This is a genomic window from Sphingomonas sp. URJC2 (assembly GCF_059803575.1).
This window is the reverse complement of the sequence record NZ_JAPFGX010000007.1, coordinates 1-88,626: the sequence shown is the minus strand read 5'-3', so window position 1 is coordinate 88,626 and position 88,626 is coordinate 1. Positions and strand designations below refer to the sequence as shown.

Sequence of the window (88,626 nt, the reverse complement as noted above, 5' to 3'; positions counted from 1 at the left end):
TCCTGAAAGCCGCCGGTGCCGTCCGGCGCGGCGGCGACACCCCCGTTTGGGCGCGCGCGCCCCGGCGGCGCTGGGCGATTGGCGGCGCGGTGGCGGCGGCGCTCGCAGGCGTGCTTGCGGTCCAGAGCCTCAACAGCCCGGCCATGGACATGATCGAGACGCGGCCCGGCGAACGGCGCAGCGTGACGCTGGCCGATGGCAGCCGCGTCGATCTGAACGGCGGCACGCGGATCATGCTTGATCGCGGCAATGCCCGCTTTGCGCGGCTCGAACGCGGCGAAGCGCTGTTCACCATCGTCCATGACGCGCGCCGCCCGTTCGAGGTCCGGGCCGGGGATGCGGTGCTGCACGATCTGGGCACGGTGTTCGACGTGGTGCGCGAGCCAGACCGGCTGCGCGTGGCGGTGGCCGAGGGCGCGGTGCTCTACAACCCGGCCGGGGAGCGCGTGCGGCTCGACCCCGGCATGGGGCTGAACGAAACAGGCGACAGGGTGACGGTCACGGCACTCGACCCGGCAAGCGTCGGCGGCTGGCGGGCCGGGCGGCTCAGCTACAATGCCGCGCCGCTCGCCACCGTCGCGGCCGACCTTGGCCGCAGTATCGGCGTGCCGGTGCGCGCGGCCCCGGCGGTCGCGGCGCGGCCGTTCACGGGGGTGATCGTGCTTGACCCGGACCGCGATCTGCTGTTCCGGCGGGTTGCCGCGCTGCTTGGAGTGCGGGCCGTCCGCTCGGCTGAGGGCTGGACACTGGTCCAAGGTGAACCGCGCTAGCCCGATCCTTCTTGCCGCCCTGCTCATCCCGGTCGCGACCGCGTCGGCCGCCGAACGCAGGGCGCTGGCGATCCCCGCCGGCCCGCTCGGCCGGGCGGTGGTCATGCTCGGCCGCCAGGCCAATGTCAGCATAGGGCTGACCGACCCGGCGCTGGCGCGGCGCGAGGTCGCCGCCCTGTCGGGCCGCATGGCCGTGGACACCGCGCTCGCCCGCCTGCTGGCCGGCACCGGCGCCCGCCACATGGCGGTCGATGCGCGCACCTTCCGCATCTTCATCGACCCGCGGGCGGCGGCAATAGCCCGGCCGGGCCGACCCCGCCCCCCGGCGGTCATGCCGGACGATCCCGGCGACGTGCCGGACATCGTCGTCACCGCGCTCAAACGCCCGTTCCCGCTTGCCGCCTTTCCGGGTTCGGCGAGCGTGATCACCGGCGACGACCCGGCATTCGCCACCGGGCCGCGCGGCAGCGAGGTGCTGCTGGGGCGGCTGCACACGCTCACCTCCACCCATTTCGGGCCGGGGCGCAACAAGCTGTTCGTGCGCGGGATCGCCGATTCAAGCTTCAACGGCCCGACCCAGGCGACGGTCGGCCAGTATCTCGGCGAAACGCGGCTGAACTATAACGCGCCCGACCCCGATCTCAGGCTCTATGACATCGACCGGATCGAGGTGCTGCCGGGTCCGCAGGGCACGCTCTACGGCGCCGGGGCGCTGGGCGGGATTGTGCGGATGGTGCCCAACCGGCCCGACACCGGCACGGCCGAAGGCACGGCGATGATCGGCGCATCGACGACGCGCCATGGCGATCCCGGCATGGACATGGCGGCGATGCTCAACCTGCCGGTCGCCCGCGACCGGCTGGGGCTGCGGCTCGTCGGCTATGGGCTGGTGCAGGGCGGCTATATCGACAATCCGCTGACCGGCGCGCGCAACGTCAACACGGCGCGGGTGCAGGGCGGCCGCGCCGCGCTGGCCTGGGCGGTCGATGACCAATGGCGGGTGACGCTTGCCGCGACCGGCCAGCTGATCCGCGGCGACGATGCCCAGTCGGCCGACCGCAACGGGCCGCCGCTCAGCCGCGCCGGGGCGATCGACCAGCCCTTTGCCAATGACTATCTGCTGGTCGACGGCGTCGTGACCCGCGACTGGGACGAATATCGGCTGGTCGCGACGACCGGGCTGGTCCGCCAGCGCCTGGTCGAAGTTTATGATTCGACCAGCCCCGGCGGCCCGCCGCTGCGCTTCAGCCAGCGGACGCGGATCAACCTGCTGACTTCGGAAGTGCGGCTGTCGCGCCAGACGGCCGATGGCGGCCCCGGCTGGCTGATCGGCGCGAGCCTGGTCGACAACCGCTCCCGCCAGAACCGCCAGCTCGGCCCGCCCGGCGAACCGGCGGCGCTGCCGGGGGTGGGCAATGACGTGTTCGAGGCGACCTTGTTCGGCGAAGCGACGGTGCGCCCGCTCGACTGGCTGACGGTGACGGCCGGCGGCCGCGCCGTGACCGCGCAGCTGGGCGGCCGGGCGCTCGATCCGGTGCTGTTTCCGGGCATGGGCCTGCCCGGCATCGGGCTGCGGGCCGATGCCCGGCGCGGGCTGGCCGCCGTGCTACCCTCGGGCGCGATCGCCGCGCGGATCGGCCCCAACGCGCTTGGCTTTGTGCGCTATCAGGAAGGCTTCCGTCCCGGGGGACTGGTGGCCAATTCGGCCTTTGTCGCCCGGTTCAGCAGCGACCGGGTGCGCACGGTCGAGGCCGGGCTGCGCTATGGCCGCCCCGATCTGGGCGCGCTCGACATTCAGGCCTCGGCGGCGTTTACGCGCTGGACCGACATTCAGGCCGACACCATCGATCTGTCGGGCTTTCCGATCACCGCCAATATCGGCGACGGCCGGATCTGGACGGCAGACCTGCGCATCGGCTGGCGGCCGCTGCCCGGCCTTGCGCTTGAGGCGGCGGGGCTGTTCAACGACAGTCTGGTAAGCGACCCCTTGCCCTCGATCATCGCCACCCCGCGCGCACGCCTGCCCAATGTCGCGCGCTGGAACGGGCGCGCCTCGGCAGAATATCGCCATGATCTGGGCGCGGGGCGGACGCTGCGGCTGAACGCCGCGCTGCGCCATGTCGGCCGCTCGCAGCTGGGCATCGGCCCGATCCTGGGCGAGGCGCAGGGCGGATGGACCGATGTGTCGGCCACCGCCCGGATCGGCTTTGGCGCGCATGCGGTGACGCTGAGCGTCGCCAATCTGCTCGATGCGGCGGGCAACCGGTTCGCGCTCGGCTCACCCTTCACCATCGTCACCAATCCGCAGGTGACGCCGCTCGTGCCGCGCACCGTGCGGCTGGGCTGGGATCTGCGTTTCTGAACGCACTTGCCGCATCTGGCGGGTGCGGGTTCGCGCCGGCCGCGACGTCCTGACTTCCGAAGCCCCGCGCCGGTCCGCGCGGGGCTGCCATCCGGAAGAAGGACAATCCATGCGCCGCCTGCTCGCCTGCACCTGCCTGACCCCGCTGCCCCTGCTCGGCCTTGTGCCCGGCATGCCGACTGCCGCCGGGGCGCAGACCGTGATCTCGACGCGCCTGACCACGCCGGTTGCGACCGCGACCGCCGCCAATGGCCAGCCCGACAGCCTGCGCATCGCCAGCGGCGGGGCCGTGGCACCGGCAACCGGCACGGCGGTGACCGTCAACTCGAACCACAATGTCACCAACGAAGGCGCAATCGAGGTGCGCGGCGCAAACGGCGCGGTCGGCATCCTCGTCAATCCCGGCACGGCCACCAGCATCGTCAGCAGCGGCCAGATCACCATCGACGAAAATTACACGCCCGCCGACAGTGACAATGACGGCGATGCCGACGGCCCGTTCGCGCAAGGCAGCAACCGGTTCGCGATCCGGCTGGCGCCGGGTGGGCAGGTGACCGGCAATCTGACCGCCAGCGGCACGATGACGGTGGAGAGCAACAGCTCGGCCGGGATCGCCGCCGACAGCCGGCTGGTCGGCAATCTTGCCGCGACCGGCACGATCACCGTCACCGGCAATGACAGTTTCGGCATCCGCACGACTGACGTGACCGGCAATCTGCGCGTCGCCGGCACGGTCGATGTGCGCGGCGGCAATGCGGTCGGCGTGCTGATCGGCGGCAATGTCGGCGGCGCGGTCGCGGTGCAGGGGACGATCGCGGCCACCGGCTACCGGGCGACGACGCGGCCTGCCGACCCGTCCAGGCTTGACGCCGACGATCTGCTGCAGGGCGGCCCGGCGCTGCACATTGCCGGCAATGTCGCGGGCGGCCTGCTGTTCGACGTGCCGCCCGCCGACACCAATCCCAATGATGCCGACGAGGACAAGGACGGCATCCCCGATGCAAGCGAGGGCCGGGCCGCGATCACCGTTTATGGCGCATCGCCGGCGGTTCTGATCGGATCGGCCGACCGTGCCGTCACCCTGGGCGCGATCGCCGGCGAGGCGAACGGCCACGGTCTCGTCAACCGCGGCACGATCACAGCCGAGGGCGTCTATACCGGGGTGGCCGCCAATGCGGTGATGATCGGCGGCCAGGGGCGCGATGTGATCATTGCCGGCGGGCTGACCAATGCCGGCACGATCCGGGCCAGCAGCTTCAACGGATCGGCGACCGCACTGCGCATCGGCGAGCGCGCGACGGTGAACGAGATCCGCAACACCGGCGCCATCCAGGCCGACGGCGCAAGCACCGCCAACGGCCGCAGCCGCGCGGTCGTGATCGACCAGAATGCGGCGGTGACGGCGATCCGCAACAGCGGCACCATCGATGCGCGGGCGACCGGTGCAGGATCGGCAAGCGCGATCCTCGACCGCTCCGGCCGGCTCACGCTGATTGAAAACAGCAACACGATCAATGCCTCGGGCGGGGCGGCGGCGCAGAACATCGCCATCGACACCCAGACGAACCTGAGCGGCGTGACCGTGCGCCAGCAGGCCGCGACCACGACCAGTGCGCCAGCGCCGCGCATCCAGGGCGCGATCCTGTTCGGCAGCGGCGGCGATCTGCTCGACGTGACGGCGGGCAGCGTCACCGGCAATGTCGGCTTCGGCGCGGGCGACAACCGGCTGGTGCTGGGCGGCGCGGCGACGCTGACCGGCGACAGCGTCTTCGGCGGCGGGGCCGACCGGGTGACGCTTGGTGGCAGCGCGCAGCTGCTCGGCGCGCTCGATCTGGGCGGCGGGGCCGACCAGATCGCGGTCAGCGGCACGGCGCGCTTTCGCGGCGCGGTCAGCAATGCCGGCGGGGCGGCCATAACGCTGACCGGCGGCAGCTTTGAAATCGCCAATACCGGGCCGGTCGCGCTCGGCTCGCTCAGCGTCGGCCAGGGCGCGGTGCTCGGCGTGGCGATCGATGCAGCGACGGGTGCCAGCACGCGCGTCGATGTCGCTGGCACGGCCAGCTTTGCACAGGGGTCGCGGCTCCAGCTGCGTGTGACCGAGATCGGCCAGGTCGAAGGCCGCTTCACCGTGCTCCGCGCCGCCACGCTCGCAGGCACGCCCAGCCTGTCGGTCGACGCCAATCTGCTGCCCTATCTTTATCGCGGCCAGCTCGCCGCCGGCACCCCGGCGGGCGAGCTTGCCGTCGAGATCCGCCGCAAGACCGCGACCGAACTCGGCCTCAACCGCGCCCAGGCGGGTGCCTATGCCGCCGTCTATCAGGCGTTCCTTGCCGACCGCGATGTCGGCAACGTCTTTCTGGGCTATACCGGCAAAGACGGTTTTCTGGCCGCCTATGATGCGCTGCTTCCCGACCATGCGGGCGGGGTGTTCGAGGCCGCAACGCTCGGGTCGCGGACGACCGCACGCATCATCTCCGACCGTCATGCGCCGCTGGCCAGTCAAGGCCGCTGGGGCTTCTGGTTGCAGCAATCGGGCTGGGGCACCGACAAGAGCCGGGGCGAAAGCGCGGCCTATCAGGTGCGCGGCTGGGGCTTTTCCGGCGGTGCGGAGGCGATCACCCGCGCCGGCAATTTCGGCCTGTCGGCCAGCTATCTCGACAGCCGCAATCGCGGCCGCGACAGCGGCAACAGCGTCGGCATCGGCCAATATGAACTCGGGGCCTATTGGCGGCTGACCACCGGCGGCCTTCACGCCTGGGCGCGCGGGGCGGCCGGGTTTCTCGACATGGATGCCGACCGCGTCTTTTACGGCCGCACCGCCACCGGGCGGGCGGTCAGCCGCGCCGCCACTGCGAGCTGGGACGGCCGGCTTTATTCGGGCACGGCCGGCGCATCCTATCAGATCGCGCTCGGCCGGCTGGCGCTGCGCCCGCTGGTCAGCATCGATTATCACCGCCTGTCGGAAGCCGGCTATGTCGAAACCGGCACCGGCGCGGGCGGCCGGCTGACGGTCGCGCGGCGGCGGTCGGACGAACTGGCCGGCACGGCCAGCGCCACGCTCGGCTATCTGAGCGGACGCACCGACGACAATTGGCTGCGCATCGAACTGGAGGCGGGCCGCCGCCAGCTGCTGGGCGGGCAGCTTGGCGACACGGTGGCGCGGTTCGGCACCGGGCAGAACTTCACCCTGATCGCCGATCAGCGCACCGATGGCTGGCTTGGCCGGGTGCGCGTGCTCGGCGGCAGCCCGGGCTTCACGCTGGGCGGCGATGCCAGTGTCGAACAGCAGCAAGGCCGCGCCGCGCTGTCGTTCCGCGCATCGCTGCGCATCGGCCTGTAACGATGGGAACCGGGCGGCCCGGCAGGGGCCGCCCGGTAATCCGGTCAGAAGCGGGCAGACACCGCCACATAGGCCCGGCGCGGACGGCCGGGGTCAGCAGCAGCGCAGCCCGTGCCCCCCATTTCGGGGTGACGTCACCGGGCGCCTGCATTCCTTCCGGTCTTCTTCTGGAGCCTGATCAGAGCGCGGCGCTCATATCAATGGGTCCCAAACCTCGCGGCGGGGGCAGGGCCAGCTCAGTTGCGGATTCTATGCAAAGGCCCCCGCGTCAGCGCAGCGTCGCCACCACCTCCATGCGGGACAGGACGATATCCCCGGCGCGCACCAGCAGGCGCGCACGATAGCGCCCGGGCGGCCAGCCCCCTGCGGGCACGCGCCGCCCCAGATGCGCCGACCAGACGAGATAGGGCCGCTCCGCCCGGACAACGCGGCGCGTCAGCACCCGGTCATCGGGGCCGATCAGTTCGAGCACAATGTTCTGCCCGGGGTCGGGCGCGATCAGCTCGACCAGGCCGATCAGCGGCGCCGTGCGCGACGGCGGTGGCAGATCGGCGATCAGCGGCGGCCTTGCCGGCGCGGTGGTGATCACGAACCGGACCGGCTGGCCGCGCGCATAGGCAAAGGCGGCGAGCATCATGCCGCTCCAGAGCGGGCGGCCCGGCCCGGCACCGCATGCCGCAGGCAGGGTCGCGCCGGTAAAGGGATCGACCGGCCGGCCCTGATGGCGGATCGCGAAATGGAGATGCGGATATTCGGTCTCGCCCGACAGGCCGACCAGCCCGATCTTCGCCCCGGCCGCCACCTTGTCGCCGGGGCGGACGGTGACGCTGCCCTGCCGCAAATGGCTGTACTGGCTTTCCCAGCCATCGCCATGATCGATGACGACGGCATTGCCGGCCGGCGGATCGCCGCCGCCGGCCCGGACCGCGCGGTCAACGACATGATCGCGGATGCGCAGCACCGTGCCGGCGGCGGCGGCGGTCACCGGCACGCCGCGCGCCATCGCGGTCAGGCCGTTGATGCGGAAATCGACGCCGTCATGCCCGTCCGTCGTCACCGGGCCGCAGCGATAATCGGTGCGCGCCGGCCCCGGATCGACATCGACATATTTCTGGATCCAGCAGCTCCGCCCCGGCTGGCAGTCGAGCGGCAGGGCGAGCGCCGGCATCAGGGCGAGCAGGGCGGCGATCATCATGGCTGCGGCCTTTGGCGGGCGGGGCTGGAACGCATCAGAAAAATCCGATCACGTCATAATCGGCGAGCCCGCGCGACCATTGGTTGATGTCGTCGATGCCGATTGCCCCCAGATCGTCAAGCGCACCGAAGCTGAAATCGGGAAAGGCGATGCTGCCCAGCCCGGCCAAGTGCAGGATGATCAACATGGCGACGGGATCATAGCTGACCGTGATCAGCGCGCGGTCAAAGGTCCGGGGATCGTCGACATCGAACAGGATCGTGTCGCGGTTGGGCGGGCTGAGGCCGGTGATGACATCGTCGCCAAACGGCGTCCGCAGATCAAAGACGAACCGGTCCTTGCCGGTGCCGCCGGTCAGCACATCGTCGCCGGCCCCGCCATAAAGCCAGTCATTGCCGTCGCCGCCGTGAAGGACATCGTCCCCGTCGCCGCCCGAAAGCCAGTCATCGCCCGCGCCGCCGGCCAGCCGGTCATCCCCCTGCCCGCCGTCGAGCCGGTCCCGCCCGGTGCCGCCGTCGAGCATGTCGTCGCCCTCATCGCCGGCAATCATGTCATCGCCATCGCCGCCTGCGGCATGATCATGCCCGGTGCCGCCGCTGATCGCATCCTGCCCCGCGCCCCCGGTCAGCCGGTCGTCCCCGTCGCCGCCGGACAGGTCGTCATCGCCGTCCCCGCCGCTCAGCACATCGTCGCCGGCCCCGCCGTCCAGCTGATCGTCACCGTCCTGACCCGCGATCATGTCGGCACCGGTGCCGCCTGCGGCGCGATCATTCCCCGTCCCGCCGGCAAGGCTGTCATCGCCGCTGCCGCCGTCCAGCACATCGTCCCCCGCGCCACCGAACAGGCCGCCGGGCCACAGCATCGGCCAGGCCGCGAGATCGTCGTCGAGCCGTTCGATCTCCGCCAGGGTGAGCGATGCATGGTCATGCCCCGCACCGCCGGCGAGCAGATCATTCCCCGCGCCGCCAACCAGCAGGTCGCGGCCGCTGCCGCCATCGAGCCGGTCGTCATCATCCTCGCCGAACAGCAGGTCGGCACCGGCCCCGCCGACCAGCAGGTCCGCGCCGCTGCCGCCCCACAGCCAGTCGAGCCCCGCGCCGCCGTCCAGCGCATCATCGCCATCGTCGCCGGTCAGCACATCGTCGCCGGCCCCGCCGGACAGGTCATCGTCATCGGACTGGCCCCGGATGAAATCCGCCCCGTCGCCGCCGTCGATATGATCGGCCCCGTCATCGCCGAGCAGATAATCGGCACCGCCCAGACCAAGGATGCGGTCATCGCCGCCGCCGCCATCGATCCGGTCGTCAAACCCGGATCCGGTCAGCAGATCGTCCCCGCCCAGCCCGAACAGCAGGACGGGGACGACGAACCGGCCGGGATCATCGGCCCCGTCGCTGCCGACATGTTCAACCGGATCGGGCTGGTCGACGACCGGATCCTCGGTCGGCTGATCCTCGGGCAGGTCGGGATCGGGCGGCGGAGGGGGTGCAGGTGTTGGTGCCGGCGCTGGTGTCGGTTCTGGTGCCGGCGCTGGCGCTGGTGCCGGCGCGGGCGCGGGTGTCGGCAGCGGATCGGGGCCCAGCGTTGCGGGAGCGGGTGTCGGGCCGGGGCCAATGGGAGTCGGGACCGACGGGGGATCGGGCACGGGAACGGGGGCTGGCTGCGGTGAGGGCGCGGGCGTGGGCACGGGCACGGGCACGTCGCCCACGGGGACAGGCGGCGGGTCCGGCTGTGGCTGGCCAGCCAGCGGCGGGTCAGCAGGGGGCGGATCGGGCAGGGACGGATCGGGCGGGAGCGGGTCGGGCGGATCAGTGTCCCGGTCGCCCGCCGGCTGGGGCAAGCGCGCCGCCGGGTCGAGAACGGCCGGACGCAGGGCAGCACTCCACTGCCCCGTCCCTGCCCCGGCTGCCGCCGCGCCGCGCACCGGCTGCGCCCATCCGTCGCGGTCGGCAAATGACAGTGGCGGAGGTGCCGGGCGCGCGCCCGCAAGGCCGGCGGCGGGCGGCAGGGTATCGGCACTGGCGGTGCTGCCGGGCGGCCGCGCCATCGGCAGCTTCGGTTTGTCCGACAGCCCCACCAGTCTGACCAGGAGCACCGGACCAACCGACACGGGGTCGGTGACCATCGGATGGCCTTCTCTCTGCATCCGGCCCGTGCGGGCCGGCTGTTATCCGCGATCTCGTCGTCACGGTCGGCAGCAGAATGGCCGGGATCGCCGCGCGCCAACATCCCCAGCCGGGGACGCGCATGCCCAAAAAGCGCATGCAAAAAGGGGAAGTGACGGCGGCCCGTCACTTCCCCAGTGCAGAGGTCCACCCGGTCATCCTCATGCCCAAGGGGTCAGGGGCATTTGTGTGGCCGGATGAACGCGGAACAGCGCGAAACGGTCAGTCGAACACGATCATGTCGTATCCGGCATTGCCCTGGCTGTAGCTGTTGATGGCATCGACCGAATCGTAGAAGCCGGCTGCGGCCAGGCTCTGGTTGAAGGCATCCGCCTGCGCCCAGAAATCCTCGATGACGACGATGCCGTTCGGCCCGGCGATCAGCACGTCGAGCGCATCGCCCTCGCCGTCCCAGTCGTCGGTCAGGACGGTCAGATCCGAATCCGGGTCGAAACCGGAGTCGACCGCATAGACGATCTGGTCGCGGTTCGAGAGGCTGAAGTCCCGGTCCCCCGTCGGCGAAACGATCTGGTCGAAGCCATAGCCGCTGCTCGACCCCGTCTCGTCGAAGTTGAAACTGTCCTTGCCGGTGCCGCCGGAGAGGATGTCATCCCCCTCGCCGCCGGTCAGGCTGTCATTGCCATTCTCGCCTTCCAGATAATCGTCGCCTTCGCCGCCGCGCATGGTGTCGTTGCCATAGTCGCCATACATGGTGTCGTCGTCGGCGCCGCCATCCATGACGTCGGCACCGCCGCCGCCCCACATCAGGTCATCGCCGGCACCGCCGTCCAGAGTGTCGGGGTTGCCGACAATGCCGACCGTGTCGAACAGATTGTCACCATAAAGGGTGTCGTCGCCGGCCCCGCCGGTCATGGTGTCGCTGCCCAGTTCGCCGGCCAGCAGATCGTCATTGTTCCCGCCCGCAATGACGTCATTGCCGGTCCCGCCGAGGATCCTGTCCTCGCCGTCGCCGCCGCTCAGCACGTCATTGCCGGCGCCGCCATTGATATCGTCGTCGCCGGTCCAGCCATCGATGTCATCGGCCCCATTGCCGCCGAGCAGCGTGTCGTCGCCGGTGTCGCCGAAAATGTCATCATCGCCGTCGCCGCCTTCGACATAGTCGTCGCCGGCATCGCCATCGATCGTGTCGTCACCGGTCTCGCCATAAATGGTGTCGTTGCCGTTGCCGCCGTGGATCGTGTCATCGTCGCTGGTGCTGAGATCGGTCGGGTCGAAGAACGGATCGCCATTGCCGATGATGAGGTCGTCACCATCGCCGCCGCCGAGCACGTCATTGCCGACGCCGCCGGTGATCACATCATTGCCGGCCTCGCCCTGGACATTGTCCTCGCCATCGTCGCCGTTCAGCACATCGTCGCCGATGCCGCCAAAAACGGTGTCATTGTCGGCACCGCCCTGGACGAAGTCATTGCCGGCGCCGCCGCGGATCAGATCCTCGCCGGCATCGCCGTCAAGCTCGTCATTGCCGTCATCGCCGTCCAGCACGTCATTGCCTTCACCACCGTCGAGCTGGTCGTCCTCGGTGCCGCCCGACATCGTGTCGTCGCCATCGTCACCCCAGAGGAGATCATTGCCGGCACCGCCGCTGATCCGGTCATTGCCGCCCTGGCCGAAGACCTGATCATCGCCATTGCCGCCATTGATCACATCGGCATTGCCCTGCGACGGATCATATTCGCCATCGGCATTGTAGGCGAAGCCGTCGGGCTGGCGGCCGCCGACCGGATTGGTGCCGTTGCCCGCGCCCATATTGGCGGTGGTGGTGACCCCAAGGCTGTGGCCATTGTCGCCAAAGATGACGTCATTGCCGTCGCCGCCGTTGAGCGTGTCGACGCCGACAGAGTTGAGCCCGCCTTCGATATAGTCGTCGCCGGCATCGCCGTTCAGCGTGTCGGCCCCGGCCTGACCGAACAGATCGTCATTGCCGGTGCCGCCATTGCCGGTGTCGTCGCCATCGCCGCCGACGATCCGGTCGTCGCCCGACTGGCCGTTCAGCGTGTCATTGCCGGCCCCGCCATGGATGAAGTCATTGCCGCCGCCGCCCCAGGCGGTGTCGTTGCCCAGACCGCCGAGCAGCGTGTCATTGCCGTCGCCCGGCTGGTCGAGGCCCTGCCAGACGGCATTGCCCGGGCCGATGACGACGAACGAGGCATTGTCGCCGACCAGCGTGTCGTTGCCCGCCCCGCCTTCCACGCGGTCATTGCCCTGACGGCCGATCACGACGTCGTTGCCGCCATCGCCGTAAAGATCATTGTCCAGATTGTTGCCGAACACCCGGTCGTCGCCGCCACCGGCGCGGGCGTTGTAGGGCAAGGCCGCCGTGGTGTTGCTGGTCATCAGGTCGATGGTTTCGGCCAGGGCCGTCCCGATCACCTGGGCGCGTGCGGTTGCCGCCTTGGGCGCAGTTGGAGCTACCATGTCGATCCTCCGTCTTTGGGCCGGGGCCGCCCGTTCAGGACCATCGCCCCGGATGAGAGCGGAACGCCCTCACACCGCCGAACTAGGATCGAACCGGATCCCCCAACATTCCTCGATGGGGACAATCCGCAATAGTTTTCAGTTGCTTGCCTGTCCCCGAATGGGAGCAGCGGGGGCTGTGCCGAGGGCCCCGCGGTCGCCCGCGGGGCGGGTCAGCGCCAGCCGCCCCGTCGCCGCCAGCAGGGTTGCGCGCGCGACATATTCGTTGCGCACCGCCCGCTCGAGCGCGGCACGCGCCGCGAGCAGTTCATTGTCGGCATCAAGCACATCGATCAGCGTGCGCGATCCCCCGCCGACCGCTTCGCGCCGCACCCCCTGCGCGGCCTGCTCCTGCGCCAGCACGGCGCGGCGCGCGGCGGCGATGGTGCCGGTTGCCGCCATCCAGCGCGCCCAGGCGGTGTCGACGTCGCGCACCGTTTCGCGCAGCGACGCGGCGATCTGGTGCAGGCGCTGCGACCGCAGCGCGCGGGCACGCGCCAGCTCGGCATATTCGCGCCCCTGCTGGAACAGCGGCAGCCGCATCTCGACGCCGCCATAAACGGCGGACCGGTCATTGGGCAGCCGCCCGATGAACAGATTGGCGACCCCGCCGGTCAGAAACTCATAGCCGCCGACCAGATCGACCTGCGGCGCAAACGCCCCGCGCGCGACATCGACCGCCTTTTGCGCGGCAGCGGCATTGCCGCGCGCGGCGCGCACCACCGGGCTCGACTCGGCAAGCTGGCGCGATTCATCGAGATTGGGCGGGATCGGCGGCAGATCGGGCAGCGCCGGCACCTCGGTCACGGCGCGGCCCATCACCGCCGCAAACGCCGCCGCGCTAGCGGCCACCGCCTCCTCGACCGCCAGCACATTGGTCTCCGACACCGCGAGTCGCGCCTGCGCCTGGCTTTCATCGGTCATGGTCGCTTCGCGCAACTCAAGCAGCCGCGAGGTCGACCGCAGCCGTTCGGCGACCGCCCGCGCCTGATCTTCGGCAAAAGCGCGGATGCGGCGATCCCGGTGGGCGTCGGCGGCGGCGCTCAACAGGTCGAGCAGTGCCTGCTGGACCGTGGCTTCCAGCGCGGCGCGCCCCGATTCCAGCTCCGCCTGCGCCTGGCTGACGCTGTTGGGCGTCCGGAACCCGTCGAACAGCGGCAGCCGCGCCTCGACATCGACCTGGCCGATGGTGAAGTTCTGGTCGCCCGCCCCGCCATGAATGGTCAGCTGCCGCCGCTGCGACAGCGCATTGGCCTGCACCGACGGCAGATAGCCCGACTGCGCCGACCTGAGCCGGGCGGCCAGCCCGTCAACGGCCGCGCGCTGGGCAAGCACGGTCGGGTTGGTTGCCAGCATTTCGGCCGCGAGCGCCGCCATGTCGCCGCCTGCCCTTTCGACCTCATTCATGTCGACCTGCTGCGCCGTCGCGGCGCTGGCGGTCACGACCAGAGCGGCTCCCGCCGCAGCGAACAGGCGCAGGCCATCCAGCATGTGCAATACCCCTTTGATCGCGGACGAAATTGTCGTCGCTGAAGGGCCGCCGGGCCGGTTGTTCAGCCCGCGATCGACGCCGTGGTCCGCGCTCCGGCGGTTCGGCCATCATCGCGGCACAAGGCCCGGCATCCCTGAAAAGGGACATAAAATGCGCCGCCCTGCGCCTATATTCGTATATTCCACAATAGAGCGCGCAACGCGGCAAAACTAACAAATCTACAAGGCAGCGACACCCAGCGCCATTATTGGCGTTTGTCCAATACATACATGCAATCGGTCGCATAATAGTAACAATAATCGACACTGGAATGCGATTTTCCGAAACATCAAGGGGTTCATACGCAGTGGATACTGTCTGCAACCCGCCGTCTGCGGCCGCGTCATGTTCGGACGGGATCCATGCCGGATTTCAGCCGACGATGACCGCCCGGACGGGCTGGCGCGATTTTCTGGCCGGTCTGGGCATCAAGGCGGCGGTGCTGGCCTGCGAACCAGGCGGGACCTGTGCCGGCCGCTATCTCCACATCATCGGGCTGGACGAACTTCAGCAGGATGCGCGCCTCGCCGCCGGTCTGATCGGCTTTGCCGAACGGATCTGGCAGGAGTTTCCGGGCAGCCCGTTCACCAGCTTCACGCTGCCGCTGATGCAGATCGTCCGGCCCGAGGAGCGGCTGTGGCAGACATGCCCGGTCCAGCCCGGCAGTGCGGAGATGAGCCAGCTGCTTGCCCGCTTCGCCTATGGCGCGGTCATCCGCACGACAGGTTCGGGCGGCAGTTCCGGCGCGCCCGGCTGCGCGATTGCCGGCCTGCTGCTCCGCACGGCGCAGGCCGGCCCGTTCACCGCAGCGGTGGAGCGCCAGGTTCTGGATGCGATCCCGCTGTTTCAGGACGCCGCGCTGGCCAGCGCCGAAGCCAGCCATCGCGGCCGCCAGATCGCCCGGCTGACGGCGATGTTCGATCAGGTGTCGGTTGCCATGATCCTGTCCGATCAGGCCGGGGGCGTGCTGTTTGCAAACGAAAGCGCGCGGGAAATGCTCGCCGGGCGCGGCTTTGTCGTGCAGGCGGCGAACGGGCGGATCGGCTGCCCGCGCCCGGGGCAGACCAACGCGCTGCGCGAGGCGATCCGCCGCGCCTGTGCCAGCCCCGGCGGCGACGGCGCGCATAGCTGTTTCAGGATCGGCGATCCGGTGGATGACTGGCGGCTGGCGGTGGTGGTGCCCGGCAGCTCCGCGCTCGCGCCGGCGGCAGAGGGCTGCGCGATGCTGCTGATCCTCGATCCACACCGGCCCGACACGCCTTGCGAAATGCTGGGCGCGCTCGGCCTGTTGCCGTCCGAACAGCGGTTTCTTCAGGCGTTTCTCGCAACCGACAGCCTCGCGGATGCGGCGCGCCGCATCGGGCTGACCGAAGAAACGGCGCGAACCTATCTGAAACGCGTCCGCAACAAGCTTGGCGTTCACCGGCAACTCGAACTGGCCCGGCTGGTCTATGGCCTCGCCCCGCCGATCCGGTCCGCCGCCATCCTCGCAATGGAGCAGGGCCGATGATCTCGCCACGCCCCCGTCTGAACCCCGAACGGCCGCTGGCACCGCTGCTGCGGCCATGCCGTGCCGCGCTGCGCCGGGTGATCGTGTTTTCCGGCATCATCAACCTGCTGACGCTCAGCACATCGCTGTACATGATGCAGGTCTATGACCGGGTGCTGACCAGCCAGAGCCGCGACACGCTGATCTTCCTCACCCTCGCCGTGTCGCTGGCGATCCTGCTGAGCGCGGTTCTGGAAGGCGTGAGGCAGTCCGTCGCCAACAGCAGCGCCGGCTGGTTCGCCGGACATCTGGGCGGGCGGCTGCTGTCGCGCGCGCTCGAACAGCGGCTGGTCATCGCCGGCCGCCAGCTCGACGTGCTGCGAGAGCTGAACACGGTCAAGGGCTTTGCCGCCACGCCGACGGTGTTCCACCTGATCGACATGCTGTGGGTGCCGCTCTACCTCGCGGCGACCTTCCTGCTGCACATCTGGTTCGGGGTGATCGCGACGATCGGCGCGGTCGCGCTGTTCGCCCTCGCGCTCTACAATGAACGCGCGACGCGCAACCGGGTGCGCGAAAACGCCATGCTGGCGAGCGCGAACATGCAGTTCGCCGAAAGCCTGATGCGCAACAGCGAAGTGATCGACGCCATGGGCATGGCCGACCGGACGGTCGCGCACTGGACGACCGGCTATGCCGCCGAGATCGAGGCGGCCGAACAGACCAACCTGTTGTCGATCCGGGCCGTCGCCGCCGCCAAATTCGTCCGCCAGATGATCCAGATCCTGCTGCTGGGCGCGGGCGCGCTGCTCGTCATCGACATGCAGCTGACCGGCGGCGCGATGATTGCGGGCACGATCATCGTCGCACGGCTGCTCGCCCCCATCGATGCGTCGATGAGCTATTGGAAGCAATTCGTGCTGGCGCGGCAGGCGTTTCAGCGGCTGGACCGCTTCTGCACGCTGCCGGCCGTTCGCCGGTCGGACATGGTGCTGCCCAAGCCGAATGGCGATCTGGTGGTCGACCGCGTGACCTTCATGGCCCCGGGCATCGGCACCCCCATTCTGAAAGGCGTCGATTTCCGCCTGAGTGCGGGCGAGATGCTGGCCATTGTCGGGCCATCGGCATCGGGCAAGACGACGCTGTCGCGGCTGCTGGTCGGGGTGCTCAAGCCGGTGCAGGGGCATGTCCGGCTGGACGGCGCCGACACGTTCGACTGGGCGCGCACCGATTTCGGCCCGCGCATCGGCTATCTGCCGCAGGATGTGGAGCTGTTGCCAGGCTCGGTCCGGCTCAACATCGCGCGGTTCGACCCGCAGGCGCTGCCCGATGAAGTGATCCGGGCGGCAATCGCGGCCGACTGCCACCGGATGATCCTCGAGTTCGACGACGGCTATGACATGGTGCTGGGCGAAGGCGGCGGGCAATTGTCGGGCGGGCAGCGGCAGCGCGTCGGCCTGGCGCGCGCGCTGTTCCGCGACCCGCGGCTGGTCGTGCTCGACGAACCCAATGCCAGCCTCGACACCCAGGGGGATGCAGCGCTGGTGCGCGCGCTCACCGATCTGAAGCGCCGGCGCGTGACGACGGTCGTGGTGTCGCACCGGCCGAACCTGCTCCAGCTCGCCGACAAGATCCTGGTGCTGCAGGACGGGCGGGTGACGAAGTTCGGCCCGGCGGCGCAGGTCCTGCACGACATGGGTGCCCCGCGCGCGCCGGTTCGCGCGCCCGCCGCAATCGCCCCCGCGCCGTCCGCTGCCGTGCACGGCGCGGGCGAACCCGTCGTCACCAGCTGAGAGGCGACCATGAACGCACCCCCGATCTTCCGCAGCCCCGAACCGGCGATGCTGTTCCGCGCAACCGAGATCAGCGCCCTCGCCCCGCGCACCCGCCGCGCGATGCGCCTCGGCTATGCGGCGCTGGCCGTCTTCGTCGCCATCTTCGCGCTCTGGTCGGCGCTCGCCCCGCTTGACGGTGCCGCCGTCGCCACCGGCCTGTTGCGAGCCGATGGCGGCGGGCGGCGGACAGTGCAGCATCTGGAAGGCGGGATCGTGTCGCGCATTCTGGTCCGCGAAGGCGCACAGGTGCGCGCCGGACAGCCGCTGGTGCTGCTGGACGACACGCAATCGGGCGCACAGCTGAGCGCGCTTCAGGCCAGCTATGACAGCCTGTTGGCGCAGGATGCCCGGCTGAGCGCGGAGCAAGCGGGGGCGGCCGCGATCACCTATCCGGCCGAACTGACCGCACGGGCGGGCGACCCCGCCGTGCGCGCGATCATCGCCGCATCCGACGGCGCGTTCCGGGCGCGGCGCGCGGCGCTGGCCGGGCAGCTCGACATCATCCGCCAGCGGGTCGGCGGGGCGAGCGCGGAGCTGGGCAGCGCCACCGCCCAGATCGGCGCACTCGATGAGCAGAGCCGCCTGCTCGATGCGGAGATCGGCAAGGTCCGCACACTCGTCGGCGAGGGGCTGGAGCGCGAATCCCGGCTGATGGCGCTCCAGCGTCAGGCCACCGGCATTGCCGGCCAGCGCAGCCAGCTGATCGGCGCGGCCGGCCGCACCCACAAGGCGATTGCCGAAAACCAGGCGCAGATGACGTTCCTGCGCGGACAGATGACGGGCGACGCCGCGCTGGAGCAGCGCATGGTGCGCGCCCAGCTGGAGGAGGCGCGGCAGAAGCTAGTCGCCGGCCGCGACATCAGCAGGCGGCGACAGGTGATCGCGCCGGTCGATGGCAAGGTGGTCGGGCTGCGCATCGTCACGCCGGGCGGCGTCATCGGGGCCGGCCAGCCCATTCTCGACATCGTGCCGAGCAACGAACCGATCATCGTGCTGGCCCGGCTGAAGGCGTCCGACATCGATCTGGTCGCCGCCGGTCTCGACGCCGAAGTCAGGCTGACGCCGTTCAAGGCGCGGGTGATCCCGCTGCTGCGCGGGCAGGTGCGGCGCGTCGCCGCCGACGCGACCTGGGACGAACAGACCCGGACGCTCTATTACGAAACCGAAATCCTGCTCGATGCCGATCAGCTGCGGCGCGTGACCGGGCTGAAGCTGGTGTCGGGCATGCCCGCCGAGGTGTTCGTCAAGCTCGGCCGGCGGACGCTGTTCCAATATTTCCTGCAACCTGTCTCCGACAGCTTCCGGCGCGCGTTCCGGGACGAATGACATGCCGGCGCGGCTGGTGCTCACCATCCATTGCCCGGACCGGCCGGGGATCGTCGGCGCGGTCGGCGGGTTCCTGCACGGGCTTGACTGCAACATCGTCGAATCGGCGCAATTCGGGGATCAGGATTCGCGGCGCTTCTTCATGCGCATCGTGATCGAAAGCCCCGCGCTCGGCCGCGATGCGCTGCGCGATGCCCTGGCCCCGGTCGCGCGCCACTATGGCATGTGCGTCGCGGTCCGCGCCGCCCAGGACCGCCCGCGCACGCTGATCCTGGTGTCGCGCGCCGGCCATTGCCTGAACGACCTGCTTTACCGGCGCGACATTGGCGACCTGCCGGTGGAGATTGTCGGCGTGGTGTCGAACCACCCCGACTGGGCGGAGCTGGTGACGGCAAGGGGCCTGGGCTTTCATCATCTGCCGGTGACGCCGGGCGGGCGCGACACGGCCGAACGGCAGCTGCACGACCTTGCCGCCGCGACGGGTGCCGAACTGATCGTGCTCGCGCGCTACATGCAGATCCTGTCCCCGGCGCTGTGCGCGGCCTTTGCCGGGCGGCTGATCAACATCCATCACAGCTTCCTGCCCGGGTTCAAGGGCGCGCGCCCCTATCACCAGGCCTATGCGCATGGCGTGAAGCTGATCGGCGCGACCGCCCATTATGTCACCGCCGATCTCGATGAAGGCCCGATCATCGAACAGGAGGTGATCCGGGTTGACCATGCCATGTCCCCGGAGCGGCTGGCCGCATCCGGGCGCGACATCGAGACGATCGTCCTCGCCCGCGCCATCCGCTGGCATGCCGAAAGCCGCGTGCTGCTGAACGGCAACAAGACCGTCGTGTTCCCATGATCCGGCGCGATGTGGACATTCCCAATACCGGGTCGCCCGCCTTCGGCGGAAAATGCCTGCAAGGAGGTTCCGACCATGAAAGCGCGTGAGATCATGACCAGAAATCTGCTGACCGTCGGACCGGCGGTGAGCATTGCCGAGACCGCGCGCCTGATGGCGGTTGAGGATGTGGGCGCGATCCCGGTCGTAGATCGCGGCATGCTGGTCGGCGTCGTCACCGACCGCGATCTCGTCGTCCGCGCGCTGGCCAGCCGGCTGCCGGGCAGCACGCCGATTGGAGAGGTGATGACATCCAGCCCGGTCACATGCAACGACGATGACAGTCTGGACGATGTGCTGGAAACGATGTCGGACGAACAGATCCGTCGCGTTCCGGTGATCGCGGATGGGGGCGATCTGGTCGGTATCGTGTCGATCGCCGATATTGCAGCGGTCAAGGGCGAAGCCCGCGACGTGGGCGAAACGGTGGGCGAAATCTGCCGCGCCCGGGGCCTGCATTGCCAGACATCGACCCTCGATGCCGCGCATTAGAGCGGTTTCAGCCCGCTGACCGCGCCACGCGCCACGCGCCGACGCGGCGACATGGCAGGGCCGCAGGACGCACATGCACCGGCTCTGCACCGGAGCGGTCCGCATCGGGAGGCCGGTTCAATGGACGATGTGGCATTTTTCACGCGTCGCCTGGCGCAGCACCGCGCACTCGCGGCTGCAGCGCCCTCGCCTCATGTCCGGGCAATCCATCAAGAGTTTGCCGAGGCCTATGAGCTGCGCCTCATGCTTATGCCGCTCGCCCGGCCCGAAGCGGTGACGCAAGTGCGCGCCGAGCTGTGGCTGTAGCCATGGCCTTATCGGATGCGCGCAGGCCAGCCCATGGAACCGAGCAGCATATTGTGGAGTTTGCGGATAGCCGTGGCCGACGGCAGAGCTCATTCCGGCATCATGGCCACTGGACCGAAACGCCATCTGCCCGATGATGGCCCCGCCGCAGCCGGCGAGCGGGAGGCTGTGACGGCCGCCCCGCGCGCAATCGACCCCGCGCAAGGTCTTGTCATCGACCAACCCGACCAGACCATCGACCGCACGCCGACAGCACACGCGCATCACAACCGGTATCTGCAATCGATCATCCGCAACATGCCGGACGGGATGATCGTCGCCGACCGCCAGGGCGTCATCCTGTCGGTCAATCCGGCGGCCGAGCGGATGTTCGGCTGGCCCGCTGCAGAGCTTGAAGGCCGCAACGTCTCGGTGCTGATGCGTCGCAGGGACGCGAGCGACCATGCGGGCTATATCCGCCGCTATCTGCGGACCAAGCAACGCCGGCTGATCGGTTTCGGGCGGGCGATGATCGCAGAGCGCCGCGATGGCAGCCACTTCCCGATCGAAATCACCCTTGGCGAGGACTGGAGCGGCCAGCAAATCTTCACCGCCTTCATCCGCGATCTCGAGGAACAGGCGATCGCCGAAGGCCGGGTGGAGGAGCTGCGCGCCGAACTGGCCCAGGCCGCGCGCGTGAACGCGATGGTCGCGCTCGGGTCGACGCTCGCGCATGAAATCAACCAGCCGATCGCCAATGTCGCCAATTATGTCGAAAGCGTCCGCCATATGCTCGCCGACGCGTCAGACGCGGGCAGGGCCGAAGCGGACATGGCGGAAATCGACGAAGCGCTGCGCGAGGCAGCGGCCGAGGCGTTGCGAGCCGGCGACATCATCCGCCATCTGCGCGATCTGGCAGCGGGCGCCGAACTGGCCAAGACGATCGAGGATCTGAGCCTGATCGTCCGGGACGCGGCGGCGATCGGCCTGCCGGGCAGCCTGCCCGGCGGCCGGAACGGCGGCGATGACCTGCACATCAAGGTCGCCCAGGCCCTGGTGCTGGTCGATCGCATCCAGATCCAGCAGGTGCTGATTAACCTGATGAAAAATGCCTGCGAAGCCATGGCAGGCAAGGCGCAGCGCGAGGTGACGATCACCGGCGAGATCCTCGACCACGGGCTTGTGCGCGTGTCGGTTGCCGATCGCGGCGACGGGCTCGACCCCGAGATTGCCGACCGGCTGTTCGACGCCTTCATGTCAACCAAGCCCGACGGCATGGGGCTGGGCCTTGCGATCTGCCGGACCATCATCGAATCGCATGGCGGACGGATCTGGGCAGAGCCCCGGCCGGGCGGCGGCACGGTCTTCCACTTCACCATCGCGCGCGCCGGGGAGGCCAGCCATGGCTGAACAGTTCGTCCATCTGATCGACGACGAGGAATCCTTTCGCCGCTCCGCCTCCTTCCTGCTCCGCAAATCAGGCTTCGAGGTCAGGGTGTGGAGTTCGGGCGACGATTTCCTGAAGGACCTGCGCGCGCTCAGGCATGGATGCATTCTCCTCGACCTGAGCATGCCAGGAGCCGACGGCATGGAGGTGCTGGCAACGCTGATCGGGCGCGGCATCCAGCTTCCCGTTATCATGCTGAGCGGGCATGGCGACATTCCCATGGCCGTCCGCGCGATGAAGAATGGGGCGGTCGATTTTCTGCAAAAGCCGTTCGAACGCGGTGCCTTACTCGCCGCGCTGCATGCGGGGTTCGACCGGCTGGCCAATGCCTGTGCCGCCGATCTGCAACGCGCCGACGCGCAGCGGCTGCTCGCCGCTCTCACCGAACGCGAGCTTGAGATCCTGAGGCGGCTTGCGAACGGCGCGCCCAACAAGATGATCGCTTATGATCTGGGCATCTCGTCGCGCACCGTCGAGGTGCATCGCGCGCACGCCATGGCAAAGCTCAATGCCCGCAGTTTTCCCGATGCGCTGCGCGTCGCCTTCGCCGCCGGGCTGCACCGGGCACCCGAATAAAGCCGATTGCCGCGAAGGCGGCCCTGCAAAGTCCTAACCTGCATTTCTTTCATATAAGATGCATTTCGATTATTAATCGCGCGCGTCGCCGATCAAGGGACGAGGCTCGCGGAGGCGCCTCTTTATGTCGGGGGGCTGACGCATGCCGGAAATCTCGTTCGGGTCGCTGCTGTCGACATTCCGCGCCTCTCTTGATCTGGTGTCGCAGGAGCTGGATCTGAGGCTCGATGGCACGGATTTCTATGACTACATCCTGCTGCTCTCGATCCTCCAGGCCAATGCGTCGGGCGCGCGCGGCGAAATCAGAAAGCATTTCAGCATCAGATCGATCGCCGATGGCATCGGCCTGCCCAATGAAACCGCCCGCCGCCATGTCATGCGGCTGGCGGACAAGGGGCTGGTGCTGGTTGATGATTCCGGGTGCCATGTCGCGCGCACGTCGCCAATCTATTCGGAATATATCGACAATCTGGAAGCCGGCGCAAAGACCGCGCACCGGCTGGTGGCACGGCTCGAGCCGCTGGGGCTGGTGGGCGACACGGGCCAGCGCCTTGCCGGGTCCGACATCTGGATCACCCACCAGCGGAAGATCGGGCATCTCGCCTTTGAACATATGCTGCGGACCTTGACGTCGGTGCAGACGCTGTGCCGCCGCCTGCTGACGTCGATCCTGTTCGTCAAAGTCTTCACCATCAACACCAGCGACACCGATTATGATGCGCTGGTCGATGTGACGCCGGAGGCGTGCGCCGCGCTCGGAGACCGCGGGCTGCTGCGCCCGGCGCGGGTGAGCGAGCTGGCCGAGGCGATCAGAGTGGCGGGCACCACGATTGGACGCCATCTCCAGAAAGGCGTGACCGCCGGTCTTTACCGGCACACCCCAGACGGGCTGCTGGTCGATTGCACGATGCTGGCGTCCCGGCAGGGAATCGCGATGATGGGGCAGACGCGGACCAGCCTTGTCCGCCTGTTCAACGATCTAGGACAGCTCGCGCGAAGCGACGCTCTCGTGTCCTGAAGCGGGGCCGGCGCCGTCGAGGCCGGCGCTGCGTTCCTCCTCCCGCCACTGGAACAGCATCGCTTCAATCATCCGACGCCGGCCCGGGTCCGACTCGCTCCTGAGGATCGCCTCATACTGGGCGATGTTTCGCCTTCGCACGAAGCTCTCCATCACGGCTCCACCTCCCAGGTTGTGGATAACTGGCCGTGACGACCCCGGAAAGCAGGCCCGTGCCCCATTTTGTGCGAGCCCCCGATTGGGACGGCGCGGCCGGGCGCAATGTGGCGATTCCCAATTTTCCCCGGATCGCGACTCCGCCAGCCTGACCCCCGGGTGGCGGCGCGACTGCGCGCGCACCGACTCACATGGGAGAGGTCATCGTGAAGACGGATGCCGATATTCAGCGCGACGTTCAGGCCGAACTCGAATGGGAACCAAGCCTTGATGCAGCGGGCATCGGCGTGGCGGTGAGCCACGGCGTGGTGACGCTCACCGGCCAGGTCAAATCCTATGCGGAAAAGATGGTCGCAGAAAAGGCCGCCGGGCGGGTTGCCGGGGTGCGCGCCATCGCGGAGGAGATCAAGGTCAGCTACCCCTCCGATCCCAAGACGTCCGATCAGGAGATTGCCCGCCGCATCGCCGATCTGTTCGACTGGGACGTGATGATCCCCGGCAAGCATCTGCACGTCCGGGTCGAAAAAGGCTGGGTGACGCTGACCGGGACGGTGGACTGGGAATACCAGCGCCGTGCCGCGCGCGGCGCCGCCGGCAAGATCAATGGCGTTCTCGGGATCAGCAATCAGATCGAGGTGCGCCAGGCCCCGGTCGCCCGGGATGTGCGCGACCGGATCGTCGCCGCGATCCGGCGGCAGGCGGATGCCGATGGCGAGACCATCGAGGTCGAAACCAAGGGCAATCGCGTCATTCTGAGCGGCCGCGTCAAGGCGTGGCATGAGCGCCAGCTGGCCGAACGCGCCGCCTGGGCTACGCCAGGCGTCGGCGCGGTCGACGACCGGATCACGCTCGCCATGTGATCCAGCCCCCTATCCCCGCCCCTCCAGCCTGATGCGGTTCAGATGCAGACCATCCTTCCGGCCCCTCCCCCCACCCCCACCCCCTCGCCCATCGATCCCGCCCGGCCCGCCCCCGCCATGATGGCGGGGCCGCAGCCGGCGCTGATCTGCCTTGACGATCTGGCCGGGGGCGGCGCGCTGCTCGCGCATGGCCGCGCGGTCGCGGCCGGGCTGGGGGTGCCGGTCATGCTCGGCCATGTGCTCGACACCCGGCGAGATGATCTGGCCGCAGACCTCGGCCACGGCCCGCTGCGCCGGACGCGCGCGCAGGGCAAGCTGGCCGATCTTGGCGGCGAGGCGCAGCGGCCGCTGGTGCTGGAAGGACGCCCGTGCGAACAATTGCTGCGCTGGATCGCCAAGCACCGGCCGCCCCTGGTTGGGCTCTACACGCGCGCCGCCGCCCATCCCGAGGCGTCCCGCCGGCTCGGCCATGTCGCGTCAGCGGTGCTCGCGGACTGCGGGGCATCGGTATTGCTCGTGCCGCCGGACAGTCACGCCGTCGCGCGATACCGGCGGATCCTGCTGCCGCTCGACGGGTCGTTCGACAGCGAACGCGCCATCCCCATCGCCGCCAGCCTGGCGGCCGCCCATGATGCCGAACTGCTGCTCGTCCATGTCGTGCCGGTGCCGGAGCTGACGATCATCGGCCCGGTCGAACGCGACGCGATCGAGCTGCGCGAGCGCGTGCGCGCGCGCAACGAACATGTCGTGCTCGATTACCTCCAGTCGGTCCGGCACCGGCTGATGTGCGCACGCCAGCCGGCCTCGGTGCATGTCAGCCATGGCGACGCGCGCGACGGCCTGCCCGCCGCCTGCGCGAAATTGGCCGCCGACCTGATTGTCCTGTCGACGCTGGGCAATGGCGGGCATGGCCAGCAGGGGTGCGGGCATGTCGCCGCTCATCTGGCCGGCACCGCCCGGACGCCGGTTCTGCTGATCAAGGCACTGCCGGGCCCGGATGGGGCATCATGATGTACGCGGGCGACGAAAATCTAAGTACACCTCACAATTACACCCAATCTTTCGCCGTGCCACCCCTGTTCTTCCGAACGTCACGTAAAGACCGGATTTATAATCTGGTTTATTAAAAGAGGGGAATATCATGAAAGCCTGCAATATTGTCCTGACAGGACTTGCCGTCCTGTTCGCCAGCCCTGCACCGGCCGTCGTCTATATGGTCGGTACATTCAATGTCCCGCCGACCCAGGCGGTAAATCTTGTGCCGTCGGTCATCGCATCGCCCGGGGCATTCCAGGATGAATTCCGCTTCACCGTGTCCGCACCGCTGACGATCGCCGCCAGCGGCTTTCAGACCACGGCGCTGTTTGCCGGGTCCACCGAGCTCAGCAATCTGGACTTCGGACTGGTGCAGCTACGCAGCGGCTTCGGCAATGCCGGCGCGCTCGTTGCCACCTTTGCCAATGGCGGGGCGCTGAACAGTCTGGAAACGAGCGCGCTCGCGCCGATCCAGCTGGGGGCCGGGCAATATACGATCGTGGTCAACGGCATCGTCGGCACCGGCCCGGCAGATTATGACGGATCGATCGTGTTCGCCGCCGTGCCCGAACCCGGGGTCTGGGCGTCGCTGATCGCGGGCTTCGGACTGATCGGTTCGGCCGCACGGCACCAGCGCCGCCGCCGCGCAAAAGGCGAAACCGCGCTGCGCCTGGCCTAAGGCGTGTTCAGGCCGGGTTGACTCCCCCCGGCGGCGCGAACCGGGCTTTGCCATGACAAGACAGGCCGGTGGTGCCGGGCGCAGACGCTGCCCAGCACCACCGGCCTGTTGCCGACTCCGCCACCCGCGCCCGACGACCGGCGCCGGGCACCGACCGGCCCGGGCACGGCCGCCATCCGGCGACATGAGGAGATTCCACAATTGGCAGCCGGCAAGGACGGTGCGACAAGTGAGACGTGATCAGGAAGCCGAGCATTTTTATTGGCTTTGAGTGCAAACACAAAGCCTTGGTCCGGTGTTCGACGACGATCTGATCATAAAAGCCGGCGGCGTTCCCCAAGATATGTCCTAACAGACATCGGACCGGGGGGATGCCGCCGGTTCCCTTTGGAAGTGATGGCGACAGCCTGGGTCCGGTCCAGCAGGGCGTAACAATCCGCCCCCACGTACCCGACTCCGACGGACCACCGGCTCAGGCGCAGCGTGGCCTGGGCGTTGTGCGCATCGGCGCTCGACCAGCGCGCATATTGATCGCCGACATCGAAGCCCAGCGAGACCCCGTCGGTATCGGCACGCATCCGCGCGCCGCCATCGATCAGCGCGACCGTGCGGTCGATCGCATAATCATCGATGCCGATGCTCGCCGCCGGGTGAACACATAGCCCTCGCCCCACCGCTTCTTCGGTGCGCAGCCACCGCGGTCGCCAGGTTATCGCATTGGGCACACCCCCAAGCCCGATCGAACGTCCGGGGGCACCTCTGCCTCCCCTAAATGCCTCTAAATTGGACATAAACGTTCTTGTTCGTGCGCACGATAAGCGCATATCGACGCGCGCCTGATCGAATTGATCGGATCAAATAGAGGAACGATAATGAGAAAGATCCCACTCTTCGCCGCGATCGCAGCTGCCGCCGCTGCCCCGGCATCGGCACAGAATTTTGAAGGCCTCAGGGCAGAACTGCGTGGTGGTTTTGACCGGGTCGAACTGAGCGCCAGCGCCCTCGGTGATGACGTCAGCGGCGGGGAAAACGGCTTCGGCTATGGCGTGGAATTCGGCTTCGATAAGAAGGTGGGCTCGAACGTCATCCTCGGTGCTTATGTCGGCGGCGACCTATCCAGCGTGGGCAGCTGCAGCGAAGTCTTCGGGCTCGATGAAGCATGCTTGGAGGCAGGGCGTAATCTGCAGATTGGAGCGCGGGTTGGGGTGACCGCATCTGAGAAGATCATGGTCTATGGCAAGGCCGGGTATAGCAATGGCCGGATCGACTTCAGCTACAACGATTTCGAAAACATCCTCACCGACTTCGAAGACAACATCGACCGTGACGGCTTCCATGTCGGAGCCGGCGTCGAGGCAGCCCTGAGCAAGCGGTTTTTCCTCAAGGCCGAATATGTTTTCACAAGCTACAACGGCGCAGAGTTCGACCTGGGAGCGGATGAGTTCAGCATCGACGGCAACCGCCATCAGGCGCTGCTCGGGGTCGGCCTCAGGTTCTAACCTTTCGCGAGGCAACGATGCGGGTGATCATCCACCGCACTCATCGCGCCTTGTAAGATTATCTGGGTCGATTTGACCCCGCTAAGGACAGGATCGTCCGTTGCCACGCAAGGACGATCCTGTTCATTGGCTTGTAAAGGCTCCCGATGATCGCAAACGGTGTGTTCAGGCCACGATGGGCCAAGGCAACAGTTCGCGGACAGCATTAGCGGGATGACCTGCGGCTTGGGTCAGAACCCATTGATATGTGGTTCGCGATCTGATTCAGGTTCCGTGAGGAGATGCGGGTGTGCGACCCGACACGGCTGACTGACGAGCAGATGGAGCGCATGCACCTGTAGTTCCTCAAGAGCCACGGCAAGCCCCGGATTGATGACCGACGGGCGTTGAGCGTCATCTTCTTCGTCAACCGTGATGGCCTGTAATCGACCCGCGTCGATCTGCTCGCGGTGGCTTCCCTACCGATTTGCCCATGGCAGGACATCGGACGCGGCTTAGTCGAGAGCGACGGCGCGGCGGGTTGAACGGCGAGCCATCGCGCCGATGGCGCCGAAACCGCCGATCATCATGGCCCATGTTGCGGGTTCGGGGACGGTCGCAAACTGGTAGTTCGTCTGCCAGAAGCCGCCGGGGCTAGCGGCGGTCGAGACCCTCACCTGATTGGCGACAGGGGCGGCGGAAAACACGTTGTCGATCGTGGCGAACAGGTCGTTCTCGGTGTCGATCAGGTCTTCACCGCCGACCGTGCCGAAAATCGTCATGCGGTTGAGTGCGGCGCTGTATTCGACCGTGATGTCAGTCGGCAGCACGGCGCGCCGCCCAAGCGAGATCGGCGCGTTGACGATGGTGAAGTCGGAGGTCGTGTCAGTCACGCCCAGCCGCATCAGGCTGAAGGTGATGAGCCACGCCCGGAGAATGTCCGACCCTAGCTGGGCGGGTAGAATCTCTTCGCTGGTCGGCGCGCCTATCCGCGTCCAGCTATCCGAACTGATCCCGAAGCCTGAAAAGTCAGCCGCCTGCGCAGGCACCGCCGCGAGCGCGGCCGCTGCAAGCAAAATCCCCTTGAACATGTGAACACTCCCCTTTGGTGATGCCCTGTTTACAAAAACCGGCCGTTAAATGTCTTGCGTGAAAAGCGCCGGATCGGACGAAGCGGCTGGGCGTGTCGTTTCAGAACAACCCCAAACATTCCCAAATAATGCGCAGACTCCGCCCGCGTATCGTGCCCCCGTTCGACAACCGCCCAGCCGCGATGCGCGAGAACGAGAGGTCATATGGCAGACGATACCGCGGACGCGTCGCTTGAACTGACCGAGGACATGGAACTCGATCAGGCCGACGACGCAGGGGGAGGGGACGCTTCGCCAGCGTCGGGGGATGGCGAGAACTCGACCATTCTCGAGATGCGCGCCCGGATCAAAGAGCTGCAACGCACGTCGAGCAGCTCAATTACGGGGTCAAGCCGCAGACCGTCGAGCTGGGTCCGAAGCCCACGGTTGCCGGGTGCGACTACATTAAGAGGTGAGCTATCGCCGACATTCTCGCGTCCAACGCTGTTCATACCGACGCACCGCATGGCCTCCAGCGATCATCGCACAGGCAAGGTTTGTCCGACCGACATAAACCTTGGCAAGCGTTCTGCCATAGCGATCACGGCCAACCCGCTGGATCCTCAAATCTCGACCGGCAATCATCTGCTCGAGCGCGCGCTTGCTCGCCCGACCATCGCCCGGCGTGCAGATCCGGTTTCGCGGACACCGCCGCAGTTCAGGTGCGTCAATGCCGGCAACCCGGATACGCTCGGCGCCGCAGCGCAGACTGTCGCCATCGGTTGCAACGCAAAGAGCTAAAGCGAAGAGCGCAGCAAGCATCGATTAGCCCTGCCCAGCCAAAGCCGCGCGAACGGCATTCGTAATGAAGGCGTGGCGATCACCGCTCACCCGATCGATCGCTGCGATCAGCTCAGCCTCCAGGCTAAGTTCAAGGCACACATCGCGGCCGGGACAATCCGCCCGCACAAGGATTCGGCCAGCCTCTTCAAGATCCTCGTCCAACTCAACTTCATCCAGAGTCGACGGCACCGGGACAGGTTCGCCAAACCGCACCATCACCGCCAAATGACCAGACAGAGCTTCCTCGGCGTTCAGCGCCGCCTCCTGCAGCGTGTCACCGGCAGACACGCAGCCAGGAAGATCCGGAAAAATCACCCCATAGCCGTGATCCCCGCGCTCAATGAGCGCTGGGAAATACACAATCGCCATCTATCAGCCCCTATTGCCCTCGCCCCCTTAATCCAGACGCATCAGCTGCGACGGATAGGGGGCGGCAAGTGAAACGGCCTCGTCCATAGGCCCCCTAAGCCAGACATCGAAATCCCCATCATGGAGGATGACCGGCATTGCCTTTGGATGGACCGGGCGCACCAGCTCATTGGGCTCACACGTCAAAAAGGCATAGGCCCCACCCTCCTCGGTCGGGCGCCAGACACCCGCGAAGGCAAAGATCGGCCTGCTCGGAACAGAGAACCACCGCTTGATCTTGTGGCCCGCCGCCCCTTCCCATTCGCAAAACTCACTGGCGGGAACGAGACAACGCCTTTCAGCACGGCCAAGCGCACCCCGCCAGAATGGACTGGCAAGGTTGCGCACATTAGTCACCGGGGCGCGCCCGGCTGGCGGCGGAGGGAAACCCCAGCGCATAATCTCGACCTTCCGGACGCCCCCCTCCGCTCTCACCACCAGCGCTGGCGACTTGGGATACAGATCCTTGGCGGGGTCCAGAGAAAGCCCCTGCTCGACCGCATCAAAGATCCGCGCGACCTCAGCAGCAGGTTCGCGCAAGCGATAAAGGTTGCACATTCAAAACGCCTCACACTCGTTCGCCGAGACATAGCAGTCAGGGCACAGTCTGCGCTGCTAAGAACCGAGCGCCGCCTATCCGAAACGCGCGCCCGTCAGGTCAGACCTGGGCGTGTTCACAAGGATAGCCCGATCAACCAGCGCCTGGGCTGGCATGGCATGAAGATCTTCAGCATCCCCAAGCGACCAGCCGCTGCTCTGACCCAGATCCCGGAGAAACGGCCCGCGCAGCAGCGCCTCGGGTCGAGCCCCCCCGGAGGGACCGGCCGATGATGTACGGATGACCTGGTTTTCCTTCACAACACCTTTGGTACTGCCCTGCGAGAGCACCCTCCCCGCGATGTTGCCACGCACCATCACCGTCTCTCCCGTACCAAACATCATGATCGAGTTTGATCCGCCGTCCCCGCTGGTGACAGCTGCTGGTCGGACGGGCTGACACGAGGACGTGTTGCACTCGATGAAGTAGGAGGTGTTCGGCCCGCCGAGTTGCGCAAAGAAGCCATTTGCCGCGTGGAGGTTGTTGAAAACAACGCCGCGCATGGACGCCGCCTTTCCATCCGCGCCCGCATGCCCCATCGAAAATATCAGGAACATCGTCGTTGGGTAGACCGTCTGGCCCAAATCGTTCCGACCGACCTGCGTTTGACGACAGGTGAGTATGTTGTTCTCAATGACTGTCCGGCTCCCCCACCCCTCGCGGACCGCATCTGATCCTCCAAGAAACTGGATGAAGTCGAAATGAATGTCCTTTGCCTGATCGACGCCCCCGCGATGCAGGTTTTTGTGGATGTAAATGAAGAGGTCCGACGCTGTCGGATTTGCGAGCTGCGGTGACGAACGGTTGGTCCAACCGACGTTGATCTGAAAACCAAATTCGCCACTCTCACCGATGTCGTTCCCAGTGAACTCGAAATATCCGCGACCTCCAAAGTTGCAGACCCGCCGGATTTTCGAAAACGTACAATGGCGAACGATCAAGCTCTCACAAAAGTCGGCGTTGAGCGCTCGGATCCAGCGTTCTGATCCCACGGGTCTCGCTGCAAACTCCTGACCGAAGCGGCAGCCTTCCACAACCACCCGGCTTGCACTCGGCCCCCTCGCACCCTGGTTGAAGATACCCTCAAGGGCCAGATTGGCAGTAGCATTCTCGCCGGCAGCATTGTTCAGCGCGACAAAATCGAGCCCGCGGAAGACGAGCCCGCTCCCCTGCCCTCGCCAGATACCCGTCACCTTCACGATCGCCCCCGGTGCCGGCTCGATAACGCATCCGCCTCTCGGCCCCCATTGCCCACCAGACTGGGTATAGTCGGCACCGAGCTGCCACGCCCCGTAAGCACCTGACGCAAGCTGCAGGCGGCACCAATCATCTGGATAAGCAGCACTCAAGGCGCGGATACGCGCAGTCATCTCATCCACGGACGAGACAATCACGCTGCGACCAGGCCCAAACGTATCAGGGACGACCGGATCCCATTTGTTGGCGTTGATCGTAGCAACAATCACGTCCCGCTCGGCACGAGCGGCTGGCGACAAGCGGCCGAGATCTCCCGACGGGATCGAAAAGAGCGCCGCAGCCCGGCGCTGAACCGGTGCCGAGCCCGCATCGATCCCGCCAGAATCAGCAGCCCCACTCGCCTCTGCACGCCCCCGGAAAACGTCGCCCCGTCCGGTAAGGGCAATCGCAGCAGCCAGAGCGCCAGAGACGACCGCCCGCCTCGTGTGGATCATGACACGCAACCCTCCCCGCTTCCTGATCGTCAGTTGCAGGCCTGTTTCGCATTTCGGCCCGCCTTATGCCGCGACACAAGCCCCTCCCCTCAAAACCCAGCGCATAAACAGCGCTGGCGACTGACCCAGGACCAGACAGTGAACGGGTTGCCCCTTCGGCAGCAGTGACAATGCGATCATGTTCGCTCCCCTTCTACCGACACACCCTTACCACGTCTTCACAGCGTCGATCCCGGTAGTAAGTCACCATAGATCAGTCGTTTTCGTGTCAAAATGGATCACAGAAAACAGGTATATTGGCATTTCAATGAACACAATCTAGCAAACGCCAGTCTTGTCGGCTGCGTCTCGTTCTTCTGATTCGGCCAATACATGCGTAAGGCCGTTTATCACCCAGATGGGTGATAGAATCATATCGGCCAAGCGCCGACAGTCTGTCGTTATGTTGCAATCTTGATTTTGGTTTAAGGGGGTATGATGGTTTCGGGGTTCCATCTCTAGACGGGGCAGTCGACGGATCAGCCCGAAAGCTGGTTCGACTCGTCTTTCGTGCAGCTGAAAGCAACCCGTGATGCTGGACGCATTGGCATTCTCGATGCCGTGCAGGTCCATGTGTCACGCCGACATATCAGCTTGATGCGGCGCGGATGACTCGAACGGCTTCGCCGGCCGACTGCCCGCGTGGGCGATTTTGCCCCGATCGAACCAGGCAGTGACCGCGAGCTTAGCCGAAAACCCGAATTTTTCGCTGTTTAGCACCTGTTCCAGGTCGTGTTGCTTGGGGAATTCCATGAAGCAAGAGGCGATACATCCGCTCGAGAAACTGGCAGCAAAAGGCGTGCCGCAGGTCGCAGACGCTACCCTCGTCGCCACCGCATTTTGCTTTTTTGCCCTGCTTCTTCCGCTCACCGTAACGCCGGTGATCCCATTCATTGACCTCTATGACCACATAGTCAGATACTGGGTACTGTCCCACAGCACAGAGCTCGGCGAAATCTCAAAGAGTTACGCTGTGCAGTGGCGGCTAACTCCGAACCTGGGCATGGATGCCCTTGGCTGGATGCTGCTCCACTACGTTGAGCCGCTCCGTGCCGCGAAGATCATTGTTGCCGGTTTGGCCCTATTTCAAGTCCTGGCCGTGACGGCCTTGGCACGAGCCCTCGGCGCACGCAGTCTTATCATCCCGATCATTGCAGCTTCTTTTCTGGCATATAGCTATGTATTGAACTGGGGATTCATAAACTTTCTGCTGGCCATGTCGCTCTCCTTCTTTGGCATGGCTGCATGGATCTTATTGCGTAACCGATCCCTGACCGTTGCGGTGTCCGGTGCCGTCTTTGGGCTGCTGGTCTTCCTGTCTCATGGATTTGCCTTCTTTCTCTATGGCCTGACACTCGCCTCGCTCGAGCTCGGGCGCTGGTGGGCCGCGGGTGAACGGCTTCCGCGCCTCGTCCAAGGTCTGTTGCTCATTGGAACCCAGGCCATCATTCCGGTCGCGCTATTTCTGGCAGCGGGCACGTCAGATTCCGGGGATTCAACAGCGGCGCGGATCGCGGCCACGTTTCAATCTGACAAATGGGTCACCCGACTATGGGCCGAGCTTTGCTATCGCCTGAACACAATCGTCAGGGTGGCAGAAAGCCCAAGCGAGCAGTTTGATATTGTTGCAATCGCAACCCTTGCGACTGTGATTGGAGCAGGATTTCTCTCTGGCCATCTTCGGTTGGCCCGAGCTGCTATCCCAGCCATCGCGGCGTTAGCGTTGATGTGTGTCATCACACCGCCGGCGCTGTTCGGCGTGGGCTTTGTTGCAGATCGCGTGCCGCTCCTGCTCGCATTGATGTGCTGTGCCGCGCTCCAGCCCCCCCCTTCAACCAACGGCCTGATGCCCATATCGGCCGTGCTGGCGGCGCTCCTTGCGGTAAAATCCGCCATCACGGCCATCAGCTGGTCAGAATATCGCCAGGACTGGCTCACAGCCTCTGAAGTCCTCTCTAAGGTGCCCGAGGGCGCCATCATGCGGCCGGTCTATGCCATGACCAGCTACCGTGGCGGGGACGAAGGCAGGCGCTGCCAGATGTACGCTCCTCTCGCGCTCGCCTACCAAGGAGTGCACGCCCCGCTCTTTGCAGATCCGTTCAAGCAGCCGCTGTCTCTCCGGGGAGACCTAGCCAAAGTGGCAGTCGCTGAGATCCGAAACCCCCATTGGCTCGAGCGTCGTGGCGAAGCAGCGGTCGCGTCCGAAATTAGGCAAGTGCTCCGTATCCCAGCGGTCTCCCACGTCTTCGTTTGTGGGGAGCTCGCCCATGTCGCGACCTCGTATCGCAATAGGGTGGTCGCGCGGGCCGGCAACTTCGTCCTGCTGCGGGGCGGCACATAGCGCCTTGCGCTAGCCAGCCTTCAAAGCAGCCCTGCCCTCCGGAGCGAGAACGTTCCCCCGTTAGCGAATATCAAATGGTCGAACAGCGTCACGTCGAGCCGGTTACCGACGAACGCGAACGCCTGGCTTATCGACCGCGTCCCGCCCCTCGCTGTGAGGCCCTTTTGCCAGTCGGCGATCTAAGCCAAACACACGCGATGAGCTCTTTGTCATGCGCACGCACCAAATGCGATCCGCTGTTGCCGGACAGGAAGCCCTCTTCGACCATACGGAGCTTCTCGTCAGGGGACCGGCGCTCACCGCCCTGAACCCCTCCGAGAACCTCAGGACGCAAACAACTCCCAGGATTGTTGTCGGTCATATGCCTCATTCCCACACAGGTGTGAGGTCCTGTCGGGCCATCTTGGGGGCCGCTGAAAGCCGGGACGGTTCGATATGCAGCACGGTCAGCCTGCTGATGGACTCCAATCTCTTGAAAAAACACCACAGTGGTGTTATCTGGGATAATGACTCAAAAGCGAAAGCCGACCTATGACATAGAAGCGGTCAAAGCCGCTTTCTCTACAGTCGAGAAACTTAATGTCACAGGTTCCGCTCTGAGAGGAGCAGCATCGCTTGGTTTCAGCCGAAGCGAGATCGTTACAACTATACAGACAATCGAGCGACGTCATTTTTATAAGTCTATGACATCATTTTTTGATCATCGGGTCTGGCAGGACGTCTACCATGTTCCCTCTGACCAGGGGACTTTGTACATCAAACTGACAGCCGATGCCGTCACAGAGTTTTTGCTTCTGTCGTTCAAGGAGAAGGGCAATGACTAACCCCACCTGCCCGCACACGGGCCGGCCGATGTTCCGCGACGTTCGGCCGATCACGATCACCTACAAGGGGCACGAAACTACCTTCGACATGCCCGGCTGGTATTGTGATGCAAGCGACGAGAGCATTCACACCGGTGACGACATGAAGGTTTCGGATCGTGCCTTGAACCGGCTAAAGGCGCAAGTCGAAGGCCTGCTCGAGCCCGAAGCAGTGCGTCGGATCAGGAAGCGCTTGCATCTCACCCAGAAGGATGCGGGCCGCCTGATTGGCGGTGGGCCCAACGCCTTCCAGAAATACGAGAGCGGCGACGTGGTTGTCAGCCATGCGGTGATGAGTGCACTGTTGCTGCTCGACAGGGATCCATCCGGGCTTTCGGTTTTGAAGCAAAGGGCGCATCGGAAGGATGCCGCATAGGCTTATTGCAACTGCCTATCCGCGCGGCCGACCACAATCTTCGGCAGTCTCACTGCATGCCTAGATGACCTTCGATTATACGGGTCTTTTTCAGGCTCCCGCGCCACGCCATGAGTCGATCGTTGAGTGACTCCATCTCTTGAACCGAAAACGACGGCTCCAAAAGATTTTGCAGGAGAAATTAATCCATATTGGACCCGTCCCGGGCTAATGGTCTTGAATAGTTGGATCCCGTTTCGCTTCTTATCTCGAGGCAAGACCCCGTCTGAGGAATCGAAAAATGTGCTCTAATCGGACCATACCCGATATTGGATCCAAAACGAGTCCAACCAGGTCCAAACCCGTCCAAATCAGAGAGGAGCTGAGGGTCATCAGCGACATTCTCGACCTTCAGGGGCAGCGCCTCGCTGCCTGCTACGTTTCGATGGCAGCGGAACAGCTCGAGGGTGGCGAACTCTATACGCCAGGGCTTGATCAACAATGAGAATGAGAACAGCCTCGCCCTGATCGCGCTTTGGTGAGCGCCTGGCTGTACCGATGGAAAGCTCCCCCCTTGCCGCGGGCCGCCTCTCTAAGCGCTATCTCGATCTCGACCAATGGGGGGATCCCAAGGGTTTGCTTGATCCCCTCAAGCGCACGGCGTGCATAGCTTTGCCGATATGTCCGCCTGGCATTCTCATGACAAGCATGCCGAACCGGGTCCAGCACGGCACGCCAAAACTCGTCGAACGGCTCCCTCGGACCATCTCCGGCAGCCCAGGCGACAAGCAGAGCAAAGCGGAGTGCAGCCGTCGGTTCCAGGGGTCCCTCCCCGCACCGCTCAGCCGCATCAGTCAGCGCCACCAAGGCTCGGAAAACCAGCTCATCACGTCCGATTCGCATGAACGGTAATTAGAACATAATCGGAACATTGTCTTCGCCCCGGCAAACGGGGATTTAGCTCTATGGCAGGCGCTGACCCAAGAGCGTGTGGAAAGAGTTCGTCGATCCGCGATGCCGGGCGACCATCGGCGAAGCTTGTGAACGTTGCGGTCGGCCAGGTGCGCGAGTTGATGCCGATGAGCTTGCAGTTTTCAATGAGCGTGGCGATCACCGCCCAGCTGTCGCCGCCCTCGTCGGAGGCGGCGAACAAGACGTTCTTGCGATTGCATACCGCATCGGCAAGCCTCCTGCTGATATCCTTAAGTCAAGCGCGCTGTATGACTATCTACATAGTCAGGAGCATGCCATGGTCGCGATCAGCCTCGCAGACGCCAAAGCCCATCTGAGTGAGCTGGTCGACCGAGTTGAGGCCGGCGAGCCGATCGACATCACCCGTCGCGGCAATCCGGTCGCACGGCTCACCGCCGTGGTCAGGCCGCGCGAGCCGATCTATGTAGCGCTGCTCCAATCGCTAACGGCGACGATGCCACCCCAATCCCAGAGCGCGGCCGATCTCGTGCGGTTGATGCGGGATGGCGACCGCTACTGATGCTCTATCTCGACAAGTCGCTGATCCTCGCGGCGCTCTCCAGCGCGGCGATGACGCCGCGTGCCCAGGCCTGGCTGGCAGAGCAGGATCCGGCGCAGCCGGCGATTTCCGAGAGGCCGATTAGGCTTGGACGCTAGGAGGAATGCAAGCTTCGTGCTACATATTCTCGGCAAATGTAGCGCGAAAGTGACAATGCCTACCCCTCACACCCCTCCCGCAGCAGTTCGCCGAAGTTTGCGTAAGCTCGGGGCGGATATCCACGATGCCCGCCGACGCCGCAAACTGCCTATGGCAGTCGTGGCGGAACGCGCCTTCACCTCCCGCTCAACCCTGCAAAAGGTAGAAGCTGGCAACACCAATGTGAGCATCGGCATCTATGCAAGCGTCCTCCAGGCCCTCGGTTTGCTTGAGGGGCTCGCCCAAGTCGCCGACATCGGCAACGACCGGGTCGGCCAGGCGTTGGCCAGGGCCGACCTTCCCAAGCACGTTCATCTGAAGCGTCCGGCCGGATCCTCCCGCGATGGCTGACTTCAAGGTCCACATCGATCTCAACGGTCGCACGTGACCGATCGGATTAGCGAGGAGCAACCGTGTCCGTGGGACGGAGACGGTTCTCTTCGTGTGCGACCGTAAGTGGTTGGATAACCCGGATCGCTTTTCTCTGGAGCCCGCACTCGCATTGACTCGTGGCGCGTTCGCTCCTCCTGATGGCCTTGCGACCTTCGGCTGGATCGGCGACTCCGTACCAGATACCTGGGGCCGCCGATTGATGCAGCGCGCCGAGCGTCGCTTCGCCAACCGCAAAGGCCACGCAGTTCGTCTGCTCGCCGAAAGTGACCACCTGCTTGGGGTCATCGCCGAGAAGCAGTGAGGTGTTGTCGATGATCTTCATCGGCTTTTCCTCACGCCCAGAGACACGATAGTGGCGCAGCTGCCATGCGGTCTCCGAACGGCACGACGTCCGTGCTGTCGTAGAGGACAGTGCCAAACGCAAATCGGTCCCCACATGCCTCCGCCAATGCTCGTAGGCCCGAGAAGTCGCTGGCCTTGACCGTCGCACTTGCCTTCACCTCGATGGCGGCAATCATGCCGTCATCGCGCTCAAGCACGATATCGACCTCGCGCATGTCCCGATCGCGGAAATGATGTGGCGTCAGACGCAGGTCTGAGGCCGTCATCAGCTTCAGCACTTCGGAGAACACGAAGCTCTCGAGCAGCGCGCCAAACGCTCCCCGATCCGCTTTTATCCGATCAAAAGTCAGCCCGCGCGCGGCGGCGAGCAACCCGGAATCAAGGAAATGCAATTTGGGCGTCTTGACCAGGCGCTTGAGTGCATTGGTGAACCAGGGCTGCAGGGTCGCGATCAGGAATACCTGTTCGAGCAGACCGACATAGCGCTGACCGGTCCTGTGGTTCACATTAATGCCGCTCGCGAGCTGGGAATAGTTGACGAGCTGCCCGGAATGTTCAGCCAGAAGTCGTACGAATTTCGGGAGTTCGGTGAGCTTTTCCACCTCGGCGATATCGCGAAGATCACGGGTCAGGATCGAGGTGAGATACGACCGCGCCCAATCTTGTCGCCGCCGTTCGCTGTCACGGCTGATCGCTTCAGGAAAGCCGCCGCGCAGTGCCAGTTGTACCAGATCATCGCCGACGATCGCGTCGCTCTGGCTGCGCAAACTCCCCTCGAACAGACGTTCCAGAAAGGTCGGCGCTCGGTTCTCGATTTCCGCCCGAGCCAAAGGCAGCATCCGGATGGTTTCCATCCGGCCAGCGAGGCTGTCGGAGACGCGCGGCAAGGTCAGTACATTGGCCGATCCTGTGAGCAGGAAACGGCCAGGTCGGTAGTCTTCGTCGACCGTCTTCTTGATCGCCAGCAACAGATTCGGGGCACGCTGGATCTCGTCGATGATGGCGCGATCCAGACCTCGGATGAAGCCGGCTGGATCGGACTGGGCAGCTTCAAGGACGGTCTGGTCGTCGAGGGTGCTGTAGGTCCAGCCGGTTTCTCCCATCTTTCGCACCAGCGTCGTCTTGCCGGCACGGCGCGGTCCGACGATGAGGACGACCGGCGTGTCCGCAAGCGCCTCCTTCGCCCTCTGCTCAATAAATCGCTGGAACATGCCATCTCCGGTTACCGGCTGATTGATACTATCGGCTCCGGCAGATTTGTAGTCAACGGTTCGCTGATTGGCAGTGTGGGCATATCCATGAGGGGTTTGACGGTGGAAAGTCTTCCCTTGGGGCCGCGTCTTGTCTCTGCCGCATCCCCTCACTGGGCAGTCTCCGCAACGTCCCCAAGAGAGAAAGAGCAAGCCGGTTATGCCGTGGCCGGATGAAAGCTGCGATAGAAGCTTCCGGCACCCGCGCTCTGGTTCCTCGATGTTGAAGCTCTCTGCAATGCTCCCCGGCCATCTGGTGTCACCGGCGGGTCGCAGCTCTATTTGCGGAACATGGGGCGAAAACCGGCCATGGGGTTATCCGTCCCTGCTCCCGTCGCTGTGACGCTTCTTTACCCACATTCACAAAATCCGAGCCGTTAGACTCTTTAGTGGAAAATTAGATAGTTAGAGTTTGAAGCAGCCCTCGTAAGCCCCTGATCTATAACCATTTGGCCTCACTAGCGCGTTCCGGACATGTCGTTGAATCGTTCCTGATGTGTCGGGGAATGCGTTCCTGATGTGTCGTTATATAATTCCCGAAGTGTCGAGGGGCGTTCCGGATATGTCGATGGCTCCTTACGCAGGACGAAAACGCCGATCGGATTGAATCAGTTTTCACAAGCGTCCGTGGAATGTCGTTCAATCTGGATGCCGGGGTCGTGCCTTTGATGTGGTTGGGCTTCGCGATTGCATCCCGCCCAAGGCCGAACACGACACTTCGGGAACGGCATGGCTATCGCAGCGTGTGCTTGTTGGCTTCATGATAACGGCGCACCCAGCCAATGAACGCATTTTGATAGCTCGCGGGTGTGCGGGATGGGTCCTCGGCCAGCCACTGCCGGAACAACTGGTGCAGATTGTGGTAATCCCATCCCGGGCATTCGTGGCGGAGGTGCTCGAGCGTCTGAGGCGTCAAATCAACCGTCCGCGGTAACGGCTTTGGCTGGGGCGACGCAGGCCCCTCCCCTGCCCTGTTACGCTGCACCTGGACGCGTGCCTGGCCGGCTTCGCTCCGCCGCCTCATTCGTACCGAAGGTTCGCGCTTGCCCTCCGGCTGCTCGATCTCAAGCGTGTAGCCAGGAAGCTCGTCGCGATCGGCAATCTTCAGGATTTCGAATTTGAACCGGCGGTATTGGCCCTCTGCCCCCGATTTTTCGAACAGGGTCGGCATCGAGATGGCAAAGCCCCCCTCCCCTGCCCCGCCGGCGTGTTTACGGGCTACCTTGTACAGCCAGCGCTCGCGTCCGCCTGAGATGTCAAAATATGCGCGATCGATCGACAGGACGCCGCCTTGCATAAGGACGCCCTCATAAAACCAGTTGCTGAGCTCAAGCGTCATGCCGCGCGACCGCTCGGTTTTTTCGTCCACCAGCTGGGTCCATCCGTCCAGCCAGCTGAAGGTCGCTTCGCGACGGTTCTCTGCACGAATGTTTGTCTTGACCGTCGTTGCGACCAGCCGGTCGAGCGCCTGAGCCAAGAGCTCATAGGCCCGGCCTGTCGTTGGCCGACCAATTGCCCGGAGCAGGTCATATGGCATCAGGTGGAGCTTGCGCGGGATGTCATTCAGACCGCGACGTGACATGTCGGCAAGCGCTGAGGCGCAATAGATCAGGATGTCCGCATCCCAGATCGTTGCCATCCCATAGTCGGGGTTTGCCGACACATGGACCCATAGCTTGCCGTCCGGAGAGCGGTAGTCGATCGGCTTCACCCGCTTCGATTTTGCAAGGCTGAAGAAGGGCCTCTCCATCATCTCGCGCTGGTCACGAAGCGGAAGATCCGCAAGGTAGGGGAGGAACAGATCGAACTGTTCATTGCCCTTTTTGGGTTCGGTGCTGGTCATCGATGCCTCGGTGTTTCCCCGGGGAAACATGCATTCCATGTGTGGTTCTGTGGCGTTCCCCGGGGGAAACAACCGTCAGTGGGGGGACAGAGCGGGGGAGGGGTGTCCTCTCGGGAGACGCCCGCTCGGTGCATGCCAGCGGCTCGGCAATAGAGAGGTGGGATCGAGGAGGCTGGGTGTTTCCCTAGGGAACCACATCGCTCTTTATCCAGGAATGTTTCCCCGGGGAAACACGATTGATAGCGCCCACAGATCCTCGGATGTTTCCCTGGGGAAACATCTCGCCGGCGTACGCCAGCAAGTTGTCGACCCATCCGAGGAATGGCGGCAGGGGCGATTTTCTCGGGGGAGACGCGTCGCGTCGCGCCCAAGGATGTTTCCCCGGGGAAACATTGGCGATGGAGGCGTCGTCCTAGGGAATGTTTCCCCATGGACACATACACTCGGGGCATGGTGAAAGCCGGACGATGCCACAAGAGCGCAGCGAACGCCGCATGTTTCCCCGGGGAAACATGCGGCGCCAAACCCCGGAATGTTTCCCCGGGGAAACACCCTGTCCCGGGATCCCGCGGCTTGGGATCACTCTTCATCAGCCATCTGCAGCCTGCCGCGAGGACATCGAATGTTTCCCCGGGGAAACATCATTTCAGCCTCACAATCGCGTTGTCCTCCAGGTGCGTCAGCAGGGCGCGAACCGCATCCAGCAGCTCGTCGTTGCTCGCGCCTGAACCTGCATGAAGCCGCACTGTCACCCCCTGACGGTTTGTCGACTGGAGGCTAAGCATCGGTCGCCCAAAACTGCTCTGGACCGACCACGGACTGGCCTTCCCGCTCTCTGGGCCGGCTGGTGCCGACAGCAGCTGGCTAAGCACCTCCGCGAAGGGCAGGGGAGGGGTGCCTCGCTCCCGCCTCGCGGCTTGCTCTGCTGCAATCGTCTTCGCCTGCTTCCTGATCGCCTTAGCTGACACTGGATCTTCCAGCGCCTGCGACAGTTCATAAGCCGGCTTGAGCTGGACGTCGGCCGGGGACGCAAAGGCCGCAATAATATCGTCCGGGATTGAGGCCACCTTGAGCATTTTCGACAGCCAACCCTTCGACAGGCGAAGCCGCTCGGCCATGCGCGTCTGATGGCCGCCGTAATGGGCATGAAGGGCAGCCGCATAGTTTTTGGCGCGCTCCAGGTCGGACACGTCCTTCCTCGCCCGGTTCTCGATATCTGCCAGCCTGAATGCCGCCTCATCGTCGAGATCAGCAACCTGAGCCAGAAACATCATCTCAGGCCAGCTGTTGGCCCTCAGCCAGCTGATGGCGAAGTGGCGCCGCGTACCAGCGATCACCTCGAACTCATGGTCCGGATCCCCTGATATCCGCCGCACTACGGCAGGAACCTTCTGACCGCCTTCCGCAATGATCGAGTCGATCAGGTCGCGGACATTCTCTTCGGTCAAATGCGCATAGCTGCGCGCATTGCCTGTCCACACACGAACACGTTTGGGGTCGAGCAGATGCTGCGTCACCTGTCTGACTTCACCCGATGCAACGCGCGCAAGCGCCGCCTCGCGCCCAAGCAGGGTCATGCCGCGCGCACGAGCCGGGCGTTCGTCAACCACTGGGGGAGGGGAGGGGGCTTCCTCTTCCTCGCCCAGCAGGTCTGCAAGATATTTGGACTGCTTACCGGCCATGATCATTTCCAGCAGGGATAGGGGCGGGGTCAGAGGTCGAGGCCAAGCCGATGTCAGGCTGCGTCACGAACGATCGCCTCTTCGCTTACCGGGGTGACGCGTCCCCAACTCGCGCGCACCAGCTGTTCGACCTGGCCCAGTGCCTCATCGAGATTTGCCTTGCAGCGCTTGTGTGTCCGTGGCGTCCCGATCGGCTTTTCCAGCTCGTAGATCGTCATCATGCGCAACGCCGCGTGGCTGATTTCCGCAGAATCCAGGATCGGAACCGGGAGGAGGGCCGGCCCAAAGCTCTGCTCCATGATCGCCCGCACCATCGAATGGCTCGGGTCGTTGCCGTCATATTTGGAGCAGATCAGACGCACAAAGCTGTAGCTGACATCGATGCCGGCAGAGCCGAGCTGCTGGAGCACCTGGTCCATCATCGAAAGGAACTGCACGGTCGAGCAGAAATCAGGGGTGGTCGCTGCAAGCGGCACCAGCAGGGCATTGGCGGCCTGCATGACTGCCAGACTGATCGTGCCGAGGGCAGGGGGCGGATCGAGCAGAACAATGTCGTAATCGCGCGCGAGGTCCGTCAAGCCCTGCTTGAGCTTCCGGAACCGCGTCGCGAGCACTGCCTTCCCGTCCGCTCCCGCGGCTGCGAGTTCATACTCCACATCAAACAGCTCGAGGTTCGACGGGATGAGATCGACGTTCGGCCACGGGGTCTGCTTGACCGCATACAGCAGATCAGCCTGTGTCGGGTCGATCGAAAGATAGGGGTAGAGCGTCTCTTCGCGCGTGATCGCAAAATGCGGGTTGAAACCGAATAGCGTCGTCGTCGTCGCCTGGCTGTCGCAGTCCACGACCAGCACCCGGTAGCCCTGGATCGCGAAATAATGCGCCAGATGCGTCGTTACCGTCGACTTGCCTACACCGCCCTTGAAGTTCTGGATCGCAATGATCGCAGGGTTGTCGAGGGGCGCGCGGGCAGGGGAGGCGCCAAGCACCGTCCGCATGTTGAGGAGTTCTTCAACGGTGTACCCAAGCCGCCGGCCGCTGTCGGACGCAGGGGCGGGTGGCAGTCTGCCATCTTCCTCGGCCATCCGGATGCGATTGGTCGAGCAGTTGAGAAGAGCCGCAGCCTCCGCAATGCCGAACCTGACATTCAGGCCCTTGCGGCTGTCGGGCAGGAACGCTTTCCTGCGCAGCCGCTCGACCATGCGTTCGCCTGCATCAGCAAGTTCGCCAATTCTGAGCGCATCTGAGTGAAGCACGACGACATTCCCGGCTGTTGAACCTTTTTGACGATATACTCGTAAAAGTTGGTTCAAGCCAAGCGGTGATTGTCAGCCGATATGAGCAACTGCGACCAGCCACCGGCGGCAAGGCGCGTTTTCTGTCTTCACCGTCCTTGTCTGGTGCCCGCTTCTCTACCTTAACGGGCCTCGCATGGGACCGGCAGAGAGAATGCAAGCTCTGTTACCTGCAGCACTGCGACAGAAAGTGCCGCGTGTAATAGGTTGTAAAGCCATGGAGATTTGGAAAGAGAAGAAGAAACGAATGTTGGGGCTCTGGCCCCGTGAAAGGAAGAAAATTTCTCAACGGGCGCCTCACTCAAATGAGGACGTTCAATGCTCCAAACATTCAATTCCGAATTTACTGTTCATTTGCCGAGCCGTCGGTCGAACACGGCGCCTGCCGACCCGGTATGCCGACTGCTCTCACTTGCGGGCGTCAAAGCACGACCGACTGGCTATCTACCGGGATATGGCGAAATCTTCAGCCTGAAGGGATTGCCAATCCGTCTCGTTCTTTGGGATCCCGCACGCGCGATTTCACATCGACCTGGCGAGACGTACGAACTCGCTCGTCGGCTTGGGGCCACCGTCTTGGCTCTGCATCATGAGTCAAACTGCACGAGCGATTTGCCACTTACGGCTGATCTTGTTCTGCATGACCGTGACTGGGACATGCGCCTTGGCTTGGTGCCGGCGGTGCAAGGGTCTGATCTGTTGCTCGTTCCAAAGGCAGGTGACCGAGAAGTATTCCTCTTTAACGCGACGGGTCTGGTCCCGCTCTCAATCTGGCCATGGCAGACCCCCGAGGATTGCGAACTCGCCATCCTAGCCGCCGCGAGAGACCTTGATCCGGACGCGAGGTATTCATGATGCAGCCACGCCGATCCCATGCCCGCCGGCGCGCGCCCGGCTTCATGAACCCCTTGGGGCCGATGAAGAACCTCAGCTACATGCGTCTGCGCCGAAACTATAACGGGCAGGATAATGATCTCCGTAGCTATTTTCTGAGCAAGGCACTGCTTGATCGGCCACAAGCCAAGGTCGATGGTGCGTATCCGGCAACCGCTGTGGTGCTTCCACCGGGCTCGCCAGGCGAACTTATCGACCCGATGGTGCTGATCGAGCGGTTTTATGCCGCTCTTCCCGCACGCGAAATGTACCTCGCGGGCCAATTCACGATCTACTCCCCCGATGCTGTGAGCCTTTGGGACGAGTTTGATCGTGCCTATCAGTTCGCGAGAACCGAGATCGCCGATCGGTTCAATGTGCCCTGCATTCTCATCCAGCACGCGCCATTCCGCGCAGGCGTTCCAACACCGCCGCACGTCCATATCCTCGCGCTCATGCTCAAGCTCGGGCCCCTGGGCTATACCGCTCCCCAACGCATGTTGTCGGTCAACTGCGCCCAGGCCGTTCTGAAGCGCCACTGGGAGAGGTTTGGGCAATCCCTTTAGACGGAGGCAGGTCGCGCCGGGAGCTCACCCCGGTTCCAACGGGCCCCAGCTGGAAGGGCACGCGCAACCTGTCCATCGACGGGTCCGGGGTGATGCGCCCCGGACCCATAGAGGAGTTGGAATCGAGAAAGTCGCCAGTGCCGGGAGAAGCCTCCGATCGGTTCTGTGTCTAAGCCTACATCTCCTCAAAAAGGGTGCGCTATCCAAATGATAGCGGCACCCTATACCCCGAATGGGGTATGTGGCCGATTGTCATTGCTGCTACTGACCGCGCCCGGTTCGCGCCCGTATGTCGGGTTGATCTTGTTTACATCCCGGTTAATAGCGTGCGCCGGTCATTTTGCTGAGTCCTGTTGTTGGGGTTCGCGGAAAGCTTCTTCATTTGCCTATATGGATCGTCATCCAAGCCGTTCGCATCAAAGCCGCAGTGTGAAACCGGGGTCTGCGCATGTCGATCTGGCTCTTGACTTCCTTGGGCGTCAGATCCGCTCGGCGCGTTTGCAGCAGAGTATGTCGGTCCATGATGTGGCCACACAGGCAAATGTCCTGCCAGCGATTGTTGGCCGATTGGAAAAGGGCGATCCCTCAGTTCCCATAGGAGCGCTTGCTCGCGTCCTATCGGTCTTGGGGCTCAAAGGCGCCCTTGCCCAGCCAGGCGAGCGGGCGCCGCTGTACCTGTCAGAGTAGGGCGCCAGAGACCGCTGTATGGCCGTACAGGGCCCTCGTCATTTCTTGTCCATGACGCCGCGTCCGGTCGCGCGGCTCTGAGCGTCCGGCAAAGACGTATCCGAAATGGATCCAATCGGGCTCTGTTCCACTTTTGAACATGTGTCTGCGCCAGCTTGTAAGTGAGGCTTTGTTGGTCAGTCCGCCGACCTCATCGCAAACCCAGAGTAAATCGTCGTTATATCAATAGGATAGAGGTCGTCGGTATGGCCGCAGAGCGTCGGGGGCAATGCGCTGGGGTTTGGTAGTGCAACCAAGTATATCAAGCTTTCTATTACTTGTGGAAATATACCCCTTTGGGCGTTTGATCGTTTTCCGTAGCGTCAACATCTCGATTTCCAAGCTGCCGTTCTTTGCCTCTACCCAATATGGGGTATTGAGACAGTGCGCCTGGGCCCTAAATCGCCCAGTCTCTCTCGGCTGGAAAAGAACAATGAACAGGTTGTCGCACAAGCTGAACCGAATTCTCATGCGTCTTCAGGCGAGCAGTCTCGTCCCCAAGCGATTGAGAACTGCAATGCTGAACATGTTGGGTGCGAATATCCATCCAACGGCGTCGATCGACCAAGGCGTCTTCATCGGCGATCCGCGAAAACTCGTCATGGGTCCGCGCAGCGCTGTCAGCATCAATAGCATTCTCGATGGCTGCGACTTCATTATCCTCGGTGAGAATGTGCGCCTTGGGCCGCACTGTGTACTCCTCACCGGAACGCACGAGATTGAGGCAAGCACCTTCCGGCGAGATCTGTATGCACCGATCGTGCGCAAGCCGGTCGTCATCAAGAGCGGCTCGTGGCTTGGGGCGTGCGTGACCGTCCTGCCGGGCGTTGTCATCGAACGTGGCTGCGTTGTTCAAGCTGGTACGACCGTTACCAGGGACTGCCCGGCCAATATGCTCGTTGGAGGACCGCGGGAGCAGCTGATCAGAGCGCTTCCCAGCGAGCCCGCCGCTTCTGGGTCTGTTGTCGAGCTCATTCCCCGAAAATACTCGGTCGGAAACTGACCCACTTGGGTGAACTGCAAACGGCAAAGCGGAAAGGCTCTTAGAGCCCGACTATTAATATTTGCCGTCAAAAAATATTTTTGCATTCGATCTCATGCGCAGCAACCCAAGAGATATATATCGACGAGAGGCGCCGATGGTTATGGTTTCGGCGTCTCGTCTGTACATCGTCACCTGACTGATGTGCCTGTCATCTAGCCCACCAAACTGGGGGCCGACCCGAGGGCGGTCCCCATTTTTTTGCACCTTTTCCCAAAACAAGGCGATATCGTCCAATCGTGCAGGCCAAGGGTCGGCGATCAACGGAAACCGGCTGCGCCGGCAGCCGACCATCATGTTTCAGGCACCGCCGCAGATCAGCACCTACCTGTTCACGGTTGGCGCCGTCTTCATCGGCGTGACCGACAGCTTCTCGCAGACCGACAAAACATCCCGAAGCAGCCTCGTTACACTACCGCCAATGCGTTCGTGCAAGTTCGGCCGGTCTGATTTCGGTCAATGCCACCAACCTTCTCGATGAATTCGCTCTGACGGGGATCGAAGAGGACCGGATTCCGGCATCGGGGATCGTTCATGGGCGGTTGGTCACCGAACGGCCCGTGTCGCTTGCCGCGCCCCTCGGGAGGCGCACAAGGAGCCGTGCAGCCATGGGTTGCGTGAGTGACGTCCGTCGCCGCCGTTGGCTGGGAACAGGGACCCTCACGCCGGGACCAAAGCGCTGGCGTGGGGCGTAGCCGGGGCCCTTATGACAGGGGCGGGGCTTTGTCATGGAGGTCAACGTTTCCGGCCGGTCTTATGAAGGATCGCTGCCGGCATTCATCAGTCTGGCCGGCCAGCAATGCGGTCATGGCGAGGTGGGCCGCCCGACAGTCGATCTTCGAGCGACCACGACGCGCAACGTCTGGGAAGGGCTTGTCTTGAGTGACAGTTTGCCGGGGCGGAGGCTCAGAGGCCGTTGTTCCGTAAAAATCGCCCCATCGAAGTCACTTAGCGGCCATCGGAACGGAAGCCGAACAATAGACTTAAGGCATCATTTTGCGTGTAGCGGTCAGGCAGAGTGTCATAATCGACAAAGACATTGGAAAGACGTCTCTTTTTAGTCTTCGCCTCTTGGCGGATTCATCGGATTCTGCCATTGAGAATGATAGAACAGACAGGGACCTCTTGGAGCTGACACGCATGGCTGGCACCACGCTTAACGTGGCTAAAATCATGGATCGCCTCCATGAAAGTTCGACCAGGCCGCGCTACGCCTACATGGTCTTGAGCTTGCTTGCGGAGAGGGCAGGGCCCGAGGGCAAGGTCGGCCCGGATGTCATCGACGACGATCAAGAACGCCTGACGCTGCGCGATTTCATCGGTAAGCGTTTGGCGCGACTGTCCGGCTATCGGACCCGGCGGCGTCGGCTTGAGCAGCGGATCCGCACCGAGCTCGCTGGCAAGCTACCCGAGGATCTCTTCGAAGCCCAAGCCATCGTCGACCGCCATGTCGAGGAGCGAGTGCGGCAGACAAGTGCTGCCAACTTCAGCCGCGTGTTGACCGAACTTGAGAAAGCGGGGCTCGTGAACCGCTTCTACCAAGGCTATCGCACGAACCATGCGAATAGGGGAGGGCAACGCCACCTCGTGTGCGTGCTCGACGGAGATGTGTCAGCGGCCCTTCGCACGCGCGACCGGTTCATCTAGGCCGTAGACTGATAAAGACGGATCCACAGCCGCATTGAGGCCGGTTGAACCATGGCGAGGAAGTTCTCGGCCAGCTTGTCGTAGCGGGTGGCAACACTGCAGAAGTGCTCTTTTTAGCTACTTCTGGGGCTCCGTACTGCCCAGCAGCCTTTTTGCACCCTCCAAGATTTCCGGGTCTTCGGGGTATTTTGCGGCCAGGCGCACAAAGGCCATTCCCATCGCTCTCCTGGCTTCTGGCGAGGATACCGTTTGGCGATCTTCGTTCTCTTTTCGATCCATAGGTCCAGCTCCCAGCGTGATGCCCCGTGCGCGACAGCGCATTTTGTGCCTCGATACCCGCGGGTTACCCCTTGTGAATATGTCGGACAGGTAAGCCAGCCGAGCCTATTGCATCCCGCTTATCGCTCCATACCCCATACGGGGGATGGGCTGGCGGGTGATCCGCCAGCCTTCGCGATAACCAACTGAACAGCGACAAAGGCGACCGGCCTTTCGTCCCTGATTTGTCTCTCTCCCGCCTTCGGCGAACATCTTTCAACAACCTCGTTCAGGTCGTTCTCAGAGCGCGAGGATCGGCATCACGCACAGGCCGTGTCGAGAGACCCCACCCGGTGCAATCGCGCTGCAAGTGGTCGTCCTGTGACCCGCGCCGGGGCCAGCCATGCGGCAAATTGAATGCCGCACAAAGTGACGCTATATAGCGTCAGATTATATGGAGCATGGCAATGGCGATCCAGAACTATGCTGAAAACGGCGCATTCGCTCCGCGCAAGATCGTCGATGCGCTGCGCACCACCAGCGACGAACTCGCGCGCTCGCTGGGCCTCGGCAAGGATGCAATCCAGCGCAAGGACAGGATCGCGTCCGATCGGACGCAGCGCCGCCTTCGCCAGATGGTCGAGGTCCTCAACAAGGTCGAACCGCGCTTCGGGTCGGCCTTGCTGGCCTATGCCTGGTACCGCTCGGAGCCGCTGCCGGGCTTCTCGGGCCAGACCGCAATGCAGCTCGTCCAGAGCAATCGGGCCGATGACGTGCTGACCTATATCGACGCCGTCGACGCCGGTATTCACGCTTAGGCGCATGCGCTTCACCGGGCTGCTCTACCGCGCCCACAATCCGGCCTGGTCCCGCGAACCGCTCTCAGGGGAGGGGGCTGCCCGATTTGGCGGACGTTTCAATCGCATGGGGCGCCCTGCGCTCTATACGTCGCTTGCGCCCGAAACGGCGCTGCGCGAGGCCAATCAGGTCGGCACGTTGCAACCGACAACCCTTGTTGCCTATCAGGCCGATATCGGGCCCTTGCTTGATGGCCGCGACCAAGCCGCGCTCCAGCCTTTCGGCATTGCGCCAGCGGAGCTTGGCGACCAGTCTTGGCGGGTTCGGATTCTCTCAGGAAAGCCAGTGCCGACGCAGGATCTGGCCGAGGCCGCGATTGCGCAAGGCTATGTCGGCATTGTCGTGCCGAGCTACGCCCGCGGCGCTCCCGCCGACGCTCTGAACCTCGTCCTGTGGGACTGGGAAGGGCGCATCACGCTCGTTGATGACGACGACCGGCTTGGCTTGCGAGCTCTCTGACTTCTGCCGGTATGTTTCGAACCCCCATGGTCGCTCTTGAGGTTTGGCTTGCACTGGCATAAAGATTGGTCACCGCACGGCGGCTGCGCCGCGTTGTTCGATGCCTGGCGGTGGTGGGTCCAAGAGCAGCGGAAAACATGGGAAAAGCCCGGCTTCGGCCGGGCTTTTCTATTCGCGGCGAGGCCACACAAATGCGCTCTCCCAGCCGGCGGCGCGGCTCCCCGAACGGCCGGGGATAGGCACTGCAAATAGGTAATGTCGCGGTCGCGCGCTGTGGTCGCCTCACGTGGCTGAGAGCTGATGGGCGGGCGAACGATGATCATGCGGCAGCACAGGCAGATCTATAGCCGGCTACAGACGTTGCGCATGACTGAAAGCTGATCCTGATCGGGTCAATCCTGATCGATATCCGGCGCGCATTCGATTGACGTAATGATATTCTCTCGTCCTAAATTGTGTCGGTCGTTTATGCAGTCATTATGGATACGCGTCGGAGGTTAGGGTAACAGGCTGCAGCCCCAGGCGACCTGTTGAGTTGGTTGATGCCAGAAATGCGTTCCCCCTTATACTCAAGGCCGGGCGTCCCGCGTGCTTTACCTCTGCCGTTCATTCACCTGGGTGAGCAGTTTGAGCAGGCGGACACTGTTCTGTGTAAGCGCGGCATCAAAGCGCTTGCTCCAATCACTCTCCACATGGCGCGCCTCAGCCAGGGGCGCGATGATCGGAATCAGCCGTTGTTCGATGAAGCGTCGTGCTGGGGAACCAATGAGGCCGAAATCTGCCAACAGCGCTGCCAAGTCTTCAGGTGTAATGGCATCGGGACGATCGGCGTTTCCGATCTTGAAGGACAGATTGTGACTGTGCGCGTCACTTAGCGTGATTGGCACAAGGTCATAAAGGGGAGCCAGTCGTGGCGCTGCGCCGCGCTCATAGAGCAACGCGTGATTTTTTGCGTGATTGTCGGTGTTTCCGATGGCGAGGTTGAAGATCGTCGTACGCAAGAATGTATCGATTGCGAGTGCTGGACCCTCTGTCTGGCGAAGAACTCTCGCGATCGCTGATGTGTCATAGCGGTAACCTGGGCGGCCTTCGCGCTCATATTTTAGACGGGGTGGAAGGCCAAGTGCCTGCGCGAAATCCTCCTGGTGTCGCCGATATACCGTTCCATCTGTCACAACTCGGTCGAAGCGGGTCGATAGGATGACCTCATATTGGTCGACCCAGAAGGAACGGGACGGCGCGGCTTCAAGTCCAATATGATTGGCAAGGCTCGCGCAGACTGCTTCGTAAAAGGCTTCACGCGGAAATGTGGTCTCGGGTACCTTCAGAATGTGTGTCGTCGGCGCACCCGATCCAAGCTTGGGGACCGCAAAGCGTTCACCCGGCAGAAGCGTCAGCGCGATTTTGCGCTGATAGCCGGACACAGGGGATGGATCGCGCAGTTCTCCCGGAAGCGGCTGATCATTGCCGAGACGACCAACGATCTCGATGAGTTGGCCAGTATCGATCACGTCATAATCGCGATCGAGGATGCCAGGGAACTTGACCCTTTCGGCTCCCGTGGGGAGACACGACAGTGCGCCGGACAGATCGGCACCGAGATGAAGCAGGATGCCGACAATATCGCTGCGCTCCAGCCGCTCGCGAGCGATCAACTGATCGAGCTGGTCATTCTCAGGCAGCAAGTTTTGAAAAAACGCGCGGGCGATGCGGTCGCCATAGACTTGCTCCGACAGCGGCAATGAAAGCGAGATGGCATAAGCGGCTGCTGTGTCGAGGTAGCTCCGCGCATAGGAAAAGGACAGCTCGCCCGCATCGCTGCGCGCGAGCTGCCCGACCGGTTGGTCGAACGCCTCCAGCCAGACATCGAGCGTGGTCACGATTGGCGCGGATGCGCAAAGAGGTCGATGCCAGCGGCAACACAGCATCGGAGCAAGCGCTCGGTTTCGACGCTGCCTTTTCCTGCCTCCAGTTCGGAGACAAAGCGACGTCCGACCCCAGCAATATCGGCGAAACGCTGCTGATTGAAGCCGAGCCGCACCCGGGCCTGTCGCACGAGATTACCGATATCGGCGACCGAGGTGACTATAGTGCCGGCCTTGTGGTGCTCGCTTGGGGCTGGGTCGATTGGCGTCGCGTACGTTAAAAATGACGATGGCGTGGGCGGGGGCGCAGGGCGGCCGTGCAGGATCGGGGCAAGCGTTGATCGGCCACCTCCGAGAATGTCTGAAATCGCGGCTTGGACATTCCCAGGGCGTCCCTCGACGCCCCGCACCCGCTCCGTCTTTTTCGGCGAGCTTTCATCGGCGTTGCCGAGATTGACCGGTGATGGGTGCGAACGCTTTGCCACAATATGCTCCTGAGCGGGATCAGATATGTCGTTTTGCCCTATCTGACAAGAGCCGCGATCCCGTACGGTGTCATACCCGATTGAGAACCGCTCCTGTACAGGAGCATTCCGGGCAAATGCGAAAGGCGACGCTTCAATCGTCACCATGAGATGGCGGGGATTACGGCCTGACGGACATGGGCAATATCACGACTACCTGACCCGGCGCATTTTCGACCTTCGACAACCACGCAAGGCCGGGCGCACCATCAGGATCACGCAAACGACATCGCGCTCGGTCTGCATCAAGGCCCATCGCTCTGCCGGTGGCGCAAAAGGATGGCGCGAGCCAATGCCATTGGCATCTCGCGTGGCGGCCAGACAACGAAGATCCATGCCCTTGTCGATGTCCTCGGATGACCGCTACGCCTCGTCCTGACGCCCGGCAACACGTCGGATGTGAAGGGCGCCGATCTGCTGATCGGCAAAACCATCGTCATGAAACAGGTAATCGCCTACCGGGGCTACGACGCAAACTGCATCAGGGCTGCCTTGCGCGAGCAGCGAACGACGCCGGTGATCCGAGGTCGGCGCAACCGCAAGCGCCCGATCCAGTATGACGAACGCCGCTACAAGGACCGGTGGCGCGTCGAGGCCATGTTTTGCCGCCTCAAAGACTTCCGCCGCATTGCGCGATGGCTCAGGCACGGCGCAGCGGCTGCGCGCCAGCCGGCATGTGTCGTGCCCTCGCGCTCCCCACTCGCGCTGTCAACGCGCGCTTACCGTGACCTCCGGGATTTTGAGCAGGATCACCGTTCCGGCGCTGCGCGAGATCGCGAAGATCGTGCGCGGGGCGGTCCGGTCCCACGCCCAGGCCTGCCCCTCGATCGGCGCGCTGATGGTCGCAACATGCTCCAGCACCGGGCCCTGGCGCGGAACCCGCATGACATAGATTTCGGGCGCATCATGGCCGGTTAGGTAAAGCAGCCCGTCAGGCCCGAAGCTGCCCCCCGAGACGCTGTGGGGTGCAAGCCTGGCGAGCAGGCTGTCAGGCAGGGCATAGCCTGCCACTTCGGCCCAGTCGGTGCTGAACAGCGCGATCCTGGTGTCGCGGTGCGTCCGGCCCAGATAACTGCGGGGCTGGTCATAATTGGCAAGGCCGGCCCACCATTTGTCGCCACGGCGTTCCGCCCAGGTCAGCGAGCCGTCGCGCACCCCGAGCGGCACCGAGCGCAGGTGCCGCATCGTCCGCGTGTCGAAGATCTCGACCGAACTCGCCATGGGCGTCTGCGGGTAATTGCTGTTCGCGCAGACCAGCTCGGTCCCCTCGACAATGCAGCTGTTCAGGTGGCGGATGGCGATGCGGTCGCCCACCCACTCGCCAACCTTCACGCCATCGGCCTTGCGATATTTTCCGATCCGGCTGTTGACGATCGCGTAGAAATGCCGGGCATCGACCGCCACACCCTGCCGGGCTTCGGGCGCCTGCCAGCGCGCAATCTCCTCGGCCGCCAGGGCCAGAGCGGGCGGGGCGGGCACCGCCGGCTGTGGCTGGGTTTCGACAGCGGCGATTGGCGGTGCCCCCGGCATCCCAAGGGCGGCAAGAACGGCGAGGAGCGCAGTCAGCATCACATCACCACCGAGGCACCGATGCTGAACGTCCGCCCATATTGCGCCGCCTCCTGCAGCAGGTCCCGGTTCGGGCCGGTCAGTTCGATGCGCCGGCTGTCGGTCAGGTTTTCGCCCTCGACGAAGATGTCGATGTTGGGCGTCAGGCGGAACCGGATCTGGGCATCCAGCGTGCCACGCCACTTCCAGAACTGGTCTGCGCCAGGAATGGTCTGGTTGATGGTCTCGAGAAAGCCGCCGGTATAGTTATATGCCAGCCGGGCCTGAAACCGGTCCTTCTCGTAGAACACCGAGGCGTTGGCCGCCCAGGTCGGTTGCAGGAAGAAGCCGAGCGTGCGCGGGCCGGCGGTCGTCAGCACATCAAGATCACTGTCGACATAGGTGGCGTTGAGATTGACACCCAGCCCGTCAAACGGTGCCGGAAGGAAGCTCAGCGATTGCTGCACCGCCGCCTCGATGCCGAAGATCTTGGCCGATTGCGCATTGTCGGGCCGTGAGACCTCGACCTGCTCCGGACCGCGGCCAAGGCCGAGATCGAGCGTTTCGATCGAGGTCACGGTGAAAATCTCGTTCTTGATGTCCTTGTAGAACACGCCGATCGAGAAGATACCGCCATTTCCGGTGTAATATTCCCCCGACAGATCAAGGCCCATGGCCTCGCGCGGCAAGAGATCGGGATTGCCCCGCGACAGCGTCGGGATCGCCCCGGCGATGATGTTCAGCGTCTCGCGCGCGGTCACATCGCCGAAATTGGCCCGGCCGATGGTGTTGGTCCAGGCGGCGCGGACGACGAATCTGGGTGCCGCATTCCAGCGCAGATGGACGCTCGGCAGAACGCTGCCAAAGCCGCCTTGCGCAACCGAGGGGGTGATCGCGCTGCCATTGACCCGCACCGATGTCGAGCTGACGTCAGTGCGCTCGTACCGCAGACCGCCGAGAACCTCGACGTCGCCTGCCTTGATGCGGGCCTGCGCGAAGCCGCCATAAACGTCCTCGGTCACCGTGAAATCGCCGGCGACATTGTTCGTCGCGGCGGTGAAGGCGGCCCGGTTGGCATTGAAGAAGGCGAGGGCCCGGTCACGGTCGATCGCAAGATCGAAGACTTTGCCGCCGATCACGTCGAGCGGCTTGCGCACAAAGGCGTCGGCCAGCGTGTAGGTAACGCCGGCCCCGGGCGTCAGCGTATAGGTGGTCTGATCCTGATTGCGCTGATGATCGGTGCGCCGGAAAATGCCGCCCGCCTTGAGCTCAAGCTCGGCCCCGCCGACCGGGGCATCATAGGTCAGATTGATCCGCCCCTCATAAATGTCCTGACGCGTGGTGTTCAGGCTTTCGGTGCGGTTGAGAAACGGGTGCAGCGCCGGATTGGCGAGGCTGGCCGGCGTGCGGGGGGCAAATTCGAAGAAGAAATCCGCGACATCATAGTCGAAGGCAAAGGCCGCGCTGCTCGCCGAGCGGAATGTTTCGCCACGGCCGACTTCCTTGCCCTGGGCGCCCGAATAGATCGTATCGACATCCACCCGCAGCCGGTCGCTCGCCTCCAGCCGGGCATTATACTGCACGTTCCAGATTTCCTGGCTGGTGATGGGCAGGTTCAGGTTGATGACGTTGCGCGCGCTCGCAAAGGCGCCGGTCGTCGCGGTCTGGTTGGTGACGTTGCCCACCTGCTCGAGCCGGTTCTCGTCGCGGGTCTCATTGTCCTTGAACCGGTTATAGGTCCCGAACAGCCGCATATAGACGCTCGGCCCCGGCTGCCATTCCAGCGCCAGCGCGCCGCCGATGCGTTCGCGGACGTTGTTGTAAAGGAACAGGCGTTCCTGCACCGGAACGAGCCGGCCATTGCCCCGTCCAATGTCGACCGGCGCGCCTGCCGCCGTATATTCGCGGAAGCTTGGCGTCGCGGTTTCAAACTGGGTGATATCGTAATTGCGCAGCGAATAGTTGATCTGGCCGACGACGCCGAACTGGCGGTCAGCGCCAAAACGGGTGCCCGCCTGCGCATTGGCGCGCCAGCTTGCCCGTTCGCTGGCAATGTCATTGGCCTGCTCGAGCAGCGTGTAGGCCGCCGTCGCGTTGAGGAACGGCCCCTGGCTGTCAAAGGCGCTGCGGGTCACGATGTTGATAATCCCGCCGATGGCGTTGGGATCCATCTCCGGCGTGACCGTCTTGTAGACCTCGAGCCGTTGGGCAAAGTTCGACGGCACGGTGTCGAGCGGGACGGTGCGTGAACCGCCATTGTCGCCGGTTGCAACGATCGCGCCGTTCACCTGTGTGCGATTATAGGTCGGCGGCAAGCCGCGGATCGAGGGGAAGCGCGGTTCGTTCTGATCCTCCTGGACCGAGATGCCCGGAATGCGCCGCAGCGCTGCGGCGGTATTCTGGTCAGGCAGACGCCCGATATCATCGGATACGATCGCGTCCGAAACCACAAAGGCATCGCGCTTGGCCTGCACGGCCTCAAGCTCGCCCTTGCGGAAGCCGGTGACGACGATGTCCTGTTCGCCTTCCCTGGGCGGCGCAGCCTCACTCGCATCCATCATGGGATCGCCGCCCGTCGCGGCCTGTGCCGACACAGGAACAAGGACGAGCGCCGAGGCGCCCAGAAGCCAGCACGACTTAAGCATGATTTTCCCCCACATCGCGGCGATGGCTGCCGCGCCGATGCGGGGGCTAGGCTCGAAATATGTCGCGGTATTTGCAGATTGGCGTCAACTCCACGACGCCGCAGGAATGTGCCGGGCAGGCAACGCATGGCCCCGCGCGAAGAGCCCCGTGCGAAGGGCATCATGACCAGGCGCGTTTTCCCACGAAAATCCCATGACTTTGGCCCACAGGCCCCGTCGCTTTGCCACGCCGGGAAAGGATAGGCACTGCCCGCGTCGCCACCAATTGCGGGCGACGACTTGTGGAGATCTTTGTGTTGTCAGTTCGCATCGCCGCCGCGTCTTTCATGTTCGCAGCCGCCCCGGCCCTTTGGGCGCAAGAGCCTGCGGACCCAGGCCCGATCTGCACCGACCGACCGACCAAGAGCAATGCCGCCTGCACGGTGCCCAAGGGCATGTTCCAGATCGAAACCGACATCTTCAACTGGACACGGACCGAGGCCGGCGGCGCGCGGGCGGATGTCTATCTCTACACCAATCCGACGCTCAAATACGGCCTGACCGACAGCAGCGACATCGAACTCAACATCGCGCCCTATGTGGAGGTGGAGACGCGCGCCGGCGGGGTTCGCACGTCGCGGGGCGGGCCGGGCGATCTCGTCCTGCGCTACAAACAGCGGCTGACGGCCGCCGATGCCAAGACCCAGATCGGCCTGATTCCGTTCGTCAAGGCGCCCACCGCCCGGCGCGGCATCGGCAATGGCGAATGGGAAGGCGGCATCATCCTGCCGGTCAACATCGCGCTCGGCGGCGCAACGCTGACAATCGTGCCCGAGCTCGATCTGCTCGCGGACTCGAACGATCCGGGTGACCGTCACGTCCAGTTCCAGGGGCTGGCCAACCTCGCCTTTGCCGTCGCGCCCAGGACGACGCTGGCGGTCGAGCTGTGGACGGCGCAGAATTTCGATCCGGCCGGCACCGTCCGGCAATATTCGGCCGATGCGGCCATTACCTATTTGATCAACGACAATCTGCAGCTCGATTGCGGTGGCAATCTCGGTCTCAATCGGGCGACCCCCGATCTGCAGCTTTATCTCGGCCTGTCCACCCGCTTCTGACGGAGGTGATCGATGAACGATGTCCTGTGGCTTGGCGTGCTGGCCGGCCTTTTTCTGCTGACGCTCGCCTTTGTGCAACTGTGCGACCAGGCCTGAGGAGGCACGGATGACGCTTGATCTCTGGCTGGCGGCGCTGACCGCGCTCGGCCTTCTCGTCTACCTCGTGGCCGCGCTGCTGCGGCCCGAGCGCTTTTAGGAGCACCGGATCATGACCGTTCAGGGCTGGCTCCTGATCCTTGCCTTTACGGGCACTCTGCTCGCGCTCGCCAAGCCGATGGGGCTGTGGCTGTTCGCGCTCTATGAGGGGCGGCGCACTCCGCTGCACGCCGTGCTGGGTCCGGTCGAGCGCGGCTTTTACCGGCTGGCCGGGATCGACCCCGGCGAAGAGCAGGGCTGGCGACGCTATGGCCTCAACATGCTGGTGTTCAACCTGGCGCTGCTGTTGCTCACTTATGCGGTGCTGCGGCTGCAGGCGGTGCTTCCGTTCAACCCGGGCGGGGCGCGCGGCCAGGACGCGCATCTCGCCTTCAACACGGCGATCAGCTTCACCACCAACACCAACTGGCAAAGCTATTCGGGCGAGACGCTGTCGCACTTCGCGCAGATGTTCGGGCTGGCCATCCAGAACTTTCTGTCAGCGGCCACCGGCATTGCGATCGCCTTTGCGCTGTTCCGCGGCTTTGCACGCCGTCAGGTGACGGGCATCGGCAATTTCTGGGCGGATGTGACCCGCATCACGCTCTACCTGCTGCTGCCGGTCTGCACCGTCTACGCCCTGTTCCTGATCGCCAATGGCGTGCCGCAGACGCTTGCTGCCGCGGTCGACGTGACCACGCTCGAAGGCGCGACGCAGAGCATTGGCCTCGGGCCGGTGGCGTCGCAGGAAGCGATCAAGATGCTCGGCACCAATGGCGGCGGATTCTTCAACGCCAACTCCGCGCATCCGTTCGAAAACCCCAACGCCTTGACCAATTTCGTGCAGATGCTGTCGATCTTCCTGATCGGTGTCGGGCTGACCTGGACGTTCGGCAAGGCGGTCGGCGACACGCGCCAGGGCTGGGCGATCCTGGCGGCGATGGCGGTGCTGTTTCTGGCCGGCGTGACCATAGCTTACTGGCAGGAGGCGGGGGGCAATCCGGTCCTTGCACAGATGGGCGTCGAGGGCGCCAATATGGAGGGCAAGGAAGTCCGCTTCGGCGCGGCCGCATCCGCCCTGTTCGCGGTCGTCACCACCGCGGCATCATGCGGCGCAGTCAATGCGATGCACGACAGCTTCACCGCGCTCGGCGGGATGATCCCGATGTTCAACATCCAGCTGGGCGAGATCGTGATCGGCGGTGTGGGGGCAGGCATTTACGGTTTCCTGCTCTTCGCCATCCTTGCGGTGTTCGTCGCGGGCCTGATGGTCGGCCGCACGCCCGAATATGTCGGCAAGAAGATCGAGGCGCGCGAGGTGAAGCTTGCGGTGCTCGCCATCGCCGTGCTGCCGCTGTGCATCCTCGGCCTGACCGCCCTGAGCGCGGTCAGCACCGCCGGGCTTGCCGGTCCGCTCAACAAGGGGCCGCACGGCTTTTCCGAGATCCTCTATGCCTTCAGTTCGGGCACCGGGAACAATGGTTCGGCCTTTGCCGGCCTGAGCGCCAACACCCCCTGGTATAATGGTCTGCTCGGCGTCGCCATGTGGATCGGGCGCTTCTTCATCATCCTGCCCGTGCTCGCCATCGCCGGCAGCCTGGCGGCGAAGAAGCACACGCCGGAAACCGCAGGCTCGTTCCCGACGACCGGACCGCTCTGGGTCGGCCTTCTGGTCGGGATCATCCTGATCCTGGGGGGGCTTACCTTCCTGCCCAGCCTCGCGCTCGGTCCCATCGCCGATCATCTTGCGATGATCCGCGGCCACCTCTCCTGATCCCAAGGTGCCAGCCATGGCTCATGCCGCAAAATCCCTGTTTACCGCCGCGCTGATCGGCCCCGCGATCGGCGACGCATTCAAGAAGCTCGATCCGCGCCAGCTGGTCCGCAATCCGGTGATGTTCGTCACCGCCATCGTCGCCCTGCTGCTCACCATTTTGCTGGTGATCGGCCAGGATCCGCTGCCGACCGGGTTCAAGCTGCAGCTCGTCATCTGGCTATGGCTCACCGTTCTCTTCGGCAACTTTGCCGAGGCGATGGCCGAGGGCCGGGGCAAGGCGCAGGCGGCATCGCTGCGCGCCACCAAGGCCGAGCTGACCGCCACGCGGCTGAAGAACGACCGGACCGAGCATGTGCCGGCGAGCCAGCTTCGCGCGGGCGATATCGTGCTGGTTTGCACCGGCGACCTGATCCCCGCCGATGGTGAGGTGATCGAAGGCGTCGCCTCGGTCAACGAAGCCGCGATCACCGGCGAATCCGCGCCCGTGATCCGTGAGGCGGGAGGTGACCGGTCGGCGGTGACGGCAGGCACGCGGGTCATCTCCGACGAGATCAAAGTGCGCGTGACCGTCGATCCGGGTCAGGGCTTTCTCGACCGGATGATCGCGCTGGTCGAGGGTGCCGAGCGGCAGAAGACGCCGAACGAGATCGCGCTCACCATCCTGCTCGTCGGTCTCACGATCGTCTTCCTGATCGCGGTTGCGACCATCCCAGGCTTTGCCGGCTTTGCTGGCGGCACCATTCCGGTCGCGATCCTGGCAGCGCTGCTGATCACCCTCATCCCGACCACGATCGCCGCGCTGCTGTCGGCGATCGGCATTGCCGGCATGGACCGTCTGGTGCGCTTCAACGTGCTCGCCAAGTCCGGCCGCGCGGTCGAGGCGGCCGGGGATGTCGATGTGTTGCTGCTCGACAAGACCGGGACGATCACGATCGGCGATCGGCAGGCGAGCGAGTTCCGGCCTGCTGCCGGCATTCCGGTTTCCGAACTGGCCGAGGCGGCGCTGCTCGCCAGCCTCGCCGATGAGACGCCCGAAGGACGCTCGATCGTGACGCTCGCCCGCGAGCGGTTCGACATCGCCCGGACGCGCCTGCCCGATGATGCCGAAGTCATCCCCTTCACCGCCCAGACCCGAATTTCCGGCGTGCGCATGCCGGGCAGCCTGATCCAGAAGGGGGCGGTCGATTCGGTGCTCAAGGCAAATCCGGGGCTGGCCGAGACCGCCGCCGCCACCGAGCTGCGCCGGATGACCGACGAGATCGCCCGTGCCGGGATGACGCCATTGGCGGTGGCCAAAGATGGCCGTCTGCTCGGCGCCATCGCGCTCAAGGACGTGGTCAAAGCCGGCGTGCGCGAGCGTTTTGCCGAGCTGCGGCAGATGGGCATCCGCACGGTCATGATCACCGGCGACAATCCGCTGACTGCGGCATCGATCGCGGCCGAGGCGGGGGTCGACGACTTTCTTGCCGAGGCGACCCCAGAGGACAAGCTGGCGCTGATCCGCAAGGAGCAGGAGGGCGGCAAGCTCGTCGCGATGTGCGGCGACGGCACCAATGATGCGCCCGCGCTCGCCCAGGCCGATGTCGGCGTTGCCATGAACACCGGTACCCAGGCGGCGCGCGAGGCCGGCAACATGGTTGATCTCGACAGCGATCCGACCAAGCTCATCGAAGTGGTCGGCCTCGGCAAGCAGCTGCTGATGACCCGCGGTGCGCTCACCACCTTCTCGGTCGCCAACGATGTGGCCAAATATTTCGCGATCATTCCGGCGATGTTCGTCGCGCTCTATCCCTCGCTCGGCGCGCTCAACGTCATGGGGCTGGCCAGCCCGGAAAGCGCGATCCTGTCAGCCATCATCTTCAATGCGCTGATCATCCCGCTGCTGGTGCCGCTGGCGCTCAGGGGCGTGACCTACCGGCCGATGGCCGCCGGCCCGCTGCTCGCCCGCAATCTTGCCGTCTATGGGCTGGGCGGCCTGGTCGCCCCGTTCATCGGCATCAAGCTTATCGACCTGGCCGTGTCCGGCCTTGGCCTCGCCTGAGGAGTAAAGATTATGGGCAAGGATCTCACCTCCGCGCTCCGCCCCGCGCTCATTCTCACCCTGCTGTTCGCACTGCTGCTGGGGCTCGGCTACCCGCTCGCGCTGACCGGGCTCGGCCAGCTGCTGTTCCCGCACCAGGCCAATGGCAGCCTTGTCGAACGGGACGGCAAGGCGGTGGGGTCGGCGCTGATCGGCCAATCCTTTGCCGACGCCCGCTATTTCAGGTCGCGTCCCTCTGCGGCCGGCACCGGCTATGACGCGAAATCGTCCAGCGGCTCAAACCTTGGCCCGGCCGCTCAGGCGCTCATCGACCGTGTCGAAGGCGATATCGAGGCGCTGCGCGGCGAAGGCGTGACGGGGGCCGTGCCCGCCGATCTCGTCACCGCCTCGGGTTCGGGGCTCGATCCCCATTTGTCGCCGGCGGCGGCGCGCCTCCAGGTGCCGCGCGTCGCGGCCGCGCGTGGCCTGCCCGAACAGCAGGTGCGCACGATCCTTGAACGCGCTATCGAACGGCCGGTCGGCTTTCTCGGAGAGGATCGCGTAAACGTGCTGGCGCTCAATCTCGAGCTTGACCGGATGGCGAGCAAGGGCCGTTGACCGAACTGACGCGACCATCCCCCGAAGCGCTGCTCAGGCAGGCCAAGCGCGAGGCGCGCGGTCGGCTCAAGATCTTCCTTGGTGCCGCGCCCGGGGTCGGCAAGACATTCGAAATGCTCTCCGACGCCCGCGCCCGTCGTGACGCGGGCGTCGACGTCGTGATCGGGATCGTCGAGACCCATGGCCGGAAAGACACACAGGCGCTGGTGGACGGCTTCGAGGCCCTGCCGCGCCGCCAGATCGACTATCAGGGCCACCGCCTGCCCGAAATGGACATAGACGGCCTGCTGGAGCGGCGGCCGAAGCTCGCGCTGGTCGACGAACTCGCCCACACCAACGCGCCCGGCAGCCGCCACCCCAAGCGTTATCAGGATGTCGAGGAGCTGCTCGCAGCCGGGATCGACGTCTATTCGACGCTCAACATCCAGCATGTCGAAAGTCTCAACGACGTCGTTGCATCTTTCACCAAGGTACGGGTGCGCGAGACGGTGCCGGACAGCGTTCTCGAACAGGCCGAGATCGAGGTTGTCGACATTCCACCCGACGAGCTGATCGAGCGGCTGCGCGACGGCAAGGTCTATCTGCCCGAAGAGGCGACGCGGGCGCTGTCGCACTTTTTTTCCAAGTCGAACCTCTCGGCCCTGCGCGAGCTTGCCCTGCGGCGCGCGGCGCAGGCGGTGGACGCGCAGATGCTCGAACATGTCCGCGCCCATGCGCTGGGCGGCACCTGGGCGGGCAGCGAACGGATCGTCGTTGCGGTCAGCGAGCTGCCGGGGGCTGATGGCCTGGTGCGCGCAGCCAAGCGCATGGCCGATGCGCAGCGTGCGCCCTGGACCGCCGTCTATATCGAAACCGCCCGGATCAAGAAGCTGGACGCCGCTGCCCATGCGCGGGTGGCAGCGACCCTCAATCTTGCCGCACAGCTGGGCGCCAATGTCGTGACCGTGCCCGCCGAAACCGTTGTCGACGGGCTGAAGGCCTTCACCGCCGAAGCGCGCGCGACGCAGCTGATCGTCGGCAAATCGGCGCGCTCGCGCTGGTTCGAGCTGCGCCACGGCTCGGTCGTCGACCGGCTGGTGCGGGAGACGCCGGGTGTCGCCGTCCATGTCCTGCCGATGGAGGCAGCAGCCGCGGCGTCGACCATGACGAGCGCGGCCCGTCTTGCGACGCCGGGCTGGGGCGACGCGACCGGTTATCTCGTCACCGCCCTGATGGTTGCAGGGGTGACATCGGTCGGCCTCGCGCTCGCCCGCTATCTCAATATCGGCAATATCGGGATGCTCTATCTGGTGCCAGTGATGGCCGCGGCGAGCCTTTACAGCATCCGCACCGGCCTGTTTGCGGGGCTGGCCTCCGCACTGACCTACAACTTCTTCTTCATCCCCCCGACCGGCACGTTGACGATCGGCGATCCGGCAAACCTGATCTCTGTTTTCGTGCTGCTCGGTGTGGCCGTCATTACCAGCCAGCTCACCTCGCGCGTCCGCAACCAGGCCGATCTTGCCGCGTCCAGCGCGCGCACCAATGCCGCGCAGGCGGGTTTCCTGCGCATGCTCACTGCCGAGAGCCACAGCCACGAGGTCCAGCAGCTGATCTGCCGGGAGCTGTGCCGCATCTTCGATGTGCGCACCGTGCTGCTTGAAAAAAGCGATGCCGGGCTCGCCGTCCTGGCATCGAGTGATCCGGACGTGCGGGTTGAAACCATGGAGCTGGCGGCGGCGCAATGGGTGCAGGACACCGGCCAGCCTGCCGGCCGCGGCTCCGCGACACTGGCCGCGTCCGACTGGCTGTTTCACCCGCTTAAGGCCGGTGAGCGCGTGCTGGCGGTGATCGGATTTGCCAAGGATGACGGCTCGCCACCTTTCCGTTCCGACCAGTTGCCGCAGCTGATGGGTCAGTTGGATCAGGCCGCACTCGCGCTCGAACGGCTGCGGCTGGAGGCCGAAATGCGTGACGTCGATACCGTGCGCATGCGCGACCGGCTGCGCGGTGCTCTGCTGTCGTCGGTCAGCCACGATTTGCGGACGCCGCTGACCTCAGTTCTCGCGGCGGCGGCCGAACTGCGCCGCGAGGTTCGACCCGAGCTGATCGAGACCATCGAAGCCGAAGCAAACCGCCTGAACCGGTTCGTTGCCAATCTGCTCGACATGGCGCGCGTCGAAGCGGGCGCGCTCAAGCTCAATCTGGAGACGATCGACCTGACCGATGCAGTCGCGGCCGCCGTGCATGACGCGCGCCGGGTGCTGGAAGGCCACAAAATCGAGCTGCAGGTGCCGCCCAATCTGCCGCTCGCGCGTGTCGACCCGCAGCTTTTCCACCATTGCCTGCTCAATCTGCTCGACAATGCAGGCCGCTATGGTGCGCCGGGCACCCCGATCACAATCAGGGGCGAGCGGCGCTATGGTAATCTGACACTGTCGATCCTTGATGAAGGGCCCGGCCTGCCGGCTGGCCGCGAGGTCGAAGTGTTCGACACGTTCAAGCGGCTGGAGGGATCCGACCGGTCGGCCTCGGGCACCGGCCTTGGACTGGCGATCGTCAAAGGCTTTGCCGAGGCGATGGGGCTGCATGTCGAAGCGGCGAACCGCGACGACGGCACCGGCGCCCGGTTCACCCTGCACTTCCCCGACACGCTGGTCGTCCGCGAGACGATGGAGACGGACCAATGAGCGGGCAGCGCATCCTGATCGTGGACGACGAGGCACCGATCCGGCGGCTGCTGCGCGGGGCGCTCGAGCGGGCCGGCTACCGGGTTGCCGAAGGGGAGACCGCGCGCGAAGCCCTGTCGCTTGCCAATCATGAACGGCCCGAGGCGATCCTGCTCGACCTCGGCCTGCCCGACCGCGACGGGCTTGAACTCGTGCCGCTGCTCAAGGCCAGGCACGATGCCGCGCTGCTGATCGTCTCCGCGCGCGACGCGACGGACGAGAAAGTCGCCGCCCTCGATCTGGGTGCCGATGACTATATCACCAAACCCTTTGACAGCGACGAACTGCTCGCGCGCGTGCGTGCGGCGCTCCGCGCACGCGCGGTCGCGCAGGGCGTGCGCGGCCCCGTAGTCGCCGGCGACGTGACCATCGATCTTGCCCAGCACATGGTCACCAAGGCCGGCATCGAGGTGCATCTTACCCGCAAAGAGTATGAGGTTCTCGGCCAGCTTGCGCTCGCACCCGGCCGTGTCGTCATCCACAAGCGGATCCTCGACGCGGCCTGGCCGCATGAGCATGACAAGCGGGTCGATTATCTGCGTAGCGTCATCCGGCAGCTCCGTCAGAAGCTGGAGGATGATCCCGCGCGACCGGCGATCATCGTGAACGAGATGGGCATCGGCTACCGCCTGATGGGTCAATAGGCGCTCCGTTTCCAACGACAATCATATGCCAATCGAGCACAAGCCGCGTCGAAACCCCATGATTGGGAATCTAACTCTCGAGCGCTATGAAGCGCACCGTATCCGCCGAACTGAAACACTGGCGCTGCCCCGGGCCGATCCTGCGACTCGTTGGTGCAGCGCTGGTGCTGCTTGCCGCGATCCTCGTTCAGCGGCTTTCCAACTGGGTGCAGCCCGGCCGGGACCCCACGCTCGTCGCCTATCTGGCGGGCGCGGCGGCCTTCATTAGCGCATCTCTCGGCAGCACGATCCTCTCGCTCGGCGCCCGCTGCTATGAGCGCGTGCCGCTCGCACGCAGATGGGTCGATTACAACGGGCTCGGAAGCGACACGCCATGAGCAGGCGCAGCTGGGCCGATCTTCGCTACCGGCTGTCCGGCGTTCTTCTCATCCTCGCATCCGGTCTGCTCGCGCTCGCCCACAAGCAGATCGTGGATACCCGCGGGAATGCGGAGCCTGCCTTGATCGAGTTCGCGATGGCGCTTGGCGGCTTCTCGCTCGCCAGCCTGGGCGCGCTGATGCTGATCCACGGTCGCAAGTTGCGCCGTCCTCGTCGTACGTTCCCACGAAATTACAATGCGTCCGGCAGACCTTGCTGCTCGAAAGCCTATGCCGCGCGAACGATCTTGGACGGGTAATCGGAGAACCGAGAATGCACATCCACCTATCCATGAATATATCCGCACCCGCCGCAGTGCTCGGCCTTAGCCCCCATCGCCTCATGGTGAGCGGCTATCGCGTTTCGATCGACGCGGTCGCGCGGCCAAGCTTTGGCAAGCTGTTGCACCAGATCGACCAGCTCCTGTCGGCGCTGCGGTTCGCCGGACGTAAGTCGGTCGAGATCGTCGACACCTGCTGCGGGGATGGCGCGCTGCTCGTCACCGCCGCCAAGCGAGCCCGGGCGCTCGGCTTTGTTGCCATCGAGGCCAAGGGCTTCGACGCCGCCTCGGATTGCGTGGAGCGCGCCTGGGCGCGCGCCGCCGGAACCCGCGATCCCGCCATCGGCTACACATTCCTTGTCCTCGAGAGAGATGGCCATCTGCCGATTGACGATGGCGACGCTGATATCGTGGTCGGTGACCCTGCAAATCGTGAACTCGGCCGCATCGCGGCCCGGCCTGCCGCCATCGTGGGGCGACGAGCTCCGGAGGACAGCATATGAAAGATCCTATGCGTTTGGCTGGCGTGGCGCTTCTGCTTGTCGCGGCGGCACTCGGCTTCTGGCTATCGGTGCTGGTCGGCGGATCTCCGGCCCGCGAACCTGCGCTCGCCGAAAGCCTGCTCCTGTTCGCAGCGTGCTTCGCCGCCTGGAATGGTATTGCGCTCAGCTCTCTGGGACGAGCTCTTCTTTGTCGTAGAGGGAAATCGGAGTGAATCGCGCCGGGTTTGCCGGAGGCTCCAACTCCTGAGAAGGTGGAGCCTGTATGAGCAAGACGACGAACAAGTTTGCGCCGGAGGTCCGCGAGCGGGCGGTGCGGATGGTAGTCGATCACGAGCGCGATTAGCCGCCCGCATGGGAGGTACCTGTGGACCCCCGGGGGGATGGGGGTGCGGGGGAAGGGGTTCTGTCGGCTTGGCTCCGCGCAGACTCGTATCCGGTGCCGCCGTCGCTCGCTCACGGTAGCCGAAGAGATGTGGTCGGGGATTATCCCTCGGGAGTTAGTGCGTCGTGGTAAGCCTTCCCACTGAACTCGCGTTTACGAGGACAGTGCACAGCTCGGATAAGCTTGCCAGAAATGGATCAATTGCCAAGCTTCACGGTGAGCACGTCCGCTTTGTCGACCCGGTCTCTGGCGATGGTGCCCGTTCCACCGTCGAAAGCCGCATCCGCGCGCCGAAATGCATCGGTGCGTCGCGTGAATCCGGGGCTGAACGACAAAGATTGTGGTCGGACTGAGTGACAACGGTGCCGTCGCTGCGCGTGGACGTGCTCCTCCCTCCAAAGTCGGAATCAAAAACGGCGATCCAACATCGCTGATGAAAGGACTTCCGACGGGCACCACCAACACCGCCAACCGCCAGAGCTCGCAGATCTATCCGGCGCGGGTCGTTCCTGGCTCGATCCAGTTCGGCACCACGAAGACCGGCAAGCCCTACGCGAAGATGGCCGTATCGGTGAAGATCCGCTCGCAGCCGGCGGCCTCGAGCGCGTCGCGCTGGAGGCCGAGGGTCTGATCGTCGGTCGAAACGCGGGCGTATCCGATCTTCATTTATTTTCTCGTCGTTTGGGTCGGCTTATGGATTTTGATTTTTTGACGGGAAAACGGACAAGCTCCACCCGGCAGCGGCCGATTTTGTCGTGGCCTCTATGCCAGTCAAGAAAACATCCGTTTTTCGGACGGGCAGTTAGCGATCATGCATAGATGCGACGGCCGTGCTCTGCAAAAGCCCGCGCTAGGCGCTCGTTCGGAGCAGGCGGATTGGTGAGGGCCTCAAAGAAGGCTGCCCGGTCTCGATCGGACAGGCTCAGCGTCTCGCCCTCGGAGATTTTGCGGTGCTGTTGCATCACAGGCTCTTATAGTCGGTTTTGGATCAATTCCGATTGTTATCGGGCGCCCATTGGATCGAAACGTCCATGCCTTCGGCCGCCAGCGCTTTAGCTGCCCAGGCGATCATCATGGCGTACGCTCCTAGCGGTAGCGTAGCGGCGTGGGGACTGCGGTCCTGATCGGCCTGAGTGCGATAGCGCCACAGAACGACCGGGCCGCGGGCGACGTGATCGGTTGCCCGAGCCAAAGCCTGCTCGACAGCTTCGGACATCGCGGCTTCGAGCTGGTCGAGCGCGGCTGCGGCGTCGGCCGGGATCGGACTGTCTCCGGATTGCCAGCGCCTGACCGTGCGGTCCTGTACCCCGCATAGGCTCGCGGTCTCGTCGACAGACAGGCCTAGCGAACGGCGGCGGGTGTCAAATCCCGCCGGGGTCATCAGCGCGCCCATGTTTGGCGCGCGAGTCCGCGGCCATCCTTGTCGATCGTCACGATGTTGAGCTGGCCGAAGTCAAAGCTCAAAGTTTCCGGGTTACCGTTGATCGCCTTTGTCTCGCGAATTTCGACGTCATCGAAGCCGATGGTGTCAATCTGAGAGCCTTCAAATCCCGCGGCCAGGTCTGCCGCGACAGCCTCAGCGAACACAGGGTCGACATTCATGGTCATGCGGACCCAATCTGCCAGCGCCTTCATGCCCTGAGCGTTAATCTCCGCGATCTTGAGGGTTTCGGTGTTGATCTATCGTCTCCCTTTGGAGGTCGCCTTGCCTATCGCCCGCCAATGCAGCCCTTATATGTCCGCTTTCCGGACACGTCAATCGTTTCGATTTGTCCTGGGGGTGTATGTAGGGGCGTCTTTAGGGTCAGGACCCATTGATATGAGGTCTGCGATCTGATTCATGCTCGGTGAGGAGCTCCGGATGAGCGACCTGTTTTGGCTGACTGAGGAGCAGCCCTCCTTCCCAAGAGCCACGGCAAGCCCCGCGTTGATGATCGACGGGTGCTGAGCGGCATCGTGTTCGTCAACCTCAACGGCCTGCGATGGCGCGATGCCCCAAAGGATTATGGTCCGCACAAAACGCTCTACAATCGGTGGAAGCGGTGGGGCGAGCGAGGCGTGTTCGTCCGCATGATGGAAGGGCTGGCGGCGGCGGATGCCGAGCAAAAGACCGTCATGATAGACGCGACGTATCTGAAGGCGCACCGCACGGCATCGAGCCTGCGGGTAAAAAGGGGGATCTCGGCCGCCTGATCGGCCGCACCAAGGGCGGCATGAACACGAAGCTGCATGCCGTTGCCGACGCGAACGGCCGTCCGTTGACCTTCTTCATGACCGCCGTCCAGGTCAGCGACTACACCGGCGCGGCAGCGCTGCTGGACGACCTCCCCAAGGCGCAGTGGCTGCTCGGCGACCGCGGCTACGACGCCGACTGGTTCAGGGATGCTCTGCAGGCCAAGGGCATTCGGCCCTGCATTCCGGGCCGCAGGTCACGTAATGAGCCGGTCAGCTACGACAAGCGCCGTTACCGGCGCCGCAGACGGATCGAGATCATGTTCGGCCGCCTGAAGGACTGGCGGCGTGTCGCCACCCGCTACCACCGCCGCCCGACCGCCTTCCTCTCCGCCGTTGCCCTCGCAGCCACCGTCATCTTCTGGCCATGATCAACGAGTCCCGACCCTAGTCATTCTCAGGCAAGTGAGATCACCGACGCGCCCAATCGTAGCCGGGACGGATTTTTCCAGATGCATCCGTGGCTTGCGAGCGCCAGCGGCTGAGGCGGGGATGATGGACAGGCCGAAGACCCCCAGAGGCGGTTTTCTGGCCCGGCAAGGCCAGCGGCTGAGATGGTGAGAGTGGCGATGCCCCGATCAAGCGCGGATGTCACCCGATCGGCAGGCGCGGGCCAAGCATAACCGGTATGTGTCATTGACCTATATGTCATTGGCGCATATATGGCGCGCATGACCACCTTGCAGACCGTTGTCGAGCTGCCGGAGTTCATCCGGCGCGCCAAGGCGATCATGACCGACGACGAGCGTGTGGCGCTGGTGGACTATATCGCGGCCAACCCGGAGGCGGGCATCTCGCTGGGCAGCGGATTGCGCAAGGTCCGCATACCCCGCGAGGGCAGCGGCAAGAGCGGCGGCTACCGGACCATCCATGTGTTCGGCGGCACCCATATGCCGATCTTCCTCGTCACGGTGTTTGCCAAGAACGAGAAAGACAACCTGACCAAGGCCGAGCAGGCCGCAGCCGTCGCGTTGGCGAAGGCACTGGTCGCAACCTATGGAGACCGCAGATGAGCGCTTATGAGAGCATCATGCAGGGGCTGAACGAGGCGCTGGACTATGCCCAGGGCAAGGAGACCGGCGCGATCGTCCACCAGATCGAGGTGCCCAGCGTCGATGTCGCGGCGATCCGGGCCAGCACGGGCCTGTCGCAGGGCGCGTTCGCACGCAGCATCGGTGTCGCCAAGGGGACGCTGCTCAACTGGGAACATGGTCGCCGCCATCCCACCGGCCCCGCCCAGGTGCTGCTCGCCATGATCGCGAAGAAGCCGTCGCTGGTGAGCGAGTTGCTGCGGTAAGAGGGCCGCGATGCTAAGCATCGGACCCATCATTCGGATACACACCTCACGCACGGGTGCATGACGGTTTTCTGCGGGTTTCGCGGGATGCCATCCGCACGCCCTTGATAGTGGCGCGGGCGTGATTGGCGGTTTTCCGCCAGATTGCGGGAGTGCGTCTAGCGCGCTCAGGCATCCTCCTCATCCGCCTCGGCATCAAGCACGGCGAGCAGGGTGGCGCGCTCAGCAGCGGCATCCCCGATAGCGGCATCACGCAGGCTGCGCGCGGGCATATCCAAAAGCGGGTGCATTTCCTGCTTCCTGGGTGGTTTCGTCTTCCTAGGGCAAGGTCGACCGAATTGCTTGCTCAATCACTTCCCCGGCAGGACAGTGAGGGAGTCCCGCCGGTTTGGCAAAGGAGCCTAGATCGCTGCTGTTTGGGAGAGGATGTGTCGAATGCTTCCACAACCTGACCTAGGGCCAAACCCAATCACCCTCTCGAAAATCAACGCGCGCATCGATTCAGGGGGAGCTCCGCTGAAGCAGGAGGTCCTTGGGGATGTCGCTTTCTTTGTTCTGGTTGTCGGATGAAGCATGGGCTGCGATCGAGCCGCACCTGCCGAAGAACCAGCCCGGAGCGCGGCGGGTCGATCATCGGCGAGTGATCTCGGGCATCATCCACATGCTGAAGTGCGGTGACGCTGAGTGGATTGTCCGTCCGAATAAGGACCTTCGACGACGGTCTACAATCGCTGGAACCGTTGGAGCCGCCGGGGCATCTGGACGCGCATCCTGTCGGCGTTGACGGAGGGAGCGGAGGAATGGCCATAAGCCTCTCAAAAAACTGAAGTGCTAGGTTCGACTCCGCGCGGCCCCACCCTCGCCCCCACACAGAAGGAAGTTTGAACGGCGACGACCGCGAACGTATGCGGACTCGATGCGGTGTTGCTTGGCGGATTGGCCACCGAAAGCCTTCTCGTCGCACCCGGTGAACGCCGGGCGCTCGAGATCCCGTGGAAGTAAATTGTCGCCGCCGCGCGATTGCCACGAAACACGGCCGCGCGCGGTGCAAACACGGCCAGGGGGTAGTCGGGCCGAGAAAATCCTTCCTCAAGCCTTGCGACTCTGCCAGTGGAACGTGCCGCGAGTGAGATGCCTGTAGATTGCTCTTTGGCATCGGCGGGCGGCGGGGTCCGAACCGCTGCTCTCGAGTCTTCGCCCGGTGGGAGCGGCTCAGTTCTCGGCGGCGGCGCGCGTTATATTCGCCGCCATTTCGCGGGAGATGGCGGCGCGCTGGGCGGGGAGCGCCAGATTGGCCGGCACTTTGTACAGCGCCTTCAGATAGGCGCGGTCCCACTCTGTGAGATCGGTTTCGGGCGCGCGTTCCGCGTCGAACAGATTGACGATCGAGGGCACCGCCACCGGACGCGCCGGGATGCGGTGGGCGGCGAGCGTCACCATGCCGATATAGGCGGCAAGGGCATCGAGCCGCACGCCTTCGGCGAGTTTCACGTCGACGAGCGCGGCCACCGCGGTCTGATCGACCCGCACATTGCTGCGGATATTGGAACCGCCGCCATAGATCATGACGCTGCCGGAGTTGAAATCCCCTCCCGCGACTCCCGCGACCAGAGACCGATCGGGAGAAGCGGATACACCAAATGCGTCGGCCAGAGCTCTGCCGTACCACCAGCGCACCGGCATGTCCGATTCGCTCAACACCTTGTGCTCATCAGGCGTGACCGCATTATACTGAAACATCTGGGTCCTGCGCGCCGCGACTTTGCGGTACACTGCACGTGCATCGTCGGTGAAGACGATGACGATGTTGCCATCGCAAGCCGGCTTGGCGACGCGGGCGCCGGCCTCGGCCGCGATCGACCGGATCTTGTCGACCACGATTTTCGCGTGCTCTGGGCTCAGGCCCTGAACAACCGGGCAGATGGGCGCATTCCAGCGCGCATATTGATCGTTAAACGACGGCGCGGCGAGCGTGGTGACGAAGCTGCGCGCTTCCTGTCGGACTTCGCGCTCGGACATGCGCCGCCCCTGCACGAGAATCTCAGTCTCCCCGGCGGCGAGCGCGACGCCGGGATGGCTCAGCAACAGGCCAAAGGCCAAAAGACGGATTTTTGCCATTTCAACTCTCCCGCGTCGAACACAGGGACCGCGCCGGCCGAAGCCGGCGCAGAGTTACTTTAGAGCCCAGATCGAATAAGTCAGGAAGGCCGGGATGCCGCCACCGGCGAAAATGTCCGTGAAGGCTTCGTAACTGCCATCTTCCATATAGAGGCCGGAATGCGAGACCATCACGACGCCATGAATGATTTGATTATTGGGACCCTTCCAGCTGAACGGCGTGCCACCTTGGTTATAGGTGCCCGTCCGCATCACCCACTCACCACCCGAGACCGCTTCGATCTCGTTGTCGCAAAGGTCAACGATCTGATTGTCAATCAACACACCGAGTCTCCTCACTTGTTGAGTCGAGGGCAATATACCAATCTAGGTCCAAAAATCCAACCCTCCCCTAAACCATTCATATATTATCTCCGATTCGTCAATGGCTTATCAACGAAAAATACTTATAGTGTAGATGTCAAAAGCACATATAACAAATCGGTCAGGCCAGTGCGTCTTTACCTCCGGTCGGGTTAAAGCTGTCTCGTAATACTTGCCCGCCAAAAAGTCTTAGAACCCTGTCGGCGTGCCTGATCGTCTCGCTGCGATGCGCGATCACGATTCGGGTAATCCCCAGGCTGGAAACGGCAGCACTGACCGCTGCTTCGGTCTGCGGGTCGAGATGCGCCGTCGCTTCGTCGAGCACCAACAGGCGCGGCCGGCGGTAGAGCGCCCGCGCCAGCAGAAGCCGGGCCTTCTGGCCGCCGGAAAGGGACGACCCCATGTCACCGATCAGTGTTTCATATCCCATCGGCGTCGCCATGATATCGTCGTGAAGCGCTGCCATTCGCGCGCAAGCTTCGATCCAGTCGAAATCCGGTGCGTCGTCGAACAAGGCGATGTTTTCCGCCACGGATCCTGCGAACAGATGATCGTCCTGCAGAACCGCGGCGACCTGCCGGCGGAAGTTCGCGTGGCCGAATTCGGCGAGGGGGCGGCCGTCCACGAGCACACTTCCCGCCGTCGGCTCCATCAAGCCCAGCAGCAGCTTGGCCAAGGTCGATTTGCCGCCGCCCGAGGGGCCCGTTACCGCGATATGTTCGCCCGCGTCGATGCGGAAGGATATGTCGGTGAGGACCAGCGGATCCGACCGCCCGTAGCGAAAACTTACGCCGCGCGCCTCGATTGTGCCGATCAACGGCAGCGCGGACCGCGGAACCTGCAAAAAGGCGGCATCGACTGGCTCCAGCGCGATGTCGGACAGTCTTTCCAAGTGCAGGCCAACGATCCGGAACGCGATCAGCTGATCGATGAACCGCGACGCCTTGTCGACGAACTGGCCCTTATAGGCGAAGAACGCCAACAGCATGCCGACGGTGAGCTCACCGGACATGATCAAGGCGATGCCAATCGCCACGCAGGCGACGTTTTCAAATCCGAAAATCAGGCCATTGGCCAGGCCTTGCCAGATGCCGATGCGGGCGGCGTGCAAACCGGCATTGGTCGCGTCCATACAGCGGTTCTGCCAAAGCGCATGGCGTTCCGCCTCGCGATTGTAGAGCCGCAACGGCAAAATACCCCGCAGGCTTTCGATCAGCACGGACTGTTCGCGCGCGCCGGCGGCGATGGCATCCTCCTGCGCCTGGCGCTGCATCGGAAAGGTGAGCGCGCGGACCGCGACGAACAGCAGAAACGCGACCAGCACCGCCGCGGCGAGCGGCGCGGAATACAAGAACATCGCAACGAGCACGAGGACGGCGATGCTGCCGTCGATGATGCTCGACACCGTCCCTTCGGTCAACGCCTGCTGGATCGGTCGGACCGACTGAAACCGACTGAGAACATCACCGATGCTGCGATGCTGAAACCAGGGCACGGGCAGGCGGAACAGGTGCCGCGCCACGTTGCTGGCGACGCCGAAACCGAACGAGGCCCCGGCCGAAAGCAGCACATAGGACCGCAGCACTTGAGTCGCCGCATTGATCAGCGCCAGCGCCGCGAAGCCGATCGCTAGCAGCACCAGCAGATCGGTGTCGAGCGCCGGCAACACGCTGTCGATGCCAATCTGCATATAGAGGGGCGCGATCAGCACGAAAAGTTGCAGCAGCGCCGTCAACAACAGGGTTTGCCCGATGGCCGGGCCCAGCCCGGTGGTCCGCGTCCAGAGTTGCCCGATGGACAGCGTTTCACGCGCCGTTTTGGGCAGGAAATCGGGCGCCGGGCGAAGCTCCAGCGCTACGCCGGAAAAATGATCCGAGATCTCGCTCAGGGCGCGCCAGCCCCGCCGCCCGGCCGGATCGCAGATCAGCGCGCGTGTGCCGCTGATCCGTTCGAGAACCACGAAATGGTTGAAGTTCCAGTGCAGAATGGCGGGAAGATGCAGATTGGCGAGCGCCTCGAGCGGAAGTTTGACCGGCCGTGGCGCGAGGCCAATCGCATCCGCGCTCGCGATCAGCGATTTGAGCGACGCGCCTCGCAAGCCGCCACCATGGGTCCGGCGCATCGCTGCGAGATCGGTGCGGAAGCCATAATGGTCGGCGATCGTGACAAGGCATGCCAGGCCGCACTCTCCGATTTCGCTCTGCCGCACGTGGCGGAGCGAACGGGATCGCCCAAACACACCCAGCTGCAACTGGCTCATCGTCTCGCCACTCCGAAGATTGGCTCCCACAGCCACTCGAACAAGCTGCGCTTCTCCGTCACCACGCGCGCGGTGAGAGCCATGTCGGCCGTCAGCTTGTGGCTCGTGCCGAACGCGGTCAGCCGCTGATCCAGCAGGCGGGCCGTGACCAGATAGGCCGGCTCGGCCGCCGTTGCGGTCTTGATTTCCGCCACGGCCGCCTCCGAAACCGACACGACCTGGGCGGCGACCATACCAAAGCGCTGATATGGAAAGGCCTCGATCGCCAGGCGAACCTCTTGCCCCGGCGCGACAAAGCCGATCGCGCGCGTCGGCACCAGCAGCTGCGCTTCGAGCGCCGCGCCGGCAGGAACGATCGTCATTAGCGGCCGTTGCGGATTGGCCGGCTGGCCGGGCTTGGCAGTGAGACCGGTCACCCGGCCTGCGATCGGCGCGGTGATCGTGAATCCGGTTCCAGCCTCGATCTCCGCCTGCCGCTGCGCCAGCGCCGCACGTTCCGCCAGCGCGCCTTCTGCCTGAGCCTCGCGCTGGGCCATGGCTTGCGCCAGCGCGCGTCGGGCCTGCTCCCGCTCCGAAACCAGCCTTGCCCGCTGCTGGCGCAAAACCGCCAGCTGCTGGATTCGCGTGAGGCGCAGGTCTTCGCGCTGCTGCAGGTCACGACGGCTGACGAACCCACGCACAGTCGCGGCGCGGTACGCATCGAGACCTTCGTCGGCGACGGCGACCATCTGTTCGACCGTCGACATCTGCTCTGCAATCCCCGCCAGCTCCGCGTCCGCGCCGCCGATCTGTGCGCGCAGGCGGTCGACATCGGCCGCGGCCGCGCGGTCCGTTGCGGCTTCGCGCGCCGCCAATCGTGCGCGCTGATCGGCCAGGGCGGCCAAAATCAAGTCGCCAGGAGTCGCGCCGGTCCGCGTCGCATCTTCCGAGCGGACGTCGGCCAACCGGGTGCCGGCATCCACCAGCTGGCCTTCGCGCACATGCACGGCCCCCACGATCCCGGCGCGAGCCGGCAGCATCGCCGCCGCACCGCTCACTGGAACGAGACGACCGGTGACCATCTCGATTCGCGCATAGCTGCCGGCGATCAGATAAGCTCCCGCCGCCACGACGATCGCCACCAGCAATGCGCCGGCCAGGTGCCATCCGGTCGGGACGATCACCTGAACCTCGCCCTGCAGCCGCGCACGCCGGGCGGCCAACGCCTCTGGACGAAACAGAGTCTGCACTACAGCTTGCCTCAGGCCGCCTGGATTGACGAAAAGCAGCGCGGGCGTACGCCTTGGCCGCTGCTGATCCCATACGCGGGCGGAAGCCACCTACTCGGGCTATCGACGAGAAACGACACAACAGCGAGACTATGAAAGCCCTGCAACACCGGCTTTTTCATTGACCGCTTTCCCGAGACCGTTTTTTGAATACTGAGGTCGGATATCCCATATGATAGTGTAACTGAATACGAAAAATGCTGTCCTGCATCCATTTCGGAGGTTTTGCGACTGTTCAGCATCCGTCGCTTCAACTGCGACTGTTTCGACCCGCAGCATGCCGACTTTGACGCATTGGGAAGCTGGTCCTGCTGACATAGGCTTTCGCCCAGGCTCGCATCGCAAGCCTAGGGCCGATGTGAAGATGCGCGCTCTCTGCTCGCACTTTCCCGATCCATTCGGCTTGATTGGCGACGAGGGCACCGGTGAGACGAGGGCACACCGACTCGCCAGGGACCAAGTGCGCCCTCTCACGGCGAAAACACGGGTTCGAGTCCCGTGGGCGTTACCGGTATATTCAATGGTTTAGCTGGGACGCGGCGCGGCGAAAGCGGCGCTTCCTGCAGATTTACTGCAGACGCGTGGTTGGATTCGGGCGGACGGAAACGGACAGAACAGCTGCTGCAGCCGGTTGAGGTGTTGTGCGCCCCGCGACCATTCCGTGAATCCGACAAGCGGATCTAGGGTCAGGACCCATTGATATGAGGTCTGCGATCTGATTCAGGCTCCGTGAGGAGACCCGGATGAGCGACCTGTTTTGGCTGACTGAGGAGCAGATGGAGCGCCTGCGGCCCTCCTTCCCAAGAGCCACGGCAAGCCCCGCGTTGATGATCGACGGGTGCTGAGCGGCATCGTGTTCGTCAACCGCAACGGCCTGCGATGGCGCGACGCCCCAAAGGATTATGGTCCGCACAAAACGCTCTACAATCAGTGGAAGCCGTGGGGCGAGCGAGGAGTGTTCGTCCGCATGATGGAAGGGCTGGCTGCGGCGGATGCCGAGCAAAAGACCGTCATGATAGACGCGACGTATCTGAAGGCGCACCGCACGGCATCGAGCCTGCGGGTAAAAAAGGGGATCTCGGCCGCCTGATAGGCCGCACGAAGGGCGGCATGAACACGAAGCTGCATGCCGTTGCCGACGCGAACGGCCGTCCGTTGACCTTGTTCATGACCGCCGGCCAGGTCAGCGACTACACCGGCGCGGCAGCGCTGCTGGACGACCTCCCCAAGGCGCAGTGGCTGCTCGGCGACCGCGGCTACGACGCCGACTGGTTCAGGGATGCTCTGCAGGCCAAGGGCATTCGGCCCTGCATTCCGGGCCGCAGGTCACGTAATGAGCCGGTCAGGTACGACAAGCGCCGTTACCGGCGCCGCAGCCGGATCGAGATCATGTTCGGCTGCCTGAAGGACTGGCGGCGTGTCGCCACCCGCTACCACCGCCGCCCGACCGCCTTCCTCTCCGCCGTTGCCCTCGCAGCCACCGTCATCTTCTGGCCATGATCAACGAGTCCCGACCCTAGTCATTCTCAGGCAAGTGAGATCACCGACGCGCCCAATCGTAGCCCGGACGGATTTTTCCAGATGCATCCGTGGCTTGCGAGCGCCAGCGGCTGAGGCGGGGATGATGGACAGGCCGAAGACCCCCAGAGGCGGTTTTCTGGCCCGGCAAGGCCAGCGGCTGAGATGGTGAGAGTGGCGATGCCCCGATCAAGCGCGGATGTCACCCGATCGGCAGGCGCGGGCCAAGCATAACCGGTATGTGTCATTGACCTATATGTCATTGGCGCATATATGGCGCTCACGACCACCTTGCAGACCGTTGTCGAGCTGCCGGAGTTCATCCGGCGCGCCAAGGCGATCATGACCGACAACGAGCGTGTGGCGCTGGTGGAATATATCGCGGCCAACCCGGAGGCGGGCATCTCGCTGGGCAGCGGATTGCGCAAGGTCCGCATACCCCGCGAGGGCAGCGGCAAGAGTGGCGGCTACCGGACCATCCATGTGTTCGGCGGCATCCATATGCCGATCTTCCTCGTCACCGTGTTCGCCAAGAACGAGAAAGACAACCTGACCAAGGCCGAGCAGGCCGCAGCCGTCGCGTTGGCGAAGGCGCTGGTCGCAACCTATGGAGACCGTAGATGAGCGCTTATGAGAGCATCATGCAGGGGCTGAACGAGGCGCTGGACTATGCCCAGGGCAAGGAGACCGGCGCGATCGTCCACCAGATCAAGGTGCCCAGCGTCGATGTCGCGGCGATCCGGGCCAGCACGGGCCTGTCGCAGGGCGCGTTCGCACGCAGCATTGGTGTCGCCAAGGGGACGCTGCTCAACTGGGAACATGGTCGCCGCCATCCCACCGGCCCCGCCCAAGTGCTGCTCGCCATGATCGCGAAGAAGCCGTCGCTGGTGAGCGAGTTGCTGCGGTAAGAGGGCCGCGATGCTACGCATCGGACCCATAATTCGGATACACACCTCACGCACGGGTGAATGACGGTTTTCTGCGGGTTTCGCGGGATGCTATCCGCACGCTCTTGATAGTGGTGACCGGCCCCCACGGATTGGTCCGTGTGTTTTATTGGTGCATCGTCATGTCGGCTGCGCAGATCGTCCGAAGGTGGAGCTAAGCGGGGCCGGAGAACGAGGCTTTCAGCAGCGTCGCTTCTGGTGCGGAGGGCTTGTACCCGAGGCTGTTGTGCGGAAGGATCGAGTTTCATACCTCGACCTGCACACTGGCTTCGGCGAGAGTGTAGGAGACGCGCCGTCGCGCAGCTTGTCGCCGCACGAGCCACTGATGGACGCGCTTTTTCCAATCGGCCATGTGCTGCCCGGGGGCGTTAAATTGGGTCTGCGCCTTGATCCGGCCGAGGCGGTCCCGCACTGCCTCCCTTGGCGCCATCGCTTTCGCAGTCCCCATGATCTTCTGGCTTCGATCAGTGGGCTCCGGCCCTTGTCCATGTTGGAGGAACGCCCGTTAGTGGCTCAGGCAGTGCTACGACCAAATATGTCGCAGCTGATGTGCAGGAAAAGGGCAGGGCTTGGTGCGACGAGTGTCGGGGGGATTCGTTTGAATGTTTGAGAATTGCCATCTTCGGATCGGCGACGCGCCATTTGCGAGCTGCATGCCGCTCAGCCCGCAGCTTCTGGCGAGCCTCTACGCCTTGCCTCACTGTACCGAGAAGCCCCTGCGCGAGGTCCTCGAAACACTTGGCGACAATGTGCCTTGGGCGGAGAGCTTCGCGGTCGCCCCGGAACAGACAGCCGCGGCCATCGCGACCATGCTGCGCCATCTGATGATGGCCACGCGAGACCTGGAGCCGGCATCCATAACGACCGATGCTTTGCCGTCGGATGGGCGGGCCCGCATCCACATCGATGCGCTAAGGGATCTGTGGCATGCTTATCCAGCCATTGTGCCGTCTGACTTGGCAACGTTGAAGGCATTTCTGGCATGTGAAGCGGCCGATGCATTGCAGTCGTTTCATGTCATTTGGGACCAGACCTGCACCCAGCTGACATCTCTCGAGCGTGCTGTGCTCGAGCACCTTGAAAGCCATCACGGCAAGCTCGACGAGGAAGACATTGACCATGTGCGGTTGATTTCGGACCGCGAGATTTGCCGCGCGCCTGCCTCGGTCCTCGCCGGTCATGTCCAACGGTATCTTCTGGACCCGTCGGCCCCGACCGCGCCCATGGACGACAGCCTCGCGGTTCTCTCCGTCCGGGATGCATTGACTGAATGCGAAGCGGCCGCAGCCATCGTCCAGCGCTGGCTCGCCGAAGATCAAACTCTCGCCACCAATGAGATCGGCATCATTCTGCCATCCGGCACCGAATACACCCACTACCTGTCCGAAGCTTTCGGGCAGGCCGGCCTTCCGACATCGTCCTTGCCCGGTGTGCGGGACCGCAGAAATGTTGGGGGTGAGACGCTCCTGCATTTCCTGCAATGCCGGCGGCGCCCAGCGCCTGCCATGGCGCTCGCCTCGCTCTATTGCTCCCCGATCCTTTGCTGGCCCCCGGAGGTGGGCACGGCCCTGGCTAGCGCGGTCATGGCCGGCGATTTTCAGCCGATGCTGGTGCAGAGCCTTAGTGGGAAACAGGCGGCGCTGTTCTCGCTCATTCGGTCAGCATCACCTGCGACGAACGGTCAGCTCAAGGAGCAGATACGCTCCTTCCAGAGGCTGCTCACTGAAGATGAGACCTTCGCGTCGGATTTAGCCGAAGCGAAGCAGCTAGCATCGCGCCTCGTAGCCGCTCTGGGCAATGCTAATGATGCCGCCGAGGCAGAACTGGAGAAGGCCATTCAAATGGCCGCTGCTTATCAGGCGCCGCCTTGCCCTCGGGGGGACTACTTCCTTGGCGGCATCTCGGTGATGCTCGCCCGTGAAGCGCCCAAGCGGCAGTTCCGCAAGCTTCTCGTTCTTGGCTTCAACGATGGCGCCTATCCGCCGTCTCCATCGGGGAATCCGTTCTTCCTCGATAGCGAGGTTGTGGCGATTGCCGGGGCAACTGGCTTGCAGCTGCCGTCACAGGCTAAGCAGCTCGATGCTGCGCTGGAGCTGTTCGCACGTCAGATTAGAGCTGCCAGTGAACAGGTGATCTTCCTCCTGTCAGAACGCGATCGTGGCGGCAGCCTTCGTTCCGTCTCGTCGAGCTTGCCTCTTATCGCGCGTCTCATCGCAGGCTTGGAAGACCCAGAATCACTGGTCGTGCCGCTGACGCATAGCGAAGGAACGATCTGGGATAGGCTGGTGGCCTGGAAGCCACGTCCCGTGATGAAACCGCTCCTGCCACTTGAGGTGCCGAGCCATTACGAGTTCGATCTCGATCTCCTTGGTCTGCGCAAGAAGGATGATGGCAGCCCGAGGGCGCAGAGCCCGAGCCGTCTCGAAAAGCTGCTCATCAGCCCACTGGCCTGGGTTTTGGCCGAACTCGGCGCCGAGCATGTTTCGTGGCAGCCGGAGGCGCTTGACGTCATGCTGCGCGGCTCGCTCGCGCACGAGGTGTTTGAGCGCTTGTTCCCGCCAGGCAAGGATCACCCTTCGAACGAGGTCATCGAAGAGAAGGTGCCTGAGCTGCTGCTGGAGCGAATTCGTGCGATTGCGCCATTTCTGCAGACGGCGGCCTGGGCTGTCGAACGCAATACGCTCGAGGCGGAGATTACCAAGGCGGCCAAGCACTGGTCGATGGTCCTCAGAGCGCTCGATGCCGAGATCGTGGGCAACGAATTCTGGCTCTCAGGCACCCTGTTTGGCCATCCCGTGCACGGCAAAGCTGACTGCCTGCTTCGCCTTCCCGATGGGCAGCCGATTGTCGTCGATTACAAGAAGAGCAGCTCGGGAACGCGGCGCCAGCGCCTTCAAAAAGGCTGGGACCTGCAGGTCGACCTCTATCGACGCATGACCGTGCGCATCGATGAGCGCAGCCCTGAAGGCGTTGTCCGCATCGGCGAGACCCTGAGCGGTTGGTCCAAGCTCCCGGCAGTTGCCTACCATACGCTCAATGATGGAAACGTCCTCCTCAATGGGATCGAGGTGCTCGATAGCACTGAGGTCGAACTCGTTGCCGGCGACATCGCTGCCAATGCACTTGCCCTGATTTCGGCTCGGTTCGAGGCTCTCAAGGCTGGCCGGCTGGAAACAAACACAACGGCCGATGCCAAATTCTTCCAAAAGGCAGCAGCCCTTGGCACCTACGCCTTGGAAGACAGTCCGTTGATCACCGCCTTCATGCGGGACGACACCACTCCCTCCGTAACCCTTCCGGACGATCAAGATGACTGAGCTTTCAATTGTACCCGCAGGGGCAGGAGCGGGCAAAACCCACCATATCCAGGAAACCCTCACCCAATGGGTCAGGGACGGCACGGTGCGGCCCGAGAAGATCCTCGCGGTTACCTTTACCGAAGCCGCAGCCGGAGAGCTGCGGCAGCGGATCAGGGGCGCGCTGATTGCGGACAGCAATCTGGTAGCAGCGCTGGCTGTCGAGCGAGCCTATGTCTCTACCATCCACGGGCTAGGCCGCCGTTTGCTGATCGAGCATGCCTTCGCATCGGGGTCATCCCCCCAGCAGCGCCTGATCGCCGAAGACGAGCAAGACTTGCTGATCCGCCGCTCGATCGAAGAAAATCGAGGACTGAGCGAGCTCACCCGCAACCTGGCCGCTCTTGGCTATCAAGGAAGCTTCTCCTCCGACGAAACCGCAGAGGACAGCTTTCGCAAGAGGTTGCTCGGCGTCATCGCTTTGTTGCGAACGCTAGGACCGCGGGGCAGCGATCCGGCCATGGCCGACTTTGTCGAGGCATCCATCCGAGCCGGGTATGGAGCTCCGATCGGCAAATCCGATACCCTGGCAGCAGGGCTGAAGAAGGCTGTCGATGCCTTGCTTCACACCTTTCCACGCTCGCTCGCTGACGAGGCAGGCAATGCCGCCGCCAAGACTGCTTTCCGCGAGAATTTCCGTGCTCTGAAGCAAGCTCAGCAGCTCCTTGCCGGCAATGGTAAGGACTGGCGGCTATGGCAAAGGCTGCGCGACCTCCGTCTGTCGAAGCGCGGCACTCCGACCCCTGATGGCTACGATGATCTTGCAAATGCGGTCATGCTGGCAGCCAACAGCCTGATTTCTCATCCCGGACCGCTTGAGGATGCGGTCTCGCATGCGCGCGCTTTGGTGGAAGGCGCACAGTCGGCGATGACGGACTACGAAATCCGCAAGCGTGAGCTTGGCGTCATCGACTTCAGCGACATGGTCACAAACGCCGCGCGGATCCTCGAGGAAAAGCCAGCCGTGCTTGGCGCCATCATGGACGAGGTCGACTGCGTCATTGTCGACGAGTTCCAGGACACCAACCCGATCCAGTTCACCTTCCTGTGGGCGCTGGCCCGCAAGGCCAAGCGTGCATTGATCGTCGGCGACACCAAGCAGGCGATCATGGGCTTCCAGGGCGCGGATCCACGGCTAACCGTCGCCCTTACTCAGCAGTTTGAAACCAGCCCCCTCGACCGGAACTGGCGTTCCGATCCGCGCATTATGGAGTTCGTAAACGCGCTAAGCCCGTGCCTATTCGGAGACGATTACACCGCGCTCGCCGCGCAGAACGCCGCTGGGCACGACACCGCCCTGGAAGTCATCGAGTTGGCCAACAAACGCGGCGCCCGCTCTGGCGGAAAGCCCCAGCATTTCATCGCTGATCGGCTCCTGTCTTTGCTGACGGATGATCAGGTCACCATCGTCGACAGGCATTCCAAGGCCCTGCGCGATCTGGAGCCGCGGGACGTTGCAATCCTGTGTCCGACGAACGGCCACTGCGCGAGCTACGCGACTGCGCTGCGTGCGCTGGGATTGCCAGTCCGCGTCGCAGAAGGCGGCTGGTGGCAAAGCAAGATCGTCCAGGCTGCGTGCTTTGCTCTCCGCTTTGCCGTCGATCCTGCAGACAATCACGCAGCTATCTGCACTGCCACGCTCGGGCCGGGGGCAACATCTCTCACGGAAGCCCTCGGCGCGCTGGCCCGTGAGGGCCGCCTCGAGACACCCGAGCTAGCGGCTTTGCAGGGACTTTGGCCGGACTCCCTCGCGACGCCCGTGGACAGACTGGTTCACCAGGTGATCCAGGTCGCTGGACTGCGGGACTGGTGCGACCGGCTTGACGACCCAGCTCAGATGAGAGCGGATCTCCTTCGCTTCGAGGCTGAAGCGGCGGCTTTCATGGAGGCACACCGCGATATGCGGGAAGCCTCCGGTTTCTATGGCCAGAGTGCCAATGTTTTCCTTGGCTGGCTCGAGAACAAGGTCGGTTTGAAGGGTGAGGACCTCCGTCCGAATCCCGCCGGCGCCGAGGCCGATGGTATCGAGATAGTGACCTGGCATGCCTCGAAGGGGCGGGAGTGGCCCGTCGTGGTCGTGTGCGGTCTGGATCACAAACTTGACCCGCGCGCCGGAACGTTCAGCACAAAGTTTCCGGGTTTCGACGATCTCGATCATGTGATCGAACGGGCGACACTTGCCTATGCTCCCGATTTTGCCGCTCCAGAGGCGACTGCGCGCTTTCTCCACGAGCTCTATCCCGAGAGTGAAGAAACAGCGCGCCGATTGCTTTACGTCGCTCTGACCCGTGCGCGTGATCGCTTGATCATCGAATGGCCGCAGGATGACGACAAGGTTGAGCCGCCCTTGCCGATCACGGCGCGTCGTCTTTTGAACGACGTCTGTGGCATCAAATTGCAGGGCAATCAGATCACTGTCGGTTCGGCGAACTTCCCGTCGCGCATGACGATCTGTGACAAGGAGATCCCGGCATCGTTCGATACGGAAGCTGGCGTCCGCTTGGCGAGCAACAACCGCGAACCCAGATTTGCCATTGAAAAGCGAGCCGTCGGCCCACTGGTTTCGGTGGTCAGTCCTTCGCAGGCCGTCGCCACCGCGCGGCCGCTGCCTCGTCAAATCGAGACCCGGGAGATTGCCGCAGGTGTCCGGCTCACTGGATCGGATCTCGCCCAGGCAACGGATAAGGGAACTGCAGTCCACGAAGCCTTGCGGATTTTGCTATGCAGGCCAGATCTGCGGGGCAGGGTGAGCCAGCACTGCCGGGTCTCCGACGCTGAGGTCGAGCTTCTCGCGCAACAGGCGCAAGCGCTTCGTCAGACCCTCGCGGAGCTAGGCTATCCGCGCCTGCATATCGAACAGCCAATCGAGCTCGCACTGCCCGACGGAGGAAGTCAGAGCATCATTGTCGATCTCATCGCTGAGGGAGCAGAAGGCTTCATGATCGTGGACCACAAAAGCGGCATGGTTGCTGATCATGTGGCGCGATTTGGAACTTACTGGCCGCAGCTGGCGGCTTACAGCGATGCCGTCGAATTGAAGGCAGGGAAGCTGGTTCAAAGCGCAGCCGTATTCTGGACCGAAACCGGAGAGCTGACTGTGGGGCAGAGGTAAGGTGATGCTCAGGCGTCAAACCAAAGGAGGCAGTGCTTGGTATCCTTCGGCATGACTTAGGCGCGCCTTCAACACGCCGTTTTGGCCGCATGTCCTCGCGACTAAGTCGATTGGCCAGGAGGGCCTGGATTTTCACAGCTGGTGCCAGAGGATTGTCCATTGGGATCTGCCGGCAAGTCCGATTGATCTCGAGCAGCGGGAAGGGCGGATCGTGCGGTATGGTGGTCTCATGGTGCGCCGCCCACTGGGCGCAGAAGTCGGCTACCACGCGCTTGGCTGCGAGAATGACGAAAGATCACCGTGGACTCGGGCTGCGGCGCTGGCGGAAGAACAGTACCCCAATGAAACGGGGCTCTCACCATGGTGGACCTTCAAGAATGCCGACGTTGAGCGTCACTCCTTACTTTGGCCAAAAGCATGGACATCCCGCGGTTTGATCACCTCCAGCGTCAGCGCTTGCTTTACAGACTAGCTTTGGGGCAGGCAAATCAGACGGATTTGGTCAACCATCTAGCTAAAGGCAGCGACCACAAGATTGTTGCCATGAGTAAGCTTGCTCTTGATCTCCGCCCGCGATCCAACGGGTCAGGCGATTGACGAAGGCGCCGGGTTTCGGAGTGTCCAAATGCAGTTTGATGTATGTCGGGAGCGAGCTCTCGCAACCTTAGGCGAGGCGATGGCAAAACTGCGAGATGCGGCTCCGATCGGCGAGGCTGAATTCCAATTCAATCTATCTGATCTCGTCAGTCGCAAAGCCGCAGAGACCATTGTCGATCAGGTGCGAAGCTGCTGTAACGTTCCGTCAAGTGTGATCTACTGTTTCGAACTGGAGGATGTATCAGGGTACACGTCACTCAGGGAGAGTTTCGGCCGTAGGGCTGCCATCTGTGATCAAACCGGCAAACAGCTATGTTACAGCCGACTTCTGAATGGAGACCACCCGAACGCGCTTTATGTTGGAAGCTCAAGATCCTTTACAACTCGGTTCGCACAACACCTCGGACTAACGGGCGGCGCTGGAACGTACTCGATGCGCCTAAACCGATGGGCATCAACGGAGCACTTAGAGGTGAGGACACGGCTTTGGATATTTCCGGCTGGGGTCGACGCTTGGACACTCGAACTTCTGGAGCAGGCTCTTTGGGACACGAGGCGGCCTCTTCTGGGCAAGCGAAGTGGGCGTTAGCTCGATAGGGAATGAAGATCAGACAACAATATGATCACCGGATCGTGCCGTTTTGTCTGTGAAAGGGACTCTCTGCGACGATTTTTTCGTGTAATGGCTTTAGCTTACCTCAATGATTGAAAACCATCGGACAAGCATCACCGATCCCATTCAGATCCCCACAATAAATGCCGGGCTAGGTCGCATCGGGATCAGGGGAGCATGTGTGGACGACCCCTGCGGTGCAAGAGCTTTTGTGAGGCGATGAGCACCGGTCGGGTGCATCCATGTGTTCGGCCTGTTCGTGCAGCACCGCATGGCTGCTGGCCCTGATGAAGTCCGCGGATCGGGTCCCTAATCACGTCATCGCGCTCGAAGCGCTGTGCTCCCCTGGGCTTGTTCGATCCCCGGTCTGACCGGTTTGTCATCACCACTCAGCTGCCCTTACACCACCCTGCCGCCCGCCTCAGCGGACGGCAAGGACAGCGGTCACGCGGCAGCCGCCGCGTAGACCTCCTTACGCGCCATCACCGCCCAAGCGATCCGCGCTGTTTTGTTGGCGAGCCCGACGGTGGCGATCTTTGTGGGCTTGCGCTCGAGGAGCTGAGCCAGCCAAGGTTGTCGACTGGCATCTTTGCGCGCCATCCGCATCACTGCTGTTGCGCCCACCACCAGTAGCTTGCGAAGGTACCCGTCGCCCTGCTTGCTGATGCCGCCGAGCCGCTCCTTCCCGCCAGAACTATGTGGTCGGGGCGTGAGACCCAGCCACGCCGCGAACTGGCGGCCCGACCTGAACAGCAACGGGTCCGGCACGGCCGCAGCGATCGCGGAGGCGGTGATAGGACCGATGCCGGGGATGGTAGCAAGCCGACGGCTTGTGTCATCGGCCCGGTGCCACCCGAGGATCTGAGCCTCAAGCCGATCGATCTCGCTCCCGAGCGATCGCAACTGAGCGCCGACGGTTTGGAGCGCCGATCGCGCATGCGCTGGAAGCGTGTTCTGCTCCTCATGGAGCAGCTTCATCAGCGAACTAACACCACCTGGCCCCTTGCTGGTGACGATGCCATACTCAGCCAGATGTGCTCGCAGGGCGTTGATCAATGCCGTGCGCTGACGGATCAGCAGATCGCGCGTCTTGTGCAACATCAGCACTGCTTGCTGCTCAACGCTCTTCACCGCAACGAACCGCATCGTCGGCCGGGTCACCGCTTCGCAGATCGCCTCGGCATCAGCGTAAGCGGTGTGCTCAGGCCACGGCGGTCCACGGCATCAGCTCGCCGACCGCATTCGCGGGGTGACCGGCAGCAAGC

At 64.0% G+C, this 88,626-nt stretch carries 74 protein-coding genes and 7 pseudogenes; 49 read left to right on the top strand and 32 right to left on the bottom strand.

What is annotated here, in order from left to right; all coding sequences use genetic code 11:
* The 3 genes from OPU66_RS05030 to OPU66_RS05020 all read left to right on the top strand — a co-directional run.
* Window positions 1-770, top strand: a 770-nt coding sequence (locus tag OPU66_RS05030; RefSeq protein ID WP_498552509.1) for a FecR family protein, incomplete at its 5' end; no start/stop codon positions are given.
* Window positions 757-3,132: a TonB-dependent receptor gene (locus OPU66_RS05025; RefSeq protein WP_498552508.1), complete on the top strand. Its 2,376-nt coding sequence runs from the start codon at window positions 757-759 to the stop codon at window positions 3,130-3,132. The genes OPU66_RS05030 and OPU66_RS05025, both read left to right, overlap by 14 nt.
* A gap of 109 nt (window positions 3,133-3,241) precedes the next feature.
* Window positions 3,242-6,472, top strand: a complete 3,231-nt coding sequence (locus OPU66_RS05020; protein WP_498552507.1) for an autotransporter outer membrane beta-barrel domain-containing protein — start codon at window positions 3,242-3,244, stop codon at window positions 6,470-6,472.
* A gap of 268 nt (window positions 6,473-6,740) precedes the next feature.
* On the opposite strand, the gene OPU66_RS05015 is transcribed toward OPU66_RS05020, so the two are convergent.
* From OPU66_RS05015 to OPU66_RS05000, 4 genes are all read right to left on the bottom strand, one after another.
* Window positions 6,741-7,667 (bottom strand): M23 family metallopeptidase, encoded by a 927-nt coding sequence (locus OPU66_RS05015; protein WP_498552506.1) that lies wholly within the window; start codon window positions 7,665-7,667, stop codon window positions 6,741-6,743.
* Between the two features lie 34 nt (window positions 7,668-7,701).
* A complete protein-coding gene (locus OPU66_RS05010; RefSeq protein WP_498552505.1) occupies window positions 7,702-9,792 on the bottom strand; it encodes a calcium-binding protein in 2,091 nt (696 codons plus the stop codon).
* Window positions 9,793-10,054: 262 nt separating this feature from the next.
* Complete coding sequence (locus tag OPU66_RS05005) at window positions 10,055-12,271, bottom strand: calcium-binding protein (protein ID WP_498552503.1); 2,217 nt, start codon at window positions 12,269-12,271, stop codon at window positions 10,055-10,057.
* 138 nt (window positions 12,272-12,409) lie between these two features.
* Window positions 12,410-13,801 carry a TolC family protein gene (locus tag OPU66_RS05000; protein ID WP_498552502.1) on the bottom strand — a complete coding sequence of 464 codons (1,392 nt, stop codon included), beginning with the start codon at window positions 13,799-13,801 and terminating at the stop codon, window positions 12,410-12,412.
* A 422-nt stretch (window positions 13,802-14,223) separates the two neighbouring features.
* Here OPU66_RS05000 and OPU66_RS04995 point away from each other — a divergent pair, with 422 nt between their 5' ends.
* The 12 genes from OPU66_RS04995 to OPU66_RS04940 all read left to right on the top strand — a co-directional run bounded on the left by OPU66_RS04995 (window position 14,224) and on the right by OPU66_RS04940 (window position 25,928).
* Window positions 14,224-15,351, top strand: a complete 1,128-nt coding sequence (locus OPU66_RS04995; RefSeq protein WP_498552500.1) for a helix-turn-helix transcriptional regulator — start codon at window positions 14,224-14,226, stop codon at window positions 15,349-15,351.
* Window positions 15,348-17,123 (top strand): type I secretion system permease/ATPase, encoded by a 1,776-nt coding sequence (locus OPU66_RS04990; RefSeq protein WP_498552498.1) that lies wholly within the window; start codon window positions 15,348-15,350, stop codon window positions 17,121-17,123. Before OPU66_RS04995 ends, OPU66_RS04990 begins: the two co-directional genes overlap by 4 nt.
* Before the next feature lie 9 nt (window positions 17,124-17,132).
* Window positions 17,133-18,491 (top strand): HlyD family type I secretion periplasmic adaptor subunit, encoded by a 1,359-nt coding sequence (locus OPU66_RS04985; protein WP_498552497.1) that lies wholly within the window; start codon window positions 17,133-17,135, stop codon window positions 18,489-18,491.
* Between the two features lies 1 nt (window position 18,492).
* The gene (purU, locus tag OPU66_RS04980) at window positions 18,493-19,341 is read left to right on the top strand and encodes a formyltetrahydrofolate deformylase (protein WP_498552496.1); all 849 of its coding nucleotides are present in this window, start codon (window positions 18,493-18,495) and stop codon (window positions 19,339-19,341) included.
* Window positions 19,342-19,416: 75 nt separating this feature from the next.
* The gene (locus OPU66_RS04975) at window positions 19,417-19,872 is read left to right on the top strand and encodes a CBS domain-containing protein (protein WP_498552495.1); all 456 of its coding nucleotides are present in this window, start codon (window positions 19,417-19,419) and stop codon (window positions 19,870-19,872) included.
* A 120-nt stretch (window positions 19,873-19,992) separates the two neighbouring features.
* Window positions 19,993-20,178 carry a hypothetical protein gene (locus tag OPU66_RS04970; RefSeq protein WP_498552494.1) on the top strand — a complete coding sequence of 62 codons (186 nt, stop codon included), beginning with the start codon at window positions 19,993-19,995 and terminating at the stop codon, window positions 20,176-20,178.
* 102 nt (window positions 20,179-20,280) lie between these two features.
* Window positions 20,281-21,567 carry a two-component system sensor histidine kinase NtrB gene (locus OPU66_RS04965; RefSeq protein WP_498552493.1) on the top strand — a complete coding sequence of 429 codons (1,287 nt, stop codon included), beginning with the start codon at window positions 20,281-20,283 and terminating at the stop codon, window positions 21,565-21,567.
* Window positions 21,560-22,180: a response regulator transcription factor gene (locus OPU66_RS04960; protein ID WP_498552491.1), complete on the top strand. Its 621-nt coding sequence runs from the start codon at window positions 21,560-21,562 to the stop codon at window positions 22,178-22,180. Before OPU66_RS04965 ends, OPU66_RS04960 begins: the two co-directional genes overlap by 8 nt.
* 142 nt (window positions 22,181-22,322) lie before the next feature.
* Complete coding sequence (locus tag OPU66_RS04955) at window positions 22,323-23,198, top strand: hypothetical protein (protein WP_498552490.1); 876 nt, start codon at window positions 22,323-22,325, stop codon at window positions 23,196-23,198.
* 362 nt (window positions 23,199-23,560) lie between these two features.
* Window positions 23,561-24,214: a BON domain-containing protein gene (locus tag OPU66_RS04950; protein ID WP_498552489.1), complete on the top strand. Its 654-nt coding sequence runs from the start codon at window positions 23,561-23,563 to the stop codon at window positions 24,212-24,214.
* 42 nt (window positions 24,215-24,256) lie between these two features.
* Complete coding sequence (locus OPU66_RS04945; protein WP_498552488.1) at window positions 24,257-25,225, top strand: universal stress protein; 969 nt, start codon at window positions 24,257-24,259, stop codon at window positions 25,223-25,225.
* Between the two features lie 130 nt (window positions 25,226-25,355).
* Window positions 25,356-25,928: an FxDxF family PEP-CTERM protein gene (locus OPU66_RS04940; protein ID WP_498552487.1), complete on the top strand. Its 573-nt coding sequence runs from the start codon at window positions 25,356-25,358 to the stop codon at window positions 25,926-25,928.
* Window positions 25,929-26,242: 314 nt separating this feature from the next.
* On the opposite strand, the gene OPU66_RS04935 is transcribed toward OPU66_RS04940, so the two are convergent.
* Window positions 26,243-26,653 (bottom strand): hypothetical protein, encoded by a 411-nt coding sequence (locus tag OPU66_RS04935; protein WP_498552486.1) that lies wholly within the window; start codon window positions 26,651-26,653, stop codon window positions 26,243-26,245.
* Window positions 26,654-26,800: 147 nt separating this feature from the next.
* Between OPU66_RS04935 and OPU66_RS04930 the strand changes: the two genes are divergently transcribed.
* Complete coding sequence (locus OPU66_RS04930; RefSeq protein ID WP_498552485.1) at window positions 26,801-27,427, top strand: outer membrane protein; 627 nt, start codon at window positions 26,801-26,803, stop codon at window positions 27,425-27,427.
* Between the two features lie 494 nt (window positions 27,428-27,921).
* Here the strand turns inward: OPU66_RS04930 and OPU66_RS04925 are convergent, their stop codons facing one another.
* The 6 genes from OPU66_RS04925 to OPU66_RS04900 form a co-directional block, all read right to left on the bottom strand.
* Entirely contained in the window at window positions 27,922-28,497 is a 576-nt protein-coding gene (locus OPU66_RS04925; protein WP_498552484.1) for a PEPxxWA-CTERM sorting domain-containing protein, read from the bottom strand.
* Window positions 28,498-28,953: 456 nt separating this feature from the next.
* The gene (locus OPU66_RS04920) at window positions 28,954-29,298 is read right to left on the bottom strand and encodes a thermonuclease family protein (protein WP_498552483.1); all 345 of its coding nucleotides are present in this window, start codon (window positions 29,296-29,298) and stop codon (window positions 28,954-28,956) included.
* 3 nt (window positions 29,299-29,301) lie between these two features.
* On the bottom strand, window positions 29,302-29,688 hold the full coding sequence (locus OPU66_RS04915) for a type II toxin-antitoxin system HicB family antitoxin (protein WP_498552482.1): 387 nt from the start codon (window positions 29,686-29,688) through the stop codon (window positions 29,302-29,304).
* Window positions 29,689-29,715: 27 nt separating this feature from the next.
* Entirely contained in the window at window positions 29,716-30,285 is a 570-nt protein-coding gene (locus OPU66_RS04910) for an SOS response-associated peptidase (RefSeq protein WP_498552481.1), read from the bottom strand.
* A 75-nt stretch (window positions 30,286-30,360) separates the two neighbouring features.
* Complete coding sequence (locus OPU66_RS04905) at window positions 30,361-32,016, bottom strand: hypothetical protein (protein WP_498552480.1); 1,656 nt, start codon at window positions 32,014-32,016, stop codon at window positions 30,361-30,363.
* A gap of 615 nt (window positions 32,017-32,631) precedes the next feature.
* Window positions 32,632-32,808, bottom strand: coding sequence for a hypothetical protein (locus OPU66_RS04900; protein ID WP_498552479.1), 177 nt, complete (start codon window positions 32,806-32,808; stop codon window positions 32,632-32,634).
* Between OPU66_RS04900 and OPU66_RS04895 the strand changes: the two genes are divergently transcribed.
* The 3 genes from OPU66_RS04895 (at window position 32,807) to OPU66_RS04885 (ending at window position 35,635) form a co-directional block, all read left to right on the top strand.
* Window positions 32,807-34,396, top strand: a complete 1,590-nt coding sequence (locus tag OPU66_RS04895) for a hypothetical protein (protein ID WP_498552478.1) — start codon at window positions 32,807-32,809, stop codon at window positions 34,394-34,396. The two genes, OPU66_RS04900 and OPU66_RS04895, sit on opposite strands and share 2 nt — an antisense overlap.
* A 506-nt stretch (window positions 34,397-34,902) precedes the next feature.
* A complete protein-coding gene (locus OPU66_RS04890) occupies window positions 34,903-35,220 on the top strand; it encodes a type II toxin-antitoxin system MqsR family toxin (protein ID WP_498552477.1) in 318 nt (105 codons plus the stop codon).
* The gene (locus OPU66_RS04885) at window positions 35,213-35,635 is read left to right on the top strand and encodes a type II toxin-antitoxin system MqsA family antitoxin (protein WP_498552476.1); all 423 of its coding nucleotides are present in this window, start codon (window positions 35,213-35,215) and stop codon (window positions 35,633-35,635) included. Before OPU66_RS04890 ends, OPU66_RS04885 begins: the two co-directional genes overlap by 8 nt.
* A gap of 865 nt (window positions 35,636-36,500) precedes the next feature.
* On the opposite strand, the gene OPU66_RS04880 is transcribed toward OPU66_RS04885, so the two are convergent.
* Window positions 36,501-36,689: a hypothetical protein gene (locus OPU66_RS04880; RefSeq protein ID WP_498552511.1), complete on the bottom strand. Its 189-nt coding sequence runs from the start codon at window positions 36,687-36,689 to the stop codon at window positions 36,501-36,503.
* On the opposite strand from OPU66_RS04880, the gene OPU66_RS04875 reads away from it, so the two are divergent.
* The 3 genes from OPU66_RS04875 to OPU66_RS04865 are packed head-to-tail and all read left to right on the top strand — an operon-like array spanning window position 36,603 to window position 37,634.
* The gene (locus OPU66_RS04875) at window positions 36,603-37,106 is read left to right on the top strand and encodes a type II toxin-antitoxin system Phd/YefM family antitoxin (protein WP_498552475.1); all 504 of its coding nucleotides are present in this window, start codon (window positions 36,603-36,605) and stop codon (window positions 37,104-37,106) included. The genes OPU66_RS04880 and OPU66_RS04875 overlap by 87 nt on opposite strands.
* Window positions 37,106-37,243, top strand: coding sequence for a hypothetical protein (locus tag OPU66_RS04870; protein ID WP_498552474.1), 138 nt, complete (start codon window positions 37,106-37,108; stop codon window positions 37,241-37,243). Before OPU66_RS04875 ends, OPU66_RS04870 begins: the two co-directional genes overlap by 1 nt.
* Window positions 37,244-37,298: 55 nt before the next feature.
* Window positions 37,299-37,634, top strand: a complete 336-nt coding sequence (locus OPU66_RS04865) for a helix-turn-helix domain-containing protein (protein ID WP_498552510.1) — start codon at window positions 37,299-37,301, stop codon at window positions 37,632-37,634.
* Window positions 37,635-37,680: 46 nt separating this feature from the next.
* Here OPU66_RS04865 and OPU66_RS04860 read toward each other — a convergent pair whose 3' ends face one another.
* The 5 genes from OPU66_RS04860 to OPU66_RS04840 all read right to left on the bottom strand — a co-directional run bounded on the left by OPU66_RS04860 (window position 37,681) and on the right by OPU66_RS04840 (window position 43,995).
* Window positions 37,681-37,998, bottom strand: a complete 318-nt coding sequence (locus OPU66_RS04860; RefSeq protein WP_498552473.1) for a hypothetical protein — start codon at window positions 37,996-37,998, stop codon at window positions 37,681-37,683.
* A 10-nt stretch (window positions 37,999-38,008) separates the two neighbouring features.
* Entirely contained in the window at window positions 38,009-39,229 is a 1,221-nt protein-coding gene (locus tag OPU66_RS04855) for an ATP-binding protein (protein WP_498552472.1), read from the bottom strand.
* 772 nt (window positions 39,230-40,001) lie between these two features.
* Window positions 40,002-41,111 carry a replication initiator protein A gene (locus tag OPU66_RS04850; RefSeq protein WP_498552471.1) on the bottom strand — a complete coding sequence of 370 codons (1,110 nt, stop codon included), beginning with the start codon at window positions 41,109-41,111 and terminating at the stop codon, window positions 40,002-40,004.
* A 641-nt stretch (window positions 41,112-41,752) separates the two neighbouring features.
* Window positions 41,753-42,793, bottom strand: a complete 1,041-nt coding sequence (locus OPU66_RS04845; protein ID WP_498552470.1) for a ParB/RepB/Spo0J family partition protein — start codon at window positions 42,791-42,793, stop codon at window positions 41,753-41,755.
* Window positions 42,794-42,846: 53 nt separating this feature from the next.
* Window positions 42,847-43,995, bottom strand: a complete 1,149-nt coding sequence (locus OPU66_RS04840) for an AAA family ATPase (RefSeq protein WP_498552469.1) — start codon at window positions 43,993-43,995, stop codon at window positions 42,847-42,849.
* 944 nt (window positions 43,996-44,939) lie between these two features.
* Between OPU66_RS04840 and OPU66_RS04835 the strand changes: the two genes are divergently transcribed.
* The 4 genes from OPU66_RS04835 to OPU66_RS04820 all read left to right on the top strand — a co-directional run bounded on the left by OPU66_RS04835 (window position 44,940) and on the right by OPU66_RS04820 (window position 48,942).
* A complete protein-coding gene (locus OPU66_RS04835; protein WP_498552468.1) occupies window positions 44,940-45,527 on the top strand; it encodes a hypothetical protein in 588 nt (195 codons plus the stop codon).
* 207 nt (window positions 45,528-45,734) lie between these two features.
* Window positions 45,735-46,214, top strand: coding sequence for a helix-turn-helix domain-containing protein (locus OPU66_RS04830; RefSeq protein ID WP_498552467.1), 480 nt, complete (start codon window positions 45,735-45,737; stop codon window positions 46,212-46,214).
* Window positions 46,215-46,686: 472 nt separating this feature from the next.
* The gene (locus tag OPU66_RS04825; protein ID WP_498552466.1) at window positions 46,687-47,256 is read left to right on the top strand and encodes an acyltransferase; all 570 of its coding nucleotides are present in this window, start codon (window positions 46,687-46,689) and stop codon (window positions 47,254-47,256) included.
* A gap of 1,179 nt (window positions 47,257-48,435) precedes the next feature.
* Entirely contained in the window at window positions 48,436-48,942 is a 507-nt protein-coding gene (locus OPU66_RS04820; RefSeq protein ID WP_498552465.1) for a hypothetical protein, read from the top strand.
* On the opposite strand, the pseudogene OPU66_RS04815 reads toward OPU66_RS04820, so the two are convergent.
* Window positions 48,939-49,052, bottom strand: a pseudogene (locus tag OPU66_RS04815) (IS5/IS1182 family transposase); the annotation flags it as partial. The gene OPU66_RS04820 and the pseudogene OPU66_RS04815 sit on opposite strands and share 4 nt — an antisense overlap.
* Window positions 49,053-49,667: 615 nt before the next feature.
* On the opposite strand from OPU66_RS04815, the gene OPU66_RS04810 reads away from it, so the two are divergent.
* A complete protein-coding gene (locus OPU66_RS04810; RefSeq protein WP_498552464.1) occupies window positions 49,668-50,018 on the top strand; it encodes an antitoxin Xre/MbcA/ParS toxin-binding domain-containing protein in 351 nt (116 codons plus the stop codon).
* A 4-nt stretch (window positions 50,019-50,022) separates the two neighbouring features.
* Window positions 50,023-50,517, top strand: coding sequence for an RES family NAD+ phosphorylase (locus OPU66_RS04805; RefSeq protein WP_498552463.1), 495 nt, complete (start codon window positions 50,023-50,025; stop codon window positions 50,515-50,517).
* 593 nt (window positions 50,518-51,110) lie between these two features.
* Here the strand turns inward: OPU66_RS04805 and OPU66_RS04800 are convergent.
* The gene (locus OPU66_RS04800; protein WP_498552462.1) at window positions 51,111-52,397 is read right to left on the bottom strand and encodes a type II toxin-antitoxin system HipA family toxin; all 1,287 of its coding nucleotides are present in this window, start codon (window positions 52,395-52,397) and stop codon (window positions 51,111-51,113) included.
* Entirely contained in the window at window positions 52,394-53,014 is a 621-nt protein-coding gene (locus OPU66_RS04795; protein WP_498552461.1) for a helix-turn-helix transcriptional regulator, read from the bottom strand. Before OPU66_RS04795 ends, OPU66_RS04800 begins: the two co-directional genes overlap by 4 nt.
* 136 nt (window positions 53,015-53,150) lie before the next feature.
* Between OPU66_RS04795 and OPU66_RS04790 the strand changes: the two are divergent.
* Window positions 53,151-53,539: pseudogene (locus tag OPU66_RS04790) on the top strand (IS5 family transposase); the annotation flags it as partial.
* 75 nt (window positions 53,540-53,614) lie between these two features.
* Here OPU66_RS04790 and OPU66_RS04785 read toward each other — a convergent pair.
* Together OPU66_RS04785 and OPU66_RS04780 are read right to left on the bottom strand one after the other, a co-directional pair.
* Window positions 53,615-54,475: a hypothetical protein gene (locus OPU66_RS04785; protein WP_498552460.1), complete on the bottom strand. Its 861-nt coding sequence runs from the start codon at window positions 54,473-54,475 to the stop codon at window positions 53,615-53,617.
* Window positions 54,475-57,015, bottom strand: a complete 2,541-nt coding sequence (locus tag OPU66_RS04780; protein ID WP_498552459.1) for a TonB-dependent receptor — start codon at window positions 57,013-57,015, stop codon at window positions 54,475-54,477. The genes OPU66_RS04785 and OPU66_RS04780 overlap by 1 nt, the downstream gene beginning before the upstream one ends.
* A gap of 410 nt (window positions 57,016-57,425) precedes the next feature.
* Here OPU66_RS04780 and OPU66_RS04775 point away from each other — a divergent pair, with 410 nt between their 5' ends.
* The 11 genes from OPU66_RS04775 (at window position 57,426) to OPU66_RS04725 (ending at window position 67,510) form a co-directional block, all read left to right on the top strand.
* The gene (locus OPU66_RS04775) at window positions 57,426-58,196 is read left to right on the top strand and encodes a transporter (protein WP_498552458.1); all 771 of its coding nucleotides are present in this window, start codon (window positions 57,426-57,428) and stop codon (window positions 58,194-58,196) included.
* A gap of 106 nt (window positions 58,197-58,302) precedes the next feature.
* Window positions 58,303-58,392, top strand: coding sequence for a K(+)-transporting ATPase subunit F (gene kdpF, locus OPU66_RS04770; protein ID WP_498552457.1), 90 nt, complete (start codon window positions 58,303-58,305; stop codon window positions 58,390-58,392).
* A gap of 12 nt (window positions 58,393-58,404) precedes the next feature.
* Window positions 58,405-60,105, top strand: a complete 1,701-nt coding sequence (gene kdpA / locus OPU66_RS04765) for a potassium-transporting ATPase subunit KdpA (protein ID WP_498552456.1) — start codon at window positions 58,405-58,407, stop codon at window positions 60,103-60,105.
* Window positions 60,106-60,121: 16 nt separating this feature from the next.
* Window positions 60,122-62,149, top strand: coding sequence for a potassium-transporting ATPase subunit KdpB (kdpB, locus tag OPU66_RS04760; protein WP_498552455.1), 2,028 nt, complete (start codon window positions 60,122-60,124; stop codon window positions 62,147-62,149).
* A gap of 12 nt (window positions 62,150-62,161) precedes the next feature.
* Window positions 62,162-62,746 (top strand): potassium-transporting ATPase subunit KdpC, encoded by a 585-nt coding sequence (gene kdpC, locus OPU66_RS04755; protein ID WP_498552454.1) that lies wholly within the window; start codon window positions 62,162-62,164, stop codon window positions 62,744-62,746.
* Entirely contained in the window at window positions 62,743-65,415 is a 2,673-nt protein-coding gene (locus OPU66_RS04750; protein WP_498552453.1) for a DUF4118 domain-containing protein, read from the top strand. Before kdpC ends, OPU66_RS04750 begins: the two co-directional genes overlap by 4 nt.
* Window positions 65,412-66,098: a response regulator gene (locus OPU66_RS04745; protein ID WP_498552452.1), complete on the top strand. Its 687-nt coding sequence runs from the start codon at window positions 65,412-65,414 to the stop codon at window positions 66,096-66,098. The genes OPU66_RS04750 and OPU66_RS04745 overlap by 4 nt, the downstream gene beginning before the upstream one ends.
* Before the next feature lie 86 nt (window positions 66,099-66,184).
* Window positions 66,185-66,475, top strand: coding sequence for a hypothetical protein (locus OPU66_RS04740; protein ID WP_498552451.1), 291 nt, complete (start codon window positions 66,185-66,187; stop codon window positions 66,473-66,475).
* Window positions 66,472-66,774 carry a hypothetical protein gene (locus OPU66_RS04735; protein ID WP_498552450.1) on the top strand — a complete coding sequence of 101 codons (303 nt, stop codon included), beginning with the start codon at window positions 66,472-66,474 and terminating at the stop codon, window positions 66,772-66,774. The genes OPU66_RS04740 and OPU66_RS04735 overlap by 4 nt, the downstream gene beginning before the upstream one ends.
* A gap of 32 nt (window positions 66,775-66,806) precedes the next feature.
* The gene (locus OPU66_RS04730; RefSeq protein ID WP_498552449.1) at window positions 66,807-67,298 is read left to right on the top strand and encodes an SAM-dependent methyltransferase; all 492 of its coding nucleotides are present in this window, start codon (window positions 66,807-66,809) and stop codon (window positions 67,296-67,298) included.
* Complete coding sequence (locus OPU66_RS04725; RefSeq protein WP_498552448.1) at window positions 67,295-67,510, top strand: hypothetical protein; 216 nt, start codon at window positions 67,295-67,297, stop codon at window positions 67,508-67,510. Before OPU66_RS04730 ends, OPU66_RS04725 begins: the two co-directional genes overlap by 4 nt.
* Before the next feature lie 731 nt (window positions 67,511-68,241).
* Here OPU66_RS04725 and OPU66_RS04720 read toward each other — a convergent pair.
* From OPU66_RS04720 to OPU66_RS04705, 4 genes and pseudogenes are all read right to left on the bottom strand, one after another.
* Window positions 68,242-68,346: pseudogene (locus OPU66_RS04720) on the bottom strand (recombinase family protein); the annotation flags it as partial.
* 143 nt (window positions 68,347-68,489) lie between these two features.
* Window positions 68,490-68,642 carry a type II toxin -antitoxin system TacA 1-like antitoxin gene (locus tag OPU66_RS04715; protein WP_498552447.1) on the bottom strand — a complete coding sequence of 51 codons (153 nt, stop codon included), beginning with the start codon at window positions 68,640-68,642 and terminating at the stop codon, window positions 68,490-68,492.
* Window positions 68,643-68,668: 26 nt separating this feature from the next.
* Window positions 68,669-69,073, bottom strand: a complete 405-nt coding sequence (locus OPU66_RS04710; RefSeq protein WP_498552446.1) for an Aca2/YdiL-like domain-containing protein — start codon at window positions 69,071-69,073, stop codon at window positions 68,669-68,671.
* Window positions 69,061-69,315 carry a hypothetical protein gene (locus OPU66_RS04705; RefSeq protein WP_498552445.1) on the bottom strand — a complete coding sequence of 85 codons (255 nt, stop codon included), beginning with the start codon at window positions 69,313-69,315 and terminating at the stop codon, window positions 69,061-69,063. The genes OPU66_RS04710 and OPU66_RS04705 overlap by 13 nt, the downstream gene beginning before the upstream one ends.
* Before the next feature lie 226 nt (window positions 69,316-69,541).
* Between OPU66_RS04705 and OPU66_RS04700 the strand changes: the two are divergent.
* The 3 genes and pseudogenes from OPU66_RS04700 (at window position 69,542) to OPU66_RS04690 (ending at window position 71,209) form a co-directional block, all read left to right on the top strand.
* Window positions 69,542-70,283, top strand: a pseudogene (locus OPU66_RS04700) (IS5 family transposase).
* A 300-nt stretch (window positions 70,284-70,583) separates the two neighbouring features.
* Window positions 70,584-70,925 (top strand): type II toxin-antitoxin system RelE/ParE family toxin, encoded by a 342-nt coding sequence (locus tag OPU66_RS04695; RefSeq protein ID WP_498552444.1) that lies wholly within the window; start codon window positions 70,584-70,586, stop codon window positions 70,923-70,925.
* Window positions 70,922-71,209 carry a helix-turn-helix domain-containing protein gene (locus OPU66_RS04690; protein WP_498552443.1) on the top strand — a complete coding sequence of 96 codons (288 nt, stop codon included), beginning with the start codon at window positions 70,922-70,924 and terminating at the stop codon, window positions 71,207-71,209. The genes OPU66_RS04695 and OPU66_RS04690 overlap by 4 nt, the downstream gene beginning before the upstream one ends.
* Before the next feature lie 167 nt (window positions 71,210-71,376).
* Here OPU66_RS04690 and OPU66_RS04685 read toward each other — a convergent pair whose 3' ends face one another.
* A complete protein-coding gene (locus tag OPU66_RS04685) occupies window positions 71,377-71,499 on the bottom strand; it encodes a hypothetical protein (protein ID WP_498552442.1) in 123 nt (40 codons plus the stop codon).
* A 248-nt stretch (window positions 71,500-71,747) separates the two neighbouring features.
* Between OPU66_RS04685 and OPU66_RS04680 the strand changes: the two are divergent.
* Window positions 71,748-71,998 (top strand): annotated as a pseudogene (locus OPU66_RS04680) (transposase); the annotation flags it as partial.
* A 423-nt stretch (window positions 71,999-72,421) separates the two neighbouring features.
* Here OPU66_RS04680 and OPU66_RS04675 read toward each other — a convergent pair.
* The 4 genes from OPU66_RS04675 to OPU66_RS04660 all read right to left on the bottom strand — a co-directional run bounded on the left by OPU66_RS04675 (window position 72,422) and on the right by OPU66_RS04660 (window position 77,179).
* On the bottom strand, window positions 72,422-73,327 hold the full coding sequence (locus OPU66_RS04675) for a hypothetical protein (protein ID WP_498552441.1): 906 nt from the start codon (window positions 73,325-73,327) through the stop codon (window positions 72,422-72,424).
* A gap of 54 nt (window positions 73,328-73,381) precedes the next feature.
* Window positions 73,382-73,648 carry a hypothetical protein gene (locus tag OPU66_RS04670; protein ID WP_498552440.1) on the bottom strand — a complete coding sequence of 89 codons (267 nt, stop codon included), beginning with the start codon at window positions 73,646-73,648 and terminating at the stop codon, window positions 73,382-73,384.
* 163 nt (window positions 73,649-73,811) lie between these two features.
* Window positions 73,812-75,950 (bottom strand): peptidase domain-containing ABC transporter, encoded by a 2,139-nt coding sequence (locus OPU66_RS04665; protein WP_498552439.1) that lies wholly within the window; start codon window positions 75,948-75,950, stop codon window positions 73,812-73,814.
* A complete protein-coding gene (locus OPU66_RS04660; protein ID WP_498552438.1) occupies window positions 75,947-77,179 on the bottom strand; it encodes a beta-barrel domain-containing protein in 1,233 nt (410 codons plus the stop codon). The genes OPU66_RS04665 and OPU66_RS04660 overlap by 4 nt, the downstream gene beginning before the upstream one ends.
* 782 nt (window positions 77,180-77,961) lie before the next feature.
* Here OPU66_RS04660 and OPU66_RS04655 point away from each other — a divergent pair.
* The 5 genes and pseudogenes from OPU66_RS04655 to OPU66_RS04635 all read left to right on the top strand — a co-directional run bounded on the left by OPU66_RS04655 (window position 77,962) and on the right by OPU66_RS04635 (window position 86,151).
* Window positions 77,962-78,718: pseudogene (locus OPU66_RS04655) on the top strand (IS5 family transposase).
* Window positions 78,719-79,009: 291 nt separating this feature from the next.
* Window positions 79,010-79,360 (top strand): type II toxin-antitoxin system RelE/ParE family toxin, encoded by a 351-nt coding sequence (locus OPU66_RS04650; RefSeq protein WP_498552437.1) that lies wholly within the window; start codon window positions 79,010-79,012, stop codon window positions 79,358-79,360.
* Window positions 79,357-79,644: a helix-turn-helix domain-containing protein gene (locus OPU66_RS04645; RefSeq protein ID WP_498552436.1), complete on the top strand. Its 288-nt coding sequence runs from the start codon at window positions 79,357-79,359 to the stop codon at window positions 79,642-79,644. Before OPU66_RS04650 ends, OPU66_RS04645 begins: the two co-directional genes overlap by 4 nt.
* Before the next feature lie 641 nt (window positions 79,645-80,285).
* Complete coding sequence (locus tag OPU66_RS04640) at window positions 80,286-83,000, top strand: PD-(D/E)XK nuclease family protein (protein ID WP_498552435.1); 2,715 nt, start codon at window positions 80,286-80,288, stop codon at window positions 82,998-83,000.
* Window positions 82,993-86,151, top strand: a complete 3,159-nt coding sequence (locus OPU66_RS04635; protein WP_498552434.1) for a UvrD-helicase domain-containing protein — start codon at window positions 82,993-82,995, stop codon at window positions 86,149-86,151. Before OPU66_RS04640 ends, OPU66_RS04635 begins: the two co-directional genes overlap by 8 nt.
* 1,654 nt (window positions 86,152-87,805) lie before the next feature.
* On the opposite strand, the pseudogene OPU66_RS04630 reads toward OPU66_RS04635, so the two are convergent.
* A pseudogene (locus tag OPU66_RS04630) lies at window positions 87,806-88,546 on the bottom strand (IS110 family RNA-guided transposase); the annotation flags it as partial.
* Between the last annotated feature and the right edge of the window lie 80 nt (window positions 88,547-88,626).

Bases quoted from the DNA above. Each gene is read 5' to 3' on its own strand.
- OPU66_RS04985 (WP_498552497.1), top strand. From the start codon at position 17,133: ATGAACGCACCCCCGATCTTCCGCAGCCCCGAACCGGCGATGCTGTTC.
- OPU66_RS04665 (WP_498552439.1), bottom strand. From the start codon at position 75,950: ATGAGCCAGTTGCAGCTGGGTGTGTTTGGGCGATCCCGTTCGCTCCGC.
- kdpC (WP_498552454.1), top strand. From the start codon at position 62,162: ATGGGCAAGGATCTCACCTCCGCGCTCCGCCCCGCGCTCATTCTCACC.
- OPU66_RS04960 (WP_498552491.1), top strand. From the start codon at position 21,560: ATGGCTGAACAGTTCGTCCATCTGATCGACGACGAGGAATCCTTTCGC.
- OPU66_RS04970 (WP_498552494.1), top strand. From the start codon at position 19,993: ATGGACGATGTGGCATTTTTCACGCGTCGCCTGGCGCAGCACCGCGCA.
- OPU66_RS05020 (WP_498552507.1), top strand. From the start codon at position 3,242: ATGCGCCGCCTGCTCGCCTGCACCTGCCTGACCCCGCTGCCCCTGCTC.
- OPU66_RS04830 (WP_498552467.1), top strand. From the start codon at position 45,735: ATGATAGCGGCACCCTATACCCCGAATGGGGTATGTGGCCGATTGTCA.
- kdpA (WP_498552456.1), top strand. From the start codon at position 58,405: ATGACCGTTCAGGGCTGGCTCCTGATCCTTGCCTTTACGGGCACTCTG.
- OPU66_RS04785 (WP_498552460.1), bottom strand. From the start codon at position 54,475: ATGCTGACTGCGCTCCTCGCCGTTCTTGCCGCCCTTGGGATGCCGGGG.
- OPU66_RS04675 (WP_498552441.1), bottom strand. From the start codon at position 73,327: ATGGCAAAAATCCGTCTTTTGGCCTTTGGCCTGTTGCTGAGCCATCCC.
- OPU66_RS04730 (WP_498552449.1), top strand. From the start codon at position 66,807: ATGAATATATCCGCACCCGCCGCAGTGCTCGGCCTTAGCCCCCATCGC.
- OPU66_RS04635 (WP_498552434.1), top strand. From the start codon at position 82,993: ATGACTGAGCTTTCAATTGTACCCGCAGGGGCAGGAGCGGGCAAAACC.
- OPU66_RS04955 (WP_498552490.1), top strand. From the start codon at position 22,323: ATGCCGGAAATCTCGTTCGGGTCGCTGCTGTCGACATTCCGCGCCTCT.
- OPU66_RS04690 (WP_498552443.1), top strand. From the start codon at position 70,922: ATGAGCGCTTATGAGAGCATCATGCAGGGGCTGAACGAGGCGCTGGAC.
- OPU66_RS05010 (WP_498552505.1), bottom strand. From the start codon at position 9,792: ATGGTCACCGACCCCGTGTCGGTTGGTCCGGTGCTCCTGGTCAGACTG.
- OPU66_RS04930 (WP_498552485.1), top strand. From the start codon at position 26,801: ATGAGAAAGATCCCACTCTTCGCCGCGATCGCAGCTGCCGCCGCTGCC.
- OPU66_RS04895 (WP_498552478.1), top strand. From the start codon at position 32,807: ATGAAGCAAGAGGCGATACATCCGCTCGAGAAACTGGCAGCAAAAGGC.
- OPU66_RS04640 (WP_498552435.1), top strand. From the start codon at position 80,286: ATGTTTGAGAATTGCCATCTTCGGATCGGCGACGCGCCATTTGCGAGC.
- OPU66_RS05000 (WP_498552502.1), bottom strand. From the start codon at position 13,801: ATGCTGGATGGCCTGCGCCTGTTCGCTGCGGCGGGAGCCGCTCTGGTC.
- OPU66_RS04835 (WP_498552468.1), top strand. From the start codon at position 44,940: ATGATGCAGCCACGCCGATCCCATGCCCGCCGGCGCGCGCCCGGCTTC.
- kdpF (WP_498552457.1), top strand. From the start codon at position 58,303: ATGACGCTTGATCTCTGGCTGGCGGCGCTGACCGCGCTCGGCCTTCTC.
- OPU66_RS04965 (WP_498552493.1), top strand. From the start codon at position 20,281: ATGGCCACTGGACCGAAACGCCATCTGCCCGATGATGGCCCCGCCGCA.
- OPU66_RS05005 (WP_498552503.1), bottom strand. From the start codon at position 12,271: ATGGTAGCTCCAACTGCGCCCAAGGCGGCAACCGCACGCGCCCAGGTG.
- OPU66_RS04775 (WP_498552458.1), top strand. From the start codon at position 57,426: ATGTTCGCAGCCGCCCCGGCCCTTTGGGCGCAAGAGCCTGCGGACCCA.
- OPU66_RS04920 (WP_498552483.1), bottom strand. From the start codon at position 29,298: ATGCTTGCTGCGCTCTTCGCTTTAGCTCTTTGCGTTGCAACCGATGGC.
- OPU66_RS04940 (WP_498552487.1), top strand. From the start codon at position 25,356: ATGAAAGCCTGCAATATTGTCCTGACAGGACTTGCCGTCCTGTTCGCC.
- OPU66_RS04870 (WP_498552474.1), top strand. From the start codon at position 37,106: ATGCTCTATCTCGACAAGTCGCTGATCCTCGCGGCGCTCTCCAGCGCG.
- OPU66_RS04860 (WP_498552473.1), bottom strand. From the start codon at position 37,998: ATGAAGATCATCGACAACACCTCACTGCTTCTCGGCGATGACCCCAAG.
- OPU66_RS04780 (WP_498552459.1), bottom strand. From the start codon at position 57,015: ATGATGGATGCGAGTGAGGCTGCGCCGCCCAGGGAAGGCGAACAGGAC.
- OPU66_RS04945 (WP_498552488.1), top strand. From the start codon at position 24,257: ATGCAGACCATCCTTCCGGCCCCTCCCCCCACCCCCACCCCCTCGCCC.
- OPU66_RS04925 (WP_498552484.1), bottom strand. From the start codon at position 28,497: ATGTTCAAGGGGATTTTGCTTGCAGCGGCCGCGCTCGCGGCGGTGCCT.
- OPU66_RS04725 (WP_498552448.1), top strand. From the start codon at position 67,295: ATGAAAGATCCTATGCGTTTGGCTGGCGTGGCGCTTCTGCTTGTCGCG.
- OPU66_RS04975 (WP_498552495.1), top strand. From the start codon at position 19,417: ATGAAAGCGCGTGAGATCATGACCAGAAATCTGCTGACCGTCGGACCG.
- kdpB (WP_498552455.1), top strand. From the start codon at position 60,122: ATGGCTCATGCCGCAAAATCCCTGTTTACCGCCGCGCTGATCGGCCCC.
- OPU66_RS04710 (WP_498552446.1), bottom strand. From the start codon at position 69,073: ATGGGCGCGCTGATGACCCCGGCGGGATTTGACACCCGCCGCCGTTCG.
- OPU66_RS04740 (WP_498552451.1), top strand. From the start codon at position 66,185: ATGAAGCGCACCGTATCCGCCGAACTGAAACACTGGCGCTGCCCCGGG.
- OPU66_RS04900 (WP_498552479.1), bottom strand. From the start codon at position 32,808: ATGGAATTCCCCAAGCAACACGACCTGGAACAGGTGCTAAACAGCGAA.
- OPU66_RS04825 (WP_498552466.1), top strand. From the start codon at position 46,687: ATGAACAGGTTGTCGCACAAGCTGAACCGAATTCTCATGCGTCTTCAG.
- OPU66_RS04885 (WP_498552476.1), top strand. From the start codon at position 35,213: ATGACTAACCCCACCTGCCCGCACACGGGCCGGCCGATGTTCCGCGAC.
- OPU66_RS04715 (WP_498552447.1), bottom strand. From the start codon at position 68,642: ATGCAACAGCACCGCAAAATCTCCGAGGGCGAGACGCTGAGCCTGTCC.
- OPU66_RS04650 (WP_498552437.1), top strand. From the start codon at position 79,010: ATGGCGCTCACGACCACCTTGCAGACCGTTGTCGAGCTGCCGGAGTTC.
- OPU66_RS04915 (WP_498552482.1), bottom strand. From the start codon at position 29,688: ATGGCGATTGTGTATTTCCCAGCGCTCATTGAGCGCGGGGATCACGGC.
- OPU66_RS04735 (WP_498552450.1), top strand. From the start codon at position 66,472: ATGAGCAGGCGCAGCTGGGCCGATCTTCGCTACCGGCTGTCCGGCGTT.
- OPU66_RS04695 (WP_498552444.1), top strand. From the start codon at position 70,584: ATGACCACCTTGCAGACCGTTGTCGAGCTGCCGGAGTTCATCCGGCGC.
- OPU66_RS04645 (WP_498552436.1), top strand. From the start codon at position 79,357: ATGAGCGCTTATGAGAGCATCATGCAGGGGCTGAACGAGGCGCTGGAC.
- OPU66_RS04805 (WP_498552463.1), top strand. From the start codon at position 50,023: ATGCGCTTCACCGGGCTGCTCTACCGCGCCCACAATCCGGCCTGGTCC.
- OPU66_RS04855 (WP_498552472.1), bottom strand. From the start codon at position 39,229: ATGTTCCAGCGATTTATTGAGCAGAGGGCGAAGGAGGCGCTTGCGGAC.
- OPU66_RS04820 (WP_498552465.1), top strand. From the start codon at position 48,436: ATGGCTGGCACCACGCTTAACGTGGCTAAAATCATGGATCGCCTCCAT.
- OPU66_RS04810 (WP_498552464.1), top strand. From the start codon at position 49,668: ATGGCGATCCAGAACTATGCTGAAAACGGCGCATTCGCTCCGCGCAAG.
- OPU66_RS04995 (WP_498552500.1), top strand. From the start codon at position 14,224: ATGACCGCCCGGACGGGCTGGCGCGATTTTCTGGCCGGTCTGGGCATC.
- OPU66_RS04905 (WP_498552480.1), bottom strand. From the start codon at position 32,016: ATGATCCACACGAGGCGGGCGGTCGTCTCTGGCGCTCTGGCTGCTGCG.
- OPU66_RS04890 (WP_498552477.1), top strand. From the start codon at position 34,903: ATGACTCAAAAGCGAAAGCCGACCTATGACATAGAAGCGGTCAAAGCC.
- OPU66_RS04990 (WP_498552498.1), top strand. From the start codon at position 15,348: ATGATCTCGCCACGCCCCCGTCTGAACCCCGAACGGCCGCTGGCACCG.
- OPU66_RS04685 (WP_498552442.1), bottom strand. From the start codon at position 71,499: ATGCACCCGCTTTTGGATATGCCCGCGCGCAGCCTGCGTGATGCCGCT.
- OPU66_RS04745 (WP_498552452.1), top strand. From the start codon at position 65,412: ATGAGCGGGCAGCGCATCCTGATCGTGGACGACGAGGCACCGATCCGG.
- OPU66_RS04910 (WP_498552481.1), bottom strand. From the start codon at position 30,285: ATGTGCAACCTTTATCGCTTGCGCGAACCTGCTGCTGAGGTCGCGCGG.
- OPU66_RS04850 (WP_498552471.1), bottom strand. From the start codon at position 41,111: ATGACCAGCACCGAACCCAAAAAGGGCAATGAACAGTTCGATCTGTTC.
- OPU66_RS04795 (WP_498552461.1), bottom strand. From the start codon at position 53,014: ATGGTGACGATTGAAGCGTCGCCTTTCGCATTTGCCCGGAATGCTCCT.
- OPU66_RS04840 (WP_498552469.1), bottom strand. From the start codon at position 43,995: ATGGTCGAGCGGCTGCGCAGGAAAGCGTTCCTGCCCGACAGCCGCAAG.
- OPU66_RS04705 (WP_498552445.1), bottom strand. From the start codon at position 69,315: ATGAAGGCGCTGGCAGATTGGGTCCGCATGACCATGAATGTCGACCCT.
- OPU66_RS04845 (WP_498552470.1), bottom strand. From the start codon at position 42,793: ATGGCCGGTAAGCAGTCCAAATATCTTGCAGACCTGCTGGGCGAGGAA.
- OPU66_RS05015 (WP_498552506.1), bottom strand. From the start codon at position 7,667: ATGATGATCGCCGCCCTGCTCGCCCTGATGCCGGCGCTCGCCCTGCCG.
- purU (WP_498552496.1), top strand. From the start codon at position 18,493: ATGCCGGCGCGGCTGGTGCTCACCATCCATTGCCCGGACCGGCCGGGG.
- OPU66_RS04865 (WP_498552510.1), top strand. From the start codon at position 37,299: ATGCCTACCCCTCACACCCCTCCCGCAGCAGTTCGCCGAAGTTTGCGT.